At 60.5% G+C, this 114,745-nt stretch carries 102 protein-coding genes, 1 tRNA gene, 1 other RNA gene and 8 pseudogenes (2 of these 112 running past the window's edge); 42 read left to right on the top strand and 70 right to left on the bottom strand.

The window, feature by feature from the left end; all coding sequences use genetic code 11:
- Together RX331_RS08900 and RX331_RS08895 are read right to left on the bottom strand one after the other, a co-directional pair.
- Window positions 1-1,109, bottom strand: partial view of an ABC transporter substrate-binding protein gene (locus tag RX331_RS08900; RefSeq protein ID WP_317258070.1) — the 5' portion only. Its footprint begins 148 nt before the window's first position; only the first 1,109 of its 1,257 coding nucleotides appear in the window; it begins with the start codon at window positions 1,107-1,109; its stop codon lies off the left edge, out of view.
- A gap of 70 nt (window positions 1,110-1,179) precedes the next feature.
- Entirely contained in the window at window positions 1,180-2,196 is a 1,017-nt protein-coding gene (locus tag RX331_RS08895) for an ABC transporter ATP-binding protein (protein ID WP_317256211.1), read from the bottom strand.
- A 318-nt stretch (window positions 2,197-2,514) separates the two neighbouring features.
- Between RX331_RS08895 and RX331_RS08890 the strand changes: the two genes are divergently transcribed.
- The 6 genes and pseudogenes from RX331_RS08890 (at window position 2,515) to RX331_RS08865 (ending at window position 5,477) form a co-directional block, all read left to right on the top strand.
- A complete protein-coding gene (locus RX331_RS08890; protein ID WP_317256210.1) occupies window positions 2,515-3,303 on the top strand; it encodes a DeoR/GlpR family DNA-binding transcription regulator in 789 nt (262 codons plus the stop codon).
- A 121-nt stretch (window positions 3,304-3,424) separates the two neighbouring features.
- Window positions 3,425-3,865 (top strand): Na/Pi symporter, encoded by a 441-nt coding sequence (locus RX331_RS08885; protein WP_317256209.1) that lies wholly within the window; start codon window positions 3,425-3,427, stop codon window positions 3,863-3,865.
- Window positions 3,866-3,890: 25 nt separating this feature from the next.
- Window positions 3,891-3,962: pseudogene (locus RX331_RS08880) on the top strand (hypothetical protein); the annotation flags it as partial.
- A gap of 25 nt (window positions 3,963-3,987) precedes the next feature.
- Window positions 3,988-4,482, top strand: a complete 495-nt coding sequence (locus RX331_RS08875; RefSeq protein WP_317258389.1) for a hypothetical protein — start codon at window positions 3,988-3,990, stop codon at window positions 4,480-4,482.
- Window positions 4,483-4,571: 89 nt separating this feature from the next.
- Entirely contained in the window at window positions 4,572-4,994 is a 423-nt protein-coding gene (locus tag RX331_RS08870; RefSeq protein WP_317256208.1) for a hypothetical protein, read from the top strand.
- A gap of 330 nt (window positions 4,995-5,324) precedes the next feature.
- The gene (locus RX331_RS08865; RefSeq protein WP_317256207.1) at window positions 5,325-5,477 is read left to right on the top strand and encodes a hypothetical protein; all 153 of its coding nucleotides are present in this window, start codon (window positions 5,325-5,327) and stop codon (window positions 5,475-5,477) included.
- Window positions 5,478-6,206: 729 nt separating this feature from the next.
- Here the strand turns inward: RX331_RS08865 and RX331_RS08860 are convergent.
- The 11 genes from RX331_RS08860 to RX331_RS08810 all read right to left on the bottom strand — a co-directional run bounded on the left by RX331_RS08860 (window position 6,207) and on the right by RX331_RS08810 (window position 17,383).
- The gene (locus RX331_RS08860; RefSeq protein WP_317258069.1) at window positions 6,207-6,503 is read right to left on the bottom strand and encodes an NYN domain-containing protein; all 297 of its coding nucleotides are present in this window, start codon (window positions 6,501-6,503) and stop codon (window positions 6,207-6,209) included.
- A gap of 31 nt (window positions 6,504-6,534) precedes the next feature.
- Window positions 6,535-6,729, bottom strand: a complete 195-nt coding sequence (locus RX331_RS08855) for an NYN domain-containing protein (RefSeq protein ID WP_317256206.1) — start codon at window positions 6,727-6,729, stop codon at window positions 6,535-6,537.
- Between the two features lie 61 nt (window positions 6,730-6,790).
- Window positions 6,791-8,401 carry a cytochrome c oxidase subunit I gene (gene ctaD, locus RX331_RS08850; protein WP_317258068.1) on the bottom strand — a complete coding sequence of 537 codons (1,611 nt, stop codon included), beginning with the start codon at window positions 8,399-8,401 and terminating at the stop codon, window positions 6,791-6,793.
- Window positions 8,402-9,360: 959 nt separating this feature from the next.
- Window positions 9,361-10,374, bottom strand: coding sequence for a formate dehydrogenase subunit gamma (locus RX331_RS08845; RefSeq protein WP_317256205.1), 1,014 nt, complete (start codon window positions 10,372-10,374; stop codon window positions 9,361-9,363).
- Between the two features lie 85 nt (window positions 10,375-10,459).
- On the bottom strand, window positions 10,460-11,056 hold the full coding sequence (gene fdh3B, locus RX331_RS08840) for a formate dehydrogenase FDH3 subunit beta (RefSeq protein WP_317256204.1): 597 nt from the start codon (window positions 11,054-11,056) through the stop codon (window positions 10,460-10,462).
- 9 nt (window positions 11,057-11,065) lie between these two features.
- Entirely contained in the window at window positions 11,066-13,984 is a 2,919-nt protein-coding gene (locus RX331_RS08835; RefSeq protein ID WP_317256203.1) for a formate dehydrogenase subunit alpha, read from the bottom strand.
- Window positions 13,985-13,995: 11 nt separating this feature from the next.
- On the bottom strand, window positions 13,996-14,196 hold the full coding sequence (locus tag RX331_RS08830) for a formate dehydrogenase (RefSeq protein ID WP_317256202.1): 201 nt from the start codon (window positions 14,194-14,196) through the stop codon (window positions 13,996-13,998).
- A complete protein-coding gene (locus RX331_RS08825) occupies window positions 14,196-15,011 on the bottom strand; it encodes a molecular chaperone (RefSeq protein ID WP_410708150.1) in 816 nt (271 codons plus the stop codon). The genes RX331_RS08830 and RX331_RS08825 overlap by 1 nt, the downstream gene beginning before the upstream one ends.
- A gap of 486 nt (window positions 15,012-15,497) precedes the next feature.
- The gene (locus RX331_RS08820; protein ID WP_317258066.1) at window positions 15,498-16,208 is read right to left on the bottom strand and encodes a DUF3306 domain-containing protein; all 711 of its coding nucleotides are present in this window, start codon (window positions 16,206-16,208) and stop codon (window positions 15,498-15,500) included.
- A 6-nt stretch (window positions 16,209-16,214) separates the two neighbouring features.
- Window positions 16,215-16,721 carry a DUF3305 domain-containing protein gene (locus tag RX331_RS08815; RefSeq protein ID WP_317256201.1) on the bottom strand — a complete coding sequence of 169 codons (507 nt, stop codon included), beginning with the start codon at window positions 16,719-16,721 and terminating at the stop codon, window positions 16,215-16,217.
- A 314-nt stretch (window positions 16,722-17,035) separates the two neighbouring features.
- Complete coding sequence (locus RX331_RS08810) at window positions 17,036-17,383, bottom strand: carboxymuconolactone decarboxylase family protein (protein WP_317256200.1); 348 nt, start codon at window positions 17,381-17,383, stop codon at window positions 17,036-17,038.
- 606 nt (window positions 17,384-17,989) lie between these two features.
- On the opposite strand from RX331_RS08810, the pseudogene RX331_RS08805 reads away from it, so the two are divergent.
- A pseudogene (locus tag RX331_RS08805) lies at window positions 17,990-20,010 on the top strand (4Fe-4S binding protein).
- Window positions 20,011-20,202: 192 nt separating this feature from the next.
- Here RX331_RS08805 and RX331_RS08800 read toward each other — a convergent pair.
- The 3 genes and pseudogenes from RX331_RS08800 to RX331_RS08790 form a co-directional block, all read right to left on the bottom strand.
- On the bottom strand, window positions 20,203-20,844 hold the full coding sequence (locus RX331_RS08800; RefSeq protein WP_317256199.1) for a TfuA-like protein: 642 nt from the start codon (window positions 20,842-20,844) through the stop codon (window positions 20,203-20,205).
- A gap of 273 nt (window positions 20,845-21,117) precedes the next feature.
- Window positions 21,118-21,492 carry a GreA/GreB family elongation factor gene (locus RX331_RS08795; RefSeq protein WP_317258065.1) on the bottom strand — a complete coding sequence of 125 codons (375 nt, stop codon included), beginning with the start codon at window positions 21,490-21,492 and terminating at the stop codon, window positions 21,118-21,120.
- 21 nt (window positions 21,493-21,513) lie between these two features.
- Window positions 21,514-21,588: pseudogene (locus tag RX331_RS08790) on the bottom strand (hypothetical protein); the annotation flags it as partial.
- Window positions 21,589-22,361: 773 nt separating this feature from the next.
- Here RX331_RS08790 and RX331_RS08785 point away from each other — a divergent pair.
- The 6 genes from RX331_RS08785 to mnhG are packed head-to-tail and all read left to right on the top strand — an operon-like array spanning window position 22,362 to window position 28,371.
- The gene (locus RX331_RS08785) at window positions 22,362-25,283 is read left to right on the top strand and encodes a monovalent cation/H+ antiporter subunit A (RefSeq protein WP_317256198.1); all 2,922 of its coding nucleotides are present in this window, start codon (window positions 22,362-22,364) and stop codon (window positions 25,281-25,283) included.
- Entirely contained in the window at window positions 25,283-25,624 is a 342-nt protein-coding gene (locus RX331_RS08780; RefSeq protein ID WP_317256197.1) for a Na+/H+ antiporter subunit C, read from the top strand. Before RX331_RS08785 ends, RX331_RS08780 begins: the two co-directional genes overlap by 1 nt.
- The gene (locus RX331_RS08775; protein WP_317256196.1) at window positions 25,621-27,249 is read left to right on the top strand and encodes a monovalent cation/H+ antiporter subunit D; all 1,629 of its coding nucleotides are present in this window, start codon (window positions 25,621-25,623) and stop codon (window positions 27,247-27,249) included. Before RX331_RS08780 ends, RX331_RS08775 begins: the two co-directional genes overlap by 4 nt.
- Window positions 27,246-27,734 (top strand): Na+/H+ antiporter subunit E, encoded by a 489-nt coding sequence (locus tag RX331_RS08770; RefSeq protein WP_317256195.1) that lies wholly within the window; start codon window positions 27,246-27,248, stop codon window positions 27,732-27,734. Before RX331_RS08775 ends, RX331_RS08770 begins: the two co-directional genes overlap by 4 nt.
- A complete protein-coding gene (locus RX331_RS08765) occupies window positions 27,731-28,012 on the top strand; it encodes a K+/H+ antiporter subunit F (RefSeq protein ID WP_317256194.1) in 282 nt (93 codons plus the stop codon). The genes RX331_RS08770 and RX331_RS08765 overlap by 4 nt, the downstream gene beginning before the upstream one ends.
- Window positions 28,009-28,371 carry a monovalent cation/H(+) antiporter subunit G gene (gene mnhG / locus RX331_RS08760; protein WP_317256193.1) on the top strand — a complete coding sequence of 121 codons (363 nt, stop codon included), beginning with the start codon at window positions 28,009-28,011 and terminating at the stop codon, window positions 28,369-28,371. The genes RX331_RS08765 and mnhG overlap by 4 nt, the downstream gene beginning before the upstream one ends.
- A gap of 264 nt (window positions 28,372-28,635) precedes the next feature.
- Here the strand turns inward: mnhG and RX331_RS08755 are convergent, their stop codons facing one another.
- The gene (locus RX331_RS08755; protein WP_317256192.1) at window positions 28,636-29,760 is read right to left on the bottom strand and encodes an OpgC domain-containing protein; all 1,125 of its coding nucleotides are present in this window, start codon (window positions 29,758-29,760) and stop codon (window positions 28,636-28,638) included.
- Between the two features lie 2,642 nt (window positions 29,761-32,402).
- Here RX331_RS08755 and RX331_RS08750 point away from each other — a divergent pair.
- From RX331_RS08750 to speE, 7 genes are all read left to right on the top strand, one after another.
- Window positions 32,403-32,876 (top strand): hypothetical protein, encoded by a 474-nt coding sequence (locus RX331_RS08750; RefSeq protein WP_317256191.1) that lies wholly within the window; start codon window positions 32,403-32,405, stop codon window positions 32,874-32,876.
- Window positions 32,877-33,074: 198 nt separating this feature from the next.
- Window positions 33,075-33,560 carry a GreA/GreB family elongation factor gene (locus RX331_RS08745; RefSeq protein WP_317256190.1) on the top strand — a complete coding sequence of 162 codons (486 nt, stop codon included), beginning with the start codon at window positions 33,075-33,077 and terminating at the stop codon, window positions 33,558-33,560.
- A 46-nt stretch (window positions 33,561-33,606) separates the two neighbouring features.
- Window positions 33,607-34,008 carry a DUF488 domain-containing protein gene (locus RX331_RS08740; RefSeq protein WP_317256189.1) on the top strand — a complete coding sequence of 134 codons (402 nt, stop codon included), beginning with the start codon at window positions 33,607-33,609 and terminating at the stop codon, window positions 34,006-34,008.
- Entirely contained in the window at window positions 33,966-34,151 is a 186-nt protein-coding gene (locus tag RX331_RS38715) for a hypothetical protein (RefSeq protein ID WP_410708148.1), read from the top strand. Before RX331_RS08740 ends, RX331_RS38715 begins: the two co-directional genes overlap by 43 nt.
- A gap of 843 nt (window positions 34,152-34,994) precedes the next feature.
- The gene (rnk, locus tag RX331_RS08735; RefSeq protein ID WP_317256188.1) at window positions 34,995-35,420 is read left to right on the top strand and encodes a nucleoside diphosphate kinase regulator; all 426 of its coding nucleotides are present in this window, start codon (window positions 34,995-34,997) and stop codon (window positions 35,418-35,420) included.
- Window positions 35,421-35,436: 16 nt separating this feature from the next.
- Complete coding sequence (speD, locus tag RX331_RS08730) at window positions 35,437-35,952, top strand: adenosylmethionine decarboxylase (protein ID WP_317256187.1); 516 nt, start codon at window positions 35,437-35,439, stop codon at window positions 35,950-35,952.
- Window positions 35,949-36,830, top strand: a complete 882-nt coding sequence (gene speE / locus RX331_RS08725; RefSeq protein WP_317256186.1) for a polyamine aminopropyltransferase — start codon at window positions 35,949-35,951, stop codon at window positions 36,828-36,830. Before speD ends, speE begins: the two co-directional genes overlap by 4 nt.
- 38 nt (window positions 36,831-36,868) lie before the next feature.
- On the opposite strand, the gene RX331_RS38710 is transcribed toward speE, so the two are convergent.
- Entirely contained in the window at window positions 36,869-37,252 is a 384-nt protein-coding gene (locus RX331_RS38710; RefSeq protein WP_410708146.1) for a hypothetical protein, read from the bottom strand.
- A 422-nt stretch (window positions 37,253-37,674) separates the two neighbouring features.
- On the opposite strand from RX331_RS38710, the gene RX331_RS08720 reads away from it, so the two are divergent.
- Window positions 37,675-38,511 (top strand): Cof-type HAD-IIB family hydrolase, encoded by an 837-nt coding sequence (locus tag RX331_RS08720; protein ID WP_317256185.1) that lies wholly within the window; start codon window positions 37,675-37,677, stop codon window positions 38,509-38,511.
- Between the two features lie 482 nt (window positions 38,512-38,993).
- On the opposite strand, the gene RX331_RS08715 is transcribed toward RX331_RS08720, so the two are convergent.
- Both RX331_RS08715 and RX331_RS08710 read right to left on the bottom strand, forming a co-directional pair.
- Window positions 38,994-39,317 carry an XRE family transcriptional regulator gene (locus tag RX331_RS08715; RefSeq protein ID WP_317256184.1) on the bottom strand — a complete coding sequence of 108 codons (324 nt, stop codon included), beginning with the start codon at window positions 39,315-39,317 and terminating at the stop codon, window positions 38,994-38,996.
- A gap of 120 nt (window positions 39,318-39,437) precedes the next feature.
- Window positions 39,438-40,070, bottom strand: a complete 633-nt coding sequence (locus RX331_RS08710) for a trimeric intracellular cation channel family protein (protein WP_317256183.1) — start codon at window positions 40,068-40,070, stop codon at window positions 39,438-39,440.
- A gap of 297 nt (window positions 40,071-40,367) precedes the next feature.
- Between RX331_RS08710 and RX331_RS08705 the strand changes: the two genes are divergently transcribed.
- A complete protein-coding gene (locus tag RX331_RS08705) occupies window positions 40,368-43,133 on the top strand; it encodes a cation-translocating P-type ATPase (protein ID WP_317256182.1) in 2,766 nt (921 codons plus the stop codon).
- Window positions 43,134-43,504: 371 nt separating this feature from the next.
- Here the strand turns inward: RX331_RS08705 and RX331_RS38705 are convergent.
- The 3 genes and pseudogenes from RX331_RS38705 to RX331_RS38700 form a co-directional block, all read right to left on the bottom strand.
- Window positions 43,505-43,756 (bottom strand): annotated as a pseudogene (locus RX331_RS38705) (universal stress protein); the annotation flags it as partial.
- Between the two features lie 25 nt (window positions 43,757-43,781).
- Window positions 43,782-43,976, bottom strand: a complete 195-nt coding sequence (locus RX331_RS08700) for a hypothetical protein (RefSeq protein ID WP_317256181.1) — start codon at window positions 43,974-43,976, stop codon at window positions 43,782-43,784.
- Window positions 43,901-44,209 carry an HAD family hydrolase gene (locus tag RX331_RS38700; RefSeq protein WP_410708144.1) on the bottom strand — a complete coding sequence of 103 codons (309 nt, stop codon included), beginning with the start codon at window positions 44,207-44,209 and terminating at the stop codon, window positions 43,901-43,903. Before RX331_RS38700 ends, RX331_RS08700 begins: the two co-directional genes overlap by 76 nt.
- A gap of 271 nt (window positions 44,210-44,480) precedes the next feature.
- On the opposite strand from RX331_RS38700, the gene RX331_RS08695 reads away from it, so the two are divergent.
- Together RX331_RS08695 and RX331_RS08690 are read left to right on the top strand one after the other, a co-directional pair.
- Window positions 44,481-44,768, top strand: a complete 288-nt coding sequence (locus RX331_RS08695; protein WP_317256180.1) for a hypothetical protein — start codon at window positions 44,481-44,483, stop codon at window positions 44,766-44,768.
- Window positions 44,769-44,977: 209 nt separating this feature from the next.
- The gene (locus RX331_RS08690; RefSeq protein WP_317256179.1) at window positions 44,978-46,876 is read left to right on the top strand and encodes a PHA/PHB synthase family protein; all 1,899 of its coding nucleotides are present in this window, start codon (window positions 44,978-44,980) and stop codon (window positions 46,874-46,876) included.
- Between the two features lie 1,359 nt (window positions 46,877-48,235).
- Here RX331_RS08690 and RX331_RS08685 read toward each other — a convergent pair.
- Entirely contained in the window at window positions 48,236-49,075 is an 840-nt protein-coding gene (locus RX331_RS08685) for a universal stress protein (protein WP_317256178.1), read from the bottom strand.
- 261 nt (window positions 49,076-49,336) lie between these two features.
- Complete coding sequence (locus RX331_RS08680; protein ID WP_317256177.1) at window positions 49,337-49,720, bottom strand: GreA/GreB family elongation factor; 384 nt, start codon at window positions 49,718-49,720, stop codon at window positions 49,337-49,339.
- Between the two features lie 1,594 nt (window positions 49,721-51,314).
- On the opposite strand from RX331_RS08680, the gene rnk (RX331_RS08675) reads away from it, so the two are divergent.
- The 3 genes from rnk (RX331_RS08675) to RX331_RS08665 all read left to right on the top strand — a co-directional run bounded on the left by rnk (RX331_RS08675) (window position 51,315) and on the right by RX331_RS08665 (window position 55,153).
- On the top strand, window positions 51,315-51,740 hold the full coding sequence (rnk, locus tag RX331_RS08675) for a nucleoside diphosphate kinase regulator (protein WP_317256176.1): 426 nt from the start codon (window positions 51,315-51,317) through the stop codon (window positions 51,738-51,740).
- A 1,099-nt stretch (window positions 51,741-52,839) separates the two neighbouring features.
- On the top strand, window positions 52,840-54,927 hold the full coding sequence (locus RX331_RS08670) for a carbon starvation CstA family protein (protein ID WP_317256175.1): 2,088 nt from the start codon (window positions 52,840-52,842) through the stop codon (window positions 54,925-54,927).
- A 34-nt stretch (window positions 54,928-54,961) separates the two neighbouring features.
- On the top strand, window positions 54,962-55,153 hold the full coding sequence (locus RX331_RS08665) for a YbdD/YjiX family protein (protein WP_317258064.1): 192 nt from the start codon (window positions 54,962-54,964) through the stop codon (window positions 55,151-55,153).
- A 666-nt stretch (window positions 55,154-55,819) separates the two neighbouring features.
- Here RX331_RS08665 and RX331_RS08660 read toward each other — a convergent pair.
- The 4 genes and pseudogenes from RX331_RS08660 to RX331_RS08645 all read right to left on the bottom strand — a co-directional run.
- Window positions 55,820-57,088 carry a M20 family metallopeptidase gene (locus RX331_RS08660; protein ID WP_317256174.1) on the bottom strand — a complete coding sequence of 423 codons (1,269 nt, stop codon included), beginning with the start codon at window positions 57,086-57,088 and terminating at the stop codon, window positions 55,820-55,822.
- A gap of 423 nt (window positions 57,089-57,511) precedes the next feature.
- A pseudogene (locus RX331_RS08655) lies at window positions 57,512-57,693 on the bottom strand (DUF2274 domain-containing protein).
- 61 nt (window positions 57,694-57,754) lie between these two features.
- Window positions 57,755-58,308 (bottom strand): annotated as a pseudogene (locus RX331_RS08650) (TrbI/VirB10 family protein); the annotation flags it as partial.
- Window positions 58,308-58,517 (bottom strand): annotated as a pseudogene (locus RX331_RS08645) (hybrid sensor histidine kinase/response regulator); the annotation flags it as partial. The pseudogenes RX331_RS08645 and RX331_RS08650, both read right to left, overlap by 1 nt.
- Before the next feature lie 1,123 nt (window positions 58,518-59,640).
- Between RX331_RS08645 and RX331_RS08640 the strand changes: the two are divergent.
- Window positions 59,641-60,327, top strand: coding sequence for a hypothetical protein (locus tag RX331_RS08640; RefSeq protein WP_317256173.1), 687 nt, complete (start codon window positions 59,641-59,643; stop codon window positions 60,325-60,327).
- A gap of 418 nt (window positions 60,328-60,745) precedes the next feature.
- On the opposite strand, the gene RX331_RS08635 is transcribed toward RX331_RS08640, so the two are convergent.
- From RX331_RS08635 to RX331_RS08605, 7 genes are all read right to left on the bottom strand, one after another.
- Window positions 60,746-60,821: transfer RNA gene (locus tag RX331_RS08635), tRNA-Lys, on the bottom strand.
- Window positions 60,822-60,997: 176 nt separating this feature from the next.
- Window positions 60,998-61,585, bottom strand: coding sequence for a Spy/CpxP family protein refolding chaperone (locus tag RX331_RS08630; RefSeq protein ID WP_317256172.1), 588 nt, complete (start codon window positions 61,583-61,585; stop codon window positions 60,998-61,000).
- 133 nt (window positions 61,586-61,718) lie between these two features.
- Complete coding sequence (locus tag RX331_RS08625) at window positions 61,719-63,044, bottom strand: TRAP transporter large permease subunit (RefSeq protein WP_317256171.1); 1,326 nt, start codon at window positions 63,042-63,044, stop codon at window positions 61,719-61,721.
- The gene (locus tag RX331_RS08620; protein ID WP_317258063.1) at window positions 63,041-63,616 is read right to left on the bottom strand and encodes a TRAP transporter small permease; all 576 of its coding nucleotides are present in this window, start codon (window positions 63,614-63,616) and stop codon (window positions 63,041-63,043) included. Before RX331_RS08620 ends, RX331_RS08625 begins: the two co-directional genes overlap by 4 nt.
- A 208-nt stretch (window positions 63,617-63,824) precedes the next feature.
- A complete protein-coding gene (locus tag RX331_RS08615) occupies window positions 63,825-64,826 on the bottom strand; it encodes a TRAP transporter substrate-binding protein (RefSeq protein WP_317256170.1) in 1,002 nt (333 codons plus the stop codon).
- Window positions 64,814-65,179, bottom strand: coding sequence for a hypothetical protein (locus RX331_RS08610; RefSeq protein WP_317256169.1), 366 nt, complete (start codon window positions 65,177-65,179; stop codon window positions 64,814-64,816). The genes RX331_RS08615 and RX331_RS08610 overlap by 13 nt, the downstream gene beginning before the upstream one ends.
- 793 nt (window positions 65,180-65,972) lie before the next feature.
- Window positions 65,973-67,532 carry a 2-isopropylmalate synthase gene (locus RX331_RS08605; protein WP_317256168.1) on the bottom strand — a complete coding sequence of 520 codons (1,560 nt, stop codon included), beginning with the start codon at window positions 67,530-67,532 and terminating at the stop codon, window positions 65,973-65,975.
- A gap of 435 nt (window positions 67,533-67,967) precedes the next feature.
- Between RX331_RS08605 and RX331_RS08600 the strand changes: the two genes are divergently transcribed.
- Entirely contained in the window at window positions 67,968-69,479 is a 1,512-nt protein-coding gene (locus tag RX331_RS08600; protein ID WP_317256167.1) for a CHAD domain-containing protein, read from the top strand.
- A gap of 38 nt (window positions 69,480-69,517) precedes the next feature.
- Here the strand turns inward: RX331_RS08600 and RX331_RS08595 are convergent, their stop codons facing one another.
- The 10 genes and pseudogenes from RX331_RS08595 to RX331_RS08550 all read right to left on the bottom strand — a co-directional run bounded on the left by RX331_RS08595 (window position 69,518) and on the right by RX331_RS08550 (window position 79,238).
- Window positions 69,518-70,450: a polyphosphate kinase 2 family protein gene (locus RX331_RS08595; protein WP_317256166.1), complete on the bottom strand. Its 933-nt coding sequence runs from the start codon at window positions 70,448-70,450 to the stop codon at window positions 69,518-69,520.
- Window positions 70,419-71,427: pseudogene (locus RX331_RS08590) on the bottom strand (branched-chain amino acid ABC transporter permease). Before RX331_RS08590 ends, RX331_RS08595 begins: the two are co-directional and overlap by 32 nt.
- Window positions 71,424-72,305, bottom strand: a complete 882-nt coding sequence (locus RX331_RS08585) for a branched-chain amino acid ABC transporter permease (RefSeq protein WP_317256165.1) — start codon at window positions 72,303-72,305, stop codon at window positions 71,424-71,426. The pseudogene RX331_RS08590 and the gene RX331_RS08585 overlap by 4 nt, the downstream one beginning before the upstream one ends.
- Window positions 72,306-72,473: 168 nt before the next feature.
- Complete coding sequence (locus tag RX331_RS08580) at window positions 72,474-73,178, bottom strand: ABC transporter ATP-binding protein (RefSeq protein WP_317256164.1); 705 nt, start codon at window positions 73,176-73,178, stop codon at window positions 72,474-72,476.
- 3 nt (window positions 73,179-73,181) lie between these two features.
- Complete coding sequence (locus tag RX331_RS08575; protein WP_317256163.1) at window positions 73,182-73,949, bottom strand: ABC transporter ATP-binding protein; 768 nt, start codon at window positions 73,947-73,949, stop codon at window positions 73,182-73,184.
- Window positions 73,950-73,964: 15 nt separating this feature from the next.
- Complete coding sequence (locus RX331_RS08570) at window positions 73,965-75,284, bottom strand: ABC transporter substrate-binding protein (RefSeq protein WP_317256162.1); 1,320 nt, start codon at window positions 75,282-75,284, stop codon at window positions 73,965-73,967.
- Window positions 75,285-75,488: 204 nt separating this feature from the next.
- On the bottom strand, window positions 75,489-76,199 hold the full coding sequence (locus RX331_RS08565) for an NUDIX hydrolase (RefSeq protein WP_317256161.1): 711 nt from the start codon (window positions 76,197-76,199) through the stop codon (window positions 75,489-75,491).
- A 41-nt stretch (window positions 76,200-76,240) separates the two neighbouring features.
- On the bottom strand, window positions 76,241-77,266 hold the full coding sequence (locus tag RX331_RS08560; RefSeq protein ID WP_317256160.1) for an ABC transporter substrate-binding protein: 1,026 nt from the start codon (window positions 77,264-77,266) through the stop codon (window positions 76,241-76,243).
- A 183-nt stretch (window positions 77,267-77,449) separates the two neighbouring features.
- Window positions 77,450-78,238 (bottom strand): ABC transporter permease, encoded by a 789-nt coding sequence (locus RX331_RS08555; RefSeq protein WP_317258062.1) that lies wholly within the window; start codon window positions 78,236-78,238, stop codon window positions 77,450-77,452.
- A 172-nt stretch (window positions 78,239-78,410) separates the two neighbouring features.
- Entirely contained in the window at window positions 78,411-79,238 is an 828-nt protein-coding gene (locus RX331_RS08550) for an ABC transporter ATP-binding protein (protein ID WP_317256159.1), read from the bottom strand.
- A gap of 125 nt (window positions 79,239-79,363) precedes the next feature.
- Here RX331_RS08550 and RX331_RS08545 point away from each other — a divergent pair, with 125 nt between their 5' ends.
- On the top strand, window positions 79,364-80,149 hold the full coding sequence (locus tag RX331_RS08545) for an ATP-binding cassette domain-containing protein (protein ID WP_317256158.1): 786 nt from the start codon (window positions 79,364-79,366) through the stop codon (window positions 80,147-80,149).
- Window positions 80,146-81,705 (top strand): ABC transporter permease/substrate-binding protein, encoded by a 1,560-nt coding sequence (locus RX331_RS08540; RefSeq protein ID WP_317256157.1) that lies wholly within the window; start codon window positions 80,146-80,148, stop codon window positions 81,703-81,705. Before RX331_RS08545 ends, RX331_RS08540 begins: the two co-directional genes overlap by 4 nt.
- A gap of 125 nt (window positions 81,706-81,830) precedes the next feature.
- Here RX331_RS08540 and RX331_RS08535 read toward each other — a convergent pair whose 3' ends face one another.
- The 3 genes from RX331_RS08535 to RX331_RS08525 all read right to left on the bottom strand — a co-directional run bounded on the left by RX331_RS08535 (window position 81,831) and on the right by RX331_RS08525 (window position 86,283).
- Window positions 81,831-83,558, bottom strand: coding sequence for a sulfatase-like hydrolase/transferase (locus RX331_RS08535; protein ID WP_317256156.1), 1,728 nt, complete (start codon window positions 83,556-83,558; stop codon window positions 81,831-81,833).
- Window positions 83,559-83,593: 35 nt separating this feature from the next.
- Window positions 83,594-85,303: a sulfatase-like hydrolase/transferase gene (locus RX331_RS08530; RefSeq protein ID WP_317256155.1), complete on the bottom strand. Its 1,710-nt coding sequence runs from the start codon at window positions 85,301-85,303 to the stop codon at window positions 83,594-83,596.
- Between the two features lie 293 nt (window positions 85,304-85,596).
- On the bottom strand, window positions 85,597-86,283 hold the full coding sequence (locus RX331_RS08525; protein ID WP_317256154.1) for a TetR/AcrR family transcriptional regulator: 687 nt from the start codon (window positions 86,281-86,283) through the stop codon (window positions 85,597-85,599).
- A 216-nt stretch (window positions 86,284-86,499) separates the two neighbouring features.
- Between RX331_RS08525 and RX331_RS08520 the strand changes: the two genes are divergently transcribed.
- Window positions 86,500-87,114, top strand: coding sequence for a hypothetical protein (locus RX331_RS08520; protein WP_317256153.1), 615 nt, complete (start codon window positions 86,500-86,502; stop codon window positions 87,112-87,114).
- 2 nt (window positions 87,115-87,116) lie between these two features.
- Here the strand turns inward: RX331_RS08520 and RX331_RS08515 are convergent, their stop codons facing one another.
- Window positions 87,117-87,359, bottom strand: a complete 243-nt coding sequence (locus RX331_RS08515) for a hypothetical protein (RefSeq protein ID WP_317256152.1) — start codon at window positions 87,357-87,359, stop codon at window positions 87,117-87,119.
- Window positions 87,360-87,376: 17 nt separating this feature from the next.
- Entirely contained in the window at window positions 87,377-88,228 is an 852-nt protein-coding gene (locus tag RX331_RS08510; protein ID WP_317256151.1) for an SDR family oxidoreductase, read from the bottom strand.
- 26 nt (window positions 88,229-88,254) lie between these two features.
- Here RX331_RS08510 and RX331_RS08505 point away from each other — a divergent pair, with 26 nt between their 5' ends.
- The gene (locus RX331_RS08505) at window positions 88,255-88,488 is read left to right on the top strand and encodes a hypothetical protein (RefSeq protein ID WP_317256150.1); all 234 of its coding nucleotides are present in this window, start codon (window positions 88,255-88,257) and stop codon (window positions 88,486-88,488) included.
- Between the two features lie 199 nt (window positions 88,489-88,687).
- The gene (locus tag RX331_RS08500; RefSeq protein WP_317256149.1) at window positions 88,688-89,791 is read left to right on the top strand and encodes a DUF2336 domain-containing protein; all 1,104 of its coding nucleotides are present in this window, start codon (window positions 88,688-88,690) and stop codon (window positions 89,789-89,791) included.
- Window positions 89,792-89,881: 90 nt separating this feature from the next.
- On the opposite strand, the gene RX331_RS08495 is transcribed toward RX331_RS08500, so the two are convergent.
- The gene (locus RX331_RS08495) at window positions 89,882-90,718 is read right to left on the bottom strand and encodes a LysR family transcriptional regulator (protein WP_317256148.1); all 837 of its coding nucleotides are present in this window, start codon (window positions 90,716-90,718) and stop codon (window positions 89,882-89,884) included.
- 99 nt (window positions 90,719-90,817) lie between these two features.
- On the opposite strand from RX331_RS08495, the gene RX331_RS08490 reads away from it, so the two are divergent.
- From RX331_RS08490 to RX331_RS08480, 3 genes are all read left to right on the top strand, one after another.
- The gene (locus RX331_RS08490) at window positions 90,818-91,270 is read left to right on the top strand and encodes a PaaI family thioesterase (RefSeq protein WP_317256147.1); all 453 of its coding nucleotides are present in this window, start codon (window positions 90,818-90,820) and stop codon (window positions 91,268-91,270) included.
- Window positions 91,271-91,454: 184 nt separating this feature from the next.
- Window positions 91,455-91,874, top strand: a complete 420-nt coding sequence (locus RX331_RS08485; RefSeq protein ID WP_317258061.1) for a GFA family protein — start codon at window positions 91,455-91,457, stop codon at window positions 91,872-91,874.
- Between the two features lie 175 nt (window positions 91,875-92,049).
- Complete coding sequence (locus tag RX331_RS08480; protein ID WP_317256146.1) at window positions 92,050-92,295, top strand: hypothetical protein; 246 nt, start codon at window positions 92,050-92,052, stop codon at window positions 92,293-92,295.
- A gap of 119 nt (window positions 92,296-92,414) precedes the next feature.
- Here the strand turns inward: RX331_RS08480 and ilvC are convergent, their stop codons facing one another.
- From ilvC to miaA, 8 genes are all read right to left on the bottom strand, one after another.
- On the bottom strand, window positions 92,415-93,434 hold the full coding sequence (gene ilvC, locus RX331_RS08475; protein WP_317256145.1) for a ketol-acid reductoisomerase: 1,020 nt from the start codon (window positions 93,432-93,434) through the stop codon (window positions 92,415-92,417).
- Between the two features lie 146 nt (window positions 93,435-93,580).
- The gene (locus tag RX331_RS08470) at window positions 93,581-94,186 is read right to left on the bottom strand and encodes a LysE family translocator (protein ID WP_317256144.1); all 606 of its coding nucleotides are present in this window, start codon (window positions 94,184-94,186) and stop codon (window positions 93,581-93,583) included.
- 7 nt (window positions 94,187-94,193) lie between these two features.
- Complete coding sequence (locus tag RX331_RS08465) at window positions 94,194-95,102, bottom strand: EamA family transporter (RefSeq protein ID WP_317256143.1); 909 nt, start codon at window positions 95,100-95,102, stop codon at window positions 94,194-94,196.
- Between the two features lie 37 nt (window positions 95,103-95,139).
- Window positions 95,140-95,835, bottom strand: a complete 696-nt coding sequence (locus RX331_RS08460) for a class I SAM-dependent methyltransferase (RefSeq protein WP_317256142.1) — start codon at window positions 95,833-95,835, stop codon at window positions 95,140-95,142.
- Window positions 95,836-95,838: 3 nt separating this feature from the next.
- Window positions 95,839-96,381, bottom strand: a complete 543-nt coding sequence (gene ilvN / locus RX331_RS08455; RefSeq protein ID WP_065731106.1) for an acetolactate synthase small subunit — start codon at window positions 96,379-96,381, stop codon at window positions 95,839-95,841.
- A gap of 154 nt (window positions 96,382-96,535) precedes the next feature.
- Window positions 96,536-97,516 (bottom strand): threonine dehydratase, encoded by a 981-nt coding sequence (locus RX331_RS08450; protein ID WP_317256141.1) that lies wholly within the window; start codon window positions 97,514-97,516, stop codon window positions 96,536-96,538.
- Between the two features lie 192 nt (window positions 97,517-97,708).
- Window positions 97,709-99,484 carry an acetolactate synthase 3 large subunit gene (locus RX331_RS08445; RefSeq protein WP_317256140.1) on the bottom strand — a complete coding sequence of 592 codons (1,776 nt, stop codon included), beginning with the start codon at window positions 99,482-99,484 and terminating at the stop codon, window positions 97,709-97,711.
- 411 nt (window positions 99,485-99,895) lie between these two features.
- Window positions 99,896-100,834 carry a tRNA (adenosine(37)-N6)-dimethylallyltransferase MiaA gene (gene miaA / locus RX331_RS08440; protein WP_317256139.1) on the bottom strand — a complete coding sequence of 313 codons (939 nt, stop codon included), beginning with the start codon at window positions 100,832-100,834 and terminating at the stop codon, window positions 99,896-99,898.
- Between miaA and serB the strand changes: the two genes are divergently transcribed.
- On the top strand, window positions 100,833-101,738 hold the full coding sequence (gene serB, locus RX331_RS08435; protein ID WP_317256138.1) for a phosphoserine phosphatase SerB: 906 nt from the start codon (window positions 100,833-100,835) through the stop codon (window positions 101,736-101,738). The two genes, miaA and serB, sit on opposite strands and share 2 nt — an antisense overlap.
- A 164-nt stretch (window positions 101,739-101,902) precedes the next feature.
- Here serB and RX331_RS08430 read toward each other — a convergent pair whose 3' ends face one another.
- The 10 genes from RX331_RS08430 to RX331_RS08385 form a co-directional block, all read right to left on the bottom strand.
- On the bottom strand, window positions 101,903-103,408 hold the full coding sequence (locus tag RX331_RS08430; protein ID WP_317256137.1) for a Do family serine endopeptidase: 1,506 nt from the start codon (window positions 103,406-103,408) through the stop codon (window positions 101,903-101,905).
- 278 nt (window positions 103,409-103,686) lie between these two features.
- Window positions 103,687-103,887, bottom strand: a complete 201-nt coding sequence (locus RX331_RS08425; RefSeq protein ID WP_317256136.1) for a DUF2065 domain-containing protein — start codon at window positions 103,885-103,887, stop codon at window positions 103,687-103,689.
- A gap of 94 nt (window positions 103,888-103,981) precedes the next feature.
- The gene (gene hflC, locus RX331_RS08420; RefSeq protein WP_317256135.1) at window positions 103,982-104,893 is read right to left on the bottom strand and encodes a protease modulator HflC; all 912 of its coding nucleotides are present in this window, start codon (window positions 104,891-104,893) and stop codon (window positions 103,982-103,984) included.
- A complete protein-coding gene (hflK, locus tag RX331_RS08415) occupies window positions 104,890-106,035 on the bottom strand; it encodes an FtsH protease activity modulator HflK (protein WP_317256134.1) in 1,146 nt (381 codons plus the stop codon). Before hflK ends, hflC begins: the two co-directional genes overlap by 4 nt.
- A 190-nt stretch (window positions 106,036-106,225) precedes the next feature.
- Complete coding sequence (locus RX331_RS08410; RefSeq protein WP_317256133.1) at window positions 106,226-106,732, bottom strand: dihydrofolate reductase; 507 nt, start codon at window positions 106,730-106,732, stop codon at window positions 106,226-106,228.
- On the bottom strand, window positions 106,732-107,217 hold the full coding sequence (locus RX331_RS08405; protein WP_317256132.1) for a GNAT family N-acetyltransferase: 486 nt from the start codon (window positions 107,215-107,217) through the stop codon (window positions 106,732-106,734). The genes RX331_RS08410 and RX331_RS08405 overlap by 1 nt, the downstream gene beginning before the upstream one ends.
- Window positions 107,218-107,224: 7 nt before the next feature.
- Complete coding sequence (locus RX331_RS08400; RefSeq protein WP_317256131.1) at window positions 107,225-108,019, bottom strand: thymidylate synthase; 795 nt, start codon at window positions 108,017-108,019, stop codon at window positions 107,225-107,227.
- Window positions 108,020-108,195: 176 nt separating this feature from the next.
- Window positions 108,196-109,179 (bottom strand): tripartite tricarboxylate transporter substrate binding protein BugD, encoded by a 984-nt coding sequence (locus tag RX331_RS08395; protein WP_317256130.1) that lies wholly within the window; start codon window positions 109,177-109,179, stop codon window positions 108,196-108,198.
- 134 nt (window positions 109,180-109,313) lie between these two features.
- Complete coding sequence (locus tag RX331_RS08390; RefSeq protein ID WP_317256129.1) at window positions 109,314-110,879, bottom strand: tripartite tricarboxylate transporter permease; 1,566 nt, start codon at window positions 110,877-110,879, stop codon at window positions 109,314-109,316.
- A 7-nt stretch (window positions 110,880-110,886) separates the two neighbouring features.
- A complete protein-coding gene (locus RX331_RS08385) occupies window positions 110,887-111,387 on the bottom strand; it encodes a tripartite tricarboxylate transporter TctB family protein (RefSeq protein WP_317256128.1) in 501 nt (166 codons plus the stop codon).
- A gap of 387 nt (window positions 111,388-111,774) precedes the next feature.
- On the opposite strand from RX331_RS08385, the gene ssrA reads away from it, so the two are divergent.
- From ssrA to RX331_RS08365, 4 genes are all read left to right on the top strand, one after another.
- Window positions 111,775-112,132, top strand: a transfer-messenger RNA (tmRNA) gene (ssrA, locus tag RX331_RS08380).
- Window positions 112,133-112,290: 158 nt separating this feature from the next.
- A complete protein-coding gene (locus RX331_RS08375) occupies window positions 112,291-112,806 on the top strand; it encodes an SspB family protein (RefSeq protein WP_317256127.1) in 516 nt (171 codons plus the stop codon).
- Between the two features lie 71 nt (window positions 112,807-112,877).
- Window positions 112,878-114,293, top strand: coding sequence for a class II fumarate hydratase (gene fumC / locus RX331_RS08370; protein WP_317256126.1), 1,416 nt, complete (start codon window positions 112,878-112,880; stop codon window positions 114,291-114,293).
- A gap of 272 nt (window positions 114,294-114,565) precedes the next feature.
- A protein-coding gene (locus RX331_RS08365) for a DUF4169 family protein (protein ID WP_283034742.1) crosses the window boundary here: on the top strand, window positions 114,566-114,745 show its 5' portion. 9 nt of this gene lie beyond the right edge of the window; the window shows 180 of its 189 coding nt (coding positions 1-180); its start codon is at window positions 114,566-114,568; its stop codon lies off the right edge, out of view.

The following is a 114,745-nucleotide window of genomic DNA, read 5'->3' as shown; positions in this document are numbered from 1 at the left end:
ACGGCATGTTCAAGCTGATCACGGGCAACGGTGGCGGCAGGGAAACTCTTTGCATACGCCTCCATCGCCGAGGTCTTGTAGGCCGCCGGAGAAACCGCGACGTAGCCGGTCTTCATGCTCCACTCCGCTGCGCGCTCGGGAGCCGTCATCCACTGGATAAATTTCACGGCGGCCTTCTGCTGCTCGGGAGAAGCATTCTTGAAAATGTAGAAATTGCCGCCGCCGGTGGGTGAGCCGCGCCGCTCCTTGGCCGGCAGCATGGCGACCCCAAAGTTGAACTTGGCAGCGTCCTTGACCGCAGTCAGGTTGCCTGTGGTGTGCCACATCATCGCGGTCTTGCCTTCGAGGAAATCGGTGCGCAGCGTCGCCCAGTCGATGCTGCCCGTCGGCATTACATTGTGCTTGCGCGACAGGTCGACCCAATAGTCCAGCGCGCCCACCGTCTTTGGCGCCGTGAGATAAACCTCGTTACCGGGTTCGTTCATCAGCTTCTGGCCGTTCTCAATGGCAAGCGCCTGCAGCATCCAGTAGGCATAGCCGGTCGTTGGAATTTCAACGCCCCAGCGCGTGGTATTGCCGGACGCATCCTTCTTGATGAGCTTCTTGGCCATTTCGGCCATTTCGTCCCAGGTCGTGGGCGCCTGTTCCGGATCGAGGCCCGCTTCCTTGAACGCGTCCTTGTTCCAGTACAGCACGATCGTCGAGCGCTGGAACGGAATGCTCCAGGTCTTGCCGCCGATCTGTCCGTTTGCCATGAACGCCGGATAGAATTCCTTGAACCACGACTTGTCAGCGACAAGATCATCCATGGGCACAATGGCGTTCTCGTCCATCAGCGTGAAGACGTCGGTCGACAGCAGCACCGACAATTGCGGCGGTTGACCGCCCTTCATCGCCGTCATCGCCTTGGTCATCGTATCAGTGTAGTTGCCGGCGTAGACCGCCGTCACCTTGATGTCCGCATTCTCTTTCTCGAAACGCGAGACCATGTCGTCGATGATCTTCGTCACCGGGCCCCCTACCGCAACCGGATAGTACATGGTCAAGTCCACCGCCGCCGCGGGACGTGGGCCCAGCAACAATACGGCGAGCGCGGCTGCCCCCAGCATCGTTCGTCGAAGAGATATCATGTCGTCCTCCCTTTACTTTTATTGTCGCGCCGAAGACCGTCGTTGCAGTTCAGCCGGACGCAATTCGCCTTGTCGCATTGACGGCCGAATCCAGCCGCCGTCCCGATTTCTGATCGAATTGATGTTCGTGAGCTGCATCCCAGGCGAGCCTGACGTCCTCGTCTGGATGAGCTTTGCTGAAACCATCCTGCCGCACGGAAACCGGCTGGCCTTCGAGCTCGCACAGGATGATGCTATCGGCACCGAGATGCTCCACGGTCTTTACGCGCGCAGCGTGACCGTCTTGCGACACGATGCGGATATGTTCCGGCCGGATACCGATCAGCCGATCGCCCTGCGGGATGAGATTCATCGGCGGCGTTCCGATAAACCGCGCCGTGAATGCCGTCGCCGGCCGATTGTACAATTCCTCCGGCGAGCCGTTTTGCTCGACGCAGCCGTCCCGCATCAGCACGACGCGATCTGCCATGGTCATGGCCTCGGTCTGATCGTGCGTCACATAGACCATCGTCATTCCAAGTCGCTGCTGCAGCGTCCGGATTTCGGTCCGCATCTCATGACGCAGCTTGGCGTCGAGATTTGAAAGAGGTTCGTCCATCAGGCAGACCCGCGCCTCGGCGATGATGGCGCGTGCGAGCGCGACCCGCTGACGCTGGCCGCCGGACAGTTGAGACGGCTTGCGCTCGAGCAACGGTCCGAGGCCAACGATTTCAGCAACACGCTTGAGCCGCGCATCGCGCTCGGCGCGGGATACTCGCCGCACGCGCAGGCCAAAGACGATATTCTCTGCCACGCTCAAATGCGGAAACAGCGCGTAGGACTGGAATACCATCGAGATTTTGCGCTGGGCCGGCGTGAGATTGGTCACGTCCGTGCCGCCGATCGTAATCGTGCCCCCGTCGAGCTGCTCGAGACCTGCAATCAGGCGAAGCGTCGTGGATTTGCCGCAGCCCGATGGACCTAGCAGCACCAGCAGCGAGCCTTCCTCCGCCGTGAGAGTCACGTCGTCAACGGCCCGCATGGGCCCCCAATTCTTGGAAACGTGATCCAGCGTAATCTCCGACATGATCTATCCGGTTCAACGTTGTGCTGCCGCGCACGTATAGGTCGCGCGAACGCGTCTTGGTCCGTTGCTTCTTTTGTCCTGACATCATTCTCAATCCGCCAGCCAGCGAAGGCGATCGATCCTGTTGTGACGAGGATCTGTCTTATGGCTGGTCGATCGTTCCGGCGCCCATCGCTCGGGAAGCTTTCAAGGCTTTTCTCCGTGCGTGCGCATTTTCAACTCCTCCCTACGTTCATATGAACACAGAATGTGGGCAAATGAAATAAAAATTGCTCATTTTGCGTTCGAATGATACTTTTGTCCCACAGGCAGGATTCCATGCTCACGACCGTCACCAAGCGACAGACCCGGATTTTGGAGATCGTGCGCGAGCGGGGCTTCGCCTCGATCGAACATCTGGCCGGGCATTTCGATGTCACGCAGCAAACCGTTCGCCGCGTGGTGAACCAGCTATGCGACCAAGGCCTGCTGCGACGGATCCACGGCGGCGTCAGCCTTCCAGTTCAGAACCAGAATCTTGCCTATGGAAGTCGGCAGGGATTGAACTCCGACGCCAAACGACGGATCGCTCATGCGGTGTCCAATTTCATTCCCGACGGCGCATCACTTGTGATCGGCCTCGGCACGACGCCCGAATATGTCGCACAGGCATTGTCCAATCGTCAGGATCTAAGGGTCATCACCAATAGCCTGAACGTAGCAGCAGCCTTCGCGCGCAATCCAGACGTCGAAATCACGATCGCTGGGGGGACACTACGTCCCTTCGACCGTGACATCGTCGGCGATGCCGCAGTACGGTTTTTTTCCGGTTTCAAGGCGGATTTCGGAATTTTCGGCGTCGGCGGCATAGATCAAGACGGCGCCCTGCTCGATTTTCACTCGGATGAGTTTCAGGCACGTCAGGCCATCGTTGCCAATTGCCGGGTCGCTCTGCTGGTCGCGGACGTCAGCAAGTTCGGCCGCAACGCTACGGTGCGCGGCGGCCATCTTGGCGAATGCCATCACTTCTTCACGGACAAGCCACTACCAGCGGGGTTTCGTTCGATTACCGAACAATACGCGGATCGGATTCACATCGCGTGCGATGGTCGCGTAGACGCTGCGTAAGTCGGCGCAGTTCGTCGCCCCTTCCAGGAGAGCATCGATCATCTCTCCGCTCATTTCCCTGATCGATCTCGCCGGCTCGATCGCGCTGCTGCTTTGGGGCACACACATAGTGCAGACCGGTGTGCAGCGCGCGTTCGGCTCGAAGTTGCGCTCCATCCTGGGTCACGCCTTGCGTAACCGCCTTCGCGCCTTCCTCGCGGGCGTTGGCATTACTGCTCTGCCTCAAAGCAGCACGGCCACCGGACTGATGACGGCCGGCTTCGCTGCGGAAGGCCTCGTGGGGCCCGTCCCGGCCCTCGCGGTCATGTTGGGTGCCCACGTGGGAACGACGCTAATCGTACAGATTCTCTCGTTCGATATCGTGTTGATTTCTCCAGCTCTCATTTTGCTCGGCATGGTGATGTTCCGCAGGGATTCAGGAACCCCGGCACACGATCTCGGTCGTGTGTTCATCGGCCTCGGCCTGATGCTGCTTGCGTTGCACCAGCTTCTTGGTCTCATAACGGGCTACGAAGATTCACCAGTCTTGAGCCTGGTGTTAGGCGCGATTTCCACCTCGTAGTTTTTTTAATGTATGTCTGGCGGCTTTGTTAACATGGGCTGCCCATTCGAGTGTTGCGATCGTCCTGTTCATTATTTCCTTGACGACGAAGGGCGTGGTTCCTGTCGACGCGGCGTTTGCCCTTGTTCTCGGCGCAAATCTTGGCACGGCCATCAATCCCCTTTTTGGAGGGGCCCAGAGGCAACGATCCGGCGGCAAAACACCTTCCGCTGGGCAATCTGATCGGACGTATCTTAGGCGTAGCCATAACAATAGGCTTTCTCGGCCCGATCAGTCATTGCATGGTATCAATCGAGCCAACCAGCGCGCGCGCCGTGGCCGATTTCCACACCCTTTTTAATCTTGCGGTGGCTGCGGTATCCCTACCGCTTCTGGGGCCCTATGCGTCGCTGTTGCGCCGCTTGCTCCCAGAAAAGATGGATCTGGCTGATCCGGCACGTCCGCTCTATCTCGATCCCGCCGCCAGGGAGACGCCCATCGTCGCGCTCGGTGCAGCTTCGCGCGATGCGCTACGGCTCGCCGACGTGCTTGAGGAAATGCTCCAAGGAGTGAATGCTGGACTGGCGAAGGGAGAGCGAAGATTGCTGGTTGAGACCGCCGGCGCGAAAACGCGTTGAATAGGCTGAATATCGCAGTCAAGACCTACCTTACGTCGCTTGATCCGGAAGAATTGAATCCCGCAGATCGTCGCCGGCTCAATGAGATCTTGACCTTCACGATAAATATCGAGCAAGCCGGCGATGTCGTCGACCGAAACTTCTTGCCGCACGCGTCCAAGAGGCTGAAGCGGGCATTGGTGTTTTCCGAGGAAGAACAAAAGGAACTGACCGCCATGATCGAGCGCCTTTCCGTCAATCTCAAAACCGCAGCATCGCTGTTCGTCACCGAAGATCCGCGGACCGCTCGATTACTGGCCGACGAAGAAATCGCGTTCAGGGATGCCAAATCCAAAGCGACAGCTTTGCATGTCGATCGACTGCGCAACGGTGATCTCCAGGCCGCTCAAGCCAGTTCGATCCACCTCGACCTGTTGCGGGATATCAAGCTGATCAATTCTCATATCGTGGCTGCCGCGGCGTATCCGGTGCTGGAGCGCAGCGGCGCGCTCCTGCCGAGCCGCGCGACGTAGTCGCCGCGCGAAGTGTTACGCATGGACAATCGCGAACCCAATAACCAAGAGCCCTGTCCTTCGGACATGGCTCTTAGTTGCAATCCCCGGGCGGCTCGCCCTTGCGCTCCGCCTTGGGCTCGCAGCGCAATCGAAAATGATGCGACAGCGAGCGATTGCACGCATCACCATTCGAAAATGCGTTCGCCCAGCTAATGGCCGCCGATGATCGTGACCTTGCGGGTTCCTTAAAGCTGACCTCCCGCCCGCCATTGGCTGTCCGCAAATTCCCAACGTTCGATAATGCTCACCCAGAAGCCCGCACCTCCTCGGCAATCTCTCGAGACGGCCATGCGAGGCATCACGGGCAAACTCGATCTCGATTGTGGCGCCGGCACCGCCGATCCGCACGCGGCCAACCGGCAGCGCGTGCTGCCGAGTTCGACTGAAAGTGTCTCGCGGGCGTATTCGGTAATCGGTCCGCGGCCGGGTGATCGCCGTTGACGACAGGCGTGAAGAGTTCGGCGACCTGTTCGGTACTTCGGACAGCGCGATCGACAGCGCGTAATGCAGCCGATTGTCGGTGTTCAATACGCACAAGAGCCGTGGTGGTCGCATGGGCAAGTGCGACGGCGGGCTACAGTAAGGCCAGTGCCAAATACGTCCGCAAGACGCGTTCGGTCATGGCGCGCCATCAAGTTGCTCCCAATGCCTCGGAGACGAAGCCGGGGAGCAGCGCGATCTCTCGCTTGCCGTCAAGCCTCGCATAGCGAGACAGGCCGAGCAAATTGGCCGCGCTAAATGAGATCGCAAAGTAATGGCCCCGGATCCCCTGAGGACCACGAGCGACCGTGGCGCGTCCAGGCATATTCCCCTCCCCCGCTTCACACAGGAAGGCCGATCTGCCCAAGAGGCGGACGCTTGGATCGCTGAAGTTGCCGCTCGGCGATTATTCACGAGCCGCCGGCCATCCGTCGTGATGCTAGACGAACGAGCGCAGGAAATCTCAACGAGGACATCGCCTGGGCGAGCGGGACTACCGATGCTTTTTCGGTGAAGCAGCCGCCAACCGCGCTTGTAGAGCATCGATGAAAACACTATGGCCGTGATCTCATCCTTGGTCGCACTCAGAACCTTTTTGAAGCGCGGGTCAGCTCCGAGCTTGTAATCATATTAGGAACGCTCCTAGATGTTGCCGTCCAAGGAACGTGTGAGGATTTTCTTTCAAGGCTCTCAGCCCGGCCGGCGCGTTTGTCGCTCGATTGACTTTCTTAATGTCGCCAACTCAAGGAAAGCGTCCGCTTGCCTTCTCAGTTCGTCGGAAGCCATCGCCGGCGTGGTCCGCGTACTCGACACGACTGTGACCCTGACTCCCAAACGCTGAACCGTTTCGACGAGGACACGGAAATCGCCGTCACCAGAAAAAAGGAAAATGGCATCTACTCGTGGGGCGATCTCGAGCGCATCAACTGCGAGGTCTACGCCAATGCTGCGCCTCGATCTCTTACTTTCATCCTCATAATGCCTTATCGACTTCGTTCGGACGGTGAACCCATTGAAGTCAAGCCAATCGGTTTAGATGCCGAACGCTACTGACCTCGCCCTCCCCTACTGCCGAGTAGAAGTACGGACGGACTATGGAGCCGAATTTTTCAAATTCTGAGAGCAACCTTTTGTAGTCGATCTCGAAGCCAAGATTTCTCGCTGTGTGGTGTAAATTGACTCCATCGATGAAGAGCGCAATTCGTCCTGTCATGTCCCTTACTCCGCGCTGATGTGCGCGGCTTGTTTCCTCGTCGTCGTGTACGCGAAAGTACCTAGCGATCTTCCATAATCCGAGGCAACACGTGGAATTGGTGGAACGGCGGCGGCGATGAAAGCGTCCATTCCAGCGTTGTTGCGCCGGGCCCCCACGGATTGTCCGTCGCCCTCTTCTTCCGGACGAAGGCATAGACCATGCCTGCCATGAACGCGATCAGACCGCCGGCGGAGACATAGGACCCGAGTGAGGCAATCTGGTTCAATCCACCAAATGCGTCGGGATAATCGGCAATTCGACGCGGCATTCCCGACAACCCGAGGAAATGCATCGGAAAAAACGCAAGGTTGACGCCGACAAACGTCAGCCAGAAATGCAGTTTTCCGAGAGCTTCCGAGTACATGTATCCAGTCATTTTCGGAAACCAATAGTACCAACCTGCGAAGATGGCGAACACGGCACCGAGCGACAGCACATAATGGAAATGAGCGACCACGTAGTAAGTATCCTGCAACGTCCGGTCGATGCCCGGATTGGCCAGCACGACGCCGGTGACACCGCCAACCGTGAATACGAAGATAAAGCCGATCGCCCACAGCATCGGTGTTCTAAATGTGATGGAGCCGCCCCACATGGTCGCGATCCAGGAAAAGATTTTGATGCCGGTTGGAACTGCGATTACCATGCTGGCCAACGCGAAATACGCCTGTGCGCTGCTAGACATCCCCACGGTGTACATATGATGGGCCCAGACGAGGAACCCAATGACTCCAATCGCAAGCAATGCATAGACCATTCCGAGATAGCCGAAGATTGGTTTGCGACTGAACGTGGAAACTACGTGACTGATGATGCCGAAGCCCGGCAGAATCATGATGTAAACTTCGGGATGACCGAAGAACCAGAACAAATGCTGGTACAATACCGGGTCTCCACCGCCCTCGGGCGCGAAAAACGTCGTTCCAAAGTTGCGGTCGGTGAGAAGCATGGTGATGGCGCCGGCCAGTACAGGCAGCGATAGCAATAACAGGAATGCCGTCACGAGGACCGACCAGGCAAATAGCGGCATTTTATGCAAGCTCATACCCGGCGCCCGCATATTGAAGATGGTGGTAATGAAATTGATCGAGCCGAGGATCGAAGACGCGCCCGCGAGATGCATAGATAGGACCACGAAATCGACTGCTGGTCCCGGATGGCCCGAGGTCGACAACGGCGCATAGAGGGTCCACCCCGTACCAGCGCCGTTCGACCCAGGCGCGCCTTCCACAAACATCGAGATGATAAGCAGCGCAAATGACGCTGGCAGCAACCAAAACGATATGTTGTTCATACGAGGAAACGCCGTATCAGGCGCGCCGATCATCAGCGGCACCATCCAATTGCCAAATCCACCCATCATCGCCGGCATGAGGGTGAAAAAGATCATGATTAGACCGTGGCCGGTTACGAATACGTTGTAGGTATGCGTGTTCGAAAAAACTTGCAGGCCCGCTTGCTGCAACTCCATCCGAATTACAACCGAAATGAATCCACCTAGCAGGCCCGCACAGATGGCGAACACGAAATACATCGTGCCGATGTCTTTGTGGTTGGTTGAGTAAAGATAGCGGCGCCAGCCGCTCGGGTACTCATTACCTCCCTCGGGCGCGTCGCTAACTCTCGACATCGACTTCATCAGTGGCTCCGATCAAGCAGATCACTCGCGCGTGACACAAGCCTCGAATGCTCCCGTGGCGCTTCGAACGGTTATGCCGAGTCCAGCGTGATACCCACTACATCGGCTTGTCACAGCAAGTCTGCTGTCTGTGTCTCATCGGAAGACGCATCCGACAATCGAATTTAATTGTCGTGTGAGTGCATGATTTTTGATTAAGCCTACCGGCAGCACGGTGTTTGCCGCTACTTTTTTGTCAGATCAACGCCGATTGTGCCCGGGCAGACTTACAGGCGGAGCTATTGGTAGGGAGAGATCGCGCCGAGACGCTGGAAAGACATCATAGGACTTAGACTCGCAATCCTGATTATACGCGTCGAGGCCATGGCCACTTAAATTGCGCTCCAAGAACACGAGTGGTGGAACGCGAGGATGCCACATCGGTTACTATGACGAAGTACAAACGGATGAAAACGATATGCGAGCGATATCCATACTGGTGCTCGGCGCTGCGCTTGTTGGTAGCGCTGCGCTTGCACAGACCGCGTCTCCCAATTCCGATCCTACCAACAATCCAGCTGCAAACTCAGCCGCCAGTAGTCCGACTGCAGTGGCACCCAGCCAACCTCAACCACAAGGTCATCCCGGCCCGATTGATACGACGTCCGGCGGTCCGCCCGCATCGAGCCCGCAGGGGGATTCGCCGCCCGGAATGCAACCCCAGCCCAACAATCCTAAAGAGGGCGTCAAGCCGAAGGGATGACGATAAGCAGCCGATTAACGAGAGCGGCAGAACTAATATCAACTGCGATACGTCGCAGCCTTGAATGGAACGCTACAGCTTATTCACGCCGACCTGCAAACACCAAGGTGCTTTGCAGGTCGGTGTCTCGTTAGCTCGAGCATTCGACTGCCCGGTATTCGACAGCCTTACCCTGGGGCCCGCTCCCTCCGCCTTCTCCCTAAGTAAGTTATTCGGCTGGGCTGATAGCCGGCTGCCGCTGCGCCTCGTTCGGCCCGGTTCGCGCCTGCTCCTTCTCAAGCCATAGATTATGATGTTCCTTGGCCCAATTCAGGTCCACGGTTCCGGTCCCCATGGCTTCAAACGCACCTTCCATACCTATGGTACCGATATAGATGTGCCCAATCATAGCGGCGACGAACAGCACCGCGACGATGGCATGAGCGATCTGGGCGACCTGCATGTTGGCAATGTCGGTGCCATAGAAGGGAAACATCAACACATAGCCACTAGCCGCCACGGCGGTGCCGCCGAGTACGACAATCCAATAGATCATCTTCTGTCCGGCGTTGAACCGGTAGGCCGGCGGGTGATCATGGCCGACGATCCCGCCGCCCCGCTTCAGCCATTCCACATCGACCCGATTGGGGATGTTTCCCCGTATCCACAAGAGGAATATCAAGAACACACCGATCGTGAACGGGAAGCTCAGATAGTTGTGGGCATATTTTGCCAATTGCGACCAGGCCGTAAACCACTCCGGACCGATGAGAGGCAGTAGTAGAGGCTTGCCGAAGGTTATGTTGAGCCCAGAAAGGGCGAGAATGATGAAACAGGTTGCCGTCATCCAATGCACGAACCGTTCGAAGCCGTTGAAGCGCACGATTGTGCGTCCTGATCGTCCGCTTTCGATTTTCACCATGCCGCGCCAGAGATAGAAGACCATGAGCAGGGCCGCGGTACCGACGATAACGAAGCCACCGATCCAACGGAGCGTCACCTCGTGGAAATGGCGCCAATCACGACCGGCGGGCTGCTCGATCGTACAGGCTTTCTGATCGGGTACCGTGCAGCGACCGGAGATGCGATTCAGCTCATCGAAGAGCTGACTTTCCGTTACGGCGCTCGCCTGGGGGTTGACCATCGTAGGCTGCTGAGCACTCGCTGACGGTACACCTAGCGCCATTACGAGGAACGCCAGCGCCCCGACGATGACGCGGAATTTGGCGATAACAACTATCATGCCATATCCTCCTGGTGAGGCTCTTCTCAAACCCCTGTGAGACTCGTTTCGAGCGCAATCGAGCCTTGACGGCCGCGGGCTCGTACTAAGTTGCGATGGTCTCTTGATACGCAGTCTTCCATCCCCAGGCGCCAGATCCGTAACCGCGTTTCATCACGCGTTCCTTGTAGATCTGCGCGATGATTTCGCCGTCACCGGCGAGCAGCGATTTGGTGGAGCACATCTCCGCACATAGCGGCAACTTGCCTTCGGCCAACCGGTTGGCGCCATACTTTGCATACTCTTCCTTCGAACCGTCCGCTTCAGGACCTCCGGCGCAGTAGGTGCACTTGTCCATCTTTCCGCGCGAGCCGAAGTTGCCGACGCGAGGATATTGCGGCGCGCCGAATGGGCAGGCGTAGAAGCAATAGCCGCAGCCAATGCAGAGATCCTTGGAGTGTAGGACGACGCCATCGTCCGTGGTGATAAAGCAGTTTACCGGGCACACCGCCTGACACGGTGCGTCTGTGCAATGCATGCATGCCATGGAGACCGATCTCTCGCCCGGCTTGCCGTCATTGATGGTTACGACGCGCCGGCGGTTGATGCCCCACGGGACATCGTGCTCGTTCTTGCAGGCGGTCACGCAAGCATTGCACTCGATGCAACGGTCGGCGTCGCAAAGGAACTTCACGCGAGCCATGTTATCCCCTCACGCCGCACTGACCTGACACAAACTGACCTTGGGCTCCTGCATGCCTGTTGCAGGGTCGTAGCCGTAAGTCATGATCGTGTTGGCGCTCTCGCCGAGCACGATCGGATCGGTGCCTTGCGGATATCTAGACCGCAGGTCCTCGCCGGCAAACCAGCCACCAAAATGGAAGGGCATCCAGGTCACGCCTTTGCCGACGCGTTCGGTTACCAACGCTTTCATCTTTGCCCTGGAACTGTTCTCGGCTCCAGTGACCCAGACCCAACCGCCATCCTTGATTCCGCGTTCGGCCGCATCCGCCGGGCTGATCTCAATGAACATCTCCTGCTGCAACTCGGCGAGCCATTTGTTGGAACGGGTCTCCTCGCCGCCGCCCTCGTACTCGACAAGGCGACCCGACGAAACGATCAGCGGGAACGCCCTGGCGATGCCTCTGTCGACAGCGCTCTTCTGTACCGAGAAGCCGATATTCGGCAGCCTGAACTGCTTCGCATCCGGCAACGTCGGATATTGCGCGATCAGATCGACGCGCGGCGAATAAATCGGCTCGCGATGCACCGGGATTGGATCGGGCAAATTCCAGGCGACGGTCCGCGCCTTGGCGTTGCCATAAGGCGAACAACCGTGCTTGATCGCGACGCGCTGGATTCCGCCGGAAAGATCCGTCGACCATGATACCGCGTCAATCTTGCTGGGGTCGCCTGCGACTTTCTCAATGGTCGCCAGTTCTGCGGCCGTAAGATCCTTGTCCCAGCCCAGTTTCTTGAAGACGCCCATCGTAAATTCAGGATAGCCGTCCCTAATTTCCGAACCCGGCAGATATGAACCTTCGGCCAGCAGCGTCTGGCCGTTGCGTTCCACTCCAAAGCGCGCACGGAATCCATTTCCGCCGTCCATGACAGCAGCGTCGCTGTTGTAGAGGATGGGAGATCCGGGATGCCTGAGCTCCGGTGTGCCCCAACATGGCCAGGGCAGACCGTAGAAGTCGCCCCCGACCTCCGGATCGTCCTTGGGCGCGCGCAGCGTCACCAGATCGAACTTGTGCTGGTTCCTCATGTGTGCCTTCAGCCGCTCCGGCGACTGGCCGGTGTAGCCCGTGCTCCAGCTTCCCCGATTCATTTCACGCAGGACATCCTCGGGAACCGGACGGTCGCCTTCAACCTTGATGTTCTTGAACATTTGGTCGGCGAAGCCGAGCTTCTTCGCTATGAGGTACAGAACCTGATAATCGTCCTTCGACTCGAAGGTCGGTTTGACGATCGGTTCGCCCCACTGCAGCGAACGGTTGGACGCAACACGCGATCCGGATGTTTCGAACTGCGTGCAAATCGGCAGCAGATACATGTTTTCCTTGCGTCCGGCCCCCACGGCCAATGAAGCCCAAGTGGTGGGATGCGGATCGGCGACGACGAGCAGATCAAGCAGCGGCAACGCTTTCATCGATTCCGGGATACGCGTGATGCTGTTGCTCGCGTGTCCTTGCACGAACATGCCCCGCACGTTATCCTTCTGATCAACTTGGTCCCGAGGCAGAAGAACGGCATCAAACCAGCGCGTCAGGGGAATGCCCGCAGTTTCCATCATCTTCTTGGAATCGAAGCGGGAGAGCAGATAATCGTAGTCGACTTCCCAGACGCGGCTCCAATGCTTCCACGCACCTTCGCTGAGACCGTAATAAAACGGCGTCGTCACGGTATCGACGCCGATGTCGGTCGCGCCCTGCACGTTGTCATGCCCGCGGATAATGTTGGCGCCGGTTCCTGGCTTGCCGACGTTACCCGTCGCCAACAACAACATGCAGCTGGCGCGAACGTTCGCGGTGCCGACGGTGTGATGGGTCTGGCCCATAGACCAGAGCAGGGTCGACGGCTTCTCGGTCGCGAACAATTTGGCGACGCGCTCGAGCTGCGCGCCGGGAACCCCGCTGACGCGTTCGACCTCTTCCGGATTCCACTTATCGATTTCCTTGCGCGCTTCTTCGAAACCGTGAACGCGCTGCTTGATGAACTCCTTGTCCTCCCAGCCATTCTTGAAGATATGCCACATCATTCCCATCAGCACCGGAATGTCGGTGCCGGGGCGGATGCGGACATACTCGTTCGCATGGGCGGCCGTGCGCGTCAGCCGCGGATCGATGACGATGAAGTTCGCCCTGTTGAGCTCCTTGCCTTCAAGCATGTGCTGCAGCGAGACCGGGTGCGCCTCGGCCGGATTGCAGCCCATGAATATCATGGTCTTTGAGTTGCGAACGTCATTGAAGCTGTTGGTCATCGCGCCGTAGCCCCAAGTGTTGGCTACACCGGTGACGGTAGTCGAATGACAGATGCGCGCCTGATGGTCGTTGTTGTTGGTCCCCCAGAACGCCGCAATCTTTCGGAAGAGATAGGCGCCTTCATTGGAGAATTTCGCCGAGCCCATCCAGTAGAGCGATTCAGGTCCGGATTTTTGGCGGATCTCCAGCATCTTGTTGCCGATCTCATCAATGGCCTGATCCCATTTGATGCGAGTCCACTCCCCATTGACGAGTTTCATCGGGTACTTCAGCCGGCGTTCGCTGTGCACTAGCTCGCGCACCGAGGCGCCCTTAGCGCAATGCGAGCCTCTATTGATCGGACTGTCCCAACTCGGCTCCTGGCCGATCCATACGCCGTTCGACACTTCGGCGGTAACCGTGCAACCAACGGCACAATGCGTACAGATGTTCTTGTGGATGCTCACCGCAGCGCCCGTCTCTGCCGGCGGGCCCGCCTTTGCTTTGCGCACGCTGATAAGCGGCATGGACCCCAAGGCAGCGAGACCGCTGGCAGCCAAGCCCGAACGGCGCAAAAAGGCGCGGCGATCGAGATACTTGGTCGAGCTACTGGCGACGGCGGCGAACGAGCCGCGGTGCTTTTCGCGTTCGGTTCTCTTGATCAGCACGGTCGCCTCCTTCAGCTCGGATAACGGTTGACGCGATAATAGGCTTTCACATGATCAGTTTCCTTGTAGCGAGACTTGCGCTTTTCCTCGTTGTTCTCGCTATCGGCTTTCGCCACCGGAGCAAGCGGAGAGGCGGCGGCGATCGCCGCTCCTGCGCCAAGCGCACGAAGGAACTGACGACGTCCGACTGATGTCTCGTCTGCCGTATGCATCACGTCTCCTCCCGGTTACGCGCTTCGGCTCTTGTGGGTAGCATGAACGCTTCTGTCTCGGTCTCCACGAAGAGCCGGCCGAGCGATCCCACCGGACGATAGAACTCGGCGGCTTCAGCTCGTTCCAAATCAGCGAAGAAACGCCCAATCCAAGAGGCGAGATGCTTCTCGAAAAACCGACGCTGCATTATGTCGGGGATCTGGAATTGACCGCTGGCCATACCGGCCATGATCTCGCAAAGAGTAGCAGCGTGATCTTCCGGTTCTGCCTGCGCTTCGGTACGCTCAATACCTTGCCGGCGAAGGTCTTCCCGCAATCGCGCCAGCGGCCGCTCGTTGAGAAAGCCGGTGAGATAGTATGATCCGTAGGGAAGTAACTCGCCGCGCCCAACTCCAATGAAAAGGGTGAAGTACTCGCGTGCGACCCTTTCCACACTCGCAGTGGCGGCCGTCTGCGCAAGAGCTAGATGCGCGAGGCCAAGCGGGGTAGCATCACCACCAAGCTTGGCGATTCGTTTGAGCGTGGCTGCATCTGGCGAACGGCTAAGCAGCATGGCGAGAAGTGAATATTCCTGGGCGCGGTGCGCATCGACGCTGTCGATCTCGAGGGGCTTCTCATGGCCGCACTCCGACCACAGCATCTCGCGCTCGAGGTCCATCACGCCTTGAATCGACAGCGGACGAGCCGGAAAATTCGGCAACTTCGACGTGGGAAGCTGAGACACTTCGAGAACATCGGGAACAGCCTCCTGACGTGTCCGGTCGTCTTTTTCATTTCTCTCTTTTTTTGTCCCGGTATGGGTAAGCGCGGTCATCCCGTTTGCATCTCACCAAATGCGCAATTGTGCGCCCGTTCAGTTGCCGCCTGTGTAGTGTTGCGCGACCTGCTGGACGCGCGTAACACAGGACGTCGGGAGCCTTTCATCAAGGCATGGATTGGGCAATTGAATTTCGTTGAGGATTGAGTGCAGTTTTCTTGCATGAAAAATGGTCGAGCACCGAGGAGAAACTGGTCGCCCTGCTGGCGCTGGGTGCGTGCAGCGGACCGGACTAATGACCATCAGGTGAGTGTGCTTCCGGTACCCCGGTTATGAAGTGCATTTGGTCTAATGCTGACGATGCGTTATCAGGTTTAATGGTCCCGTGGCGCATAGCTCAGACCAACGCCGGGCGGATCGACGTCAGGCGCGAGCGCGATCACGCTGCAAATCTCATCGGGTATCTGATCCGCCAAGAATCTCCGTTGAGGCCTTGACCCCGGCCAGAATTTCGTCCGGTTTGCTATCCTGAAAGACGGTGCCTCACTCGTCGTTATTCATTGTCCCGCCAGACAGGAGCCGGCGCAAAGCGCCACCATGACTTCGACGTCGCACAATTGGCGGAAGACATTCTGACTTGTCGATTCCCAATTGCGTAGCAGTGGCCCTACCCTGTCGCGTCACTTCGCCGGCGACACTTATCTTATCGACGTCCAATTGCTGACGCGACACCGCCGGTTCAGTGTTGGTTGACCGATACTCGACCGGATTGGATTCGCGTGCTGCCTTTTGAGAGCCCTCCGCCTCCGATATTGTCAGAGGAGGATGCGCGGTAGCGGCTATTGTATCCGGCTCTTCTCCAAACAATCGCGTTAGAAGCCGTCCGACTTCCTCCTTATCGATCGGTCCGAAGCCCGCCATCGCACCAGGCGCGTTGAAGTCCCCGGAGTTTTCCGACAAACCGACAAAGTCTCGGATCGCAGGATCGGACGACCACACGCGGCGAAGCGCTGCACGCGCCAAATCGCCAGGTACCCCAGCTTCGAGGAAGGCTCGGATATCAGATGCGGCGCCGATGGATTCAAGTGTAGGCAAGTTCGCGTCATCGAACGGCAGTCTAGTTTCGTCCTGTGCAGGAGCAGTCGAAGTTTCGGAGGCAGTGTTATCGGGGCTACACTCCGATTTCGATTCCGCGTTCTTGTCTGTTGCCGCGCGGCGCTTGCGATCGGACCATCGCGAGAAATTCCATGTGATTACTCATCACCGCTCTCTTGCTGCGGGCCGCGCCAGCGCTTCCGGATCCGCACGATTGCGCTTGCGTTTCTCGAAGGTCCGCTCGACGTGGTGTTCTGAAATAAAGGAGGCGATGGTATCACGCACCGAGGTCGGCATCGGAACGGCTTCAACAATTCCCTGGCCCGGTTCCGTCAAAGCCTCTCCCTCTGCCGGGTCCGCCGTGACGGCGGCAATTTTATACGGAAGATCGCCTGCGGTTGAGAGCAGTGCGACCCACACTGAGGGCGTGGCCGAGACGAGATTGTCGCGGTAGTTTTCCGTTTCAGTGCGATAAAGCTCGATCTCCGCGGCACCGGCGTAGAAGGTCACGCTCTCTCCTTCGCCTGAAAGCTGCGTCCACGGATCCGCGTCCGGGAGGCCGCCAAGCACGGCGATCGGGCGCCAGGTAAATTCAGACCATTGCGAATTGGCTTTGCATCGTTCGACAATGACGCCGACGGGAATCCGCATGTGTGGCGCTATCACGTTCACGCGACTGCCTCCAATTGCTCCGTCCAAAGCCTGATCAAGAGATACTGCGGCTTCGTGCGCAGCTCCTTCCCGGGCGTGACGGCCAGATGAGAAAGACCGCTTTAAGCTTGCATTCCTGGCTTTACGCCTGCATCTCCGAATGTCAACCAGTGGAGTCTGATGACGCTGGACCGGCTCGCTGAGAGGCGGGGTATCGGCATTCCGCAGCATCGGCATCGGACGATAGCCTTAGCTCACCCAGCGCCATATAGACTGCCAACTATTTGTCGATGACCAGAAGTCGGCCTGAGATCCAAGGCGACAGAGTCACCGGCTCACTTATTCATCGTCGCCGCAGCTTTCTCCATTTCCTCGATTGCGAGGACAGAATGAGCGTAAGCCCCTCCCGCTCGCATTTCAGCTGCGACCCAGATCGCCTCCATCAGCTCTTCGTGCGAGGCGCCATGCCGTAACGCCGCTTTCGTATGCCCCTTAATGCAATAAGGGCATTGGGTTACATGTGCCACCGCGACGGCGATGATCTGTTTAACCTTCGTGGGAAGCGCACCGTCCGTGAAAACCGCCTGGCTGAAGCTTTGAAAAGCCGACTCAGTACTGGGTGATAAGTCCCTGCGTTTCTGAGCAAGCTCTTTCGTGTGCGACTTAGATACCATGTCCGGCATTTATGCTCTCCATTTCGGTGTTGCGCCGCTTATTGTGATCGTCATTGCGGTGTCATGGGTTTTGCGCCCATGAGATCGCGTTCCGCTCGAATGCTTACGAGATGTCAGCCAGGCTCAGCCTTTATCCATCCCGACCAAATTGCTGCCGGGGTCGCCGACGCGCGCGCTACTCGTTGAGAATGCAACGTCGACAGTCTCCTGTTGCACTTGAAGTAAATAGGCCGCCCCGACCCCGGTCGCTGCCGCGCAAATTATCGCTGCAATGAAAGCTCTCATGACGCTGCCTCCAGAGTTGATACATTCGGCAAGCTAAGACGGACACGGCGAAAAGCAAGATGAACCGCCTGCGGTTGCCGGTCCGGTGCGGGACGAGGCCGTTCTAACAATTTGATTGATATCAATTGGCGGCTTTTATCATTTGTGAAACTCAGCAGTGGTCATACGCTGGATGTTCGTCGAGCTCGGCTTGCGCGTTGCATATTCGTCTGAAGCCGATATTCAAGCAGGCCGACGACGTATCCGTTTCGGGCTTCAACTGAGCACGGAAGTCTGGTCATGCAATTGTGAGGGTTCGGCGTCGCCGGAGGAAACGATGGGTAAGAAATGATGGGTGATTCCACACCTAATCTGATGATCTGCACCTGTGAGAGAACCATGCAGCCTGATGCGAGGGCGATAGCTCGCGCTTGTTCAGGACGGATTACCCAGGCCGACCAGCTCTGCGGGTTCGAAATCGACCGGTTCAGAACGGCACTCACCGACGGCGTACCTATTACCGTCGCCTGTACCCAGGAAGCCCCTTTGTTCCGGCAAGTGGCGGAAGATCTTGTCCCCTCCTCAGCGCTCACCTTCGTCAACATTCGAGAAACCGCGGGATGGTCCAAGGATGCGGCCGCGGCTGGCCCAAAGGCCGCAGCGCTGATCGCGGCGGCAGGCGAGGATGCGCAGCCGATCGACCTGGTGACGCTCGAGAGCCGCGGCGTCGCCCTAATCTATGGCCGCGACGAAGTAGCTATCGAGGTCGGTCGCCGACTTGCGGACTGTCTGGACATCACGGTGCTTCTAACTAGGCCTGGCGATGTGACTCCTGGCCACTCAAACGAGTTTCCGGTCCTGAAGGGCAGCGTGCGCAACGCTCGTGGGCATCTCGGCCAGTTCGAGCTCACGATTGACGATTTTGCAACTCCAGCGCCTTCGTCGCGCCGCCGGTTGGAGTTCGGAGCGCCGCGCAATGGCGCGGTCTCGACCTGCGATATCGTGCTGGATATCAGCGGCGGCCCGCCGCTATTTCCGGCACACGAATTGAGGCCCGGATATCTATGCGCCGATCCCCGCCACCGCGCCGCAGTCGAAAAAATGATCGCGAACGCCGGCCATCTGGTCGGCACGTTCGACAAGCCGCGTTTTATCCAGTTCGACGAATCGCTCTGTGCCCATTCGCGCTCGGCGATCACCGGCTGCACGCGTTGTCTTGATCTTTGTCCGACCGGCGCGATCACGCCAAACGGCAACGCCGTGGCAATCGATCCTGACGTATGTGCAGGCTGTGGCTCCTGCGCCGCGGCCTGCCCGACCGGAGCTGCATCCTATGCGCTGCCGACCGCAGATGTGCTGATGCGACGGTTGCGCACCCTTTTGCAGGCCTATCGCAAGGCTGGCGGTATCAATGCTGTCGTGCTATTTCATGACGGAGACCACGGCGAACCCTTGATCCACGCGCTGGCGCGCTTCGGCGACGGTCTGCCGGAAATGTGCTCCCGGTCCGGGTCAACGAAGTTACCCAAGTCGGGCCCGAGGCGATTGCTGCGCTGTTCGCTTACGGCGCAGCAGGCGCCGCGTTGCTGACGCGTGCACGACCCAGTTACGATCTTCTCGGTCTCCGGCGGCTTGTTGAGATTGTCGCAGCCCTCGGCTTTGGCGATGGTCTGGTGCGCATCATCGAGACCGATGACCCCGATCAACTCCTTGCCATGCTGAACACAATGCCGGCTGGCATAGCAACCCCGAAACCCGCGACCTTCGTTCCGCGCGGCGCCAAGCGCGGTTTGCTCGAAACCGCGTTTCGCGAACTGCACCGAGCTTCGCCAGCGCCCGTCGATGTCGTGCCGCTCGCACCCGGCGCACCATTTGGCGGCGCATTGTTGAATGTCGAGAGCTGCACGCTATGTCACTCCTGTGTGAACGCCTGCCCGACCGGCGCACTGTCGGACAATCCAGACCGCGCGATGCTACGCTTCACTGAAAGCACCTGTGTACAATGCGGGCTGTGCGAACGGACGTGTCCCGAGGAGGCCATTACGCTGCAACCGCGGCTCGATTTTCAAGCATGGAATGCGCGGCAGCGGGTGTTGAAGGAAGAGGATCCCTTCCATTGCATCGGATGTGGCAAGCCGTTCGGCACGAGAAGCACAATTGAACGCGTGGTCGCCACACTTCAGGAAAAGCACTGGATGTTTTCCGGTGCTAATGCTCGGCGCATCGATGTCGTCAAGATGTGTGAAGACTGCCGCGTTGAGGCCGTCGTCAACGAAAGTTTCGATCCTCATGCGGTGCCGCGCCCACCAACTGTGACCACCGAGGACTACTTACGCACCCGTGAGGTGAGCAAAGGCGATCCGATCAGGTAGTCGCTGCGCCGGTGGCGGGCCAGCCGCGAATAGCGCCGGCTCAAGAGTATCCGCCGACGCGTCGCCAAACTCGAATCCGATCAAGCCGCTTGCTGAGACCGTAGCGACCATGGAACCAATCGTCGCCCGCTGCGCCGAAACTAGAAATCGCCTTCGCTAAGTCTTTGCAGCTCACCACGATAGGCGTTGCGCCTAGTTGTTCGAACCTTTGGCCAAGATGCGCAGCAACTCGTATGCGTCGCCTTTCTTCACGTCGTCCTCTGCAGGCCTGACCAGCTTTAACATCTTCCTTACTCGCTCTCGACCCAATAGGCCGGCAAGGTGAAGTAGAATACTTCGGCGATTCCGCTTTCCGATACTCAATTGCTTCAAAGAGGCCATAGCGTGGTCGGCCTCTTCCGCGCTGATGCCCCGCCGGGTGATCAGGCGCTCCAGGCAGAAGCGAACATTCACTAGGGGGATCGTGAGGGAACGATAGGAATTGGGATCGTATATGACTGCGATCTCGTCGGTGCCCCATATGCGCCCGGTGCAGTAGGCCCGGTATACCCATCCAAGCCCCACCATACCATCTTCGCGCGCTTCGTACGCGCGCAAGGCGCCGACGCTCGCAGCCCCGCTGATCTTTACACCGCGACGCAGAGCTCGGCGGATCTCATCGATTGGAACGGCGGAATCTCCACCGAGTTCTCCATCGATGATCGCAGCGACCGTCTCATCGCTCAGTTGATCGAGATCGCCTCGCTTAACCGGAGGCCGGACGTCGGCTGCGAGTAGTGTCCTAGCTTCTTCTTGAGAGAGGCTAAGCCCCGTGAACACAACTGGCATCGGCATGCTTGTCTACTCTCCCCTTCATGCCTTCTTGTTTGGACTCCCCGCGCGGGAGAGCCACGCACCAAAAACCTGTTTGATGAAGGAAGGGGTATCCGGACGGCACAACTGCCGTCCGGCTGAGCTCCTGCTTGGAGGCGTCCGGCGTGCAAGCAACACCGCGCGATGCGCGGATCGATGTCGAGGACATGTGTCATGTCGTGGCCACCATAGGACCTGTCGCCGTTCCCTGTATCGCAAACAATCCTGCGCTTTGCTTGCTCATAGCGGTCTCCTTCAGGCGGCGGTGGGCCCTGGATCGTCATCAATGGGGTCACTGTCGGCGAACACGGGAGCACGAACCAGAGGCACGACATTGGAACCGGGTCCCGTGATGTTTTCGATCCTGACCACGTTCATGCAGCCTGCGACGAAGTACGGCATCTGGTCGCCGACATGGAGACCGATCAATGCAGCCCCCAATGGCGATAGAACGGATATCTTGGCAAGGTCGGACGTGCAGTCCTCTGGCCAGACCAATTGCACCGTCTTTCGCGGGATGCCCCAATTCGCCCAATACGAGATCCAGGATCCGATCGTGACGATCGATTCAAGATCGCGGGCGTCGTCCGAAATAATCTCCGCCCGGTTGATCTCGACCATCAGGAACATCGCGCTCATGTCCCCTTGTTGGACGCCAATGCGCGCGAGTTGCTCAAGTCGAGGATAGTCGGAGGCGGAAAGAACGATCTTGGGAAGAGGCAGCACAGCGCACTCCTTCTGCTCAAGGCAACGCGGGCTCCTTTTTGGGAAGCCACAAAACCAAACTGTTGTTGACAAGAGAGCCCGGACGGCGCGATCAGCCGTCCGGCTAAACGCGTGCTTGCATGTGGCCAGCGTGTGGACAGAGCCGAGCTATGCGCGGATCGATGTCGATGAAGATCGTCATAGGATGTAACATAGTCCCGGATCGCGTTACCAACATTGCGGCGAAAGCGCGCACTAGTTTTCGTGGTTCACGCTAGTCCCCGTCCGCCTTCACGCGGTCACGGGAGGAAGGCGATTTGACGTCAACGTGAGCCGCAGCTCTGCGGGATCGCAGTTATGCTCCTTAGGGTGCCCTTACTCCTGCGAGCTTCGGAAATGACGAGCGGCTTTTTATGAAACGCGACACCGCCCCAAGCTTCAGCCAAGACCCAGCCGCCCCGCTGACCGAGACCAGCGGGTGGCGGGTGATCGGGCTATGGGCCTTTTACGCTATACTCAGCGCTCTGGCCGCCGCACTTTCTGCTGCGATTGGTACACTGCCATACTAGCTGTGGCCCGGTTGATGGTGGAGCTTGCGCTGTTTCGACAAGCCAATCGACAGTATTCTCAAGATTTCCAAGACACCGGCAGCGCTCGTCCGTCGCAGCAGTTTGCACGGGGACGATCCGAACCGTAAACCTGACGGTGGAGATATTCAATTGCCTCGGCTATGCAATTACAGGCGTTGGGCGACCAATCTCCCGGAACCTCACAGTCAGGTGTAATCAACGCAAATGTTCCTCCTTGCCGTTCTCCTCCTTCCTTTCGTCGGAAGCTGTATCGCCGCCCTCCTGCCGGTCAATGCCCGCAACGCCGAGGCATGGCTCGCCGGCTCGATCGCGCTTGTTACTTTCGGCCTCATGGCAACGGCCTATCCGAGCGTCGACAATGGCGGCCAGATCCAGTTGAGAACGGAGTGGGTCGCAAATCTGGGTCTCGAGTTCGTGCTGAGAGCAGACGGCTTCGCATGGAGTTTCGCCATGCTGGTGACCGGGATCGGCTTCCTGGTCGTGCTGTATGCGCGCTACTACATGTCCCCCAGCGATCCTGTCCCGCGCTTCTTCTCGTTCCTGCTCGCGTTCATGGGAGCGATGCTAGGCATCGTGCTCTCCGGCAACCTGATCCAGCTTGTCTTCTTTTGGGAGTTGACGAGCCTGTTTTCCTTCCTGCTGATCAGCTATTGGCATCACAACGCGGCCGCTCGCGACGGCGCACGGATGGCGCTGACCGTCACCTCGGCTGGCGGCCTTTGCCTCTTTGCCGGCATACTGGTGATTGGACACATCGTCGGCAGCTACGATCTGGAGCGGGTACTGGCGTCCGGTAGTGTGATCCGGTCGCATGCGCTTTATATTCCAGCACTGATCCTTATCCTCCTCGGCGCCCTCACTAAGAGCGCCCAGTTTCCGTTTCATTTCTGGCTGCCTCGCGCGATGGCCGCCCCAACTCCGGTCTCGGCCTATCTGCATTCCGCTACAATGGTGAAAGCCGGCGTATTCCTTCTGGTGCGGCTCTGGCCGGCGATGGGTGGAACGAACGAATGGCTATGGTTGGTGGGATCGGTTGGCCTGATCACGTTTTTTCTCGGCGCGTTTCTCGCGGTATTCCAGCAGGATCTCAAGGGACTGCTGGCCTACTCGACGATCAGCCACCTCGGGTTGATCACACTCTTGACCGGACTCGACACCCCTTTCGGACAGATCGCCGCGATCTTCCATATCTTCAACCACGCGACGTTCAAGGCGTCGCTGTTCATGGCGGCAGGCATCATCGATCATGAAACCGGTACTCGCGACATCCGCCGCCTTAGCGGGCTATGGGCCTTCATGCCGATCACGGCGGCGCTGGCTATGGTTGCTGCCGCAGCAATGGCAGGCGTGCCCTTGCTGAATGGCTTTCTGTCGAAAGAGATGTTTTTCGCCGAGACGATCGAGATCCATGACAACTCGCTCGTCGATCAGGCACTTCCGTACATCGTTACCCTCGCCAGCACGTTCACGGTCGCCTATTCGCTGCGATTCATTCGCGACGTGTTCTTCGGCCCGGCCCCGACTAGGCTGCCACGCATTCCGCACGAGCCTCCGCTCCTGATGCGGCTTCCGGCCGAGCTTCTCGTGCTGACATGCCTTGTCGTTGGCGTCGCTCCCGCGTTCACGGTAGCCCCGATACTCGATACCGCCGCCCGGGCGGTTCTCGGCTCGGCGATGCCAGAATACAGCCTGCGCCTCTGGCACGGCTTCACGCCCGAGCTCCTGATGAGCTTCGTCGCTATGGCCGGCGGCCTGGCCGTGTACGTGATGCTGCGCCCCTATCTGCTCACCCATGAGGGACCGCCCCTGCTGCGCCGTATCGACGGCAAACGGATCTTTGATTGGGTTCTTGTAACCTTATCCTGGCGATTGGCACGATGGCTTGAGGGCAACCTAGGGACAAGGCACCTACAGCCACAGCTGCGGCTCCTGGCCGGGGCAGCGTTCGCCGCCGCCCTGATGCCACTATATGCACGTGGAGTCGTGGTCGGAAACTCGCTTCAGGGCCAACTCGACGTCGCCTTTGGATTGCTCTGGATAATCGGGATTGCTTGCGCGCTGGGTGCCGCCCTTCAGGCCAAATTTCACCGCGTGGCGGCGCTGATGCTGCTCGGCGGCGCGGGTCTCGTCACCTGCGTCAGCTTCGTCTGGCTGTCCGCCCCCGATCTCGCCCTGACGCAGATCGTTGTCGAGACCGTAACTACCGTGCTCCTACTGCTCGGTTTGCGATGGTTGCCGAAACGCGTCGTGAAACTCGGCCCAAGCAAAGCCGTCGGCAGGATCCGATGGCACCGCGTTCGCGACTTCGCTATCGCGCTCCTCGCAGGTGTTGGGTTGGCGGCCCTTGCATTGGCGGTGATGCAGCGCCCTGCGCCCGACAGCATTTCGCGGTATTTCGTCGAGAACGCCTACACGATGGGCGGCGGAACCAATGTGGTGAACGTCATCCTCGTGGACTTCCGCGGCTTCGATACGTTGGGCGAGATTACCGTGCTCGCGGTCGTAGCCCTGACCGTTTATGCGTTGCTACGCCGCTTCCGTTCGGCGCCGGAAAGCATTCCCGTTCCGGAACAGCAGCATGCCCAGGATGTCTACGACCACGCGCATCCCGATCGCAAGAAGGGCGACACTGTAAAGGATACGATAGCTACGGCAGCGCTGATGATGGGGCTGCTGTTTCCGGTGATCGGCGTAACGGCCATCTTCCTGCTGCTGCGCGGGCACGACCTTCCGGGCGGTGGCTTCGTCGCTGGCATCACGATGGCGGCCGCATTCATCCTGCTGTACATGGCGCGCGGCACGGTATGGGTGGAGGCGCGTCTGCACGTCATGCCGGTGCGCTGGATAGGATTTGGCCTCCTATTGGGGGGTGGTACGGGAGCTGCCGCCTGGGTTTTCGGACGCCCGTTCCTGACCTCATACTTTGCTTACACCGAACTGCCGCTGATCGGGCGCGTTCCGACTGCCAGCGCGCTCCTCTTCGACATCGGCGTGTTCTCGCTCGTCGTCGGGGCTACGGTACTGATGCTGATCGCGATCGCGCACCAATCTCTGCGGCGCTACGGTGTCCCGCTCCAGAGCGAGCAACGCGCGCCCGCCGATCGACCGAAGGAGGAGGTGGTGTGATGGAGCTTGTCCTGGCCGTCGGTATTGGTGCGCTTGCTGGCTCCGGCGTGTGGTTGATCCTGCGGCCGCGCACGTTTCAAGTAATCATCGGGCTGTCGCTGCTTTCCTACGCGGTCAATCTCTTTATCGTGGCCATGGGACGGCTGCGGACGGGAGCGCCGGTGCTCGTTGCACCCGAAACTGGAGATCCATCGCAATACGCTGATCCGCTCCCGCACGCGCTCGTCCTGACTGCGATCGTTATCAGCTTCGCGACAACGGCGCTGTTCCTTGTTGTCCTCCTTGCATCGCGCGGTCTGGCAGGGACTGATCATGTGGACGGCCAGGAGCCAGAAACGTGAGCAGCGTCGCAAACCTGATTGTCGTGCCTGTCGTCCTGCCCCTCGCAGCCGGCGCCGGCATGCTGCTCCTCAGCGGAGAACGACACCGCAACATCATGGCTGCCGTCAATGTTGCCGTCACCTTTGCACTCGCTTGCATCGCGATAGCGTTGGTCGGAATGTCGGATGCTAGTCCGATGGGAATCAGCCAAGTCTATCGTCTCGGCGATTGGCCGGCTCCGTTTGGAATTGTGCTCGTTCTCGATCGCCTGTCCGCCCTTATGCTGCTTCTGACGAGCATCCTGGCCTTGGCCGCGGTGGTGTTTTCACTCGCTCGCTGGCATCGCGCAGGTGCACATTTTCATCCCCTCTTTCAGTTCCTGCTGATGGGCCTCAACGGCGCCTTCCTGACGGGTGATCTCTTCAACTTGTTTGTTTTCTTCGAGTTATTGCTGGCGGCATCATACGGTCTTCTACTGCATGGCTCCGGCCTTGCGCGGGTAAAGGCCGGCTTGCATTACATCGTGGTGAACCTGGTGGCATCGCTACTGTTTCTGATCGGCGTCAGCCTGATCTACGGCGTTACCGGGACCCTCAATATGGCAGATCTCGCGGCGCGTGTACCGACCATCGCTGCGGAGAACCGCGGTTTGCTCGAGGCAGGTGCCGGCATCCTGGCGATGGCATTCCTTCTCAAGGCCGGAATGTGGCCCCTTTGTTTCTGGCTGCCGACGACCTACGCGGCAGCCAGTCCGCCGGTCGCGTCGATCTTTGCGATCATGACGAAGGTCGGGGTCTATGTCGTGCTGCGACTATCCCTATTGCTTTTTGGAGACGCTGCAGGTGCATCCGCGGGCTTCGGCAGCAGTTGGTTGTTTTTGGGCGGGCTGGCGACGATCGCATTCGGAGCAATCGGAACCTTGGCATCGCAGGACACGGCCCGTCTTGCCGCTTTTTCAGTGCTCGTGTCCTCGGGAACGGTGCTGGCCGCCACCGGGATGGGTCAAGTCGGTGTCACCGGTGGAGCGCTCTTCTACCTGGTTAGTTCGACGCTCGGCGTCAGCGCGTTCTTCCTTCTGGTTGAGTTGATCGAGCGCGGCCGCGAACCTGGAGCCGACATGATCGCCGTGACGCGAGAGGCTTATGGAGAACACGACGAGCACGAAGAGGAAGAGGATGTCGGCGTGGCCATTGTAGCCACTATGGGGGTGCTCGGTGTCGCGTTCATTGGGTGTGCGCTCGTCATCGCCGGGCTACCGCCGCTATCCGGGTTCATCGCCAAATTCGCGCTCCTTACTGCTGTCCTCAATCCGCCGGAGATCCACCGGACCGGTGCCATTCCTGGCGGCGGATGGGCCATGCTCGTGATACTGATCTCGTCCGGCTTTGCGACGTTGGTTGCGATGACGCGAGCGGGTATCCGCTCCTTCTGGGCCTCACCGGATCGAACCGTGCCGCGTGTGCGCGTGATCGAGATGGCCCCGGTCATGTTCCTCTTGATGATTTGCGCCGCCCAAACCGTACAAGCCGGACCGGTCATGCGCTTCATGCAGGCCGCAGCGCAATCGCTGCACGCGCCGGGCGGCTATATCCGCGACGTCCTGGAGACCGATGGGAAAAGCTCCCGAAAGGCAGGCGGCCCATGACACGACTGTTACCTTTTCCGTTCGTGAGTTTCGGCCTTCTGTTGCTTTGGCTGCTGCTCAATCAAACAGCCTCATTGGGACAGTTCGTCATCGGTTGCGTGATTGCGCTTGTCGGCGGCTGGATCCTGACCACACTACAATTGCCAAGAGGGGGCGTTCGCCGGCCGAGTACCCTCCTCCGATTGTTGGGCTTGGTATCGGTGGACATCATTCGCTCAAACGTCGCAGTGGGCAGGATCATTCTCGGCTTTGGAAGGCGACAGCGAACATCCGGGTTTGTGAACATCCCGCTCGAACTCCGCAATCCCTATGGGCTGGCGTTATTAGCTTGCATCATCACTTCGACTCCGGGCACCCTGTGGGTCAACTTTGACCGACAGAACGGTCTGTTGGTGATCCATGTTCTCGACTTGATTGATGAAGGCGATTGGATCCGCACGGTCAAGGGCCGCTACGAACGTCTTTTACTGGAGATATTCGAATGAGCCCCCTCGTGTTGACATATTCACTTGCCGTCGCACAGATGATGTTGGGGTTGGCCATGGGTTGCGCCGCATTCCGTATCTTTCGGGGCCCGCGGGCACAGGATCGCGTGCTGGGCTTCGACACATTGTATGTGAATGCGATGTTGTTGCTTTTGACGTTCGGCATCCGATCGGGCAACACGCTCTATTTTGAGGCGGCTCTGGCGATGGCCCTCCTAGGTTTTGTTAGCACAGTCGCTTTGGCCAAGTTTCTGCTTCGCGGCGAGGTGATCGAATGAATGGCATCGAACAAATGCCGGCTTGGGCTGTGGCGTTAACAGCAGCGCTCATTTTGATGGGTGCCGCGGTTTCCCTGATCGGCTCGCTCGGTCTCCTGTGGCTCCGCAGCTTTTACGAGCGGGTTCATGCGCCTACGCTCGGGGCAACGCTCGGTACTGTGTTCATCGCACTTGCTTCAATGGTCTACTTCTCGGTTCTGGAGAGCCGGCCGGTGCTGCACGAGATGTTGATTGTTGGTTTTGGTGCCGTGACGACACCCGTCGCTCTGACGATATTGGTCGGCGCCGCCCGCTTTCGCGACACAGCTGAAAACGCGGCTGACGTTCTTGATCGTGACCTCGAGCTAAACGGCGACTAGTAACTATTTTGCCCGCACACGGTAACAACGGGTGGCCCGTGCAGTCGAGATTCATCCCTCCACTAGATCCGAATCCCGGTGGGCTTTTCAAGTATTCACGCCAGATCGATCGATATTGGCAGCCACACACGTTTCGAGTCATTTATCGGACCAGCTATAAATGGCCAAGTCGCACCAAAATGCTAATGCCAGCCTAAGCGTTGTGCCGTCTAAATCAGTTGTAGCACTGTCTGCTTTGCCGCGGTCCGCGGACGTGTGTAGCCGTCACGGCTTCGGCTTGTCAGCTTTCTTCGACCAGGAGCGGTAGTAAGCGACGGCGGTCATCAACGTGATGCCGACGAAACTGACCGCGATCTGCATCCCGATCGCGTCGGAGACTTCGACCAGCACGACATGGGCTCCGACCGCGAGGAATACACCAGTGCAGAAGACTTCAAGCGATTGCTGACCGCACTTGATAAGCGGGCGGAACAGCGGCCATTCGAGACCCTCCCAGTCACGCGCCAGCCACCTGTTTATGAAGAAGGCGAGAACAACGAAATGGATGAGGCGATAAGGCGCAAGGTTTGTCTTGTCGTTCGGATTGAACGCATCGTACAGCTGTGTCGGTATCAGGCCAGCGATCTCAGGAAATCGCCCCGCCATCGTGATGATGAGGGAGAACAGCAAGTAGGCGCTGCCGAGCCACAGCAACGCGCGCGACCGGATAAATGGTCTCGCCTCTACTGAGCCCCCTAGCGCGAACCATCCGCCGAATATGAAGAGAAACTGCCAGCAGAACGGATTGAAATACCAGTATCCTGTCGGGAAGGCGGCCAGATTCCAGTCGAAGTGTCGTGCCGCCAAGTACAGTAGGAACGAAACCGCGAGCGTCAGGTTCGGCAATCGCACCATTGTCCACAGAATCGGCGGAAAGGCAGCCATCAGAAGGATATAGAGCGGCAACACGTCCATATTGACGGGTTTGAATGCGAGGACCAGCCCCTGGTAGAGCGTCTCTGCAGGGTCGGCCATGAAGCCGGCCACGTTGAATTCATTCTGGAGATTCGGATTGCTGTAGCGACGCGCGAGATAGCCGATCTCGGCGATGTACATCACGAGCAAGACAAGGTGTGCCACGTAGATCTGCCAAGCCCGCTTTAGAAGGCGTGTGGCACCAATCACGAATCCGCGCTCGAGCATCATTCGCGCATAAACGAATGAGGCGGTGTACCCGGAAATGAATACGAACAGGTCGGCTGCGTCGCTGAAGCCGTAGTTGCGCTGAGTGAGCCAGTTGACCGCATTGTTCGGTATGTGGTCGAGATAGATCGCCCAGTTGGCGAAACCCCGCAAAAGGTCGAGCCGATAATCGCGCCCTCTTGGGGGCAGTATCGTCCGGATCGTCATGTTGCCTCGTCCGCCAGCTGCAGCCGAAGTTATCCGACCTACATTATTGTTAAATCCCCCAATCCGGCGACGAAGACAGGACCAGGGCGCTAAACATCAAGCCGTCAGTCTCGCGCCCGGAGTCCCGACGCTGAGCGGAGACATTGAGCGGTACGTTTTCCTTTCGCTAAGGGCGGTAAGCCGACTTAGCCGCCGCGGTTCCCGGTCTCGAACTAGGCCCGATCAGGGCTCGATCTTACTTCGCGCGCTGAGGCTCTATGAGCCGACCGCTCGAGCGCAGTTCATCCAAGGTCTTGCCATAGCAGTCGGTGACCGGCGGTCTGTTGGTGGGCGTTGCTACAATGCCATTGGCATGGACCGTAACGCTTAGCCTTCTGTCGGCGGTGACATAAAGACCGTCGCCACTCTTGTCGACCCTGGAGAGATACCCGACTCGCCAACTCTGGTCCGCTTGAGCGTAGCACATGATAGATGATGGAAGGTTGGGAAAAGCTGGCTGAGCGGTGGCTCCCGCCGGAAGGCTGAGGAGTGAAATGACTACGATGGCCGCCAACGTCGGCCGAGGTATGCGGGAGACCTTTGCCACTGCGCACCCCTTGCTTCAATCGCCGATGATTAGCTTCAATCATCTATAAAGAGGACAGGTAGGCGCATTCGCCTCAACCCCGTAAGGAGCCATCCCGGAACGCACTTTTGTCAGGACGGGCCGGGAAATGAACGGAGGTGGCACAAAGTCGCGGGGCTGAATTCCTGACGATTGCGATATTCTGCTCAAGCTAGTTGAGGTCTACCGTCCCGACTTGGCCGACAAACAGCACAGCACCGTTCTTTCGCTAGTTATCGACAAACACCGAAACATCAATTGGCAAGCTTTCTTGGAGATTGCACGTAAATACGATGCCTTCGCATCAAACTCAGTCACACCGACCTCCTGGGCTTACTCCGCCGACCAATTTTGGTACCGGGTATAGCGACGCCGATATCCGCGGCCCGGGCCTTGATAGATGCGATAGGGCGATTGAGTTTGACGGTCATGAGCGTAATGCTCTTTCCGGCGTGAGACATCTCGCGGAGTAGTTCGTCGTCCTCTGCAGACCATCGTTCATGGCGATTCTTACGGGTAAACATCACATCACAATTAGATCGATCCTACAGACAGCCCTGGCTCATGCTGGCGGGTTACTCTCCTCAGAATTCAAGCGCCTGTCCCACGGACAGGCCGATAAACGGGATTCGCAGGAGCCAATCCCCGCGCAATCGATTCTCTCCATTCGAAACATCACGCTCGTGTCTCGCTGATTGGCTACGCGTGCGAGTAGCTGGAGACGAGAGTAGTTCGAGGCGGACAGGCGATTTACGGAAGAGGCAGCAGCGCACTCCTTCGTTAGAAGCGACAGGCTTCTGCAGGACAGCACAGAACTATAAGGGGGCTAGAACAGTAGCCGGACGACGCGCCTGGCCGTCCGGCTAAGTGCCTAGTTGCAGGCGGCCGGCGCGAGCACAAAGCCGCGCAATGCGCGGATTGATGTCGAAAGCGATCATCATGGGATTAACATAGTGCCGCATTGCGCCGCCTGCATTGCGGCGAAAGCGCGCACTGGACTTCTCTCTTGCTCCGGCAGATCCCGCTCGTACGCTCCCGGACATCTCAGAACACATAGCATCGGAATCAGAAGGATGCCGGTGGCCGCGATCATGCCGACGAAGACCGGCGTACTCACGTTGTGCCGGGGCGATCTGCGAGGCAGCGCTCGCCTGCCTGGGCTTGTGCCAACTGGCCGTTTCGACGCAACGCTCGCTGGGATGGAACAATTTATTGCTGTCAGCATCTGCATACGAACGTTCCCAACGAAGATGGCCGAGCCCCACTCATCAGGAGACTTGGTTTGCCGTTGTTGTGCGGTGTTGAGGCGCATACATTATCGCGATGTCGACAATCCGCGCTGCTACATGAGCGATGAGATCCTGCGGGACGTCGACATGTACGCGAAAAGCAATGTCCGAGTGGAAAGGCCCCGTCTGCCGAACCCAGTTCGGCAAGAGAGGCTCCCACAAACTGACCTCGCTACCCACCGTTAGGACGGCGCGGTGTCCGGCGGGCAAGGCACTTGCTGACGCGCGCTGCCACAGTCGCACGATGCTCGGAGCGAGACGAAGGAATCACACTCCGGCCGCAGACAGAGACGCTCCGGCTTTGTTCCGGATAAAAAGCGGACGCCCGGGCTGTTGCTCAAGCGCACCCGGGCGCTGGCGGTTTCTTGCCGACATGCGGTCGATCTGCAGCCTTGATGAAGCTCCGTCGAGGCCATCCCAAAAACGTCCCAGCCAACTCGATGTTCATGGCCCATCCAGCATGAAAACTGTACTCAAGTCTCAGTTAAATTCATTTGTATGCTGCATCCTCCGATGGGAAAGTAAATCAAGTTTAGCAAGGAGACATCAAGCCAGGTCGGCGTCGGAGGAAGCCAACCCTGAAAATCTACAATTCAGAATTGAACGGGAAGCTTATGTACCTGCTGCTGGTGCACCGCAAACAAGCTGAACTACTTGAGCTCTTCTAAATCAGTAGGCCGTCTGGATGCTTCCGAGATAGTCGAATCGCCGGTCCGACATCTTCTATCGAGAGCGGGGGTGCAAAAAACATGAACGAACTTTCTGGTCCTGAAACCCGGTTTCACGCATTTCTATTCGCTTCGCTTCGTGAGACAGACGAGATGACATTGACCGTGCTGTCCCTGCTTGCGCGTCAGGACATCGATCCCTGGCAAGAAGCGAACCGCCTGACCCAGCTTTCCGGGGCTGAAGCGGTAAACAGCCTTGCTGCGAGGATCTGGAAATCCAATAGCGAGCAGTGGTCGCCTTCGGAGGCAAGCATGCTGGCCGCTCGTTTAATCAAACTGTTGGCTTCACACAATTTTTCCTCCACCCCGCCTTGGACCGGTGACGGCGGCAGGCTGAGCTATTGGATGGTCGCCTGGATTGTATTCATGTCGATCGCCATATACGGCAACAACATGCAGAACGCCAAGCACTCCGGCGCCTCCGCCGACGGCATTGGCATACATGCGCGGAACGATGGGGTCGCCCGATCATCTCGTGATATCGGAACGAATTAGAGGACGGAGATGCGCGCCGCGCGAGATATGACAATCACCCTTTTCGGCCTAACGCGATCGAGAACATTGTGCTCGGGAATGGAGCATCGTACGGCAGATAGATGCGTCGGGAGCTTGAACAACTACGTACTCTTGCTCAAGGCGACGAACCCGAGCTCGCAACGGTCGAGGAGATAGTCCGCTTCGCGGTGGGATCGGATGTTTGCCGAGCTTAAGCCAGCTCGCCGTGCGATCGTCGATACTATGGTCGTTGTAGAGGAAGTGACCGTGAGTGACATTAAGAGAAACCGGCTTGAAAGCCGCCCGTCCATAGTGTTGACGGCATTCGACCGTGAAAGGTTGACCAAAAAGCTTGGCGACACGCTCTCCACGGCCGACATCGAAACTGCCCTTTTCCTTCGACAAGAGATCGAGCGAGCGGATATTGCTGCAGATGATGTACCGCTAAGTTCAGTCGTAAGAATCGGTTGTGAAGTTAAGTTCGTCGATCACGCAGAGGCGCGAATTCAGCATGCGCGACTTGTTCTTCCGAATGCCCCTCAATGCAGTCATTGCATTTCCGTACTGACTCCAACTGGAACGGCGCTGATCGGACTTGGGCCCGGGCAGTCGATCCGTTGGACTGAGCAAGGTAGAGAGCGAAGCCTCGCGGTGCTGGAAGTGAGCGCGATGAACGACAACTAAGAAGCGGTTCGTTAAAGCACGACGTATCGCTGCAAATCGAGGAAACGTGGCGCATCCATTCTTTACAATCGGGCATTCTACTCGCTCAGTTGGCGAGTTCGTAGACTTGTTGAGGTCCCAGGAAATTGAGCTCGTCGTCGACGTTCGAAGCATTCCGCGCTCGCTGACCAATCCCCAGTACAACGCCACGAAGTTCGCCAAAACTCTGTCCAAGTTTGGAATTGGCTACGAGCATGTCGCTGAGTTGGGCGGTCTCCGCGGAAAGAAACGGGATGTTCCGGTCGGTGTGAATGCATTTTGGGAAAACAGGAGCTTTCACAATTATGCGGACTACGCCATGAGTGGGGAGTTTCGATCGGGCCTTTCCAGACTGCGAGACTCGGACATTGCACCACATCTGCAACAATGTGCGCTGAAACCCCGTGGTGGCGATGCCATCGAAGAATAATTGCCGATTACCTTATCACGGCAGGCGAGACGGTATTCCATATCTTGGGGACCAATCACGTCGTGCCCGCATCTCTCACTCAAGGAGCTGTACTGACGGCAATCGGCACGTTGTGCTATCCCAGTTCTCCTCCTGCCAGATAATTGCAGCAAAGCGAGAACCGTCATTCTTGTCAGACCTAAAAGGACGATCCTAGCTAGCTTCGATTTCGCAACGAGAACGTTAGAGCGGCGTCCTCACAAAGCGAAGGAAGTTCTTTGATTTCGCGGCTGCAGACGGTCGGTTTGCAGATTTGGTGTTGCTTTATCCGCTCCGGACAATGATCCTTGCAACCTCCTTTGCGTGCTTTTTCATGCGCGGCCGGCGTTGCGCACCCGCGAAATCATCACGCCTCTGCGTACCGAAAATAGCACCCGAGGTCATGCGCGGAAATCCCGGCACGGCGCGGCCCGCAGTTCGCGCTGGATGGACGCTATTCAGCCGACCCACTGGTCTTGCATTTGACTTTTCGCAACGAATGTCTACATGTTGTTCCATCATGCTGAGCTTTGCGACATTTCGCCGAGGCCTGTGTCACGCAGGCAACCTGATCGCGGGCAATTAGCCCCGAGCTCAGCGCACGCCGTCGCGTCATGGGCTCGGGGCCCTTCGCAGCAGATTGATTGCCGTTGAGCCTGGTCACTAACTGGTGGTAGGCCGCCCTAAGCTAATACGGCCCTCCCTTATAGAAGTTTGTCTGAGTGCTCCAGGCCGTCCGGCTTAGCGCATACTGGAATCCAAGAACCGCTGGATCCGGTCCGCTGCGGAGGAACTGTTATGAGTGGACGAACAACCAGCTTCGGCCGAGCAATCGGGCTCGATCGGTTCCTTGTTTTATTTGATCGTGTGGCGGGCCTATTGGGCAATAGCGCAAACCGGATTCAAGATGCGACCACGCCATGGTTGGACAAGGACGATCAACTATCCGCAAGATGCAGGAGATAAACATGACAACACATTGCAAAGCGATAAATGCCAGCGGCGAGATCAAGCCCCACATCACGCTTACGGCGAAAGATTACGAGAGCCTTTCGATGCTCGCGCGAGCGGCAGAAACCCGAATGCCGGACGTAGCCGTCGTTCTTACTGAAGAGCTTGAACGCGCGCACGTCCTCGCAGAAGTCTGTTCCGAAAACTCGGTATGCATGGGCAGCGAGGTTGAGTTCCGCGACGACACCACGGGCAAGATCCAGACTTTGATGCTGGTCTACCCTGGCGATGCTGATATTGCTCACGGCAGAATATCCGTACTCACGCCAGTGGGGGCCGCTCTGATCGGCCTCAGCGCCGGGGATTCCATCACATGGGAAACGCGGACTGGCGAAGTTCGGCGATTGACCGTTCTCAAAATTCGCGAACCTGTGCTCGCCTGAGAAACCGGAGGATCGAATGGAGAAGGCTATTCGCGATAGGATGGCTGCGCTTCCGACAATTCAGCACGTCCGAGACGAAGCAGCGGGATCTGCCGCCAAGGCTGAGCGGGATAATCCGCGCGTGGCGCTTCATGTCGTGACAGATAGCCAGGCTGAAACCCCTGATCACTTTGTCGAACGAGATGGGCTGCGCTTTGCCGGAACTCATCTCATTATCGATCTCTGGCATGCATCGCATCTCGACACGATTGAGGTCGTTGAGATGGCGCTACGCGAGTCCGTTGCTGCCGCCGGCGCGACACTGTTGAAGCTGGACCTTCATCGTTTCGCGCCGAGCGGCGGGATTACTGGCGTAGCTGTACTCGCGGAGAGTCACATTTCCATCCACACATGGCCGGAGTTCGCCTACGCGGCCGTCGATGTATTCATGTGCGGGGGTGCCGATCCGCATAAAGCCATCGAGGTGCTTAAGCGATCCTTTAATCCTCAGATGCTGACGGTCTCTGAACACCGGCGAGGAGTGATGCTATGAGGGAATTTCAGGAAAATCTGTATGAGCACCACTCGCAGACGTTCACTATCGATGCCGAGTTGTACCGCGGGCAGACCGAGTTCCAGGAGGTCCTCATATTTGAGAACCGACTGTTCGGTCGCGTACTGGTTCTGGATGGAATCGTGCAGCTGACGCAACGCGACAACTATATCTATCACGAGATGCTCACACACGTGCCGCTCATGGCGCATGCCCGGACCAAAAGCGTGCTCATTATCGGTGGGGGCGATGGCGGCGCCCTCAAAGAGATACTAAAACACCCTGTGCAGCAAGTCGTGATGGTCGAACTGGACAAGGATGTTATCGCGTTGTCAAAGCGGTACTTCCCGGAGGTATCGAGCGGAGCATTCGAGGACGGACGTGTTAGTCTGATTGTCGGAAACGGATTCGAATACGTGGCGCAGACTCGGAGACAATTCGACGCAATTATCGTCGATTCCACGGATCCGATTGGGTCCGGAGAGGCCCTTTTTACAAGATCATTTTACGCACACTGCCGAAAATTGCTTCATCCGGGCGGCGTGCTCTCGCTCCAAAGCGGCGTTCCCTTTTACAATCCAGAGCAGTTACAAGCTGTGTGCGGCCGACTTGCCTTTTCGTTCGAGGGCGTCCGACCCTACCTCGCACCTGTTCCAAGCTACGCGGGAGGAATGCTGGCCCTCGTCGCGGCCGGCGAAAGTCATAAAGCGCTGCGACCGCCGATAAAGACGTTACGGGAGCGCTTCCAGCGACTGCACTTGCGCACTGACTACTACTCGCCGGTGATACACAGAGCAGCGTTCACATTGGCGCCGCGCTTTGGATCCTGCGCCAAAGCGAACGCCATCGGATCGGAATCGGCTGCTCGGCCTGCTTGAGAGTACATCGAGGCCGCTGCAACGGTACGATGACTGGGTCACGGCTTCACACTATCAACTGTGAGGACGTCCATGTCTCCGTCGACAAGGTATGGCATGCGGTCACCGGGTCGAAGACCGACGAGCGCCGCCCCCAAGTTCGATAAAATAGAGACGTGGCTCGGATGGGACGTGATATCTTCTGGCCACATCAGTCGCACTGTCTTTCGGCTAATGCATCGGCTCGTCCAGTATGCGACCCACGACCCCACCCTCACAAGTGATTTGACATTGTAAGCGTCCTCCGAAATGATTTTCCGCCTCCTCGTCTCAGTGAGCAAAAATAGCGCATACTTGTCACCTCGCTTCGCAGAGGACAGCGCGAGCTTCTCGAGCCGGGAATGGTCACATGCCGTTAGGGTAATTGAAGGTAAAGACACCATCACTCTCCTCTGAAGGCCACACTAAGGTGAGCCTTCGCAAGGGGCAACGAGGCGTATGTTGATGTGAAGTGATCCCGGACCGCAGGAACCGCTGCCGTTGGTTAAATTCTCGGTTTCGATCGTCGCGAGCTTGTAACCGTCGATACAGCTATCGCAGCGTTGGTGCCACTCTCCGGAAGTGACGTTTCGAGTGAACGTCAGGAGCTAACCGAGGAACTGATGGCGTTCTTGCTTGAGAAGGATCTCGGCGGGCTTGGAGCATCTCTGCGCGTCGAAGAAGGGTCTGCTTTCGAAGCTATCTCAGCTGGAGTCGACAGGATGAGGCCTGATCTGGGTCCTATGTGTTTCCAGCATGCCAGAAGATCTACTCTGGAGAGATACGAGCGCTTCGACATGGACCCGAAGCCGTCGGAGCATATGTTGTGAAAAGGCAGCGCGACATCCGCCTCCTGTTGGCCGACGTAGACGGGACACTGGTTACACGAGGCAAGGTGCTCACCGAAGCAACAAAGGCAGCTGCTGTGGAACTGCATGACGCCGGCCTTGCGCTTGCCATCACCAGCGGCCGCCCTCCACGCGGCATGAGCATGCTTATCGAACCACTCAACCTGCAGGGAGCTATCGCCGGCTTCAACGGCGGCGTGCTTGTTAATACCGACCTCTCTGTCATCGAGAGCCACACGCTCGATCTCGCGACAGCCAGGCAGACCCTCGAATTGATGCTGGACCGCGAGCTCGATGCTTGGATTTACACTGCGGATGACTGGTTCATCCGTTACAAGAATGCGCCTCACGTTGCGCGCGAGACGTCGACGGTAAAGTTCGACGCGAAAGTCGTAGCGTCCTTCACCGACGAACATTTGGCGAAGGCGGTGAAGATAGTCGGTGTCTCCGATGATCTTAACCTAGTGGCCGATTGCGAGAAAATGGCTCAGCGCATTCTAGGTAGGAATGCAAGCGCCTCTCGCTCGCAACCCTACTATCTTGATGTGACTCACCCCAACGCCAATAAGGGAACAGTCGTGACCACTTTATCCAAATTTTTCAATGTACGACCTGACCAGATTGCGACGATCGGGGACATGCCCAATGATGTGTTGATGTTTCATAAAAGTGGCTTTTCCATTGCCATGGGCAACTCCAGCGATGAAGTGAAATCTCAAGCGAGTGCCGTTACGGACACCAATGAAAATGAGGGTTTCGCTAAAGCAGTGCGGAAGTTCGTTTTGAGGTCGACGACAAGTGAATGTGGTAGATAAAGATCCGCGTTTGGGCATCTGGAGAGATCTCGTCCACGGCCACGATGGAGATACCGAGGCCACCTTGAAGGCGCTTCGAAGTAACCATTGGGCTCGTTCATGCGTTTAGTTCCCTAACTTGACCGCATAAACGGGGCTGACCTATGCCGAATACTTACACACACGCTCCTCTTTCCGACGAAAACGCGAAGGAATTCAGCCTGCTCGACCGATATTGGTGTGCGGCAAACTATCTGTCGGTCGACCAGATCTATCTTCTCGGCAACCCATTGGCTTCGCTCGAGTTCAACATTCGGGGCACGCCTCCTTAGGTCTTTTGATCCGAACGCATTCAGAAAAGTATCTCGGCGTCGCTTTGAACACATTGCCATTTTGACGAATCGAGACGCCCATCGCGAGCGGCCGGAACGCGGAGTAAAGACCGCATTCTTCTTGCGCTGACATCGTAGAGTGTGATGCGATCATCCATCATGACCACAATGTCAGGGCACGTCGTCTGAGCGCACGATTCCGCCTTCGCTTTCCAGTCGATTAATCTGTTTCACGTCTTGGCGCGTGAATTTCAAGCGAACACCAGCTCCCATGCTGCCATCCTCTTCGATAACGACCACTCCAAACTTCTCAAAAGCGCGGCCCGCAGCTTCGGCATCGCGTTCCGAATTGAGCCAGGCGCTGCCGCTTGCCTCCATCAAAGCTAACGTGTCGGCTGGAATTCCGGCAGCTGCCGCGAAATCCTCCCGGCTGATTCCAGTTAAGGCGCGCGCGGCAGCAATCAAACGCCCGGTCATTTTAATCTTGGAGCTCATGTTTACATCTCTTTGCTGGATGGAGTGATGCGTTGTTTTTGCCTTTCGGTCGACCTTACCGCATTCCCAACAAACCGTGTCGGTAACGCCTCGGACCACCGCGCAATTGGTACCCTGCACTCAAGGATCTTCTTCGAAGTGCTTGCGCGGACGGGCAATTGGGAGTTGCCAACCACGGCGGATCGCCATCAGGCGAAGTCCAAAGCACAGTGCTGCCCCGGCAATCGTTGTCGCGGTTGAGGGAATGTGCAACAGACTGCCCGCAACCACCACCGTCGCACCGGCCAAAGCGGCGACAGCATAAAGATCGGCGCGCAGCACAGTTGGAATCTCGGCGACAAGGACATCGCGCACCATGCCTCCGCCTATTCCCGTCACCATGCCGAGCAGCGCCGCCATGACCGGATCCAGGCCCAAGGCTAACGCCTTTTGGGTGCCGGACACGGCGAACAGCGCCAGTCCCGCAGCGTCGAACAAGAGGACAGAATTGTGCCGCCGGTCGACTCCGGGAAACCAACAGAAGGTGAGTACGCCAGCCAGAAGGGAGACGGCAAGATATCGCCAGTCACTGATCGCTGCGGGCGGGACCGCGCCAATCATCAGATCGCGCGTGATACCTCCGAAGTTCCCTGCCACGAACGACAGCACCAGAACACCAAACAAGTCGAGCCGGCGCTTGACGGCAGCGGTGGCCCCGCTAAGTGCGAAGACAAAGGTCCCGATGAGGTCGAGCACCAAAAGCAGCGTGTTCATCGCGATCGGCCGCCCTACGCGGAGTGAAGTCCATACTCTACACCTCCCGTGCCGATCAGACACAACAAATGCCGCTCCTAAGCCGCTGCCACCCGAGCCGCACAGCGACGATCAATGTTCCAACGCATTGCGACGTACTGGCGCTGGCTGGGCTACATCTGACAACGTGACGCAACGCCCGTACTCCCGTAACGTCCCGGGACAGGTCCCTTCAAGAGAACGAGGCAGAAACAAGGTCCCGAACCATGGACATCAACGTCGACCAATCCCCCAGGGGGTTAGCCTCACCAGCAGACCATGGAGCAGGTGTTGGCGGCGCTCGACACCGATGCTGATGTCGGCCTGACCCGCGCCGACGCCCTTTCGCGGCTCGACCGCTTCGGCAGGAACGAGCTCACGGCCGAAGCGCCTGTGCCTGCGTGGCGAAAATTTCTCGCCCAGTTCACCGACGTCCTCGTCATCCTATTGCTCATTGCGGCACTCGTCTCCGCCGTGCTTTGGCTCTATGAGCGCGAATCCGCCTTGCCGTACGAGGCGATGGCAATCTCCGCGATCGTGCTTCTCAATGGCGTGATCGGCTATATCCAGCAGGCCCGGGCGGAGCAGGCTGTAGCCGCCTTGCGGCAGATTTCGGCGGCACACGCTAACGTTGTTAGAGATGGCACCCTGCAGAGCATTGCGGCAGCCGAGATCGTGCCCGGCGACATCGTCCTCATCGAGGAAGGCGACACGGTCCCGGCCGATGCCCGGCTGCTCCAAACCGTCGTCCTGCAAACGGCCGAGGCGGCGCTCACCGGCGAGAGTCTGCCGATGTCGAAGAACAGCGCGCCGGTGACCGGAGAGGCGGGACTTGGAGATCGGCGCAACATGGTTTTCAGCGGTACGACGGTGACCTACGGCCGCGGGCGCGCGGTTGTCACCGCCACGGGTATGCAGACCGCGATGGGCCGTATCGCCGGCATGCTGAAGGCGGCGCAGCAGGAGACGACGCCGCTGCAAAAGGAGCTTGACCGCGTCGGCAAGCTGCTCGGACTTATCGTAGTCGTCATCGCGGTGGTGATGATTGCCACGATCCTTCTTGTCGAAGATGTGACTGGGATCGCGGCCATCTTCGACGTCCTCATCCTCGGCGTCGCGCTCGCGGTGGCCGCGGTCCCGGAGGGCCTGCCCGCGATAGTGACAGCGGTGCTCTCGCTCGGCGTGCAGCGGATGGCCAAACGTAACGCCATCGTGCGCCATCTCGCGGCCGTAGAGACGCTCGGCTCCGCCAACGTGATCGCTTCCGACAAGACCGGAACGCTCACCAAAGACGAGATGACCGTGCGCGTGATCGCCACCGCTAGCGGACGCGTCACACTCGGTGGCACCGGCTATGCGCCGGAAGGGCCGCTCAGCCGGGACGGCGGCGGAGAGATCGTCGGCGCGCAGCGCTCAGAATTGGTGCGGACGCTCTCCGCCGCCGACCGCGCCAACAACGCCGTCCTGCAGGAATGCGAGGGTCGCTGGGCGGTTCAAGGCGATCCGACGGAAGGCGCGCTGATCGTCGCCGCCCGTAAGGCGGGCTTGGAGGCGGAGGCGCTCGACGCCCGCTTCACGCGTCTCGGCGAGGTGCCATTCTCCTCCGAGCGCAAGCTGATGAGCACGGTCCACAGCGACGCCGAACACCAGGAGCGCCTGCTTGCCTTTACCAAGGGCGCGCCCGACGTCCTTTTGGCACGTTGCTCGCACGAGTTCGCGGGAGATGAAGCGCGTCCGCTGACGGAGAGCCGCCGCTCGGAGATCCTCGCGGCCAATGAGACGCTGGCCGGCGAGGCGCTGCGTACGCTAGGCGTCGCCTTCCGCTCGCTGGCCGCCGGGCCGAAAGCGATCGATGAAGGAGTCGAGCAGGACCTCGTTTTTCTCGGACTGATCGGCATGATAGACCCGCCGCGGCAAGAAGCGAAGGATGCGGTCGCGCGCGCGAAAGGCGCCGGCATTCGTCCCATCATGATTACGGGCGACCATCCAAAGACCGCTTCGGTCATCGCCGCCGAGCTCGGCATCGCGGCCGACCACCGCGCTGTCACTGGTGTGGAGATCGAGAAGCTGTCAGAAGAGGCGCTGGAGCAGACGGTCCGCGAGGTGTCGGTCTACGCCCGCGTCAACCCCGAGCACAAGCTGCGTATCGTCAATGCTCTACAGCGCGACGGCATGACGGTGGCCATGACCGGGGATGGCGTCAACGATGCTCCCGCGCTCAAGACCGCAGACATTGGGATCGCCACGGGCATTACCGGGACCGACGTCTCGAAGGAGGCTGCCGACATGGTGCTTGCCGACGACAACTTTGCCACGATCGTTGCGGCCGTTGAGGAGGGGCGAGCGATCTTCGCCAATATCCGGAAGTTCCTGCGCTATCTCCTGTCGTCGAACATCGGCGAGGTCATGACCATGTTCTTCGGAGTGCTCCTGATCGACCTGATCGAGCTGTCGCAGGCGGGTGGCGGGGTCGTGCTCCCGCTGTTGGCGACGCAGATCCTTTGGATCAACCTGGTTACCGACGGCGCGCCAGCGCTCGCCCTTGGCGTCGATCCAGTTGATACGGCCGTGATGAATCCGCCCCCTCGGCCGCGCGGCGAAGGCGTGATCACACGTCGCATGTGGGTCGGCATCCTCTTTGTCGGCCTTGTGATGGCGGCCGGGACCTTGCTCGTCCTCGATGCTTCGTTGCCGGGTGGTCTCATTGAAGGGACCGGCACGATGCGCTACGGCCAGACGATGACCTTTACGACCCTGATGATGTTCCAGCTCTTCAATGCCTTGAACGCCCGTTCGGACGAGGAAAGCGCCTTTTGCGGCCTTTTCCGGAACCGCTGGCTCTGGGCGGCCATCGCCTTATCGCTCTTTCTGCACGCGGCCGTTGTCTACGTACCCTTCCTGCAGGAAGCGTTCTCGACTAGCGGCCTCGACGTCGGCGATTGGCTTCTCTGCGCGGCGGTCGCAAGTTCTGTACTGTGGCTCCGCGAACTGAGCAAGGTCATCACACGCGCGATTGGCGGTGACCGAAGCCGCACCGCGTCGTAGCGTCCAATCGCCATGGCGCGGGCCGACAACGCACGAGCATACGACCGCCGGTGACGGGAGCGGCAATGAAAGCCCATCAAGTCCTCGTCGCAAGACAGAGGAAAAGCCTGTTACGCTTGGCGTCGCGACGGATTTAATCAGGGGCGACATTTCTTCTGGGGCGAGATCTTGGCAGGCGAACTGATCACCAGCATTCCGGTGGCGATCGCCTACAACTCGTCCCTGTACCGTTTCATCGAGGGAATAACGAGCGGCGCCATCAAGTAGCATAGCGCGCCGTCGCCCCGCCCCAGTCCGGCAATCGGCAACGACATCTTTATCCTGAACACGGGCTGACGGCGTGTCTATTGACCATCAAACGTTCTGCACATTCACTGACAAACCAGTACGGGAGTTTTAGCGTGCGCCAGCACCTTGTTCGTCACGCTGCCGACCAGCAGCTTGGAAAGCCTCGCTCCGTCCGTGCGAGGACATGACAATGAGATCGCACCCTTTTCCTCTGCTGCTGCGATGATGCCTTGATGAGGCTGCTCGTTCTCCACTTGAATCGTCTCGCAGGAAACATCAGCCTCCGTGGCCGCATTTGCCGCGCGATTCAAAGCGCTTGCGGCCTGTTCCCTGCGTAATTGAGCATATGTTGCGACGGCTTCAAGGAACCGCCCCTTGAACCATTACGGCGCTTCTATTGAATACTATTTTTAGTTCGAGGCCAAGTTGTTGGATGATTTCAAGCACTTTTGCCTGATGAGGCACGTGTGTGGCGACGATCACGGTTCCAATTTCAATCGGGATCTTTGCATCTTGGACGGCCTTGATAAACCGATCAGGCAGTGGTTCGGCCAACAATGTGGTTTCTCGGCTACTCGGCTCATACGCCAGAGCTCCGTTCTCAGGACGACATAGCTGAAGGCTTCTATGAATGGACAGATCGTGAGTAGATCGTCGAGCCGTCTGCCTGTAGCTAAAATGACGTGGCGACCAGAGGCTCGCAACCTCTGAACGGCCGCCGCTGTTGCTTCCGATACGCTTCCTCCCGTGGCGAGCGTACCGTCTGTAATCAACGCTAGATATCGCATGGACAGATCTACGCACGTTCGGTTTGGGAAATTGCATAAGCTTCCGCGATCTCGACGACGATGCTAGCCAAGGCGGCCTCGAACAGAAGCGCTCTCAAGGCGCTCACCCGATATCACAGGGGACTCATGCATCTGCCGGTTAAGAGCGCAGACTAGTCCCACCGTCATGCAATCGCAAGTATTCCGGCTTCTGCAAACGCAAAGTCGCTCGGCAAGGTTCTTTCTTCCATTCAATGGCTTGAAGCTTTTTGAAAGGTCGGAGTAGCGTCGCGTGAGCAAGTACGGCTGTCGCTTTGATAAGGGCGTATTGCGCACAAAGTTTTTGTTCGCGTGTCAATCGTCTCTCGGCTGTGGTTATCGGGACGACATCAACTCTAGATCTGATCCTGTTGACCGCGACTTTTCTATCATCGTCGACTGGCGAGAAAATGAGACTGAACGCAAGCGCGTCGTGCCCGTTGACAAAGAAGGCGCGCAAACCCATATCTGGAATATGATCCCCGTACCGCACCATCTTTTCATGCGGACCCGCGCAGGCCGCCTTCAAACAGGCGGTTGAGCCCGGACCTCTGCCGAGCCATTGATTGCTCTGGTCCGGATCGAAATCCAAGCAGATACAGCACTCGCTGTCTTACTTCCCCGGAAGTGATGCGACGCAGGTCGTGTCGCCGCGGATGCATGGGCTGCGGCGAGGCTACCGCGGCAGCATCGGGCCGACATCGTTGCGTATCAGGGCAGACCTGCTGGGCAAACGGAAAGGTTTAGGACATGACCCCCTCTTCGAACACATTGAGCATACCGCCGCCCAAGGCCGACCCCGCCGTAGTTCGCTTGGAAAAAGCACAACATCTCGCAAATGTCAGTTCGACGTCTTCAGAATTGCTGAATGATCGACTAGCTGGCCAATATCTTCAACAGCCGGCCGCTTCTGCTGACCGACTGGTACATGCGACGATCGCCCGGATGACAGGTGGCCTGTCACCGGCCGCATTGGCCATCGCCTACTGGGACTGGGCAGCGCATCTCGGCCTCTCGCCGGGCAAGCAGATGCAGCTACTCGGCAAGGCGGCCCGCCTGTGGAATCGGCTCGCTTGGCAGAGCGTGCTCGAATGTTCCCCGCTGGGACAATTCGCAATCGAGCCTTGCATCGAGCCGTTGCATCAGGATAAGCGTTTCGCGGATGCCGTTTGGAAGCAGTGGCCGCATAGCCTCGTCTATCAGAGCTTCCTGTTGCAACAACAATGGTGGCACAACGCCGTAACTGATGTGCCGGGCGTCACCAAGCAGCACGAAAATGTCCTGGAGTTCGCCTCGCGGCAGATCCTCGATATGCTATCGCCTTCGAACTTTCTCGCTACTAACCCGATCGCGCAGCTGCGAACGATGGAAACGAGAGGCGCCAATCTAATACGCGGACTTCAAAACTTTGCCGACGACTATCAAAGGACGATTCTCGACAAGCCCTCCATCGGCGCCGAGACGTTTCAGGCCGGTCGCGATGTGGCGATCACCCCGGGCAAAGTCGTATATCGGAACCATCTCATGGAGCTCATCCAGTACACACCGGCTACCGATGAGGTCAGGCCCGAGCCGATCCTGATCGTACCGGCTTGGATCATGAAATACTACATTCTGGATCTGTCCCCAACAAACTCGCTCGTGCGCTACCTGATCGAGCTTGGTTTCACAGTATTTATGATCTCCTGGAGGAATCCCTGCGCAACGGCTTGTTGGGAGCACCTGGATGACAATGATCGCAACCTCAGCATGGAAGACTATCGGCAGCTTGGGGTCGTGTCAGCCTTGGACGCCATCGAAGCGATCACCCCAAATCAGAAAGTCCATTCCGTAGGTTACTGTCTCGGCGGTACGCTTCTGTCGATCGCGGCTGCTGCGCTGTCGCGGGATGGTGACGATCGACTCAAGACCATCTCTTTTCTCGCGGCTCAGCAGGATTTCACTGAGGCCGGCGAACTAACGTTATTCATCAACGAAAGCCAGGTATCCTTTCTTGAGAACCTGATGTGGGCGCAGGGGTATCTCGATGCAAAGCAGATGCTTGGTGCCTTCCAACTCCTGCGGTCGAAGGATCTGATCTGGTCTCGGATAGTACACGATTATCTAATAGGGGAGCGTACTCCGATGACCGACCTTATGGCGTGGAATGCGGATGCAACGCGCATGCCATTTCGTATGCATTCAGAGTATCTGCGTGAATTGTTCCTGAACAACGATCTCGCCGAAGGGCGATTTAGGATAGGAGATCAGGTGATCGCATTGTCCGACATCCGTGCGCCAATCTTTGCGGTGGGCACCGAACGGGACCACGTTGCACCTTGGCGGTCGGCATTCAAGATCCATCTGCTTGCCGACACCGACGTTACCTTTCTTCTTACGACGGGTGGCCATAATACGGGTATCGTATCTGCGCCGGATCGGCTCGATCGCACGTACCGGATCTTACGCAAGCGGGTGCGAGATCGATATCTCGATCCTGACGCGTGGCTTGAACGAGCGCGACGGAGGGATGGGTCCTGGTGGCCGGAATGGGTTGCATGGCTCGAGGCTCAATCAGGAGCGCCGGTCGCTCCGCCCCAACTGGGTGCGACCGGGTCCGGATACCCCGTCCTTTATGACGCGCCCGGGACCTACGTACTGGACCGATGAGTCACAAGGATCACGATGGCACGCTTTGACCTGAGGGTTCGAAGCCTGCCTCGCTACTTCCCGGCCTGACCCCGATCACGAAAGGCATTGATCTCGAGAGCGAGGGAGTGTCGAGCGAATTTGGCTTGAGCCGGATTTGTGCTTCTGGATACGTGTGGCAACTGGGGAATAACGAGAGATTTTCGACCATACAGAAGCCGTCTTTGATGCTCAGTTCGCCGTGCCTGGCACGAGACAGCAAGAGAAGCTCGACGCAAGGAGTGTTGCTGCGGCCGGCGAACTTACGCCCGACTCGCCGACCTCAGGAAAGTGCACCTTTGCGGCCTCGTGCGCGCACCCCACAAAGACGGATTGGTCAAGGAGAGGAATGCAGGCCCGAGCCGAACACCTCTTGTCGCTCCTCCACTCAAGGTGACGGCAAATGAGGCACCGTGGCTGCTGCCAACCGATCGCCATCTGATGTTCACCCGCCTTCAGTCTACTAACGCGACTTCGCGGTGAATTCAGTTAGGCAGCTAGTGAGCCATGAAAACTGGCCAGATGACCTGTTGGATCATTTCTCCTGTCATTGAGCCGAAGACCGGAATTCCGGCCCCTGGGCGCGTGAATGCGCCCATAACGACCAGGTCGGCCCCATGTTCCAAACACGAACGCTCGCATTGCGCAGCATCCGGCTGATCCTGTTCAGAAACGATCGTACTTTTCGCATCGATCCCGTGAGAGCCGAGATATTCTACACCGCAGATCCAGAAGGGTGGACGCTGCGTTGCCCAACTGTCACTACGAGAACGTTTGAGGCGCCTCAAAGGATCGGCAAAGCATAAACCAATGCGCGCGTCGCCTCGACAGAGCCATTCCATCCGATCACGACTCGATTTCCTAACTCGTGGATAGGGCCCGGAACGAGGAGCACGGGCCGACCAGGCTCGCGCAGTGCTGTCTCAAGCGAGAGGTTGGGCCAAGCATGCTGACGGACCGCCGGACGAGCCAAAACAATGAGATCTGCCAAATCGCCCGTGACATGCGATCAGCTCAGCTTCGCTTCCAGCTTTTTCAACGAGGCGTGCCGACAAAACCGGGCGCAGATGCCGCACCCGAATCTGATATGTCCAATGCACTACAACAATTCCGATACGAAGCGCGTCCACGCGCCCTCAACTCTTCGACCGAACTCTCGTGAGCTTGCTTGATGGACGATGATCCCAGGCGCGCTGCCGACCCAGGTATCGCAAGAAGCGCTTCGATATGCGCATCGGACCTGCTCCCCAGCCGACGCGCGGCATCGAATGCCACTGCATCTTCGTCAATTCCGGCTAAGGGAACCAGCATCTTCCTGAAGGTCATGGTCCTCGCTCTGCTCTAATGTGAGAGGAAGACTGGAATCGCGATATTTGATTGTAAAATATCGCGTGTCGCACTTCCAAAGACAAACTCTCGTTCGCGTGAATGTCCAAACCCGCCCATTGCCAGGACGTCGGCGTTCATTCGGCTTGCAAAGTCAAGCAAGTCGACACCCACCTTCTCGCTCCGCCGCGAGATCGGCTGGAATCGGGCGGTTACGCCCCATCTTGCCAGATATGAACAGATCCAATCTCCCGATCCAGGATTGCGAATCTGCTTGTCGTCAATAACGGAAACAACTACCACATCTCGTGATCCGATCATGAGTGGCAGAATATCATGCAGGGTTCGAACAGCCGATCGTGACTCGTCCCACGCAAACACGATTGTTCCGTTGATAACCGGACGGCCCCCGAATGGCGCCAGAACGATTGGTCGGCCGCTGCCAAAGAGAATGGCTTCGACCCAACCCAGCATCGGCTGTTGCAGCGGTCCCTCAACATCAAAGATGACCACGTCGCGCACTTGAGCTGTCCCGACCAATAGCTGTCGAAAGTTCGGAGATGTGCTTGATGCCGACAAAACGGTGCATTCCGTCCCGCTAGATTTTGCGGCTGCGGCAAGCTGCTCGCCTTTCTGCGCGGATAAGCCGGAACAGGCCGATATGAGCAGACCATCAACAATATCGCCTTGCATGGTGTCAGGCCGTTCCTGTGGTGCTGGCCCGATCGCTTCGTCCGCCACCACGAGCACTGTCAAATGAGAACCCCTAGCTTTGGCCAAACCGATTGCATAGTCTGTTGAATGTCCCAAGGCACCACCGGTTCCAACCGGAAGGACCGAAAGAAGATCTCTCATGACAAGGTTTCCTTGTTCCTACCGAGATCGGTCACGAGGCAAACCACAAACTTTGCGTGTACCTCCGAGGTAAACATTGCACAACGTCAAGGGCCGGGCTGCGCGATCCGAACAACACGCGTTTATGCCTTCGGCCATCCTTGTTCGTGCCCATTGGATTCTCTCCTCTTGGCCCCCACGGTCGCCGGTCCCGGGTCGTCAAGGGATCTTTTGTCTACCAACGCTTGAGAGCGGAGCATCGGAGCGAGCGGATCACCCCGGCTAGAATTGATTCACGTTCTCTATTCTGATGACATCCATCCCTTCCGCGATGACGTATGGCATGTGGTCCCCAGCCCGGAGGCCGACAAGTGCTGTCCCCAAACCCGATGAAACGGAAACCTGAGCTGGATCGGACGTGAGGTCTTCGGGCCAAACCAACTGTACCGTGCGTCTGTGAATGCCCCAATTCGTCCAGAACGTGACCCAAGAGCCCATCGTTACGAGTGATTTGACCTCGCGAGCGTCATCCGAGACGATATTTGCTCGATCGATTTCAGCAAGCAGAAACGTCGCATCCGTGTCTCCCTGCTGTGCAGCTACGCGCGCGAGTTTGTTCAGGCGCGAATGGTCGGACGCGGTCAAGGCGATGGAAGGTAGAGGCATCACTACACTCATTCCGTCAAGGTAAAGCGAGGCGAGCTCCCGCAAGGAAGCACTGGAGCAGCCTGTCGGATGAATAGAGAATCCGGACGGCGCGATCCTACCGTCCGGTTAAATGCCTGATTGCAAGCGTCCGCCATGCAGGAAAAGCCGCGTAACGCGCGTATCAATCTCAGCCGCGTGGATCATAGCAAGTCAAACATAGTTCTTGCTGACGTTGCCACCACTGCGGCCAAAGAGCGCACTAAAAGCTCGCTAATCGACTGCCGCTGATACAAGGACATGGCTAGTGCCTACCGACCGGCCGATTAGGGACTGCGGTGAATGACAACGATCCAGCGCCCCGCTCCAGTACCGGCCTCTGCTTGTCCACGATCTCGCGTAAATGACGCCGATGACACGCCACCAATTTAGACGGACGACTGGCCAAACTCGTTGTCTCAGATCGGAGGAAACCGATCTCATTCTACCTCAACGCAAAAAACAGGAAGGTCCTGTAACGCAGCGGTCGAGAGTTCGTCGTAGGCGAAAGCGACATTACTCGGCCGAAAGCGCGGATGTTGAGATGTCATGTCCATGGCGGAGAGACCGCATCGCCGGGACCGCGGAGCGTCTAGAAGGCGCGTAATCCAAAAAGAAGGAATATGCTATAGATGCCGACGCACACGAGCACGTTTGCTATTGCGTCGAGATAGTGTTTGACGGCGGGCCGGCCATGTCTCTCGGCGGCATAACCCCGACATGTGTTTAGAGCGCCAAGCACAAAGAACACGCTTAGCGTGGCCAGCAAAAGCAGAGACAGACGAGTTCCGCTAGCAATTGCGATCAGCACGCAAACAAGCATTGCGAAACTCGATTGCTCTAAAACGTCAGTCATGACCTTCAAGAGCAAAGCTATCTCCTCAGATGGTCACTTGCCTCATGATTTAGCAGCAAACCGTAGGACCGCGTGGACGCCTTAGACCGCTTTCGTCCGGCTCCGTGTCGCTGGTTAAATCGACGCGGGCGATAATTCTGCAATACGAAAACTGGCGCGGCTCTCAGAGCTGAAACAGGCGAACCGTCACGCCAATCTGAGCACGCTTCTTTTACCCAAGTTTATGCTTGGTAGTGCTTTCAACAATCCATAATTGTTGCCAGTTGATATCAATTATATTGGTAGATCGAACGCGCGCCAGACTTTGATTTGCGAGATGCCGTCTTTGACTTTTGGCAGTGAATGTCTAAGTATAGTGGCATCATGTTGAACCATTCGACATTCCGCCAAGGCCTCTGTCGCGCAGGCATTCTGATCGCGGGCAATTAGTCCGAGCTCGGCGCTCCCCGTCGTATCCCGGGCTCGGGGTCCTTCCTTACAGATTGATCGAAGTTGAGCCTGGTCACCGTCCTGGTGGTAGGCCTCCCTAAGCCAATCGGTGCTCTCTTGCGAGGTTTGTGTGAGTGCACCAGGCCAGGCTTGCTACGTATCGAATCCAAGACTGGAAGACCGTGTCGCGGCGAATGAGGGTTATGCCCTAAATCCAAAACAAAGCTCAAGAACCCGCTAGGTCTGGCTGCGGTAACAACATGACCATTTGCAAGACAACAGGAGATGAAGATGACGACACAACGTAAAGCGATAACAGCCAGCGGCGACATCAAGCCCCGCATCACGCTTACTGCGAAGGATTACGAGAGTCTTTCGATGCTGGCGCGGGCAGCAGAGACGCGAATGCCGGACTTGGCCCTGGTTCTTGCTGAAGAGCTCGAACGTGCGCACGTCCTCGCGGACGTCCGCTCTGGACACTCAGTAGGCATGGGCAGCGAGGTTGAGTTCCGTGACGATACGACCGGCAAGGTCCAGACTTTGACGCTGGTCTATCCTGGCGATGCTGACATTGCCCAAGGCAGAATATCGGTGCTCACCCCAGTAGGAGCCGCGCTGATCGGCCTTAGCGCCGGCGACTCAATCACGTGGGAGACACGCACTGGCGAAGTTCGGCGATTGACTGTTCTCAAAATTCGCGAGCCCGAGCCGGCCTAAGAAATTGGAGGATCGAATGGAGAAGGCCATTTTCCATAGGATTCTTCTGAACTTCGGGGACGAGGAAGAACGGCGCTTCGTAAACCGCACTCGATGTTCCTATCCTAAGCTGGGAGAATGTCGTGTCTGAACGGCAGCATAGAACGCTTTGGAGCGAGCGAGTCTTGGTTGTGCCATCTGCGGCACGTGCCTTGGCGACGCAAGATGTAGTCAATCGGACAGACTTACCAGAACACAGAGTTGCCAGAAGAGTGAAACTCGGCGTTAGCTCCGTCCCGGAGTGAGACGCGTGCTAGCCTCAAGGAATGCGAGGCAACTCACCCGCAGCCCAGCATCTCCCGCAATATCAGCGCCCGATTACGCTAAAGGACGAGGGATCGCGTTCGGCATAATCGATCGCGTCCTGACCGGGAGGACGCGCGCTGTCCGAACGCCACCTGGCTGTCGTAGATTGGACCAGCCGCGCACAGCAAGCGACCGGTTGGGGCACACACGGTATGGAATCCAAGCAATTGCGCCACTTGTCAGCCAAGCTATCCCGCCGCGAGTATTTTCGGATATCAGGCAAGTAACCGGCGCGTCAGCTGTCGAGCTTCGGTAAAAACGGGCCAGACTAATGATTTGGCAGGGGCGCGCTCTTGGTATGGTCGAGAGCGCGCTGGGCCTGCTGGCACGTTCGCGTGCCCTCCCTCCTAAGCGGACGTTCGCCGGACCTCCTCTGACGTCTACGGAGGGCTGCAGCCGCAGAGACAGCTCAGAATCAACTCTCGCGAGATCTTTGCCCTCGGCGGACACACGCGGACCATCCCGAAATGAAAATCAGCACATGAAACGGCTATGCAACGCTATCGCTGTCAGCCTCCTGATGGAGCCCCGATTATCTGTCCCGCCGGTCAAGAGGCTTACTGCGCATGAAGCGAAGAAATATAATCCTAAAATTGTACGTCAGACGGAACTATCGGGAGTTATGAGAAATATCCAATCCTGAAGCTCGGTGTAGGGAAACGGAAGGAGCCCAGCCAATACACTCTTGCCTCGATCAAGGTCCCTGCCAGGGTGAACTTGTCTGGTTGGGCTTCCTGCAGCGCAGGAGGCGTCCATGAATATCATTAACAATCCAAGTGCGCCCCAGACGAAGCTCTTGTGGATCGCGGTCGCTCTTCTGGGGGCCGTGGCATTCGCGATTGTGGCGCTCAATCAAGGTGAAACAGTCAACGCCGCGTGGCTGGTCGTCGCCGCGGTCTGCATCTATTTCATCGCCTACCGGTTTTATGGTTTGTTCGTCGCGGAGCGGGCACTCGGGGTCGATGGCACGCGGCTGACGCCCGCCGTTCGCCATAATGACGGTCTCGATTACGTACCAACCAATCGGTACGTGTTGTACGGTCATCATTTCGCGGCCATCGCCGGCGCCGGTCCGCTGGTTGGACCAGTGCTTGCCGCGCAAATGGGCTATATGCCGGGCACGCTCTGGATTCTCGCTGGCGCGGTGTTTGGGGGCGCTGTCCAGGACATGACCGTGCTGTTTTTATCGACGCGGCGCGATGGTCGCTCGCTCGGCGACATTGTGCGTGCCGAGATGGGACCGGTGGCCGGCACGATCGCCGGCATAGGCATTTTGCTGATCTGCGTTATCGTACTTGCGGTCCTCGCTCTGGTTGTCGTCAAGGCTCTGATCGGGAGTCCGTGGGGAACGTTTGCGGTGTTCTGCTCGATACCGATCGCGCTGCTAATGGGTGTCTATAGCCGGTTTATCCGCCCTGGCATGGTCGGCGAAATGTCACTGCTCGGATGCGTGCTGCTTCTCGCAGCGTTGATCTATGGCAAGACCGTGTCCGAGACGCCTGAGCTCGCCGTGTACTTCGATCTACAGGGGGAGACACTCGCGCTGATCATTATCGGATACGGCTTCGTCGCATCCGTGCTGCCGGTCTGGCTGCTTCTCGCACCACGCGATTACCTTTCGACATTCCTCAAAATTGGCACCATCGCGCTTTTGGCCATCGGCATCATGATCGTTCGCCCCGAGCTCCAGATGCCGGCCGTCACGAAGTTCATCGATGGCAGCGGACCAGTTTGGTCCGGCAGCCTGTTCCCGTTCCTGTTCATTACCATCGCATGCGGCGCCGTTTCCGGGTGGCATGCTCTCATTGCGTCCGGGACTACTCCCAAGATGATCGAGAACGAACGGCAGATCGCCTTCATCGGCTACGGCGGCATGTTGATGGAATCTTTCGTAGCGATCATGGCGATGATCGGCGCGAGCATCATCCATCCCGGCGTCTATTTCGCGATGAACAGCTCTGCAGGATTGATAGGCACCACGGCTGAGCAAGCCGCGCAAGTCATCTCGGGATGGGGGTTCGTGGTGACCCCGGACGAGATTACTCAAATCGCTAAGGACGTCGGAGAGAGCTCGATCATGTCACGCACCGGCGGCGCACCAACGCTGGCCGTCGGCATGGCCCATATCCTGTCGTCGTTCCTGGGTGGCCGTACCCTGATGGGCATCTGGTATCACTTCGCGATCCTCTTCGAGGCCCTGTTCATACTCACCACAGTAGACGCTGGAACACGCGTACTGCGGTTCATGATTCAGGACCTCATCGGCAACGCTGTCCCGACGTTCAAGGACACTGCGTCCTGGACCAACAACCTGATAGGTTCGGCTCTGTCGTGCGCGTTGTGGGGTTACTTCCTTTACGTCGGCGTGATCGACCCACTGGGTGGCATCTGGACGCTATGGCCTCTGTTCGGCACCGCTAACCAGATGCTGGCAGCAATTGCGCTGACGGTGTGCACCGTCGTTCTGTTCAAGATGAAGCGCGAGCGGTTCGCGTGGGTTACGATTGTGCCCGCCACGTGGCTCGTCGCTTGCACGATGATCGCAGGGCTCGAGAAGGTATTCAGCCCGAACCCGGACGTGGGGTTCGTCAGCCACGCGCTCAAATACGGCGACGCGATCGCCGCAGGTCAGTTGTTAGCACCGGCAAAAACGCTTGGCGAGATGAGCCGGATCGTCTTCAACGACTACGTCGATGCATCGCTTGCAGCTTTGTTCGTATTGGTGATCGTTGCGACAGTGGTCTACGGCCTGATCAACATCTGGCGAGCACTGGGCAATCCGCAGCCGACTGCTATGGAAACCGGGTTCGCTGGAGCAGCCGCGGGAGGTAGCCATGCCTGATCTACAGAACTTATTCGACCAGTCCGCCAGCGCGATGCGAACCGCCCGTTATTGGAGCACGCGCACGGCGCGTCTGATGATCGGCGTTCCCGATTATGAAACATACGTTGCGCACAGGCGAGCGACGCATCCAGACCAGCCGATCTTGACGTATGTGGAGTTCTTTCGCGAACGCCAGCAAGCGCGCTATGCCGTCGGGAAAGGTCGCTTTAGAGGCTGCTGCTGAAATCCGAAAGACTGACCGCCGTCCAAGAAGCGGCGAATAGCTGGACGGGCCTTCCTTGGGCTCCGGTGCGCCATTATCTTTGCGAAGTTTGAGCCAGTGCCATGGACGGCACCCGAGCCCTGCACTATTCACATATCCGCAAATGCAGTACCAACACGTCGGCGTGCATGAGAGGCCATCACGATCAAGGCGCAGCCGGATAGCCGAGAGACAACACAGTTCGGTTCACGGGCGCTCCCTGCGGCGGTAGCCGCACGCACAGAAAAGCTTCAGATGCCATGGTGGAGACTTAGGCACAGTTATTTTTGCATAATCTCAAACTCCAAGCCCTGTTCGTAGGACGCTTTCCGCGGGCTTCGCGGGACTCTCGGATCTCAATTGCGGAGCGGCATGAAATTGCCGAACCTCCGGCCGCTACGGAGTGATCGTTTCACAAGTCACCGCAGCCATGCGTCTGCATTCACTCAATCCGCGGCATCACGGCGGTTCGAATGGATCGGCCGTCAGGCGCCCGCAACAATGGCAGTGTGATGGGCGACGTCGTCACCGAGGGCCGACGCTCTCATGCAATTGGCGCCAGAGTACGTCGTGATTATCCGAGTGCAATGGCCTTCAAGGTGCGTTCACGACCCATGACCGAGGTTCCAAGTAGCTCTGCCATGCATTCTACGCAGACAACCACGACCGCGTCGCAACGACCAATGTTTCAACACCAGTTCGCAAGGTCGGATGGATAACGGGCGCAAACTTCGGGCTGTGGTTGACAGGGAGTTCATTCAATCGATTAGCCGCCTTGGCCTTCGCATAGACCGCCGGGTCAGTGCCACCCACAAACCAGAAAACCGATGGAGATTTCCATTCGGACCCAAACGATCCAAAATCCTCGCTCGCGGGTGCGGGTCCCGTTTCGCGAACCCTGTCGGGGCCGAAATGCTCCCGGAATGCCTCGACCACCCGCTTGCTTGCGTCACGATCATTCACATTAAGCGGGTAATGATCCAACGTCGTGATCTCGGGCTTGCGCAGAGCACCCGAAGCCTCCGCCTCAGCGTTGACGATCCGTTGGATGGCGGCCAGCACGCGCTCGCGCACGCCGGCATCGAAGGTGCGCACATTAAGTTTGATTATTGCTTCGTCCGGAATGACGTTCTCCTTGGTACCCGCCTGCAGCGCGCCTACCGTAATAACTACGGGTTCGGCGGCGGCGACCTCGCGCGAAACGATGGTTTGAAGTCGCATCACGGTCGCCGCTGCCATTACCACCGGATCGATACTGGCTTGGGGCATCGATCCATGGGCGCCGCGGCCGAACAGGCGAATCTGCAAGCTGTCAGCTGCCGACGTTATGGCGCCTGACCTCCCGGCAACAGTACCAGACGGCCCAACCATGACGTGCTGGCCGAAGATCACATCAGGCTTTGGGAAGCGTTCAAAAAGCCCGTCATGAATCATTGCCCTTGCACCTTCAGCCGTCTCTTCTCCGGGCTGAAAGACCGCCATCAGTGTACCGCGCCATGTCGTTCGTGCCTCGGCTAGCAATTTGGCGGCGCCGACAAGCCATGTGACGTGCATGTCGTGGCCACACATGTGCGAGACCGGTACGGTATGGCCGTCTCGATTGGTGGCCGTCTTCTTGCTGGCATATGGCAGACCCGTCGCCTCTGCCACTGGCAACGCGTCCATGTCGGCGCGCAACATTACGGTTGGTCCCTCGCCATTGCGGAGCACTCCCACGACGCCGGTTTTCCCGATACCCGTGGTCACTTCATAGCCCGCGGCACGAATCTTGTCCGCCGCCAAGGCTGCCGTACGCGTCTCTTGCATCGAGAGTTCTGGATGTGAATGCACATCCCTGTAGAGAGCCTCCAGATCAGGAAGCAGGTCATCGAGTTTATTAAATACCTTGTCAGAAGAAGCAGCCTGAGCCTTTTTCATGGATTAAAAATCCTTTGTCCATGATCCCTTCTGATCCAAGACGGCAGGCATTATTCTGGCAAATTTTGCGCTGAATCAGGTCAGCCGCAACTTACCCATGATGTCACTCACGCAAAGTTGACACTACTGGACGAAGTAACTTGATCGCCGTGATCGCTAATCGGCGGATTCGCGCTTATGCGCGGTGTATCAGTGAGGGGCGATGACGGTCTGTCAAATCTTGCTGGTGGCTTCGCGCTTCGTGGCGGCTGATGACGGCGCACGCTGGAGTTGGACGCAAAAGTCCGCTTGTCACGCAATAGGCGGGCGTGAGCGCGATAGCCAGCTGCTATCCCTTAGTCGACGCATCGGCATCCACGAGAGAGGCTGAGGTACTTCAGGGCCAGAAGAGCACCTTGGTACAATGCAAAGGCCGCCGGTAGTCTATCCAGCTCCAGTTCCTGGCGTTTGACGTGTCCCGCGGAATTTCACAAACGCCGGATCCGTGACCATGAATCTGGTTAGCATGGGAGCAACGAGCTTCGTGGATCGGTGATCGCCTGGCCAGTTTCCCGGCTCAGGATTTCTGCATAGGCAATGAGATCGCGATGTACTGCTGCCGGCAATTCAACCCCGAGCTTGACCGGCCTCTCGTCCGCAACAGCCGTAAGTTTCAGCTGGAAGACTTCATTTCTTCCCCTTGTACGGCCCGAGCACCAGGTCTCGCGTCACCATTACGCGAACCGGAAAGCCCAGCCGGATCGTCAGGGTCGGTTGGATGTTCAGATTCCGCCGAACCACCTATTGGCCTGTTTGGTTGAGGGAATCCCCTGCCCCACGGCAAAATGCCTCGATGTTGGCGCTGTCGCCGTTGCCTACATCCGCGCCGGCTCCGAGCTCAGCTCCTACTCCAAGCAAGGTGAAAAGCAGCGTCGCGTTGGATAGTTCCCGCCAGTGCTGATCGACCTCATCTTCAAGGCCAGCATGTCCTCCTGAATCGACACCTTGGAGACGCTCGAGAACTATCGATCGACCATTCGGCATGATCAACCCATGTCCAGACCAGGAAAACGCGTGACTGTCCAGGGGTGACGCGGCTATCGTAAATTCCCGTCATCCGCGTACCCAGCGGCACCAGCAAAGTTTGGCCGGACAGCGTATCAAATGGCGGTTCAGTCACATGCACCATGATCTGCCCCGGGCAGATCGGAGCGGATGCCCGTGATAAAGGCCGCCGAAATCTGACGTCGTCGTCATCCTCGACCACGAGAATGGTCTCTTCCTGAGTGGCCTCCGGATTTAGCGTCTCATCAGGCACAGAGTTATCCGGTAAGTTGCCTAACAAGCGAGGAAGGCAAGTTTTGACCGTAGTGCCCTGCCCAACCTCCGAATAGATCTTCACATGACCACCCGACTGCTTGGCGAAGCCATACACTTGGCAAGGACCTAGTCTGTAATCACCGCCTTCACCAGCGTTCGCAGGTCTATACTTTGCACCATCGCGTCCATCACCGGCAGTAACTGGAAATAACGGTGACCGAACTCACGATGCCCGAAAGGAAGGTCGGCCGCCGTCCCGGCCCGCCGCGGAGTAGAGCTGCCTGTCACTCTCACCACGAGCCGATTCCGCGGAGCCTTGATGGTATCCCTGACCGCCTGATCCTTCTTCCGAACCTTAACGTTGAAGTGAGCATGTCCTTGCTGCTCTTGCTATTCGCGTCGCTTACGCTTCCGCTCCTTATCGGTCGCGGGCGGCGCCTCGCTCTGGCATCCTCCGTCCTCATCATCACGATCGCGGCCGCGATTCCCGATTTTAAGAGGGCGTAGAAATGGCCCGGCAGATGACAACACCAGGAATATGAGACCACGCTAGCCAGACCGACAGTCAATCCGGATTGGCTTCGCTCCCGCGCCCCCCTGGCCTTCTTTTCACGCTCCTCCTCGTCTGCTCACATGCAACTCCGAATTCGCCCGACATGATGATGCACGGAGATGGATGTGACGCGGCGCTTCCCGGAGAAGCCAACGAGATCGGAATTGGATAACTGCGCGCTGTTCGACGCTTGAGAAGGGCGAGAGAGCGCGATGTCGCCACGCTCGCCCCTTCCCGCCCGCTATCCTCCGACCGGCGCCTGGCCTGCGGTTATGCGTGCCGATATGGCGGCCGCGTACCCAGATTACCGTGACACGCGTGAATTGGCACGCGGGGTGAGCCGTGGTGAAGCGCCCCCTCGGTGGGCCATCACGGAACTGGACGCACGAGAGAACCAATCTGGTTGAAGGCAGCCATTGACAACTTTCTTGAGCCGGATTCGGATAGCTCAAGAAAACAAGACTTGGCTTCCCTCGTATGAAACCGCCTCGCACTGCATTGAAGCTCCCGCGCTATTGCCGGCGAAAGCCCTTGAGCAATGGTCGATGGGCATACTTCTTTGAGCCGCCGACCTGGGCTCGCAAGCAGCGCTGTCAGATTGAGCCAGAAGCGCTGAGGCAGGACTACGCGGCAGCCGTGGAGCGAGCTGAACATTCTCTTGCCTGCCTTTGATAGCTGGCGCTCGCGAGGTTTGACAGACATGGTGCCGCCATTCCCGTTGCCAGGTTCATTTGACTGGCTCGTGGGCATCTTCAAGGCGCATCAAAAATGGAAAGAGATCGATCATAAGACGCAACGGCTATATGAACAGGGTTTGGCACTCTTTGCCAATCATGAGCTGAAGGATGGCACGCGCGCGGGCTCAAAGCAGATTTCTCAGTTTACCAAAAGGCTTTGTCGACGCGGCTACGCCAAGCTGCTGGTAGTGGAAGAGAAAGATGCAGACGGCAATATCGTCGAGCGCGAGCGCCGCCGCTTTGCCAATGCTGCGATGTCGGCTTGCAGGCGCGCCTGGTTTGTTGGTCAGCGCGCTCAGGAAAAGCATGCACCTGCCGTCAATCCATTCTCGCGAATGGGTCCAAAGACTCGGTCACCCGGCCAGGCCGTATGGGAGACGCCGACTGCGACTTGGGACGAACTTCTTGCATTTAGGACCGCCGCGAGGAGCCTTGGATATGGCTCAGTCGCAACAGCGGCACTGGTCGCTTGGGAGTGGCTGCAGCGAGAAGAGCACGTATTCGGCGCGTTTGAGATCACACACTATCTGCCAAAGGAACGACCAAATAGTGTGAAAATCGTACATCCCAAAAATGGTGAGGAAGCCTGGTGGCCGCTGTTCGACGAAACGGGCGAGTCCCTTTTTTCCCGAACTGATGGCAGAGCTTGACGCCATCAAACAGACCATGGTGTCGGGTCTCGCTTTTAGACGGGATCACAAACACCGCAGGTCGCCCACTCCACTCCCTTGGATCACGGAACGTAACGATCTGCGCTATCTGCGGAGCGTGGTGAAGAAATAGTCATAGCCGCAAAAATTCGGACCGAGCTCTCATTCACCTCATTTCGCCATGGCGGCTTTACCGAGGGTGCCGACAGCGATCTCACGGATGCGGAGTTGCGGGCCGCAGGTCGTCACAGATCCGCAAGGCAATTGCCGACCTATGCGAAACGCACGCGCAAAAACAGTTGATCTCGGGAACTAAGAAACGTCGTGAGGAGCGAACAAAAGCAGCCGATTTGTCGGAATAGCCGCTGACCGCCTGTCGGAATGGCTCTCGCGAGTGTCCCTAAGCTATTGAAAAGCTTGGTGGGCGCACCAGGGCTCGAACCTGGGACCCGCTGATTAAGAGTCAGCTGCTCTACCAACTGAGCTATGCGCCCGGATGCTGGGATCCGGAAAACCCTTGCGAGGGGCGTCGTTTAGCAAAGCGATCCGGCGATGTCCAGCAATCGGGGCGAAGTTTTCCCAGCCCTTTTATGGATCGCCCGAACGGCAAAAAGCCGCTGGATTTCAGCGGCTTCTGCCGATCTTCGGACCAGGCTCGCGCCAGGCCCTCTCAGAGCCGCTCGGGGCCGCCGCGGTCCGGGCCGCCATCCCGATCATCCCGGTCGCGGCCATAGCCGCGGTGATGGTCAAAGTCGCGATCCCCGCCCATTTCGCGCTCGGAGCGGCGGTGGTGCCAGCCGTCGCGGCCGCCAAACCGGTCCATCCGGGTCAGGACGGCGAGCCGCCGCTTTTGGCCGTCATCCAGCGTCTTGTAGAGCGGATCGGCTGCATCGGCGATCTTCTTCAGCGCCGCCGCAGAGGTCGCCATGGTGTCGGCGCGTTCGCGCAGGCGCGAGACCGGATCGTCCGGCTTCTGCTGGCTCGAATCATCAGGTGCGTTCATTCGCGCATTGGCCCGATCGATCCTGAGCTTGGCGAATTCCCTGACCGCGGCCTCCACCGGGGGCCACAGCTTTTCCTGATCGGCCGTCAATTTGAGGCCGGCATGCACCGCCGCGATTCGCGCGTCGGCGAAGGCCGACCGGTCCTCCGGGCTCATCCGCGAAAAGCCGAAGCTCCAATGGCGGTGCTGGGCATAGACGGCGGTCGAGCCGGCGATGGCAAGGACCGCGACGGCGGCGATGGCGAACTTCCTCATGCGAACCTCCTGCTGAAAGGTTGCCTGAAGATGGGCCCCGCCCCGCCGGCCTTCAACTAAATGTTTGGCAAGGGATGCCTCCCTTACCAAGATGTAATGCGGCGCCGTTTGATCCAGTGCAATGCACTGGAAGCTACAATATGCCGAGCGCCCGCGGCAGCCACAGCGAGATCTCCGGCACGTAGGTAACAATGCCGAGGAAGGCCAGCATGGTCAGAAGCCACGGCCACACCGCGATGGTCAGCTCGGTTATTCCCATCTTGGCGATGCCGGAGGCGACATAGAGGTTGAGCCCGACCGGCGGATGGCACATGCCGACCTCCATGTTGACGACCATCAGGATGCCGAGATGCACCGGATGGATGCCGAGCTTGACCGCCACCGGAAACAGGATCGGCGCCATGATCAGCACGATCGAGGACGGCTCCATGAAGTTGCCGGCGAGCAGCAGCAACACGTTGACGACGAGCAGGAAGATGATCCAGCCGACGCCGATCGAGGTGATCCAGTTCGCGATCTGCTGCGGAATGTTCTCATTCGCCATCAGGAAGGAGAACAGCACCGCATTGGTGATGATGTAGAGGATCATCGCGCTCATATTGGCCGAGCCGAGCAGCACTTTCGGCACGTCCCACAGTGTCATGTCGCGGTAGACGAACACGGCGATCACGAAGGCATAGACCGCGCTGATCGCTGCCGCCTCGGTCGGCGTGAAGATGCCGGCATAGATGCCGCCCAGCACGATCAGGATCAGCAGCAGTCCCCAGACGCATTTGCGGAATGCGGTGATGCGCTCGGCCCAGCTTGCCTTCGGCAGCCGCGGATAATCGTTGCGCCAGGCGCGATAGAACGTGGTGGCACCGAGCAGCGTCGCCAGCATCAGGCCGGGAATGACGCCGGCGATGAACATCTGGCCGACGGATGCCGACGACACCCGCTGGCCGGCCGGATCGAGCGCGATGCTGCCGCCGGTCGCCACGCAATAGATCACCATCACGATCGAGGGTGGAATCAGGATGCCGAGTGCGCCCGAGGTGGTGATGACGCCGGCGCCGAAACGCTTCGGAAACCCCTCCTTGACCATCGCCGGCAGCATGATCGATCCGATCGCGATCACGGTGGCGGGCGAAGAGCCCGACACGGCGGCGAACAGCGCGCAGGCGAGGACGCCGGCGAGGCCGAGGCCGCCATACCAGTGGCCGATCATCGACCGCGCGAAATCGATCATGCGCCTGGCAACGCCGCCATGGGTCAGGAAGTTGCCGGCCAGGATGAAGAACGGGATCGCCATGATCTCGAAATTGTCGATGCCGGTAAAAAGCTTCAACGCCACCGACTCGGTTGGCACGTTGGTCATGGTGTAGATGAAGGTCAGCACGGTGAGGCCGAGCGCAATCGAGATCGGCATGCCCGTGAGCATCAGCGCGATCAGGAGGCCGAAGATGATGATCGAGGTCATCGCGTCACCTCCGCCGCGCCGGCGCCAGGCGCGTCGACATCGACGCCCTCGACATGGGCGTGATCGTGATGCGGCAGCTCGCCAGTGAAGAAATAGTGCCAGGCGACCTGCAGGAAGCGGAAGCACATCAAATAGGAGCCGAGCGGAATGCAGAGGTAAACGAACCAGCTCGGGATCTCGAGGTCGGGCGACACCTGATCGGTGAAGTAAAGCCCGTAGACGAACTTCGCGCCCATGGTGCCGATGACCGCGGTGAAAAACGCACCGCAGAACAGACCGAACAGCACGACGTAGTTGCGCCAAGGCGATCTGAGCTGGTTGACCACGACGTCGACGCCGACATGGATGCCGGTGCGCACGCCATAGGCGGCGCCAAACTTGGCGACCCACACGAACATGTAGATGCAAAGCTCCTGCGCCCAGGCCAGGTTGATCGGGAACAGGATCGGAAACAGGAAGGGAACGCCAAGCAGATAGCGATGACACACGGCAAGGAAGATCAACAGCGTCGCAAGCGCCATCAGCGTCGCGATCAATATCTCCTCAAGCCGGTCGAGGATGCGAAGCAATATCAATATATCCCCCACTCTATCCTAGCCGTCATGCCCGGGCGTAGCCGTCCGAAAGACGGCGTCGCTTCCGCTCGCCTATGCCCGGCCATCCACGTCTTTCTCGGCCCGCGGCCAAGACGTGGATGCCCGGGACAAGCCCGGGCATGACGCGAAATTACCAGCGTCCTAGCCGGTTAGCGTGATCGCGCTAACCGGCAATCCCCTCTCCTCAGTTCGTCGCGCCCCTCGTCTCCTTCAAGAACTCGTCGATCAGCGGCTGGCCGACGCGGCTGGCGACGTCCTTGTAGACCGGCTCCATCGCCTTGCGCATCGCGGCGTCCTGCTCGGGCGTCAGCGTGACGATCTCGCTCTTGCCGGTCTTCTTGATCTCGGCGAGCGCCTCGTCGTTTTCTTTCTGCGACTGCGCGTTGCCGTAGGCGGTGGCTTCCTTCATCGCCTTTTCGCAGTTAGCCCGGATGTCAGCCGGCAGGCCGTCCCAGAACTTCTTGTTGGTCACCACCACATAGCCGATATAACCGTGGTTGGTGTTGGTGATGTACTTCTGCACCTCGTGCATCTTCTGGGTATAGATGTTCGACCAGGTGTTCTCCTGCCCGTCGACCACGCCGGTCTGCAGGGCCTGATAGACTTCCGAGAACGCCATCACCTGCGGCACCACGCCGAGCGCGCGGAACTGCGCCTCGAGCACCTTCGAGGACTGGATGCGGAACTTGAGGCCGCGATAGTCGGCCGGCGTAATGAGCTTCTTGTTGGCGCTCATCTGCTTGAAGCCGTTGTCCCAGTAGGCAAGGCCGGTCATGCCCTTGGCATCGAGCAGTTTCAGGAGTTTGGCGCCGAGCGGGCCGTCGGTCACCTTGCGCAGCGTTTTCAGGTCCGGAAGGATGTAGGGCAGATCGAACACTTCGAATTCCTTGACCCCGATCGGGCCGAATTTCGAGTTCGAGGGCGCCAGCATCTGCACCGCGCCGAGCTGCAGCGCCTCCAGCTCTTCCTTGTCCTTGTAGAGCTGCGAGTTGGGGTAGACTTCGACCTTGACCTTGCCGTCGGTGTATTTCTCGGCCAGTTCCTTGAACTTCTCGGCCGCCAGCCCCTTCGGCGTGTTGGTTGCCACCACGTGGCTGAACTTGATCACGATCGGCGATTGCGCCGCGGCGGGTCCGACCAAGCTCAGTGCCGTGATCGAAGCCGCAGCCAAAATCAGCTTGTGCATGTTTCCTCCCGTTTTTTCTTCGGCGCGCGGGGCGCGGATTCCGAAGCTTGCATGCCAGATGCACCAATATAGACAAGCCGCCCGAATTGCCATTGCCCGTTAGCAGGGTGCCGCATTTCCCGGATTTGCTGCACTGCAAAATGCAGCATGCGCCGTTTTGATCCCTGATCGTGCCGACAGATGCAAAGGGCGTCCATTAAACCTTCGCTATGGCTGCTTTCCGGGTAACGAAAGGCTTGGTGCTGGGCTGTCATTGCGATTGGGCTTGCGATGATGCGGAAGACGCGACACCCACCGTTGTCCTCCCCGCGAAGGCGGAGATCCAATACGCCGTGGCGGATCGGTTTAATCATTGGCGTCTCTGGAATACTGGATCCCCGCCCCCCGTGCGCACTTGCGCACTAGGCGGGGATGACAACCGAATGTGAGGCTGCGATCTCGCGACATGGTTTGCCCGAGGTTTTGCCAAACAACTTCCGCCCTCCAATCTGAGGGCGCAGGGAAGACCGGGTGCGCGCCGCACCCGCGGTCTCGTGTGCCAATATGCGCATAGCGAAAGCTGCACACGAGCATACAGGTTCGGCGGAAGCATCCCGGCCTTCCCTGCGCAATGGCTTTACGGCTTACTTCGTACTCTTCCCGGAGAACGGCTCTTTTGCCTCCGTCGTCGGCAGGACGCTTTCGCCTCTTGCGGACTTAACGCCAGCACCACGGCGCCAGAACCATACGACTTCGCCGTACGCGTCAGCCACGCTCGTCTGTCATGGCATCCGCGTCCATCGCGTCTCCCCGCGCGTCAGTGACGATGGCCAACGCCCCTCATTTCGCGGTGAGACGGGCGGAATATGCCGCTGATTTGGGTGAAAACGGAAGCGGAATATTTCTGATTCTCAGAAATTTCCGGCTTGACGCGACTTCTGAAAATCAGAATGATTTGCCCGTCGGGCAGGTGGTAGTCTCCCGTGTCCCGAACGCGGTGCAGCGCGCTCCCGGCGATGCGAAGCATCGTCCGGTGCGTTGCACCGCAGAGCCGGGACCTACTCGCCCGCCGACACGTGGGCCCCGGCTCAGCAGCGCATCACCATAGCGCGTCGAATACGCGCGTGAACGCGCTTTTGGTGCTGCGCAGCGTCCGGGGCATTGATGTCAGCCCGCCGCTTGTGCCGGCACGTCGCGCTGGCGCTTCATGACGATCTTGTTGAGCGCGCCGAGATAGGCCTTGGCCGAGGCGACCAGCGTGTCCGGGTCCGCCGCGCGCGCCGTCATCGAGCGGCCTTCATGGGAAAGCCGCACCGAAACCTCGGCCTGCGCGTCGGTGCCTTCGGTTACGGCGTGGACCTGGTACAGCTCGAGCTTGGCTTCATGCGGCACCAGACGCTTGATGCAATTGAAGACCGCATCGACCGGGCCGTTGCCTTCGGCTTCCTCGATCCTGGTCTGGCCCTCGACGTCGAGTTTCATGGTGGCGCGCTGCGGCCCGTGGGTGCCGGCGATGACAGTCAGCGACGTCAGCTTGATGCGATCGTGGGAAGCCGCCATTTCCTCGTCGACCAGCGCCTCGATGTCCTCGTCGTAGATGTCCTTCTTACGGTCGGCCAGCGCCTTCATGCGGTTGAAGGCGTCTTCCAACTGGTTGGCGCCGAGCTTGTAGCCCATCTCTTCCAGCTTGTGCACGAAAGCATGGCGGCCGGAGTGCTTGCCCAGCACCAGCGAGGACTGCTTCAGGCCGACCATCTCGGGCCGCATGATCTCGTAGGTCGAAGCGTCCTTCAGCACGCCGTCCTGATGAATGCCGCTCTCATGCGCAAACGCGTTGCGGCCGACGATCGCCTTGTTGTACTGGACGGGAAACGAGGTCGCCGCCGATACCAGCTTGGAGGCGCGCGTGAGCTGCGTAGTGTCGATCTTGTTCCAGTACGGAAACTTGTCGTTGCGCACGTTGATCGCCATCACGATCTCTTCGAGCGCGGCGTTGCCGGCGCGCTCGCCGATGCCGTTGACCGTGCACTCGACTTGACGCGCGCCGCCGACGACGCCGGCCAGCGAGTTCGCGACCGCCATGCCGAGATCGTTATGGCAGTGCACCGAGAAGATCGCCTTGTCGGAGTTCGGCACGCGCTCGATCAGCGTCTTCATGAAGTGGGTGTATTCCTCCGGCACGGTGTAACCGACCGTGTCGGGAATGTTCACCGTGGTGGCGCCGGCCTTGATGACGGCCTCGACGATGCGGCAGAGGAAATCCATCTCGCTGCGGGTGCCGTCCTCGGCCGACCATTCGACGTCGTCGATCTGGTTGCGGGCGCGGCTGACGTTGGCGATCGACAGATCGATGACCTGCTCCGGGGTCATGTTCAGCTTGACGCGCATGTGCAAGGGCGATGTCGCGATCACGGTGTGGACGCGGCCGCGCTTGGCGAATTTCACCGCTTCGGCGCACCGGTCGATGTCCTTCGGATGGGCGCGCGACAGGCCGGCGATGACGGCGTTCTTGGAGCGGCGGGCGATCTCGCTGACCGCCTGGAAATCGCCCTCCGAGGTGATGGGGAAGCCGGCCTCGATGACGTCGACGCCCATGTCGTCCAACAGCTCGGCGACTTCGAGCTTTTCCTCGAAGGTCATGGTGGCGCCGGGGCACTGTTCGCCGTCGCGCAGCGTGGTGTCGAAAATGATGACGCGGTCCTTCTCGGACTTGTTGGCGATGGTCATGTTCTGAATTCCTTTGGATCTTGCGCCGGTTCAAATGGCGCTGAAGGGTCTGGTGATCTCGCTCAAAACCCCTGAGTGCCCAGGCGCAACTGCCCAGACGGCCCTCAGGGGCCGATAAGAAGCAGAATCCCGCCAAGAAGAAGGGTGGGCGCAGACGCAGCCGGGCGAGCTGGGGCAGCCTTGGCCGCTCCGCCCTGAATCCCCTGAATTTCGCTGCGAATCAGCATTGCCAGACCCTTTTGGATGTCAAATCCTCGGCCAAAACCGTTGACGGTTCGTTGCCGGGACGACGTTCCGGGGTTGTTCTAGACGAGAATTATGGCCGCCCGCAATGCCAAAAGAGGGTCAAATAGGCTGACCTAGTTTGCGCGCATCGCTGAGTGCGCCTCCGGGGGCCCGCTCGCGTTATTGGCTAAAGCGAGAGGAGAACACGGGATGGGCGTCGAAACGGAGATAAAGTTCCGGGTACCAAGGCGCAATATTATGGCGTTGGCCCATTTGAAAATTGCCGGAAGCCGGATTGGCGAACGCTCCGAGAGCGATCTAACGTCGACCTATTTCGACACGCGGAAACGCAAGCTGAAGCAGCATGGACTGTTGCTGCGGGTGCGGCAATGCAACGGCAAACATGTTCAGACGATCAAAAAAGTCTCCACCGGCCAATTCGGCCGGGGGGAATGGGAAAGCGAACTAAAGGACGGCCACCCCGATCTCGGCGAGGCTGACGGCACACCGCTACAGGAAATCGCTTCAAAAAAGCTGCGGCGCAAGCTGAGGCCGGTTTTCAAGACCTCGGTCCGTCGCACCACCCTGCCGGTTCGCAGCCAGGGAAGCGAGATAGAGGTTGCCATCGATCGCGGCGAGATCGTCGCCGGAAGACGATCAATGCCTATCGAGGAGGTCGAGCTCGAATTGAAGCGTGGGCGCCCGCGCGACCTGTTCCAGTTCGCAAGAGCGGTCGAACGAAAACTGGCCGCCGAACTCTATCTAAAAGGCAAGTCAGAGCGGGGCTACGATCTCGTCGACGGCAAGGACAAGGAAGCGGTTTTTGCCGAGCCGATCGAGCTCGACCACCGGATGTCCGCGATCGAAGGCTTCAAGGCCATCGCGCACGCCACCCTCCGCCACTTTTCTGGAAACATCGACGCGGTCCGTAACCTCGATCTGGAGGGCGTGCATCAGATGAGAGTGGGATTGCGCCGGCTGCGCGCGGCGATCTCGCTGTTTTCGAACATCCTGAGCGGTGCGAAGACCGAGCAGATCAAGACAGAGCTCAAGTGGCTCTCCAATCAATTGGCGCGGGCGCGCGAAATCGACGTGTTCCTGCAGGAGAAAGTCGAGCCTGTGGCTGGCAAGATCAATCCCCAACGCGGAATCAAAGCCATTGAACGAGAATTCGCGGCCAGACGTGACGAAGCGCTTGAGCGGGCAAGGAGCGCAGTCAGCTCGGGACGATGCCGGGCGATGCTCATCGAGCTGCTCGAATGGATCGAGGCGCAGGATGACGGCGGAAAAGAAGCGAAGCTGGAAGTGGGCGAATTTGCTACAGAGCTGCTGAATCACCGCGTCAAGAAGATAAGGAAGGACGGAAAGACGCTGCAGGACATGTTACCTCGCGAGCGGCACAAGCTCCGCATTAAGGCGAAGAAGATCAGGTACGCGGTCGAATTTTTTGAAAGTCTTTTTCCCGGCAAACGCGAGCAAAAGGAGCTGACGCGCCTTTCGCGACATTTGAAGAAGATTCAAAGTTCTCTCGGCTCGCTCAATGATTTCGTCGCAGACAGCAAGCTGGCGGCAGATGCCGCACTCAACGCACCTCCGCGAGATCGGCGTGCCCGCGCGTTTGCATCAGGCTTTATCGCCGGCCACGAGGCCGAACAGGCCAGGCCGCTGATGAAAGCCGCCTCGAAGGAAGTGAGTGCGCTTCGCGCCTGCACGTTAGGCTAGCTGTGCTGGGGGTGGACGAAAGCGTCTCCTTGACCGCCTTACTTCTTGTTCTTGCCCGTTCCTTCGCCCTTCCCTTCCGCCAGCAGCGCCTCGCGGACCTGCTTGAATTCGCTGCGGTCGGCCTTGTCGACTTTCGGAAAGTGCAGATCGAGTTCCTCTAGTGCGGCCACGATGGTCGAACCGATCACAACGCGGGCGAACCATTTGTGGTCGGCAGGGACCACGATCCACGGGGCCGCCTTCGAGGCGGTATTGTGGATCATGTCCTGATAGGCGGCCTGGTATTTCGCCCACAGCTTGCGCTCGCCGATGTCGGCGAGTGAGAACTTCCAGTTTTTGGCGGGGTCCTCCAGCCGTTCGAGGAAGCGCTCGCGCTGCTCCTCCTTGGAGACGTTGAGAAAGAATTTCAGGATCACGGTGCCGTTGCGCGCGAGGTAGCGCTCTATGGCGGAAATATCCTCAAAGCGCTCCTTCCAGATGTCCTTGGTCACCAGTCGCTCGGGTATCTTCTGCTTGGCGAGTATTTCCGAATGGACCCGCACTACCAGGCACTCCTCGTAATAGGAGCGGTTGAAGATACCGATCCGGCCGCGCTCCGGTAGCGCGATCATGGATCGCCACATGAAGTCATGATCGAGTTCTCTGCTCGACGGCTGCTTGAACGACCAGACGTCGCAGCCCTGCGGGTTGATACCTTCGAATACGCTCTTGATCGCACTGTCCTTGCCGGCAGCGTCCATGCCCTGGAAGATCAGCAGCATCGACCAGCGGTCCTGCGCGTAGAGCTTTTCCTGGAAGTCGTTGAGCCGCTTCCGGTTGGCCTCGATGATCTTGGTCGCCTTGTCCTTGTCGAGGCCGCCCTTCTCGTTGGTCTTGTACGATTTCAGGTGAAATTCGCCCGAGCCGTCGTAGCGGAACGGGGCGATGTAGGGTTTCAGATCATCGGCGAGCGATTGCGACTTCTTGTTCATGTGGTTTTGGGTTTCTTCGGTTGCGCTTTCAATCTGTCGAGGACGCTACCAAGAATACCCTTGGGAAGGAATATGATGAAAAGCACCAGCAGCAGGCCATAGACGAGGTTGTCCCAGCCGACCGCTTTGGTGCCGAAAGAGATGCGTAGGATTTCGGCGAGCAGGATGGTGATGATGGCGCCGACGGTGGGGCCGAGCGAGACGTACAGCCCGCCGACGATCACCGCGAACACCATCTGCAGCGACACCGCGATGCCGCTGACTGTGTCGGGCGAGATGAACATCTGGTACTGGCAATATAACGCGCCGGCGAGCGCGGTCATCAGCGCCGAGATCAGCGTGATCTTGAGCTTTTCGGCCGTGACGTTGACGCCGGCCGCGGCCGCGGCGTCCTCGTCCTCCGAGATCGCCTCCATGGCATAGCGGCTCATGCTGTAGTCGACCCAACGCCAGATCAGAAGGCCGAGCACCCAGACGCCAAGCGCGATCAGGTACCATGTCGTCTTGTCGTCGAACTGCAGCGCCATCAGTCCCTTGCCGCTCGGCGCGCGGTTCGGCGTGTAGCCGAGCGAGCCGCCGGTGTAGTCGCGCGTCGCGGTGATGACCTGCAGCACAATGCCCGACAGCGCCAGCGTCACCAGCACAAAATAATGCCCGGTGATGCGGAAGCGAAAACAGGGATAGGCGACGATCAGCGCCAGCACGCCCGCCGCCACCATGCTGATGGGAATGCCGATCCATGGCGACAGCCCCATGTGGTTCCAGAGCAGCGCGGTGACATAGGCGCCGACGCCCATGAAACCGCCATGGCCGAGCGACACCAGGCCGAAGCGGCCCATGATCGACCACGCGGTATAGGCGAACGACCAGATCAGGATCAGCACGAGGATATGCAGGTGATAGGGATCGCGATAGAGGAAGGGCAGCGCGATCAGCGCGGCGAGGCCGACACCCCAGGCGAAATTGCGGGAATTCACGAGCGCCTCGCCAGAAGGCCCGCGGGCCGGATGAACATCATGACGATGAAGAAGGCGAACGCCAGCACGTAACCCCATTCGAGGTCGGAGAACAGGCCGCCCAGCGAAATGATCTCGGCGAACACGAACGCCGCGATGAAGCCGCCGACGAAATTGCCGAGCCCGCCGAGCACGCAGATCAGGAAGGTGATCGGCCCGAACGACAGCCCGACAAAGGGATGCACGTCATATTGCAGCACCAGAAGGCAGGCGGCGAGGCCAGCGAGCGCGCCGCCGAGCGCCGAGGTGATGAGATAGATCCGGCGCGTATCGACGCCCATCAGCGGCATGATCTGGCGGTCCTGCGAGATGGCGCGGATCGCGGTGCCGGTAAAGGTGCGCGTCATGAAGAAATAGACCGCGAGCATGCCGAGCAGCGCGGCGATGAAGGCAAGCAGCCGCGAATAGCTGAAATGCATCTCGCCGATCGCCAGCACCGGCAGGCGGATGCCGAGATTGCGGAAGTCAATGCCGAAGGCGACGGTCGCAAAACTCTGCAGGATGAACAGCACGCCGCCGGTCGCGAGCAGCTGATTGATCGGCGGAGCCGTCAGTAGCGGCTCGATGACGAGATAATGCAAGAGCGCGCCCAAGCCCGCGACCAGAAGGATCGCGATGGGGGCTGCGACCCAATATGGCAGGCCGAATACTTGGACCATGTAGTACATGCCATACATGCCGATCATGACAAGCTCGGCGTAGCAGATCCAGGTGACGTCGATGACGCCGAAGATCAAATTGAGCCCGAGCGCGAGCAGTGCCAGCACGCCGCCGAGCAGGATGCCGTTGACCACGGCTTCCAGGAGATAAATGTCGAAGATGTCGAGGAAGGCTTGCATCGTTGTGGTCTCCTTACCTCTCCCGCTTGCGGGGGAGGTCGACGCGCGTCAGCGCGGCGGGTGGGGGCTCTCTCCACACGAGCGGTATGACTCGTGGAAACACCCCCACCCCAGCCCTCCCCCGCAAGCGGGAGAGGGAGCGCACCGTTTGCGTTGATACAGCCATGCTCAAACCCCCAAATACGCCTGCTTGATGGTGTCGGTCTTCATCATCTCCTCCGACGTGCCTGACGCGCGGATGGTGCCGGCTTCCAGCAGGTAGGCGCGGTCGACCACTTTCAGCACCTGCTGCACATTCTGTTCGACGATCAAGACCGTCAGCCCTGAGGCGCGGATCCGCTTGACCAGCTCGAACACCTGCTGCACGACGACCGGGGCGAGGCCCGCCGAGGGCTCGTCGAGCAGCAGCAGTTTCGGGTCCGACATCAGCGCACGACCGATCGCGCACATCTGCTGCTCACCGCCCGACATGGTGCCGGCCATCTGGCTGCGCCGCTCCTTCATGCGCGGAAACAGGTCGAACACGAATTCCAGCCGCTGCGCATATTTGGCGCGGGCGCCCGGCATGTAGGCGCCCATCTTCAGATTGTCGTCGACGGTGAGCCGCGGAAACAGCCGGCGGTTCTCCGGCACATGCGCGATGCCGAGATCGACAATGCGATGCGCCGGCGTCGCGATGACGTCACGGCCTTCCATGGTGATTGAGCCATTGACCGGCCGGATCAGGCCGGAGATGACGCGCATCAGCGTGGTTTTGCCGGCGCCGTTCGGGCCGATCACGCCGACCGCTTCGCCCGCCTTGACGTCGAGATTGGTGCCGAACAGGGCCTGGAACGTGCCGTAGCCAGCGTCGACCGATTTCAGTGCGAGCATGCGTTACACCCCTGCCCGCCGGCGCGCTTCCGCCGCGGCGGCCTGGCTCGAATCCGCGTCGGTGCCGAGATAGACCTCGATGACGCGCGGATCGCTCACTACCGCGCTCGGCAAGCCTTCCGAAATCTTCTCGCCGTGATCGAGCACCATCACGCGATCGACCACCCGCATTAACACGCCCATGATGTGCTCGACCCAGATGATGGTGATGCCGAGTTCGTCGCGGATTTTGCGCAGCATGTCGGCGGCTTGGTCCATCTCGTGCTCGTCGAGGCCGCCGAGGCTTTCGTCGGCGAGCAGGAGCTTCGGCCCCGTGGCGAGCGCCTTGGCCAGCTCGAGCTTCTTCAGGGCGGCGGCCCCTAAGCCATCGACGCCGACGTGGCGGTCGGTCGGCAGGCCGACCATGCGCAGCGCGCGCTCAGCGGCTTCGTCGGCCTTGGCGCGGCTGTGGCGGCCCTGGCCGTAATAGCCGGCCAGTGCGACGTTCTCGAAGATGCTGAGGCGGTGAAACGGCCGCGGGATCTGGAAAGTGCGGCCGATGCCGCCATTGATGATGCGGTGCGGGGCTGTGCCCGCGATCTCCGCGCCGTCGAACAGGATCGATCCGGCCGTCGGCACCAGCGTGCCCGACAGCATGTTGAAGATGGTGCTCTTGCCCGAGCCGTTCGGGCCGATCAGGCCGAGGATCTCGCCCTGCTCGACCCGGAACGACACGTTGTTAACAGCGGTGAAGCCGCCGAAGCGCTTCACCAACCCTTCTACAGTCAGCACGCCAGGATCTCCGGGTTACTGGTTGCTGAACGTCGTTCCCTTCGGCAGCGGCAGCACGGCCTCGCGCTGCGCCTGGCTCTTTGGCCATACGACGTAGGACTTGTCGTCGACATACTGGATGACCACCGGGAACGAGCGCTCGTTCTGGCCGGCCATCTGGGTGCCCTCGCCATGGAACTTAACGCCGAAGCCCAGCATGGTGCCGCCTTCCGGAATGTCGGTCTCGAGCGCGGCCTTGCGCAGCGCATCGGGATCGACGCCGCCATACTTCTTGATGGCGCGCGGCAGCACGTCGGTCAGGAACAGATAGGTGTTGGAAGCGGCCATGCCGACATGGGCGGAGCGGATCGCCACCCCGGGCTTGGCCTTGTCGAACTCCTCGCCGACCATCTTGATGACCGGCGGCAGTTTCGGGTCCATGCCCTTCTGGTTGGCGAGCCAGATCGAGATCGGATCGGTGTTGAAGACGTAGTTGACGTCGGCCCCCAAACCTTCCTTCAGCTTCTCGTAGACGCCATATCCCGCGCCATGGCCGACCAGCGCGGCAAACTTCAGGCCCTGCTCGCGCGCCTGGCGGCCGAAGAGGGTGATGTCCGGGTTATAGCCGGTGTGGAAGATCACATCGGGCCGCGCCCGCTTCAGTTTTGTCACCAGCGCGGACAGATCAGGCGCGGTGGCGGAATAGCCTTCCTTCATCACGATGTTGAAGCCGGCCTTCTTGGCGCCGGCCTCGTTGCCCTTGGAAACGTCGACGCCATAGGCGCCGTCCTCGTGGATGATGGCAACCCGCAGATCCTTCGGCTCCTTGCCGAGCTTTTCCTTGGAATTCTGCGCGATGAAATCCATCGTCATCATGCCGAACTGATCGCCGGAGGCCTGCGGGCGGAACACGTATTTGAAGTTCTTGTCGGCCAGCACCGCGGATGAGATGCAGGTGGTGATCCACATGAAATTCTTAAGCTGCTCGACGCGCGCGGCCACCGGCACGCATTGCGCCGAGGAGAAGAAGCCGAGCAGCATGTTGACTTTTTCCTGCTCGATCAGCCGCACCGCCTCGTTGATGGCGACATCGGGCTTGCTCTGGGCGTCGGCATAGACCGCCTCGACCTTGTAACCCTCGACGCCGGTCTTGGCGTACTGGTCGAGCATGATCTTGGCGCCGATATATTGCAGCTCCGAGCCGCCGCCGGCCAGCGGGCCGGTCAGGTCGTAAATCACGCCGATCTTGATCTTCTTTGCTTGGTTTTCTTGAGCCCCGGCGGCGACCGCCATCCCCAGCGCCGTGATCGCGACGGATAGTCCGACGAGAAGGCGTGCAGCGTTATGCCCCGGCATCCAATCCTCCCTCCGATGGTGCAATGCACCTTATGTTTTTTGTCGTTTTCTTTTTTCGTTGTTGGTCTCATCACAAGGGCAGCGCCGTGGGATGTCAAGCCGTATCGCCGAGGCCACACTGTCGCGCCGCCCCGGGACCCAAAGTAGCAGATTTCCACTGGGCGGACTTATGCGTGTCCGCCATCGTCGATAGCCGGGCCCGTTTCAGGCGGCAAACTGCGCTTCGAGAAACGCCGCAACGAAACGCGGCATCGCGCCGGTGAGATCGCGCGTGCTGCGGACGAGGTGGATGGCACATAGTTCAGGCTGATCCTGCGCCGCAAGATTGCGCTCGATCCGATCGCGCACGGCTTCACCCGGCAGCCCAATATGCAGCAGCCGGATCATCGCCAGCGCTGGTCCGGTATAGATGCAGTGCCAATGCGGATCGGTTTCATATTCGCCAGGCAGAAGCCCAGTCTCCTCCTCCAGCTCGCGCGTGACGCTGCCGGGAATATCGACCGCACCATCCCTGATGTCGTTGAGGTCGGGCGTTCCGGACGGAAAATAGATGCGGCCGGCATTGGAGGTGTGCCCGGCCATCTCGCCGAGCACGAAGGCACCGTCGGCGCAGCGGAGGGCGCCCATACCGAAGCCGTTGAACACGCCGGGATCGGGAAAGCCCCAGTCGCGCCAGGCCAGAAAGCTGGCGAAGTCAGTCTCGAAATAGCCGGCGCTGAGACGATTGCCCGAAAACACCGGATTGCGGCCGAGCAGGACGCGGCCGTTCCACGTCGCCGGCTTTTGGCGCTGCTTCCCCGCGAAATGCACGTCGATCTCCGCGCGCCGCGCTTCGGCGAACGGCCAAGGCCACGTTTCGACGGCGAGATCGAGCGCGCTGATGCGATGAATCACCAAAGGCTTCGCACTACTCATCGCATCACGCCGTTCGCTATCGCCTGAAGACTAACCGGACATCACTTCGAACTGCTGCCGGTGGTCTTGGCCTGCTCGACATACTTGTTGGTCCAGGTCTTGGTCACGTCGATATTGGCCTTGGCGACTTCGGGTGAGCCCTCGCTGAACACGGCGAGCACCGCTTCGGCGCCCTTGGGGTCCATCTTGCCGGTTTCCGAAAACATCGGGATCGTGTTCTTCAGCGCGGCGAGATATTGCTCCTTGTTCTTGCCGACGATTTCATCGGGCATCTTCGCCATGATGTCTTCCGGCGAGTGCGAATGGATCCAGGCGAGCGTGTTGACGATCGCATTGGTCAGCGCTTGCACTTCCTTCTCGTGCGACTTGATCCAGGCCGTGGTGGTGTAGAGGGCGCCGCCCGGATATTCGCCGCCGAACAGGGCCAGCGTGTCCTTCTGGCTGCGGGTATCGGCCAGGATCTTCAGGTCCGGATGGCTGCCCTGCAGCACCGTGACGGCCGGATCGAGCATTACGGCGGCGTCGATCTGTCCCTGCTGCATCGCCGCGACAGCGGTCGCACCAAGACCGACGCCTATCACGGCGGCGCTGGTCGGATCGAGGCCGTTCTTCTTGAGCAGATACTTGAGGAAGAAATCGGTCGAGGAGCCCGGTGCGCTGACGCCGACCTTCTTGCCGGCGAGGTCCTTGACCGACTTGATCTCGGATGTATTTGACGGCGAGACCACCAGCACGAGGCCGGGATAGCGGTCATAGATCACGAAGGACTGCAGCTCCTGTTTCTTGGCGGCAAGGTTGACGCAGTGGTCGAAATAGCCGGACACCACATCGGCGCTACCGCCGAGTACGGCCTTGAGCGCATCCGAGCCGCCCTTGAGGTCGACCAGTTCGACGGCCACGCCGGCCTTTTCATATTCGCCCAGCTGTTTCGCCAGCACCGTCGGCAGATAACACAGGCACGAGCCACCGCCGACCGCGATGGTGACCTTGCTTTGCGCCGCGGCAAATCCCGGCGTCAACGTCAGCGCCAGCAGGGATGCGGCCATCAGGCCGAACAGTTTCTTCATGGGTTCCTCCATTTGTTGGTCCGCAAGATAGAGCAACGCCTGAGGCTTGAGAAGCTGCAGCGTCATTCCGAGAAGATCGCGAGCACCAGACCTCAGGGGCGCAATTGCGACCTCGGGGATCTCGAGATTCCCAAGGGGCGCATAGTTCTCGCTGCGCGAGCCCCGGAATGAGGCCTTCCAAATCTACCCCCTGCCCTCCGCCGCCGCCGGCCGCCAAACCAACAGCCGGCGCTCCACCAGCGTCACGCCCATGTCGATCAGGATGACGAAGGCGGACAGCACGAACATGCCGGCGAATACGCCGGCGACGTCGAAGACGCCTTCGGCCTGCTGGATCAGGTAGCCGAGGCCGGCGGCCGACCCCAGATATTCGCCGACGACCGCGCCGACCACCGCAAAGCCGACCGAGGTGTGCAGCGAAGAAAACATCCAGGACAGCGCCGAGGGCCAGTAGACATGCCGCATCAACTGCCGTTCGTTCATGCCAAGCATGCGGCCGTTGTCGAGCACGGTATTCGAGACTTCCTTGACGCCCTGGTAGACGTTGAAGAACACGATGAAGAACACCAGCGTCACGCCGAGCGCGACCTTGGACCAGATACCGAGCCCGAGCCACAGCGCGAAGATCGGCGCCAGTACCACGCGCGGCAGCGCGTTGATCATCTTCACGTAAGGATCGAACACCGCGGCGACGAGCGGCTTGCGCGCAAACCAGAAGCCGACGAGGACGCCGCCGATCGAGCCGATCACGAAAGCGAGGATGGATTCCCAGAGCGTGATGAAAAGGTGCTTCCAGATCACGCCCGACGAAAACCATTTTACAATTTGGCTGAAGACATCGACCGGCGTGGAAAAGAAGAATGGCGGCAGCAGCATTTTTCCGAACACCTCTACGGTCGCGAAGAATTGCCACAGCCCCAGCGCGATGACGGCGACCAGCAGCTGCAGAAGAAGGAGGACCGGGCGCGACATCATCGATAACTACCCCCTGTCCTCCCGGCGAAGGCCGGGACCCATAGCCGCGGATGTTCATTGTTGCAGAAGGTCTCTGCCCCGTCGTCAAAACGATAGGACACGGAGTATGGGTCCCGGCGCCAAGTGCGCAAATTGCGCACAAGGCCGGGACGACGCGGGACTGAAAACATCAAACCGCTACTCCCGCCTGCGTCGATTGCACGTAGCCCTTCATCACCTCGTCCTTCAGCACGCTCCAGATCTCCCGGTGCAGTTCGTGAAACTCTTTTTCCATGCGAACTTCCGAAATGTCGCGCGGCCGCGGCAGCGTCACCCGCCAGTCGCCGATGATGCGGGCCGAGGGGCCGGCCGACATGATCACGACACGGTCGGCGAGCGCGATCGCCTCCTCGAGGTCGTGGGTGACGAATAGCACCGCCTTGCGGTCGGCATTCCACAGTTCGAGCAGCAAATTGCCCATGATCTGCCGGGTCTGGGCATCGAGCGGGCCGAACGGCTCGTCCATCAAAAGTATCTTCGGATCACGGATCAGCACCTGCGCCAAGGCGACGCGCTTGCGCTGGCCGCCGGACAGCATGTGCGGATAGCGACCTGCGAAGGCGCCGAGGCCGACCGAGGTGAGCCAGCCCTGCGCGCGCTGCAGCGCCTCGCCGCGCGGCGCGCCCTTGATCTCGAGCCCGATCGCGACGTTGTCGATCGCGGTCTTCCAGGGAAACAGCGCGTCCGCCTGGAACAGGTAGCCGGCTTCGCGGTTCAGGCCGGTGAGCGGCTGGTCGAAAATCTTCACCGAACCTGCCGCAGGCTTCAAAAGCCCCGCCGCGACGTTCAGCAGCGTCGATTTCCCGCAGCCCGTCGGCCCCACGATGGCGACGAACTCGCCATGGGCGACGGACAGGTTGGCCTTTTCCACGGCCGTATAGACGCGGTCGCCGGCCACGCGGAACGCCACCGTCGCATCGCCAAGCGCAACCGCTGTCGGCTGTGCGGTATCTGCCATGTTTCTCCCCAAATCTTTGGAGGGATGCCTTAGCGGGTCAGGAGGAGAAGTTCAACGCGGCGTCCTGACGTGGTAGGTGGTGAGTCCACCCTCCCCTCCAGGAGACGGTGAAGAGTCGAGATCGCATGAGCCCTCCCCTGATCAGCTATCGCGATGTCAGCAAGACTTTTGATGGCGGCCGTGTCCTCGCCGTCGACAACGTGTCGCTCGAGGTCGCCGAGGGCGAATTCCTCGCCATTGTCGGCGGCTCGGGCTCGGGCAAGACCACGCTATTGCGGCTCGCCAACCGCCTGATCGAGGCGGATAGCGGCACCATCACGGTCGAGGGCGAGGACGTGCGCAATGTCGATCCGATCCTGCTACGCCGGCGGATCGGCTATGTCTTTCAGAGCGGCGGGCTGTTTCCGCATCTCACCGTATCAGGCAATATCGGCATCACGCCGAAGCTGACGGGAACCCCGCCTGCCGAGATCGCCACGCGCGTGGAGGAACTGCTCGACCTCGTCAGGCTCGACCGGGCGCAATACCGCGACCGCCTGCCGCATGAACTTTCCGGCGGCCAGCGCCAACGCGTCGGCGTGGCGCGGGCGCTCGCCGCAAATCCGCGCATCGTGCTGATGGACGAGCCATTCGGCGCGCTCGATCCCTTGACCCGCGACGCGCTGGGTGAGGATTTTCGCGAGCTGCACAGGAAGCTCGGCCTGACCACAGTGATGATCACCCATGACATGACGGAGGCGATTTTGCTGGCCGACCGCATTGCGGTGATGCAAGGCGGAAAGCTGCTGGCGCAGGGCACGTCGTCGACGCTCTCCGAGAGCGACGATGCCTATGTCGGCGAGCTACTGCGCACGCCGCGCCGGCAGGCCGAGCGGCTCAGTACATTGCTGCCGCGGGACGGTGCGGCATGAGCATCTTCACCGATCCACGCTGGGGCGAGGCGCTGGGCCACCTGCCCGATTATCTCGGCAGTCATGTCCGCGTCAGCGTTGCCGCGCTGGCGCTGGGGCTGCTCGTCAGCCTGCCGCTGGCAATTCTGTCGCGCCACCGGGCGGTGCTGCGCGGGGCGCTGCTCGGGCTCGCCAGCATCGTGCAGACCGTGCCGGGACTGGCGCTGCTTGCGCTGTTCTATCCGCTGCTGCTGGCGCTCGCGGCGCTGTCGCTGACGTGGTTCGGGTTCAGTTTTTCCGCGTTCGGATTTCTGCCGGCGGTGCTTGCGCTGGCGCTGTATTCGATGCTGCCGGTGCTGCGCAATACGATTACCGGCTTGCAAGGCGTCGACGCCGCGGTCCTGGAAGCGGCGCAGGGCGTCGGCATGACGCCGCGGCAATCACTGTTCACGGTGGAGCTGCCGCTGGCACTGCCGGTAATGATGGCGGGCATCCGTACCGCGGCGGTCTGGGTGATCGGCACCGCGACGCTGTCGACGCCGATCGGCCAGACCAGCCTCGGCAATTACATTTTTGCCGGCCTGCAAACCCAGAACTGGGTGTTCGTGCTGTTCGGCTGCCTTGCCGCCGCGGTGCTGGCGCTACTGGTCGATCAACTGCTGGCGCTGATCGAGAGCGGGCTGCGAAGCCGCCGCCGTTTTCGCGCGGCGCTCGGCGGCGCCGGCATCGCGGCGCTGGTGGTGGCCACGCTCGCGCCCAACATGGTGCGGCCGCAGACGAGCTACATCATCGGCGCCAAGACCTTTACCGAGCAATATGTGCTGTCGGCCCTGATGGCGCAGCGACTGAAAGCGGCAGGCCTTTCCGCCACGACGCGCGAGGGCCTCGGCTCCAACGTGATCTTCGAGGCCTTGGCGTCAAACGATATCGACGTCTACATCGATTATTCCGGCACGCTGTGGGCCAACCAGTTTCACCGCAGCGATATCAAGCCGCGCCAGGAGATCCTGGCCGAGCTGAAGACGATGCTGGCGAAGCAGAATATCACGCTGCTGGGCGAACTCGGCTTCGAGAACGCCTATGCGCTGGTGATGCCGAGAAAGCGCGCCGAGCAGCTTGGCATCCGCACCGTCGCCGACCTCGCCGCGCGCGCCGCCACCCTGTCGATCGCCGGCGACTATGAATTCTTCTCGCGGCCGGAATGGACCGCGCTGCGCCGGGCCTACGGGTTGTCGTTCCGCGCCCAACGGCAGATGCAGCCGGACTTCATGTATGCCGCGGCCGCCTCCGGCGAGGTTGACGTCATCGCCGGCTACACCAGCGATGGCCTGATCGCGAAATACGATCTGGTTGCGCTCGGCGACCCCAAGCGCGCAATCCCGCCCTATGACGCGATCATGCTGCTGGCGCCCAAACGCGCGGGTGATGAGGCCTTGCGCAAGGCGCTGGCGCCGCTCGTGGGCAAGATCGACATCGCCACGATGCGCGAAGCGAATTTGCGCGCCGCCGGCAATGACGCGGCGAGCTCGCCGGACGCAGTGGCACAGTGGCTGTGGGAGAAGGTGGGGAGGAAGTAGAAGGCCGTTGTCTGCCGCGATCCATCCCCGTCATAGCGGAGCGATAGCGACGAAGCAATCCATCTCTCCGCTTGCGGCGCGATGGATTGCTTCGCTTCGCTCGCAATGACGGAGATAGAGCGCCTTCAAAGCCCGTTGATCATGCCCGCGTCGATCAGCATGCGGTTGAACCTCCGCGCCTCCGCGCCCTTCTTGCAGGCGTAGAATGCGCCCTTGCAGCGGAGCATGATGCTCTTCTGCTCCTTGAACGACGGATCGAGCGGGAGGCCGGCGGCTTCCTGCAGCACGAGCGGCAGGTAGGCGGCATCGAGGCTCTCGAGCGCCGATGACAGATTCGCCGGCGAATAATTGATGCCGTCAATCGCGTAGTAGGTCGAATAATAGCGCGGGTCCGCACTCATCAGGCGCCTGGCCAGCTTCGCCCGCTCAATGCCGGGCTCGAGCAGCTTTTGCGAGATCGCCGGCTGGTGATCGCCGAAGCGGACGACGAGGAAGGATTCATCCGGATAGTCGCGCTTTAGCCGTTCGGTGAATTCACGATAGTCGTTCGCCGTCATGGTCTGGCGACGGATGTACTCGTCGACCTCGGCGGTGTTGCCGGGCGGCGTCCACCCTGATGGCGTCAGATCGGGCCGGTAGACGTCGGTCCAGGGAAAATGGTTGGCCGTGAGATAGACGAACATGAACACCGGCGCCTGTGACGCCTGCTCGCGCGCGAACGCCTTCAGTGCCTGGTCGTAATAGAAGCTGTCGGGCTGCATATCCTCGCTCACGCCCATCTCGGCCATGTCGATGAAGCGCTCGACGCCGGCGCCCTTCTGGAAGGCGCGGGCGCTGAGGAAATCGCCATAGGTCGGATAGAGCGAGACGGTCTTGTAGCCGCAGCGCTGCAGGGCCTGCGGCAGACCGCGCGTGACGCGGCCGGCGGCGATGCGCGTGACGTAAAACTTCAGATCACCGAACGAGCGCGCCGACAGGCCGGTCAGCACGTTGAACTCGGTGTACCAGGTCGGACCACCCGTCGATTCCGCGATCATGGTCCGCCGCTTGCCGTCGGCCGATTTGAAGAAATCCGTGTAGTCCGCCGGCACCTTGATGCCTGGCGCCGCGGTGACGTCGAAGCTCGATTCGTCGAGCAGCAGGATGATATGCGGCCGCTTGGTCGCCGTGTCGCAGGCGTCGGCGGCGACCAGCGCCGATGAGTGGGCGGCATGCGCTTCTCGCGTCAGCAGCGGGCGATCCGCCGGCGGATCAGCCTCGATCCAGCCGGTCGACGCCAGCCGCGATACGGCTACCACGCCGGAGCGCGCCAGGTTGGAAATGTGGTTGACGCCCTGGAACGGCTCCCAGGGTTGCTCCGGCGAGGCCACCGCCATGACCGATATCAACGCCGTTGCACCGGCAAGGCCCGATAGCGCCAGCGAGCGCCGCACACGGAACGGATCGAAGCGCCACAGCGCCCAGAGCAGCGGAACTGCAATGAGCCCCGCCACCACCAATTGCGTCTGCAGGCTTGGGAACACCGAGAGCATGAATGAGAAGGTGTCGCGGTCGATGATCAGGAAATCGAGGAACGTCAGCGTGAGTTGCAGGATGCCAAACTTGAAGCGCGATAGTTCGATCAGCACCACGATGAAGCCAAGCGCCAGCGCGGCGCAGACGCCGGGCCGCTGCAGCACGACGAGCAGGAAGCAGTTCACGAAGGCCCACGCCAATAGCGACAGCGCGATCGCGAACGGGCCGTATTCGGTGGTGAGCAGGACCGCCAGCCCCGCGAGATGAACGGCAATAACGAGGCCGGCGAGGACAAAGAACCGGATGCCGCGCGTGTTTGCGCGGCTGCTTTCGTTCATTCCGGGTCCCGCAACGGCCGACATGTCCGAACGTCCTAAAGTCCTTTGATGAAACCTGCCTCGATCAATAAGCGGTTGAACCGGCGCGCCTCCGCGCCATCGTTGCAGGCGTAGAATACACCCTTACAACGGAGCATGATGTTCTTTTGCTCCTCAAACGACGGATCGAGCGGAATGCCGGCCGCTTCCTGCACCACCAGCGGCAGATAGGGTGCGTCGATCGTGTCCATCACGGCGGGACTCTTCACCGGCTGAAAATTAATCGCGTCGATCGCGTAGTAGGTGGTGAAGTAGCGCGGATCATAGGTGTTGAACTTGCGGGCGAGCCTGGCTTCGTCGAGGCCGGGATCCAGCAGGTTGGATGAGAATTCCGGCTGGTGATCGCCGTAGCGGACGATCAGGAACGGCTGCGCCGGAAACTTCTTCTTCAGGCTGGCGACGAACGCCGCATAGTCGCCGGCGCTCATCGTCTGGCGGCGCAGATATTCATCGACCACCGGCTCGTTGCCGGGCATGCGCCAGGACGGCAGCAGGTCCGGGCGGAACCTGGTTTCCCAGGGGAAATGGTTGGCGGCGAGATAGACGAAGGTGAACAGCGGCGTATTGGCCGGCTGCTCGGCAATCAAATTGACCGCCTTGTCGTAGAAGAAGCTGTCCGGCTCGATGCCCTTGGCGCCGAGCGCGCGCGCATCATAGAAATGCTGGATACCGGTCGAGGTCTGGAAGCCTCGCGCGCTCATGAAGGCGCCGTAGGCCGGATAGAGCGAGATGGTGCTGTAGCCGCAGCGGCGCAGCGCCAGCGGCAACCCGCGCTCCACCCTGCCCGACGCGATGCGGGTGACGAAATAGGAGAAGCGGCCGAACGAGCGCGACGACAGGCCGGCGAGCACGTTGTACTCGGCCATCCAGCTGGCGCCGCCTGAGCTCTCGGCCATGAACTTGCGCTCGCGGCCGTCAAACGACTTGAAGTGGCTGCCGTAACCCTGCGGCACCTTGACGCCGCCGGCCTGACGGATGTCGAAGCTCGACTCGTCATGGATCATGATGATGTGCGGACGGCGGCCGGCGACGTGGCAGGAATCCTCCAGCGGCACCTTGAGCCGTTCGGCGGTGACCGCTTCCGATTCCATGAAACCGTAATTGACGAAGTCGGATACCGCGGTAACCCCCGAGCGGGCGAATTTCGAGAGATAGCCGTCGTCGTAATAGCCGCGCCAGGCTTCATCGGGCCAGACGATGGAGTGACCGGCGAGCGCGGCGAGACCAGCGAGCAGGCCGGCCACCGCCGGCAGCCGACGGATGCGGAGCGGATCGAGCCACCACAGCGCATACATCAGCGGCAGGATGACGAGCGCGGCGCCGACCACGTTCCAGCGCAAATTCGGGAAGATCGTGAACAGATAGGCCGCGGTGTCGCGGTCGATCATCATCAGGTCGACGAAGTTCGCGGTCATCTGCACGACGTCGTGCTTGAGCTGCGACAGCAGCACCAGCGCCACGACCAGCGTCAGCGACAGCGCACCCGACAGCGCCGGGCGGCGGAGCAGCGCGATAAAGAAGAAGTTCAGGACGCTCCAGGCCAGGGCAAACCCCATGCGGCCGCCGAAATCGGTCTCGGTGTGCAGGAGGATCGCCAGCGCCGCCATGTGCGGTGCAGCAACGGCCGAAAGCCGCCAGAAACCGATCGCGGCCAGCCCGGCGACGAGGGTGGTAGCGGACGGCCCAGGATTTGGCGCGGGCGCCATGGGAAACAACGCAACATGACCCGGCGCAATGCAAAGCCTTGGCTGGCGACGTACCAGGAGACGCACGACCCAGCCGGAACCTGTGCCGCGTCACAAAAACGTAGTGGAATCGTCATGAACGCGCAATGAATTTGCCTCCTGTGGACGGCGCCGTGGTGAATACGGGGCGGCGACAGCTAAGGGGCTGCTGTCATTCCGGAGCGATGCGAACGCATCGAACTACGGGGCGCCCCTTGCGCCCCTTGGAATCTCGAGATTCCGGGTTCGCTTCGCGCCCCGGAATGACGGAGCCATCACATCCGCTTCGCAATCCCCGCGATGAAGAGATCGAGCACCGCCTCGGCGGTTCGCTCGGCCTCGCCGGCCGCCACCCCCCAGCGCGGGAAATGGCCGTCGATGTTCATCCGGGCAAAGCCGTAGACCAGCGCCCGTCCGGCAATCTGGACCTGCTTGAGGTCGGGGACGTGAAGCTGCCCGGCGGCAAAGGCGTCCGCCAGCGTCCGCTCGGTCAGCGCGATCAGCTCGGCATTGTCGCATGAGATGGCGTCCGCGCGGTCATGATCGAACAGGCGGCGGCTGGAAATGATCTCGAAATGGGTCGGGTTGCGCATCGCCCAGCGCAAATAAGCGAGCCCGAGGCAGCGAAAGCGGCCGAGGGGGTCACCGGGTGGCGCGGCGGCCAGCGCCGTCTCGATCTCGGCGCGGAACCGGCGCTGCGCCTCCTCAGCCACCGCCTGGATCAAGGCGTCGCGGCTCGGAAAATGCCGGAACGGCGCCCCCGGCGATACCCCGGCGCGACGGGCGGCCTCGCGGACGCTGACCGCATCCATCCCGCCCTCGGAAACCAGTTGCAGCGCGGCCTCGATCAGGACGCGCCGGAGGTCGCCATGGTGATAGGGCTTTTGCGCCGGTGCACGGGATGCCGGACGGCGCGGGCGGACGGCGGATTTCGCGGCGGACGATTTGGCGGGGCGGCGCATGGGCCGTCCATAGCATCACCGGCTTGTGAATGTAAGCACTGATTACACAGATTGACCTGGTCGATGACGGGTATGTAACTGGTGATTACATTCGCACGACATCATCCGCGTCATTGTTGGGCGCAGCGAAGCAATCCACCTCTCCGCACGGAGATAGATGGATTGCTTTGTCGCTTCGCTCCTCGCAATGACGGCAGAGACATCGGGGGAAGACACATGACACATCAAAAATGGTTCGAAGGCTGGCGGCTGTTCGCCCTCCTCGCGCTGACGCTGCTGGGCTTGAGCATCTGGATCGCCGGCATGCGCGGCTTCGAGGTCGAGGGCGTGCGCATGGTGATCCGTTTCACCGCGCGGACTTCGCTGGTCCTGTTCTGCCTCGCATTTGCCGCTGCCGCGATGGTCCTGGTATGGCCCAACGCCGGAACGCGCTGGCTGCGTCGCAACCGCCGCTATCTCGGCGTCAGTTTTGCCGCCTCGCACGCCATCCACGCAGCCGCCATCCTGGCCTTCGCCGTGATGGATCCCGAAGCCTATGCGGCGGCGACCTCGCTCGCCTCCTACATCTTCGGCGGCATCGGCTATGCCTTCATCATCGCGCTGACCGCGACGTCGTTCGACCGCACCGCAGTAGCAATCGGCGTCCGCGCCTGGCGGCGGCTGCATCTGATCGGCGGTTACTACCTGCTATTCCAGTTCATGGTGTCGTTCGGCAAGCGCATCCCGGACATGCCGCTCTACGCGCTGTTCCTCGTTCCGCTGATCGCCGTGTTCGCGCTGCGGATGATCGCGATGGTGCCGCGCGCGCGGGCGCCGGCGCGGGTGGGATAGAGCTAGTCGCCCGCGACCAGATGATACTTCCGCCCGAGCCGGCGGTGCACCGACATGACGGCACGGTCGACGTCGCTGATCAGGCTATCGCCGAGCACCACGTTGGGGATTTCCCAATTCCGGCCAGCGCTGATGTTGGGAAGTTCGCGCACAGCGGGGACGGAGGCGGTTTCGCAGCCCGGCTCGCTGCGCAGCGCCGTCTCGGCAAGCGCGGTCAATTCCGCCCTGGTCTTTCCCGCCGTCACTGCTCGCCGATGCCTTCTCACGCCGGCGGCGTCAGCCCGAGACGCTTGGCGATGATCCTGTCGAGCATGCGCTTGGGCAGCACGCCGGCCATGAACACCTGCACGGGATCGGGTGCGATCACGTAGCGCACCTTGGGCTTCGGCAGCGTCAGGGCCCCGAACACCTTCTCGGCGATCGCCTCGGGCGGCAATCCGGTGGCGCCGAGGTTCAGCATGAAAGTGCGGATTCTCTCCAGCATCGGCAAATACGGCGAGTTCTTGTAAGTCGAGATGTCGACTTCCTCGGCCTTGTCCCAGATCGGCGTCTTCACCGCACCGGGAGCGATGATGATGACGTCGATCCCGAACAGCATCAGCTCGCGGCGCAGGCTCTCGGACAATCCCTCGAGCGCGTGCTTGGAAGCCGAATAGGGCGCGGTGATCGGATTGCCGTTCTTGCCGGCGACCGACGACATCATCACGATCCGCCCCTTCGGCCCTTTCAGGGACGGATCGGCGCCGAGCAGCGGCCCGAAGGCCCGGGTTGCAATGATCGGCCCGATGAAATTGACTTCCATCTGGCGACGGAATTCGTCGGCAGCGAGCTCCAGGACCGGGCCGGAGACCGCGATGCCGGCATTGTTGACGAGACCGGCCAGCGTTTCGCTATTGAGTGCGGAACGGACTTCGCGCGCGGTGGCCAGCACCGCCGCGTCGTCGGTCACATCGAAGATCAGCGGCGTGAAGTTGGCCCCGAACTCGCCCTTGAGGCGGTCAGCGTCGGTCTGCTTGCGCACGCTGCCGAACACGCGGAAGCCGCGGTCCAGCAGCAGCTTCGCGCAGGCCCAGCCGATTCCGGTGGACGCGCCGGTGATGACGACTGATCTCATGCTCAAAATGCCTTGTCAGAGGTTTAATGAAGTTCGTCGTGAAGGAATGCTTAAGCGTTGGATTGCCCGAACTTCCTGCGGCCGGCGCGGCCAGCGTTGATGTCGCCTTGTTCGGCACGTTGCCAATCGATTTTTCCCGGCAACGATTTGGTGAGGATAGCAGCCACACGGAGATACCGAAAGTGTCGGCGGATGGCCAATTGGCTGCAACATCGACGATTTATCCCACGAAATCGCCGAATACGCGTCCACAGCGTTAGTAAAGCAATTCGGAACGTACTGTATGCAATCCGCGGCGTAGTTTATCCCTTTGCGTGGCCGGCGTCCGCCGCGAAGCAATCGCTCTCTTCGAATGCAGCCTCACTGTAGTTCCACCGGGTTTCGAGTTTTAACGCGGGTGTAAGGCTCGGCTCGTCATTGTGCGCGCGAACCCTTCAACAACCAACAAGGCTGCCCACAATGGTGCAACAGCCGGCGCACTCGATTATTGCCGAGCTCGAAGATGCCGTCAGAGGCGGTTCATCCGCCAAGCGGGTGGAAACCCTGCGGCAGGTTACCGATCTCTTTCTCCATGACGGAGAACGTCTGAGCGACGACCAGGTCAAGGTCTTCGACGACGTGCTCTGCCTTCTGATCGCGCGCGTCGAGACGCGGGCGAAGGCCGAGCTCTCCAAGCGGCTGGCGCCGCTCGACTACGCTCCGTTCGAGGTGATCCAGCATCTAGCCTGGGACGACGAGATCGAGGTCGCCGGCAACGTGCTGGCCCATTCCAGCCGGCTCGGAACCGAGGTGCTGGTCGAGATCGCCAGCAGCAAGGGACAGGATCACCTGCTCGCGATTTCCGGCCGGGCCAGCCTGCCCGCCGCCGTAACCGACGTCATCGTCGATCGCGGCGAAGGCGCGGTGATCCGAAAGCTCGCCAACAATGCCGGCGCGCAGTTTTCCGACCAGGGCTATTCCACCATCGTCGCCCGCGCCGGCTCGGATGACGAACTGGTAGAAATTCTCGGCCTGCGCGCCGATTTCCCGCAAAAATTCATGATCGATCTGCTGCGCCGCGCCAAGGATACGGTTCGCACGCGGCTCCTGGCCATCGCGCCGCCCGCGGTCCAGGAAGAGATCAAGCGGGTCCTGAGCGAGATCGCCCGCGAGACACCGCAGCCGACCCGCAGCTTCGGCGTCGCCGAGGAGCTGGTGAAGCTGATGAAGGGACTGAACGAGCTGGACGATGCGGCGGTCTACAAGTTCGCTGAGACCAACAAGTTCGACGAGGTGACCGTCGCGCTGGCGGTGCTCAACGAGATGCCGGTCGAAATGACCGCCAAGCTGATGGACGGCCCCCGCGCCGACCTTCTCCTCATTCCCTGCCGGTCGGCGCGCCTGAACTGGCCGACCGTCGAGTCGATCCTGCGCAACCGGCCGAAGCATCCGGCCAATGCGCAGATACTGGAGATCGCGGAACGGGACTATCGCAAGCTGTCGATGGAGACGGCGCAGCGCACCGTCCGCTTCTGGCAGTTGCACAACAAGATCGAGAAGGAACCGATTATCCGGACGCACTAGCGTCCGGCCGGTCACCACCTCCAATCATGGCCGGGCTCGTCCCGGCCATGCGCTTTTGGGCGAACTCTCACGACCGGTGGCGTCAGCCGATCACAGATCCTCCAGCGCACGATCGAGCCAGCCGTCTCCGCCGCCTCTGACCCATTCAAAGCCGAGCCGCCGCGTTAGCTCGACGCCCTCCGGGCGGAGCATCCGGACTTCGGGATGTTCAAAGCTGTCCGGCATCAGGCAGAAGCCGAGACCGGCCGCCACCATCGCGAGCGCCCGCGCATCGCTGTCGGTCTGCGCGACCACGCGGGGCCGCACCTTCCACGCGTCAAGAATGCGCGAGGCCGACTGCAACTGCTCGCAATGCACCCGCACGATCAAAGGCTGGCCCGCCAGTATCTCCGGCGAGACCGGCCCGCGGGGAAAGGTGCGCACGGAAACCGCCAGCGCCTGCCAGTCGGCGCCCAGCTCCCGTTGCCGATGGCCGCGGGCCGCCGGGGCCAGCGCGGTCAGGATGACGTCGTAGCGGCCGCTCGTGAGCCGCTCCCGCAGCTTGGCGAGCGGCGCATCCTCGGTGCGCCAGGAGCGTCCGGGCTCCAGCGCGCGCAGCCGAGCGATACATTGGGCGACGAAGCCGGGCGCGATCGTCGGCAGGATGCCAAGCCGCAGCGGCCGGCCCGGCGGCTTGCCGCCGGACGCCGCCTTGAGCCGCTCAGCCTCGCGCAGGATCGACCGCGAGGTCTCCAGCACCTCTTCGCCCTTCGGGGTGAGCCGCACCCCGCGCGCATGGCGCTCCAGCAAGGTAAAGCCGAGTTCGGCCTCGAGGGCGGCGATCGCGGCCGACAGCGTCGGCTGGGTGACGAACGCCCGGCGCGCGCCTTCGCTGAAGCTGCCCGCTTCGGCGACAGCAACGAAGTACCTGATCTGCTTGAAGTCCATCCATAGAGGATACCTATGGCTCGATATCGGAGCAATCGAGATTGCCTAAGTCTCCGCCCGGTCCGAGCATGCGCCCGCGCAAACTGCCGGGAGGATGCGATGGACCAGCCGAAACAGCCGATGACGCCGGATGCGATCCGCGCCCTGGTCGAACGGGTGACCCGAGCGCCCGGCTATACCAGCAGCGTCGGCACCAGGGTCGAGAGCGCGGAAGCAGGTCATGTCGTGATGTCGCTCGCCAGGAACGACAATCTCCTGCAGATCAACGGCTTCTTCCATGGCGGGGTCATCGCCGGGTTAGCGGACCATGCCGGCGGCGGGGCGGTCACGACGGCGATGCCATCAGGCCGGTTCGCAGTAACCGTGAACCTCAACGTCAGTTTCCTCGCCCCGGCGAAAGGCGACAGGCTGATCGCCCGCGCCCGCGCGATTCAGGTCGGCAGCACGATCGGCGTGGCGCATGTCGAGGTGGCATCGGTCGCCGATGGCGTCGAGAAGCCATGCGCGGTGGCGATCGTGACGCTTCGCGGCGTCGATCTCCCCGCCAAATAAACGGTGGCATCTCGGCTTGGAATTCATCGGCAACGCGCTTCTTGCAGGGACCGCGAACGGCCGGGACCGGGTGAGCCGCCTCGATCATCTTCAAGACCTTATCAACCGGGCGCGCAGCCTTCGCCGCGGTAGCACCAAGCCGTGCTTTTGCGGTAAGCTCCGAAAGACGCTGGAGATTTTTTCGATGGGCTACGCAAGGTGCAACTGCGGAGCAGTCACGCTTTCGCTTCCGGAAGAACCTTCCAAGATCGTTGTTGCTTGTCACTGCATCGACTGCCAACGCCGGACCGGCGCGCCGTTCGGCGTAGGCGCTTATTACCCCGCTGAGGTGGTCGCCATCTCAGGAACCTCAAAAGAGTTCACGCACGCCGCCGCAAGCGGCGGGGAAATGCATAATTATTTTTGTCCAGAGTGCGGTTCAACGGTCTATTGGAAAGTCAGTAATTTGCCTGCGCTGATCGGCGTTGCAGTTGGCGCGATGGCAAATCCAAAATATCCGGCTCCCGTCATATCGGTTTTTGAGCAATCGAAACATGACTGGGTTCAAATTGGTGGCGCCGTTGAGCATTTCCCTCAAAACTACCGCCCCAAGAATTCAAACTGAGACACCACCAAATAAAAGCCATGCTGGGCTGGAGACTATTGTGCGTTCCGACCGCGGAACGCGTATCGTTCACGAGCGGCCCGGGATCAAGGCGGGCTCGCTGATCCAGCACATGAGATGTTCGGGACGATGCTCCTGCCATACAGCGAGCATAGGTTTCGTTCCACGAAAGAGAATGCACATTAAGCAACCGAGCTTTGACACGGTAAATGCTGAGCTTTCGATCGGTAATGTGATTGTTGAATTGCTTCGCGCGAAGAATATGCGTGATGCGTCAGTTCTTCGTTTCGGGCTCAGCGGACGCGCTTGGTGCGGCGGCCTGAAGAATGTGCTTGAGCATCAAATGCTTCAAAGAAACGGCGAGACCGCTTGCGCGATCTCGCCTGACAATGCCGAGCAAGGCTTAAAATTTGGTGTTTAAGTACCAGTGCCGTAGGGTGGGCAAAGGCGCGTCAGCGTCGTGCGCACCATCTTCGCGCTTGGTCAACATGCATGGTGGGCACGCTTACGCGTTGCCCACCCCACACGATCGTCTGACACTCAGTTCTTGCTCTTGTCGACCAGCGCGCCCTTCTTGATCCACGGCATCATGTCGCGGAGCTTGGCACCGACTTCCTCGATCGGGTGCTGGGCGAGCTTGGCGCGGGTCGCCTTGAACGAGGTCTGGTTGACCTTGTTCTCGAGCATCCAGTCGCGGGCGAACTTGCCGGACTGGATGTCGTTCAGCACCTTGCGCATCTCCTTCTTGGTCTCGTCGGTGACGATGCGCGGACCGGTGACGTACTCGCCGAACTCGGCGGTGTTGGAGATCGAGTAGTTCATGTTGGCGATGCCGCCTTCATAGATCAGGTCGACGATCAGCTTCACCTCGTGCAGGCACTCGAAATAGGCCATCTCGGGGGCGTAGCCAGCTTCGACCAGGGTCTCGTAGCCGCCCTTGATCAGTTCGACCAGGCCGCCGCAGAGCACCACCTGCTCGCCGAACAGGTCGGTCTCGCATTCCTCTTTGAAAGTGGTCTCGATGATGCCGGCGCGGCCACCGCCGATCGCCGAGGCGTAGGACAGGCCGAGGTCATGGGCGTTGCCCGAGACGTCCTTGGCGATCGCGATCAGGCAGGGCACGCCGCCACCGCGCTGGTATTCCGAGCGCACGGTGTGGCCGGGGCCCTTCGGGGCGATCATCAAGACGTCGAGATCGGCGCGCGGGTCGAGCAGGTTGAAGTGGACGTTGAGGCCGTGGGCGAACACCAGCGCCGCGCCCTTCTTCATGTTGTCGTGCAGGTGGTCGCGGTAGATGTCGCCCTGCAATTCGTCGGGGGTCAGCATCATCACGAGGTCGGCCCATTTGGCAGCTTCAGCGACTTCCAGCACCTTGAAGCCGGCGGCTTCCGCTTTCTTGGCCGAGGCCGAACCGTTGCGCAGCGCGATGGCCACTTCCTTGACGCCGGAGTCTTTCAGGTTCAGCGCATGGGCATGGCCCTGGCTGCCGTAGCCGACGATGGCGACCTTCTTGCCCTTGATCAGGTTCAGGTCGGCGTCACGATCGTAATAAACACGCATGGGTCGTTTCCTTAATGGATGGCCAAAATCGGCCGGTTAATCAGGCATTTGGGTGGGTGAACCGCCGGTCGCCCGCGAATTTCCGGCGTTGTCTAGAGCATTTTCCGCTTCAAAGGAAACCCGTTTCTGCATGGCCCGGTGCGGCATCATGCGTCCATGAAGACCGGATAGAGTGAGGCCAGCAGCAATACCGCCATGACGACGTTGAAGACCCGGATCGCCCGGGGCGAGGTCAGGACCGGCCGCAGCGAGGTGCCGAACAGGGCCCAGGCGGTGCAGGACAGGATGCCCAGGATCAGGCTGAGGCCGACCTGGATCACGATGTTCCAAGGATAGACCGCGATGGCGGCGTAGGCGGTGATAGTGCCAATCACCATGACCCAGCCCTTGGCGTTGACCCACTGGAACATGGCCGCGCCCCAGAACGTCATCGGCCGGCCGCGGCTCTTGTCCTCCTCCGCCGACGGCGGCTCGGACATTGCAATCGCCCAGGCCAGATAGATCAGGTAGGCCGCACCGGCATATTTCAAGATGGTCTGCAGCACCGGATAGGCGATGAAGATGGTGCCGAGCCCGAGTCCGACCGCGCCGATCATGAAAGCGAATCCAACCGTGATCCCCATGATGTGCGGGATCGTCGGCCGGAAGCCGTAGGTAAGCCCCGAGGACAGCAACATGATGTTGTTCGGTCCCGGCGTGAAGAACATCACGGTGGCGAACATCACGAAGGCGATCAACAGCGATTGCGACATAGGGGCCTCATGCGATCTTTGGCAGAACTTGTTCTTCTGAAGCCTTGGTATCTTCCAGGGATTTGGGGCGCTTCGACAGCAGCATCACGGCGATGCCGCCGACGACGGTGACCATACCAGCCAGCCGGAGCGGCCCGAACGTCTCGCCAAACACGATGCTGGATGCCGCGGAGCCGACGAACGGCACCAGCAGCGCAAACGGCACCACCTGCGCCGCCGGATAATCACGGAGCAGCCTGCCCCACAGCCAGTAGGCGATGCTGGTGGAGACGCTGCCGAGGCCGATCATGCACAACAGGCCCGTCGGCGACATATGGGTCAGCGCGTGCCAGGTCGGCCGCGGGCCATTCGTGACCAGCGTCAGCATGAACAGCGGAACCGCGGCGACGAGGCAAAGCCACGCGAACAGGTCGAACATCGGCACGCTCTGCGCGCGCCGCAACAGCAGGTTGCCGGCCGCGAAGCTGAGCGGCGAGATCATTAGGATCGCAAAGGCACTGACGCTGAAATCATAGCCGAGGGTGCCGCAGATCATCAGCAGCCCCGAGGTCGCGATCGCAATGCCGACGGCCTGCCACATGCCCGGCCGCTCGCGGAACAACAGCGCGGCAAAGGCAATGGTGAACAGCGCCTGGCTCTGCACGATCACGCTGGAAAGCCCGACAGGCACACCATGCGCGATGGCAAAGGCCTGCGCCAGAAACTGGCCGAGAAACAGCGTGAAGCTGATCGACATCAGCACCATCCAGGAAACCTTGGGCCGCGCCACGAACAGGCAGGGCAGCGCGGCGATGGCAAAGCGCAGCGTCGTCATCAGTTCCGGCGAAAACTCGTTGAGCGCGATCCGGCTCGCAACAAAGGCAAGCCCCCAGATCACCGCCACTAGGACGGCGATGCAGACATCGGCCGGTTTCATTGTTGGCTCTGTTGGTTTGTGGCTCTGCTGGTTGTTCTTAGCTCTGCTGATCCGGCTTCGGTTTGCGCAGGAGATAAGTGCCGTGGAGCGGCGCGTGGTAATCGACCGATTCCAGCGTAAAACCGATATCGGTCAGCATGCGCTCGATCACCCAGCCGAAGGTCGAGTATTCGTCGCGCATGTGGGCGACAACGCCCTCACGCGCGAAATCGTGGTTCTTGATGGTGAACTCGGCCCATTGCTCGATGTCGCGCTCGACGCCGTCGGGCATGCTGACGAACACGATGTCACGCAGGTAGAAGTTGGCGCCGGGCTTCAGCGCGGCAAAGATCCGCGCCAGCGCCACCGCCTTCCAGAAGTCGGGCAGATGATGCAGCGTGAACTCGCTGACGATCAGGTCATAGGAATTCGGCTGGTAGGCGAAGCTGAGCAGCCCCGCGGGCTGGGTGCGGATCGCCGCCTTGCGGTCGCGCGCGTAGATGTTGGCGAGCCCGAGCATCGCCGGCGAAATGTCGATCGCGTCGACCTCGGCGCCCATCAGCGCCGCCTCGCAGGCCAGTACACCGTTGCCGCAGCCGATATCGGCGATCCGCCAGCCCGGCTTGACGCCGAGCATGCTGAGCGCGGCGCGCGCCCGCTCGTCGTTATCGTCATGCCGGTCGTAGATCGAGGCGACCGCGGAATCGAGGCCAAGCCGCCGCCGTTGCGTGTAGTACCAGTCCCTCGCCAGCATGGTTCACATCCCCTCGGGCCCGCGCCCGATCGCCGCCACCCCGGTGCGCGACACCTCGACGAGGCCGAGCGGGCGCATCAGGTCAATGAATTGACTGATTTTCGATGAATTGCCTGTGATCTCGAACACAAAACTCTCGGTGGTGGCATCAATGACGCGGGCGCGGAACGCATCCGCCAGCCGCAGCGCCTCGACCCGGCTGTCGCCACGGCCGCGCACCTTCACCATCGCCAGTTCCCGCTCGATCGAACGTCCCGTGATCGTCATGTCGACGACGCGGTAGACCGGGATCATGCGGTCGAGCTGGTGCTTGATCTGCTCGATCACCATCGGCGTGCCTGTCGTGACGATGGTGATGCGGGACAGATGCTTCTGGCTCTCGGTCTCGGAAACGGTGAGACTGTCGATGTTGTAGCCGCGGCCCGAAAACAGGCCGATCACGCGGGCAAGCACGCCGGGCTCGTTCTGCACCAGCACCGACAGCGTGTGCGTCTCGTTGGGATCGTGACGGTCTTCCAGGAAGTAGGCGGATGCGGGCTGGTTCATTGATATCCCCTTGTCATTCTCCATTGTCATGCCCGCGCAGGCGGGCATCCAGTAACCGCCGGCGCCTGCGATTGATCGCGAGGCCGCAGCGTACTGGATCGTCCGGTCAAGCCGGACGATGACAGCAGTATTTGTGGCGTACAGCGAGCCATGCTCACACCGCGATCCTTTCGGCGGCCGCGGCCGGCATCACCCATCTGCGAAACAGATCGAAATCGATATTGCCGCCCGACAGGATCAGGCCGACGCGCTTGCCGGCGAGTTTTGCCTTTTCCTGCAGGGCCGCGGCGAGCGCGGCGGCGCCGGCGCCCTCGGCGAGATTATGCGTATCGGTCCAGTAGGCGCGCACGGCTGCGGCGACCTCGTCGTCCGTGACCTGCACGATGCGGGAAGCGCCCTTGCGGATGATGCTGAGCGCCTCGGCGACGGGAACGCGGGTCGCCATGCCGTCGGCCAGCGTGTTGCTGGTCTCGGTCGTCACGACGGTGCCGGCCGCGAACGACAGCGCGTAGGACGGCGCCTCGGTCGACTGCACGCCGACGATCTCGGTTTTCCGGCCGAGCAGGTCGCGCGCCATGATGCAGCCGCAGATGCCCGAGCCCTGCCCGATCGGCACATAGAGTACGTCGAGGTCGGGCGCGGCGCGCAACAATTCCAGCGCGTAGGTCGCAACCCCGAGCACGAGATCAGGATGGAACGACGGCACCATGTGCAGCCCGTCGAACTGGGCGCGGCGCTGGGCTTCCTCGGCCGCTGCCTGAAAATCCTCGCCATGCTCGACCAGCTCGGCGCCGAACGCGCGCATGGCGCGGTTCTTCTCCACCGAATTTCCCCTCGGCACATAGATGACCGCGCGAACGCCGAGACGGCCGGCGGCGAAGGCAAGGCTCTGACCGTGATTGCCACGCGTTGCCGAAATGATGCCCGGAATATTCGTCCGCGCGCGCTTTAGGCGGTCAAGATAGATCAGCCCCCCGCGCACCTTGAACGCGCCGATCGGCGTATGGTTCTCATGCTTGACAATGACCGTCGTGCCAAGTCGCTCCGCCAGCAGCGGCCAGGCATGCACCGGCGTCGCCGGCACCGCCTGCCCCACGATCCCATGCGCACGTTCGAGCTCGGCGAGGTCAAACATTTTGGTTTCTCGATCCTCTCGCGTGCTCGTCATCCCCGCCAACGGGTCGGCGCTCTGCGCCGCCCGATGACAGGCTCCGGCGGGGATCCAGTATTCCAGAGACGCCTGAGCAAAGCCGAGGTGCCGCGGCGTACTGGATCGCCCGGTCAAGCCGCGCGATGACAGCGGAGTTTTGGTCTCGCGTCCTCACACTCACACCAGCGCCTTGCCGCCGGCGAACGCCGCGGCAGTGGCCTCATCCGTGGCCTCCACCGGCAACAGCATTTCGTTATGCGCCTTGCCGGACGGAATCATCGGGAAGCAGTTTTCCAGCGCGGCGACGCGGCAATCGAACAGCACCGGGCGCTTGATCTTGATCATCTCCTTGAGCGCGCCGTCGAGATCGCCGGGCTTGATCGCCTGCAGGCCGACGCAGCCGAACGCGTCCGCCAGCTTGACGAAATCAGGCAGGGCCTCCGAGTAGGAATGCGACAGGCGGTTGCCGTGCAGGAGCTGCTGCCACTGCCGCACCATGCCCATATACTGGTTGTTCAGGATGAAGATCTTGATCGGCAGCTCATACTGAACCGCCGTCGACATCTCCTGCATGGTCATCTGCACCGAGGCATCACCGGCGATGTCAATCACGAGGCTATCCGGGTGCGCGACCTGCACGCCGAGCGCCGCCGGCAGGCCGTAGCCCATGGTGCCGAGCCCGCCGGACGTCATCCAGCGGTGCGGCTCCTCGAAGCCGAAGAACTGCGCCGCCCACATCTGGTGCTGACCGACTTCGGTCGTGATGTAGGTGTCGTGCCCCCGCGTCGCCTCGAACAGCTTCTGGATGGCATGCTGCGGCAGGATGACCTCGCTGCTCTTCTTGTAGGACAGCGAATTGCGCGCCCGCCACTTGGCGATCTCCTGCCACCAGGCCTTGATGTCGGGCTTCTTGGCTTCCGCCTTGAACACCTGCAGGAGGTCGCCGAGCACGTTGCCGGCATCGCCGATGATCGGCACGTCGACACGGATATTCTTGTTGATCGAGGACGGATCGATATCGATGTGGATCTTCTTCGATCCCGGCGAGAACGCATCGACGCGGCCGGTGATGCGGTCGTCGAAACGCGCGCCGACGCACAGCATGACGTCGCAGCCATGCATCGCCATGTTGGCCTCGTAGGTGCCGTGCATGCCGAGCATGCCGAGCCAGTTCTTGCCCGATGCCGGATAGGCGCCGAGGCCCATCAGGGTCGAGGTGATCGGAAAGCCGGTGACCTCGACCAGCTCGCGCAACAGGTTCGACGCGACCGGTCCGGAATTGATGACGCCGCCGCCGGAATAGATCACCGGCCGCTTGGCGGACGCCAGCAGCGCCACCGCTTTGCGGATCTGCGCCTCATCGCCCTTCACCCGCGGCGTATAGGAAACGTGCACGTCATCCTTGCGCGGCGGATGATAGGTGCCGGTCGCAAACTGCACGTCCTTGGGCACGTCGACCAGTACCGGGCCGGGACGGCCCGAGGTCGCGACGTAGAAGGCTTCATGCAGCACCTTTGCGAGATCGTTGACGTCGCGCACCAGCCAATTGTGCTTGGTGCAGGGACGGGTGATGCCGACCGTGTCGCATTCCTGGAACGCGTCGTTGCCGATCAGGTGAGTAGGAACCTGCCCGGTGATGCAGACCAGCGGAATCGAATCCATCAGGGCGTCCGTCAGCGGGGTCACCATGTTGGTGGCGCCGGGGCCCGACGTCACCAGCACCACGCCGGGTTTGCCGGTGGAGCGCGCATAGCCCTCGGCCGCATGGCCGGCGCCCTGCTCGTGCCGCACCAGGATGTGCTCGACCTCGCTCTGCTGGAAAATCTCGTCATAGATCGGAAGCACCGCGCCGCCGGGATAGCCGAAGATGTGCTGGACGCCGTGATCGATGAGCGCGCGCACGATCATCGCGGCGCCGGTCATCTGATTGGGGTCGTTGCTCTGCTCGGTCATGGTTCTCTCCGGATTTGCTGTTGCCAGCGGCTTGATCTGTCTCGGGAAATAAAAAAGGGCCCGAGAGGCCCATGCACACCGCCTGAATTTGAGTGGCCGTCAGCCACCCCCGGCGGTGCGCCTGGGTACGACTACGATAAGGGCGAGTTTGGTAATAATATTACGCATTTTGCGGCTCGGACTTCCCAAAGGTTGCGCGGGTTATACCGTCCGTCCCCTGGAAGTCAAGGGAAGGACGCATTCAGCGCGAATTTTGGGAGTGTAACTGCGTTCCGGGCGTTCGGCGAGAGGGAATTTCATGCTGAGGACGCTCGGATTCACTTGTCGGGGTGTCCGGGTTTGTCCCAGCCCACGTCTGGCGACGGCTGAAACATGGGTCGTGGATGCCCAGGACAAGCCGGGCATGACGGCCTAGCCCGGGACGCCGTGAACGCGTCCGACCCACCCCCTCGCCGCCTCCGGCGTGACCCACTCGAACTCCGGCAGTTGGTGGCGAAACCAGGTGAATTGCCGCTTGGCGTAATGGCGGGTGTCGGCGCGGCCGATCTCGGCGGCCTGATCGCGGGTGATCTCACCGCTGATGTGGCGGATCAGCGCCGGCACGCCATGGGCCTTCATTGCCGGTAGCAGCGGATTGAGCTTTCGCGCCGATAGCGCGGCGACCTCCTCCAGCGCGCCGGCTTCAAGCATTACCCCGAAGCGCGCATCGATCCGCGCGTAAAGCTGGTCGCGGTCGGGCGCGAGGAACAGCGCCGAGAATTCGCCCGGCGGCAGCAGCGGCGGCAGGCCTTCGCGGTGCCAATCCGGCAACGCGCGGCCGGTCGCCTCGATCACCTCCAGTGCGCGGGCGATCCGCGTGCGGTCGCGCGGCTTCAGCCGTTCAGCCGACGCCGGATCGCGCCGCGTCAGTTCGGCGTGCAGCGCTTCGACACCGTCGCGTTCCAGCCGCGCGCGGACGGCCTCGCGCACTTCCGACGGGATCGGCGGCACTGCGGACAGGCCACGCGTCAGCGCCTTGAAGTAAAGCCCGGAGCCGCCGATGAAGATCGGCAGACGCTTTGCCGCGCGCGCCTCCGTGAGCACCTTTTCCGCATCCGCCACCCAGGCTCCGGCCGAGAAATTGATGGAGGCGTCGACATGGCCATAGAGCCGGTGCGGCACGCGGGCCTCTTCGTCAGGCGTCGGCCGCGCCGTGATGATGCGCAGATCCCGGTAGACCTGCATGGAATCGGTATTGATGACCAGTCCGCCGGTTTTTTGCGCCAGTTCGAGCGCCAGGGCCGACTTGCCGCTGGCGGTCGGCCCTGCGATAAGCACGGCCTTGCTCAAATCCAGCTGATGCGCCTGCATGTCCCTCGTCGCCACCCTGATCTGCAATCCGGCCAATCCCGCGCTCGACAGTACCATTGTCGACGGCGCATTGGCCGTACTCCCCTCGCCCGGAACGGCGCAATGGCTGTTCAACGAGGTCGCGGTCGACATTCCCTTCGACCGTCAGGTTAATAGCCCGGACGAAATCAAGGCGATCGAAACCCGCCTCCAGGCGGCGCGCGGCGACCTGCCGATCGACATCGTCGTGCAGCCTGCGGCTGCCAGGCGCAAGAAGCTTTTTCTGGCCGACATGGATTCCACCATGATCGGCCAGGAATGCATCGACGAGCTGGCCGACTTCGCCGGCCTGAAGACGCATGTCTCGGCCATCACCGAACGCGCCATGCGCGGCGAGATCGAATTCGAGCCGGCGCTGCGCGAGCGCGTGGCGCTGTTGAAGGACCTCCCGGTCAGTGTGGTCGACGAGGTGCTGGCCAAGCACATCACGCCGACGCCAGGCGGCCGCGAGCTGGTCATGACCATGCGCGCCAATGGCGCCTACACCTGTCTGATCTCGGGCGGCTTCACGCTGTTCACCAATGCGGTGGCGGCAACAATCGGCTTCCAGGAAAACCGCGCCAACGAATTGAAGGTTCAGGACGGCAAGTTCACCGGCGAAGTGGCCGAGCCGATCCTCGGCCGCGCCGCCAAGCTGGCAACGCTGATTGAGCTGCGCGAATCCTTCGACCTCGACGAGATCGATACGCTGGTGACCGGCGACGGCGCCAACGACCTCGGCATGATCCAGGCCGCGGGGCTCGGGGTTGCCTATCACGCCAAGCCGGCAGTTGCCGCCGCGGCTGCCGCGCGGATCGACTACGGCGATCTCACCGCGCTGCTCTATGCGCAAGGCTATCGGCGCGAGGAGTTTGTGGGGGGATAATCTCTGCGTGTCCCTGCGAACGCAGGGAGCCATACGCTGCGGCCTATCGGCGGCGCGCTGGGGCGAGTTGCCTTTACTGCAATCAGGGCCGGTGGTTATGGGTCCCTGCGTTCGCAGGGACGACATCGTCATTCGGAGCGACCAGCACAGCCATTCAAACTTGTCTACTGCACGCTCAGCGCCACAAACCGCAGTTCGCCGTCGCCGTTCGACACCAGTAGCAGCACCGACTTCTTGCCGTCCTTCTTGAGCTGGTCGACGCGCTTCTTGATGTCGGCGGCGCTGGTGACGGCTTCCTGCGCTACCTCGACGATGACGTCGCCGGCGGAGAGCCGCTTCTCGGCGGCGTCGGAGTTGCCGTCGACGCCGGTGACGATGACGCCCTTCACGCTTTCCTTGATCTTGTACTTGGTGCGCAGATCCTTGCTCAGCGCGGCGAGGTCGAGGCCGAGCGCCTTTTGCGTCACCGGCTTCTCGGCCGGCTCTTCCTTGGTCTTGGCGGCGGCCTGCTGCACCTTTTCAGTATCCTCAAGACGCCCGAGCGTGACCTTGCGGGTCTCCTCCTTGCCCTTGCGGATGATGATGACGTCGACTTCCTTGCCGACCGCGGTGTCGGCGACGACGCGGGAGAGATCCTTCGGGTCCTTGACGTCCTTGCCGTCGAACTTGACGACGACATCGCCCGGCTCGATGCCGGCCGGTTTCGCCGGCCCCTTGTCGTCGACGCCGGCGACCAGCGCGCCGCGGGCGGGCTTGATGCTGAGGCTTTCGGCGATCTCGTCGGTGACCTGCTGGATGCGCACGCCGAGCCAGCCGCGGCGCAATTCGCCGAACTGCCGGAGCTGATCGACGACGCCGGCTACCGTCTTCGACGGCACCGCGAAGCCAAGGCCGATCGAGCCACCGGTCGGCGAGATGATCAGCGTGTTGACGCCGACCACTTCGCCTTCGAGGTTGAACAGCGGGCCGCCGGAATTGCCGCGGTTGATGGACGCGTCGGTCTGGATGTAGTTGTCGTACGGTCCCTGGCTGATGTCGCGATTGCGCGCCGACACGATGCCGGCGGTCACCGAGCCGCCGAGGCTGAACGGATTGCCGATCGCGATCACCCATTCGCCGAGCCGCAGCTTGTCGGAATCGCCGAACTTCACCGCGTTGACCGGCTTCACCGGCTTGAACTTGAGCACCGCGATGTCGGTCTTCTTGTCGACGCCGACCAGCTCGGCCTTGATCTTGGTGCCGTCGTTCATGATCACGTTGATCTCGTCGGCATCGGCGATGACGTGATTGTTGGTGACGACGACGCCGGAGGCATCGATGATGAAGCCGGAGCCGAGCGAATTGGTCTTGCGCGGCGTCTGCATTTCGCCGCTCTTGTCGCCGCCCTTCGGGCTGCCGCCGCGGCGGTTCTTGAAGAAGTCGTCGAAGAACTCCTCGAACGGCGAGCCCGGCGGCAGTTGCGGCATCTCGCTGCGACCGCCCTTGGCCTCGACGCTCTGCGAGGTCGAGATGTTGACCACGGAATCGATCACCTTCTCGGCGATGTCTGCGATGCCGTCCGGCCCCCGCGCGCTGGCCGGCACGGGGGCCAGCAAGCTGGCGGCACTGAGCGAGATCGCAATCCCCATCAGGCGCAGGCGGCTCGTCAAGGCAGGTCTGGCACCGGTCATATCGACTCGTCTCCAAAGGCTCGAAATTTGGGTCCACACTGCGCCCGAACGGGTTCAAGGCGCAAGCATCTGCAACTGGTATTCCGGCGAAAAACCGGCCCGCGAGGGCTCACGATTACGTTGGCACCAGAGCCTGTCCTGAAGGGTTTTGGATACCGTCGTTCCGGGGCGCGAAGCGAACCCCAATGTGCGCTCGCACATTGTGGAACCTCGAGATTCTCAGGGGCGCAAGGGCACCCCTTAGTTCACGCTGCGTGCCCCGGAATGAGTACCCGGACCTACCGCCGTACGAACCAGATCAGGATCAGGCCGATGACCGCCGAGACGATGCCGACGGTCCGCAGGATGTTGTCCGGCGTTGCCAGCGCGCTCTTCATTGCCCGGCGCATCCAGGCCGGGCTGGCGGCGAACATCAAGCCTTCGAGAACAAAGAGGATGCCCAAACCGACGAGGAAGTCGTTGAACCCAATGGACCTCATCGATTGGCATCCCCCAGCTAGTCAAACGGCTTTTTGCTTTTTCCGGCGAAGCAGCCCCGCTTCGCCGCCGTAAGTATTCCCGGCCGATCCGCCCTTACGGCTTCGGCGCCGCTGACGCCGAAGGCGCCGCCGGCGGATGGCCGGACGGATTGGCGAAGAAGCGGAAGAACTCGGAATCCGGCCGCAGCAGGAAACGCGTGTCGTTGGAACGGAGCCCGGTCTCATACGCCGTCATCGAGCGGTAGAAGGCGAAGAAATCCGGATCGCGGCCATAGGCCTCGGCGAACAGGCGGTTGCGCTCGGCGTCGCCGGCGCCGCGCACCTGCTCGGCGGTCGAGTTGGCCTCGGCCACGATGACGGTCGCCTCGCGGTCGGCCTTGGAGCGGATCTCCTGCGCCTTCTGGCCGCCTTGCGCGCGGAATTCCTGGGCCTCGCGCTCACGTTCGGTCTGCATGCGCTTGTAGACCGCCTGGCTGTTCTGCTCCGGCAGATCGGCGCGGCGGATCCGCACGTCAACCACCTGGATGCCGTACTGGTCGGACTCCCGGTCGAGCTGGTCGCGGATGCGCGTCATCAGGTTCTCGCGTTCGTCGCGCACCACGTTGATGAAGGTTACCTCGCCGAGCACGCGGCGCAGCGCGGCGTTGAGCAGCGTGGTGAGCTGGATGTTGGCGGCCTGGATCGAACCGATGCTCTGATAGAAGCGCAGCGGGTTCTTGATCCGGTAGCGCGCGAAGGCATCGACGACGAGCCGCTTCTGGTCGGAAGCGATGACTTCCTGCGACGGATTTTCCAGATCGAGGATGCGCTTGTCGATGCTGATGACGGTGTCGATGAACGGCGCCTTGAAGTTCAGGCCCGGCTCGGACACGACGTCGACCGGCCGGCCGAGCCGGACCACGAGCGCCTGTTCGGTCTGCGACACCGTGAAGATCGAGCTGTAGCCCACGATCACCACGATGAACAAAAGGATCAGGGCGACAATACCTGCAACGGGAGACCTCATCGCGTGCCTCCGCTCTGCTGCTGCTGACCCGTCGCCTGTGGCGGACGCCGCGGCGTCAACTCGCTGAGCGGCAGATAGGGCACGATGTTGCTCTGCGCGGAGTTGCCGCTGTCATAGACCAGCTTCTCGGAGCCGCCGAGAATCCGCTCCATCGTCTCCAGATAGATTCGCTGCCGCGTCACGTCGGGCGCCTTCTTGTACTCGTCATAGACCTTGGTAAAGCGCGCGCTCTGGCCCTTGGCCTCGGCGACCGCCTGCTCCTTGTAACCTTCGGCGACCTGCAGGATCTGCGCGGCACGACCGCGCGCGTCAGGAACGACGCGGTTGGCGTAGCCCTGCGCCTCGTTCTGCAGCCGCTCGAAGTCGGCGCGCGCCGCTTGCACGTCGCGGAACGCGTCGATGACCTGCGCGGGCGGGTCGACCTTCTGCATCTGCACCTGCGTGATCTGGACGCCGGAACCGTAGCTATCCAGCGTCTTCTGCATCAGTTCATGAACGGCCTGCTCGGTGGTGTTGCGGGCGCCGGTCAGGATCGGCTGAATCTGCGAACGCCCGATCACCTCGCGCATCGCGCTTTCGGCCACCGCCTTCACGGTGCCTTCGGGGTTCTGGATGTTGAACAGGAAATTGCCGACGCCGTTCGGCTTGATCCGCCACAGCACCGTGAAGTCGACGTCGACGATGTTTTCGTCGCCGGTCAGCATCAGGCTTTCCTCCGGCACGTCGCGCATGGTGCGGCCGCGCCTAGCCGGGTCGTCGATCAGCGTCATGCCGATCGAAATCGTGGACACGCGCAGCGCCTTCGGCAGCAGCACGGTTTCGATCGGATACGGCAGATGGTAGTTCAGGCCGGGATCGACGGTGCGCACATGCTTGCCGAAGCGCAGCACGACGCCGAGCTCTTCCGACTGCACGCGGAAAAAGCCGGACAATCCCCAGATCGCCAGCGCGCCGATCAGCACCAGCGCGATGCCCATGCCGCTGAAATGGCCGCCCGGCAGAAGCTGCTGCAGCCTGTCCTGGCCGCGCCGCAGAAGGTCCTCGAGGTCGGGTGGCCTTGGCCCGCCGGACTGCGGACCGCCGCCCCATGGGCCCTTGGGACCCTGGCCCCAGGGGCCTCCGCCTTGATTCTTCCACGGCATATAAACTCTCCTCTGCGAAAGGCCCCGGGTCCGCCTGTCCGGCAGCCGACTTAGGCCTCGCATATCCGGTCGGCTTTATAGGGGACCGCTAGGCCCCTTACAACGCAAGCTTACCTCCCGAAGCAGCTATGCCTGAGGCCATAATTGTCAATGCAAACATTGGTTAGCGAGGTTAATGCGACGATTGGGGCTATTTGCGCCGACGATATGTCACATAGGAAAAATCGGCACTGTCGTGCGGGCCGGCCGGATTCCGCAGCCGCGCCACCTCTTCCCAGGCGGTTTCATCGATCGCCGGGAAATGCGTGTCGCCGTCGGGACGGGCATGCACCTCGGTAATCTCAAGCCGGTCGGCGCTATCCATCCATTGCGCATAGATTTCCGCGCCGCCGATCACCGCGATCTCAGTGGCGAAACGCCGCAGCGCGTCGCCCATGGCGACCGCTCTCGCATCGGTGAAGGAACGGGTAACCACGACGCCATCGGCGCGGAAGGTCGCATCGCGGGTCACGACGATGTTGGTCCGCCCGGGAAGCGGCCGGCCGATCGAGGCGAAGGTCTTGCGTCCCATCACCACGGGCTTGCCTATCGTCAGCGCCTTGAGGCGCGCCAGGTCGGATTTCAGACGCCACGGCATGCCGCCCTGCGCGCCGATCACGCCATTCTCCGCGACCGCGGCGACGAGAACGATTTCCATCAGCGCGTCCCTCGTGCGAGCGCCGTCAGCGCCGGGCCGTCGACGCGGCAGATCGTCCACTCGTCCATCATCTCGCCGCCGAGCGATTTGTAGAACGCGATCGACGGCGCGTTCCAATCGAGCACCGCCCACTGCAATCGCGACCAGCCGTTGGCGACACACTCCCTGGCGAGATGCACGAGCAGCGCCTTGCCGATACCCTTGCCGCGCTGGGCGGGACGGACGAACAGATCCTCCAGATAGATTCCATAGCGGCCGCTGAAGGTTGAGAAATTGACGAACCAGACCGCAAAGCCGACCGGCTCGCCCTCCCATTCGGCGATCTCGCAAAACAGGCGCGGACTTTCGCCGAACAGCGCCGCATCGATGCCGTCCTCGGTCGCCTCCATTTCGTGAAGCAGCTTTTCGTAGTCGGCGAGTTCGCGGACAAAGGAGAGGACAAGGCCGGCTTCGCCGGGGCGCGCACGGCGGATGTTGAGCGACATCAATCCCTCACACCGCGACTTCCGCCTTGATGTGCGGGTGCGGATCGTAGCCTTCGAGCGCGAAATCCTCAAAGCGAAACGCGAAGATATCCTTCACGTCGGGATTGATCTTCATTGTCGGCAATGGCCGCGTTGGCCGCGTCAGTTGCAGCCGCGCCTGTTCGAGGTGGTTGGAGTAGAGATGCGCATCGCCGAACGAGTGCACGAAATCGCCCGGCTTCAATCCCGTCACCTGCGCGACCATCATGGTCAGAAGCGAATAGGATGCGATGTTGAAGGGCACGCCGAGGAACACGTCGGCGGAACGCTGATAGAGCTGGCAGGAAAGCTTGCCGTTCGCGACGTAGAACTGGAACAGGCAGTGACAGGGCGGCAGTGCCATCTTGTCGACGTCAGCCGGATTCCAGGCACTCACGATCAGGCGCCGTGAATCCGGATTGCGCTTGATCATGTCGATGACGTTCGAGATCTGGTCGATGCTGCGCCCGTCGGGCGCCGGCCAGGAGCGCCATTGCGAGCCGTAGACCGGCCCGAGGTCACCGTTGGCGTCGGCCCATTCATCCCAGATCGAAACGCCATTGTCCTTGAGGTATTTGATGTTGGTATCGCCGGCCAGGAACCAGAGCAACTCGTGAACGATCGCCTTCAGCGGCAGTCGCTTGGTGGTCAGCATCGGAAAGCCGGCCGACAAATTGAACCGCATCTGGTGGCCGAAGATCGATAGCGTGCCGGTGCCGGTGCGGTCGTGCTTCTCCGCGCCGTCGGCAAGGATACGTTCGAGCAGGTCGTGATACTGGTGCATGGCGGTAGCTTCGGACCCTTGATCGGAGACGCGAATTTAACGGCCGGGATATCCGATCGACACGCCGATTCGGCGTTCATGCCCCGATTATACCCGGAAAAATGATGTTCCCCGGGATAAACGACAAGGGGCGGAACCCACGTTCCGCCCCTGCCCTATCCGCTTGATCAGGTGGATCAATTCACCGGCTTGAGCACCGGCGTCCACTTCGCGATCTCGTTCTTCACCAGCGTTCCGAGCGCAGCCGGCGTGCGATCGGCCGGCGCCGGGATGACGCTGCCGAGATCGAGCAGGCGCTTGCGCACGCCCTCGTCGTTGAGCGCCTTGACGACCGCGTCGTTCAGCTTGGCGACGACATCCGCCGGCGTTCCCTTCGGCGCGAAAATCGCGTTCCAGGCCTGGGCCTGGAAGGCCGGCAGGCCAGCCTCGGTGGTCGTCGGGACATCGGGCAGCGAGGGGTTACGCTCCGGCGTCGCCACCGCATAGGCCTTGATGGTGCCGCCGTTGATCTGCGGCACTGCGTTGACGATCTGGTCGCACATATAGTCGACCTGCCCCGCCACCAGCGCGTTCATTGCCGGACCGGTGCCGTTGAAGGGCACGCCGATCGGTTTGACGCCGAGCACCGAGTTCAAGAGCTCGCAGGAGACGTTGGAGACCGAACCTATGCCGGCATGCGCCGCATTGACCTTGCTCTCGTTCGCCTTGACGTAGGCGATGAACTCCTTGAGGTCCTTCGGCGGCAGATCCTTGCGCGCCAGGATCAGGATCGGCGTGCCGGCGAGCAGCCCGACCGGCTCGAAATCCTTCTCGGGGTGGTAGGCGAGCTTGGGATAGAGCGGCACGGAGGCGGCGTGCGTGCCCATATGCCCCGTGATCAGCGTATAGCCGTCATTGGCGGCGCGCGCCGCGCGCGTGGTGGCGGTGGTGCCGCCGGCGCCGACCACGTTTTCGATGATGATGGTCTGACCGAGCGTCTGCGCCATGTGGCCGGTGACGATGCGCGCGATGACATCGGTCGGTCCGCCCGCCGCGAACGGCACGATCATGGTGATATTGCGCGTCGGATAGGTCTGAGCCTTGGCCGGTGCAGAAAGCAATGCGAGCCCGGCAAGCACGGCCAGACAGCCGCTCGCCAGCGAGCGTCCATAGCCATTCATGTTAAGTTCCTTCAGCCCTTAAACAAATGCCGGCTCTCCCAAGCCGGCATCCGCCTCTAATATCAGTTCACGCGAAGTCGGCCAGACTTCAACCTGCGGCGGACAGCCGCAGGGTCAGTTCCAGCTCTCGCGGGTCAATTCTCTGACTCGACGAACACCTCTTCGCGTTTCTTGCGCAGCGTCGGCAGCACCGTCAGCACCAGCAGGGCCGCCGCAATCGCCATCAGCGCTGCGGACAGCGGACGCGTCAGGAACACCGACCAGTCGCCGCGCGAGATCAAAAGCGCCCGGCGCAGGTTTTCCTCCATTAGCGGTCCGAGCACCATGCCGAGCAGCAGCGGCGCGGGCTCGAAATCGTGCTTGATCAGCCAGTAGCCGACCAACCCGAATGCGCCTGCAATGATGACATCGGTCGGTGCGTTGTTCACCGAGTAGATGCCGATCGAGCAGAAGATCACGATCGACGGGAACATCAGGCGATACGGCACGCGCAACAGCCGCACCCAGATGCCGACCAGCGGCAAGTTGATGATGAGCAGCATCAGATTGCCGACCCACATCGAGGCGATCATGCCCCAGACGAGATCAGGCTGCTTCTGCATCACCTGCGGACCGGGCACGATGCCGTGAATGGTCATCGCACCGACCATCAGCGCCATCACCGCGTTCGGCGGAATCCCGAGCGTCAGAAGCGGGATGAACGAGGTCTGCGCCGCGGCGTTGTTGGCGCTTTCCGGCGCCGCAACGCCCTGGATCGCGCCGCGGCCGAACTTCTGCGGCGTCTTCGAGATCTTCTTCTCGAGCGTATAGGCCGCGAACGAGGCGATGACGGCGCCGCCCCCCGGCAGGATGCCGAGGATCGAGCCGAGCACAGTGCCGCGCAGGATTGCAGGCGTTGAATCCTGGAGATCCTTGCCCGTCGGCATCAGGCCGGAGACCTTTTGCTGGACCAGTTCGCGATCGCTTTCGCCGCCGGCATCGAGATTGCGGATGATCTCCGCAAAACCGAACAATCCCATCGCCAGCGTGGCGAAGCCGAGACCGTCAGCCAGTTCGGGAATGTTGAAGGCCATGCGCGAGGCGCCGGTCTCGATATCAGACCCGACCATGGAAAGCAGCAGGCCGAGGACGATCATTGCGATCGCCTTCAGCACCGAGCCTTTCGCGAGTACCACCGCGAAGATCAGGCCGAGCACCATCAGCGAGAAATATTCGGCAGGCCCGAACGCCAGCGCGAGCTTGGTGAGCGGCGCGCCGAGAATGGCAATCAGCACCGTCGCGACGCAGCCGGCGAAGAACGAGCCGATCGCGGCGATCGCCAGCGCCGGACCGGCGCGGCCCTGCTTGGCCATCTGGAAGCCGTCGAGCGCGGTAACCACAGAGCCGGCCTCGCCGGGAATGTTGACCAGAATCGACGTGGTCGAGCCGCCATACTGCGCACCGTAATAGATGCCGGCCAACATGATCAGCGCGCCCACCGGCGGCAGGCCGAAGGTGATCGGCAGCAGCATCGCCACGGTGGCGATGGTGCCGATGCCCGGCAGCACGCCGACGAGGGTGCCGACCAGCGCCCCGATCAGGCAGAGCAGGATGTTGACGGGGATCGGAATGGAAGTCCCGCCGAGGAAGGCGGGGGTCCACTGCACGAACTGGAAAACGACGCCGAAGCCCAACCCAAGATTTGAAAAAAGATCGCCCATCTCGCCCTCACCGGATCATGAAAGTCGGCAGGAGCTGCAGAGGCAGACCGAGCGCATAGGGAAACAGCAGGGCGCAAAATGCCGTCAGGCAGGCACCGACAATGACCGCTTCCATCCACCGCGTCTCCGGCGATCCGCATGCCGCGATCAGGAAGCTCGTCATGGCAGCGAAGATCATGCCCATCGGGCGGATCGTCTGGGAAAACGACAAGATCGCGAGCGTCACGAAGAACGGACCGCGCCAATGATATTTGGCAAGGTGCTGACCTTCGGTCAGAATGCCGACGGCGGTGATGGCCGCGCCCAATCCGAGCAGCAGGGTCGCGAACATCCGCGGTGCCGTGCCGGCGCCGAATGAGAAGCCGCGCATGCCCTGCAGATCGCTCGACGCCCACAGCGCGAACACGGCGATCGCCATCATGGCTATTCCGCCGATGAAGTCCTGCGGATTCCGAACCCATTTAGGCATGATAGATTTGACCGGCGCTTGGCCCGGCGTAGCGTTCATAGATACTCCTCCCCAAAGGCGGCTCCGCCCGCTTGTTTGGATGACCTGGAAGCTTGTCCCGGAAACTTGCTAGCGACTTTCGCCGGACAACGCCAGCAAAACCAAAAACGCTTTTGGGCCGAACAGCAAATGACGCCTTAAGACCATAATCGAAACCGCCCCCGGGCCCAGCGCTCGCAACCTTGCGATTGCAGCGCCGCTAAATCTCGCGCGTGACCTAGTCCCTCGGGCATCCAGCCCTGCTTCGCGCCGCCGAAAATTCATGCAGCGCCGGGCCACTCGCAACCCGCCGCACTCGCGAATGGATCGAGTCCGTGGCGAAACCGCAACTCGGCGACAGCAAAGCGAAAGTTCAGGGCTGTGTTCCCCTCCCGTTCGGGCCTGAAGGCCCTGTTTTTCTGCGGCCTTGCACCCTATATTGGGGGTGCCGGTTCGCCGGCTATGGAAATAAATGACCGTCGCAATAAACCATTCGGACCCGGGGGCAGTACCCGGCGCCTCCACCAAAGCCCACCCCGTAAGGAGCGGGTTTCGGCGGGGGCGAACCAGGATCGACGAGGGCGTAAAGGGCGAGTTTTTTCTCGGTATGGTTCCGCCGTTATCGGGCTATGCAATAGTTGCAAACGACAACTATGCTCCGGTTGCTCAGGCTGCGTAACGCAGTTTGAAAGACCAATCTAAAGTCCTAGCGGGTTAAGCTCCGCTAGGCGGGGTCCGGAGGCACCTGGCAACAGAAGCCTCCACTTTATTTCTTTTCACTTCCGGCCAGTGGGCCGTTCTGCCGCAATTCGGTCTGTCGCGCCTGCTGACCTGCGGCTCCTGCCGGGGTAGCATGAGGGCAAAGGGGCGAGTCGGGGGACCGGCGGCCGCAGAGGTAACAGGACGACCCGTAACAGGACGACCATGGCAACCGATCATATCCGTTATGATGTGCTGGCGCGCGACGCGCTGCGCGGGGTGCTGCGCCGTGTGCTGGCCGACGCCGCCGAACACGGCCTGCCCGGCGAGCATCATTTCTTCATCACTTTCCTGTCGACCGCCGACGGCGTGAAGCTGTCGCCGCGGCTGCTGGCGCAATACCCGGAAGAGATGACCATCATCCTGCAGCACCAATTCTGGGACCTCGTGGTGACGGACGACCGTTTCGAGGTCGGGCTGTCCTTCGGCGGCATTCCCGAGCGGCTGGTGGTGCCGTTCGCGGCGATCAAGAGCTTCCTCGATCCTTCGGTGCAGTTCGGCCTGCAATTCGAGCCGTCTGAAGCCATCGCAGAGGAGTCGCCGGCAAAGCTGCCGGCCGTGCCCACGCCGTCCGCCCTGCCTGTCGCCGCGCCGGAGGCGGCCGTGGAAAACAACGACGAGCCGGCGAAGACGAGCGAAGGCGCCGAAGTGGTTCGGCTGGATCGCTTTCGCAAGAAATAATCCAGGCGCGGGAAAAACCGCGACGCTGTAGTGTGTCCGTTCCGCCATTTCACGGCAGACGGACATTACGCATGGCTCGATCAGAAACATCCGGAAACAAATCCACCCGCAGCGAGACCGACAGCTTCGGCCCGATCGACGTCGCCGCCGACCGCTATTGGGGCGCACAGACCGAGCGCTCGCGCCAGAACTTCAAGATCGGCCAGGACCGCATGCCGATGGCGGTGGTCCATGCGCTCGGCATCGTCAAGCTCGCCGCCGCGCAGACCAACCGGGAACTCGGACTGCTCGACGCGCGCAGGGCCGGCGCCATCATCCGCGCCGCGCGCGAGGTGATCGACGGCAAGCTCGACGATCACTTTCCGCTGGTGGTCTGGCAGACCGGGTCCGGCACGCAGACCAACATGAACCTCAACGAGGTGATCGCCAACCGCGCCAACGAGATGCTGGGCTTCGAACTCGGCGCCAAGAAGCCGGTTCATCCCAACGATCACGTCAACATGAGCCAGTCGTCGAACGATGCATTTCCGACCGCGATGCACATCGCCGCCGCCGGGCGCATCACGTCGGACCTGATACCGGCGCTGAGCGAACTGCAACGCGAGCTGCAAAGGAAGGAAAAGGCGTTCGCGAAGATCGTCAAGATCGGGCGAACCCACACCCAGGACGCAACGCCGTTGACGCTGGGGCAGGAATTTTCAGGCTACGCCGCGCAGGTCGAAAGCGGCATCGCGCGGCTGAGGACGGCGGTGAAGGAATTGCTTCCGCTGGCGCAAGGCGGCACCGCGGTGGGAACGGGCCTCAACTCGAAACCGAAATTCGCCAAGCTGTTCGCCAGGCAGGTTGCCGGCATCACCAAGCTGCCCTTCACCAGCGCGCCCAACAAGTTCGAGGCGCTGGCTTCCAACGACGCCTATGTCTCGGCGCATGGTGCGATCAATTCGGTGGCAACCGGACTGTTCAAGATCGCCAATGACATTCGCCTCTTGGGATCGGGCCCGCGCTCCGGTCTTGGTGAATTGGTCTTACCAGAAAATGAACCGGGCTCGTCGATCATGCCCGGCAAGGTCAATCCGACGCAGTGCGAGGCGATGACCATGGTCTGCTGCCAGGTGTTCGGCAACCAGACCGCCGTCACCATCGCGGGAAGTCAGGGGCATTTCGAATTGAATGTTTACAAACCCGTATTGGCATATTGTATGATGAATTCCATTCAACTGCTGTCGGACGTCGCGCGCTCGTTCACCGAACATTGCGTGGTGGGGATACGCGCCGACGAAAAGCGAATTCGCGAATTGATGGAGCGTTCGCTGATGCTGGTCACCGCGCTGGCCCCCAAGATCGGATACGACAACGCGGCAAAGGTCGCCAAAGAGGCGCACGCGCGCGGAACTACACTGAAGGAAGAAGCGGTACGTCTCGGGTTTGTGAACGCCGCCGAATTCGAACGTCTGGTACAGCCGGACAAAATGACACACCCCGGCTGACGGTCCCCGGTCGCCCCCCGGGAAACTACGGATGATGCGTATAAGTTATGGATCGTATGTAGAGAATGAGGTTGATCATCTATCGTCGCTGCGCCGACACATGATAGGAGCAGGAAAATTCAATTTTCGCAGAGCGAAATTTATTCTTTGATGCTATCAGAGGGCGGTACACGGGGATTCCGAATGACCAATCAATTTGCGTGCGCACCACTCGACATTTTTCCCGCTGATGATTCATCATGCCTTCGAGTCGCCGGATGATGGAGGCGAACATGGGAGACGTGATCAACCTGAAGAGATTCAAGAAGCGCAACGAGCGGGAACAGTTGGCAAAGCAGGCCGACGCCAACCGCGCGCGGTTCGGCCGGACCAAGGCCGAGCGCGCCCTCGATGAGCGGCGCAAGGACCGCGCCGCCGATGTCCTTGATCAGCACAAGCTCAATGACGGAGAC

The organism is Bradyrhizobium sp. BWA-3-5, from assembly GCF_032917985.1.
Classification (GTDB): Bacteria; Pseudomonadota; Alphaproteobacteria; order Rhizobiales; family Xanthobacteraceae; genus Bradyrhizobium.
This window is presented reverse-complemented; position numbering and strand designations above follow the sequence as displayed.

Excerpts from the sequence above, each read along its gene's own strand:
- RX331_RS08895 (WP_317256211.1), bottom strand. The coding sequence starts at position 2,196 with ATGTCGGAGATTACGCTGGATCACGTTTCCAAGAATTGGGGGCCCATG.
- RX331_RS08890 (WP_317256210.1), top strand. The coding sequence starts at position 2,515 with ATGCTCACGACCGTCACCAAGCGACAGACCCGGATTTTGGAGATCGTG.
- RX331_RS08865 (WP_317256207.1), top strand. The coding sequence starts at position 5,325 with ATGCGAGGCATCACGGGCAAACTCGATCTCGATTGTGGCGCCGGCACC.
- RX331_RS08855 (WP_317256206.1), bottom strand. The coding sequence starts at position 6,729 with ATGACAGGACGAATTGCGCTCTTCATCGATGGAGTCAATTTACACCAC.
- ctaD (WP_317258068.1), bottom strand. The coding sequence starts at position 8,401 with ATGTCGAGAGTTAGCGACGCGCCCGAGGGAGGTAATGAGTACCCGAGC.
- RX331_RS08845 (WP_317256205.1), bottom strand. The coding sequence starts at position 10,374 with ATGATAGTTGTTATCGCCAAATTCCGCGTCATCGTCGGGGCGCTGGCG.
- fdh3B (WP_317256204.1), bottom strand. The coding sequence starts at position 11,056 with ATGGCTCGCGTGAAGTTCCTTTGCGACGCCGACCGTTGCATCGAGTGC.
- RX331_RS08830 (WP_317256202.1), bottom strand. The coding sequence starts at position 14,196 with ATGCATACGGCAGACGAGACATCAGTCGGACGTCGTCAGTTCCTTCGT.
- RX331_RS08825 (WP_410708150.1), bottom strand. The coding sequence starts at position 15,011 with ATGACCGCGCTTACCCATACCGGGACAAAAAAAGAGAGAAATGAAAAA.
- RX331_RS08810 (WP_317256200.1), bottom strand. The coding sequence starts at position 17,383 with ATGCCGGACATGGTATCTAAGTCGCACACGAAAGAGCTTGCTCAGAAA.
- RX331_RS08800 (WP_317256199.1), bottom strand. The coding sequence starts at position 20,844 with ATGCCGATGCCAGTTGTGTTCACGGGGCTTAGCCTCTCTCAAGAAGAA.
- RX331_RS08795 (WP_317258065.1), bottom strand. The coding sequence starts at position 21,492 with ATGTTCCTGATGGTCGAGATCAACCGGGCGGAGATTATTTCGGACGAC.
- RX331_RS08785 (WP_317256198.1), top strand. The coding sequence starts at position 22,362 with ATGTTCCTCCTTGCCGTTCTCCTCCTTCCTTTCGTCGGAAGCTGTATC.
- RX331_RS08780 (WP_317256197.1), top strand. The coding sequence starts at position 25,283 with ATGGAGCTTGTCCTGGCCGTCGGTATTGGTGCGCTTGCTGGCTCCGGC.
- RX331_RS08770 (WP_317256195.1), top strand. The coding sequence starts at position 27,246 with ATGACACGACTGTTACCTTTTCCGTTCGTGAGTTTCGGCCTTCTGTTG.
- RX331_RS08765 (WP_317256194.1), top strand. The coding sequence starts at position 27,731 with ATGAGCCCCCTCGTGTTGACATATTCACTTGCCGTCGCACAGATGATG.
- mnhG (WP_317256193.1), top strand. The coding sequence starts at position 28,009 with ATGAATGGCATCGAACAAATGCCGGCTTGGGCTGTGGCGTTAACAGCA.
- RX331_RS08755 (WP_317256192.1), bottom strand. The coding sequence starts at position 29,760 with ATGACGATCCGGACGATACTGCCCCCAAGAGGGCGCGATTATCGGCTC.
- RX331_RS08750 (WP_317256191.1), top strand. The coding sequence starts at position 32,403 with ATGAACGAACTTTCTGGTCCTGAAACCCGGTTTCACGCATTTCTATTC.
- RX331_RS08745 (WP_317256190.1), top strand. The coding sequence starts at position 33,075 with ATGTTTGCCGAGCTTAAGCCAGCTCGCCGTGCGATCGTCGATACTATG.
- RX331_RS38715 (WP_410708148.1), top strand. The coding sequence starts at position 33,966 with ATGTGCGCTGAAACCCCGTGGTGGCGATGCCATCGAAGAATAATTGCC.
- rnk (WP_317256188.1), top strand. The coding sequence starts at position 34,995 with ATGACAACACATTGCAAAGCGATAAATGCCAGCGGCGAGATCAAGCCC.
- speD (WP_317256187.1), top strand. The coding sequence starts at position 35,437 with ATGGAGAAGGCTATTCGCGATAGGATGGCTGCGCTTCCGACAATTCAG.
- speE (WP_317256186.1), top strand. The coding sequence starts at position 35,949 with ATGAGGGAATTTCAGGAAAATCTGTATGAGCACCACTCGCAGACGTTC.
- RX331_RS38710 (WP_410708146.1), bottom strand. The coding sequence starts at position 37,252 with ATGGTGTCTTTACCTTCAATTACCCTAACGGCATGTGACCATTCCCGG.
- RX331_RS08715 (WP_317256184.1), bottom strand. The coding sequence starts at position 39,317 with ATGAGCTCCAAGATTAAAATGACCGGGCGTTTGATTGCTGCCGCGCGC.
- RX331_RS08710 (WP_317256183.1), bottom strand. The coding sequence starts at position 40,070 with ATGAACACGCTGCTTTTGGTGCTCGACCTCATCGGGACCTTTGTCTTC.
- RX331_RS08705 (WP_317256182.1), top strand. The coding sequence starts at position 40,368 with ATGGAGCAGGTGTTGGCGGCGCTCGACACCGATGCTGATGTCGGCCTG.
- RX331_RS38700 (WP_410708144.1), bottom strand. The coding sequence starts at position 44,209 with ATGCGATATCTAGCGTTGATTACAGACGGTACGCTCGCCACGGGAGGA.
- RX331_RS08690 (WP_317256179.1), top strand. The coding sequence starts at position 44,978 with ATGACCCCCTCTTCGAACACATTGAGCATACCGCCGCCCAAGGCCGAC.
- RX331_RS08685 (WP_317256178.1), bottom strand. The coding sequence starts at position 49,075 with ATGAGAGATCTTCTTTCGGTCCTTCCGGTTGGAACCGGTGGTGCCTTG.
- RX331_RS08680 (WP_317256177.1), bottom strand. The coding sequence starts at position 49,720 with ATGCCTCTACCTTCCATCGCCTTGACCGCGTCCGACCATTCGCGCCTG.
- rnk (WP_317256176.1), top strand. The coding sequence starts at position 51,315 with ATGACGACACAACGTAAAGCGATAACAGCCAGCGGCGACATCAAGCCC.
- RX331_RS08670 (WP_317256175.1), top strand. The coding sequence starts at position 52,840 with ATGAATATCATTAACAATCCAAGTGCGCCCCAGACGAAGCTCTTGTGG.
- RX331_RS08665 (WP_317258064.1), top strand. The coding sequence starts at position 54,962 with ATGCGAACCGCCCGTTATTGGAGCACGCGCACGGCGCGTCTGATGATC.
- RX331_RS08660 (WP_317256174.1), bottom strand. The coding sequence starts at position 57,088 with ATGAAAAAGGCTCAGGCTGCTTCTTCTGACAAGGTATTTAATAAACTC.
- RX331_RS08640 (WP_317256173.1), top strand. The coding sequence starts at position 59,641 with ATGGTGCCGCCATTCCCGTTGCCAGGTTCATTTGACTGGCTCGTGGGC.
- RX331_RS08630 (WP_317256172.1), bottom strand. The coding sequence starts at position 61,585 with ATGAGGAAGTTCGCCATCGCCGCCGTCGCGGTCCTTGCCATCGCCGGC.
- RX331_RS08625 (WP_317256171.1), bottom strand. The coding sequence starts at position 63,044 with ATGACCTCGATCATCATCTTCGGCCTCCTGATCGCGCTGATGCTCACG.
- RX331_RS08615 (WP_317256170.1), bottom strand. The coding sequence starts at position 64,826 with ATGCACAAGCTGATTTTGGCTGCGGCTTCGATCACGGCACTGAGCTTG.
- RX331_RS08610 (WP_317256169.1), bottom strand. The coding sequence starts at position 65,179 with ATGATTAAACCGATCCGCCACGGCGTATTGGATCTCCGCCTTCGCGGG.
- RX331_RS08605 (WP_317256168.1), bottom strand. The coding sequence starts at position 67,532 with ATGACCATCGCCAACAAGTCCGAGAAGGACCGCGTCATCATTTTCGAC.
- RX331_RS08600 (WP_317256167.1), top strand. The coding sequence starts at position 67,968 with ATGGGCGTCGAAACGGAGATAAAGTTCCGGGTACCAAGGCGCAATATT.
- RX331_RS08595 (WP_317256166.1), bottom strand. The coding sequence starts at position 70,450 with ATGAACAAGAAGTCGCAATCGCTCGCCGATGATCTGAAACCCTACATC.
- RX331_RS08585 (WP_317256165.1), bottom strand. The coding sequence starts at position 72,305 with ATGCAAGCCTTCCTCGACATCTTCGACATTTATCTCCTGGAAGCCGTG.
- RX331_RS08580 (WP_317256164.1), bottom strand. The coding sequence starts at position 73,178 with ATGCTCGCACTGAAATCGGTCGACGCTGGCTACGGCACGTTCCAGGCC.
- RX331_RS08570 (WP_317256162.1), bottom strand. The coding sequence starts at position 75,284 with ATGCCGGGGCATAACGCTGCACGCCTTCTCGTCGGACTATCCGTCGCG.
- RX331_RS08565 (WP_317256161.1), bottom strand. The coding sequence starts at position 76,199 with ATGAGTAGTGCGAAGCCTTTGGTGATTCATCGCATCAGCGCGCTCGAT.
- RX331_RS08560 (WP_317256160.1), bottom strand. The coding sequence starts at position 77,266 with ATGAAGAAACTGTTCGGCCTGATGGCCGCATCCCTGCTGGCGCTGACG.
- RX331_RS08555 (WP_317258062.1), bottom strand. The coding sequence starts at position 78,238 with ATGTCGCGCCCGGTCCTCCTTCTTCTGCAGCTGCTGGTCGCCGTCATC.
- RX331_RS08550 (WP_317256159.1), bottom strand. The coding sequence starts at position 79,238 with ATGGCAGATACCGCACAGCCGACAGCGGTTGCGCTTGGCGATGCGACG.
- RX331_RS08545 (WP_317256158.1), top strand. The coding sequence starts at position 79,364 with ATGAGCCCTCCCCTGATCAGCTATCGCGATGTCAGCAAGACTTTTGAT.
- RX331_RS08540 (WP_317256157.1), top strand. The coding sequence starts at position 80,146 with ATGAGCATCTTCACCGATCCACGCTGGGGCGAGGCGCTGGGCCACCTG.
- RX331_RS08535 (WP_317256156.1), bottom strand. The coding sequence starts at position 83,558 with ATGAACGAAAGCAGCCGCGCAAACACGCGCGGCATCCGGTTCTTTGTC.
- RX331_RS08530 (WP_317256155.1), bottom strand. The coding sequence starts at position 85,303 with ATGGCGCCCGCGCCAAATCCTGGGCCGTCCGCTACCACCCTCGTCGCC.
- RX331_RS08525 (WP_317256154.1), bottom strand. The coding sequence starts at position 86,283 with ATGCGCCGCCCCGCCAAATCGTCCGCCGCGAAATCCGCCGTCCGCCCG.
- RX331_RS08520 (WP_317256153.1), top strand. The coding sequence starts at position 86,500 with ATGACACATCAAAAATGGTTCGAAGGCTGGCGGCTGTTCGCCCTCCTC.
- RX331_RS08510 (WP_317256151.1), bottom strand. The coding sequence starts at position 88,228 with ATGAGATCAGTCGTCATCACCGGCGCGTCCACCGGAATCGGCTGGGCC.
- RX331_RS08505 (WP_317256150.1), top strand. The coding sequence starts at position 88,255 with ATGAAGTTCGTCGTGAAGGAATGCTTAAGCGTTGGATTGCCCGAACTT.
- RX331_RS08500 (WP_317256149.1), top strand. The coding sequence starts at position 88,688 with ATGGTGCAACAGCCGGCGCACTCGATTATTGCCGAGCTCGAAGATGCC.
- RX331_RS08495 (WP_317256148.1), bottom strand. The coding sequence starts at position 90,718 with ATGGACTTCAAGCAGATCAGGTACTTCGTTGCTGTCGCCGAAGCGGGC.
- RX331_RS08490 (WP_317256147.1), top strand. The coding sequence starts at position 90,818 with ATGGACCAGCCGAAACAGCCGATGACGCCGGATGCGATCCGCGCCCTG.
- RX331_RS08485 (WP_317258061.1), top strand. The coding sequence starts at position 91,455 with ATGGGCTACGCAAGGTGCAACTGCGGAGCAGTCACGCTTTCGCTTCCG.
- RX331_RS08480 (WP_317256146.1), top strand. The coding sequence starts at position 92,050 with ATGCACATTAAGCAACCGAGCTTTGACACGGTAAATGCTGAGCTTTCG.
- ilvC (WP_317256145.1), bottom strand. The coding sequence starts at position 93,434 with ATGCGTGTTTATTACGATCGTGACGCCGACCTGAACCTGATCAAGGGC.
- RX331_RS08470 (WP_317256144.1), bottom strand. The coding sequence starts at position 94,186 with ATGTCGCAATCGCTGTTGATCGCCTTCGTGATGTTCGCCACCGTGATG.
- RX331_RS08465 (WP_317256143.1), bottom strand. The coding sequence starts at position 95,102 with ATGAAACCGGCCGATGTCTGCATCGCCGTCCTAGTGGCGGTGATCTGG.
- RX331_RS08460 (WP_317256142.1), bottom strand. The coding sequence starts at position 95,835 with ATGCTGGCGAGGGACTGGTACTACACGCAACGGCGGCGGCTTGGCCTC.
- ilvN (WP_065731106.1), bottom strand. The coding sequence starts at position 96,381 with ATGAACCAGCCCGCATCCGCCTACTTCCTGGAAGACCGTCACGATCCC.
- RX331_RS08450 (WP_317256141.1), bottom strand. The coding sequence starts at position 97,516 with ATGTTTGACCTCGCCGAGCTCGAACGTGCGCATGGGATCGTGGGGCAG.
- RX331_RS08445 (WP_317256140.1), bottom strand. The coding sequence starts at position 99,484 with ATGACCGAGCAGAGCAACGACCCCAATCAGATGACCGGCGCCGCGATG.
- serB (WP_317256138.1), top strand. The coding sequence starts at position 100,833 with ATGTCCCTCGTCGCCACCCTGATCTGCAATCCGGCCAATCCCGCGCTC.
- miaA (WP_317256139.1), bottom strand. The coding sequence starts at position 100,834 with ATGCAGGCGCATCAGCTGGATTTGAGCAAGGCCGTGCTTATCGCAGGG.
- RX331_RS08430 (WP_317256137.1), bottom strand. The coding sequence starts at position 103,408 with ATGACCGGTGCCAGACCTGCCTTGACGAGCCGCCTGCGCCTGATGGGG.
- RX331_RS08425 (WP_317256136.1), bottom strand. The coding sequence starts at position 103,887 with ATGAGGTCCATTGGGTTCAACGACTTCCTCGTCGGTTTGGGCATCCTC.
- hflC (WP_317256135.1), bottom strand. The coding sequence starts at position 104,893 with ATGAGGTCTCCCGTTGCAGGTATTGTCGCCCTGATCCTTTTGTTCATC.
- hflK (WP_317256134.1), bottom strand. The coding sequence starts at position 106,035 with ATGCCGTGGAAGAATCAAGGCGGAGGCCCCTGGGGCCAGGGTCCCAAG.
- RX331_RS08410 (WP_317256133.1), bottom strand. The coding sequence starts at position 106,732 with ATGGAAATCGTTCTCGTCGCCGCGGTCGCGGAGAATGGCGTGATCGGC.
- RX331_RS08405 (WP_317256132.1), bottom strand. The coding sequence starts at position 107,217 with ATGTCGCTCAACATCCGCCGTGCGCGCCCCGGCGAAGCCGGCCTTGTC.
- RX331_RS08400 (WP_317256131.1), bottom strand. The coding sequence starts at position 108,019 with ATGCACCAGTATCACGACCTGCTCGAACGTATCCTTGCCGACGGCGCG.
- RX331_RS08395 (WP_317256130.1), bottom strand. The coding sequence starts at position 109,179 with ATGAATGGCTATGGACGCTCGCTGGCGAGCGGCTGTCTGGCCGTGCTT.
- RX331_RS08390 (WP_317256129.1), bottom strand. The coding sequence starts at position 110,879 with ATGGGCGATCTTTTTTCAAATCTTGGGTTGGGCTTCGGCGTCGTTTTC.
- RX331_RS08385 (WP_317256128.1), bottom strand. The coding sequence starts at position 111,387 with ATGAACGCTACGCCGGGCCAAGCGCCGGTCAAATCTATCATGCCTAAA.
- RX331_RS08375 (WP_317256127.1), top strand. The coding sequence starts at position 112,291 with ATGGCAACCGATCATATCCGTTATGATGTGCTGGCGCGCGACGCGCTG.
- fumC (WP_317256126.1), top strand. The coding sequence starts at position 112,878 with ATGGCTCGATCAGAAACATCCGGAAACAAATCCACCCGCAGCGAGACC.